The organism is Blastococcus sp. CT_GayMR19 (genome assembly GCF_004570385.1).
Classification (GTDB): domain Bacteria; phylum Actinomycetota; class Actinomycetes; order Mycobacteriales; family Geodermatophilaceae; genus Blastococcus_B.
The window spans coordinates 54,863-170,205 of record NZ_SPQL01000003.1 but is presented as its reverse complement, the minus strand read 5'-3'; the positions used below and the strand labels follow the sequence as shown (position 1 = coordinate 170,205).

General features: G+C 73.3%; 102 protein-coding genes (2 of these 102 running past the window's edge). 52 read left to right on the top strand and 50 right to left on the bottom strand.

The features are described 5' to 3' along the window. Positions 1-701, bottom strand: partial view of a DUF4255 domain-containing protein gene (locus E4P39_RS05825; protein WP_135135452.1) — the 5' portion only. Its footprint begins 19 nt before the window's first position; the window shows 701 of its 720 coding nt (coding positions 1-701); the start codon lies at positions 699-701; its stop codon lies off the left edge, out of view. A 172-nt stretch (positions 702-873) separates the two neighbouring features. On the opposite strand from E4P39_RS05825, the gene E4P39_RS22840 reads away from it, so the two are divergent. Then, positions 874-2,451, top strand: a complete 1,578-nt coding sequence (locus tag E4P39_RS22840; RefSeq protein ID WP_245159659.1) for a fibronectin type III domain-containing protein — start codon at positions 874-876, stop codon at positions 2,449-2,451. A 5-nt stretch (positions 2,452-2,456) separates the two neighbouring features. Here E4P39_RS22840 and E4P39_RS05815 read toward each other — a convergent pair whose 3' ends face one another. Continuing rightward, positions 2,457-3,545 (bottom strand): hypothetical protein, encoded by a 1,089-nt coding sequence (locus E4P39_RS05815; protein WP_135135451.1) that lies wholly within the window; start codon positions 3,543-3,545, stop codon positions 2,457-2,459. 383 nt (positions 3,546-3,928) lie between these two features. On the opposite strand from E4P39_RS05815, the gene E4P39_RS05810 reads away from it, so the two are divergent. After that, positions 3,929-5,779 carry a dynamin family protein gene (locus E4P39_RS05810; RefSeq protein WP_167761638.1) on the top strand — a complete coding sequence of 617 codons (1,851 nt, stop codon included), beginning with the start codon at positions 3,929-3,931 and terminating at the stop codon, positions 5,777-5,779. Further along, entirely contained in the window at positions 5,772-7,244 is a 1,473-nt protein-coding gene (locus tag E4P39_RS05805; protein ID WP_135135449.1) for a dynamin family protein, read from the top strand. The genes E4P39_RS05810 and E4P39_RS05805 overlap by 8 nt, the downstream gene beginning before the upstream one ends. A 2-nt stretch (positions 7,245-7,246) precedes the next feature. Here E4P39_RS05805 and E4P39_RS05800 read toward each other — a convergent pair whose 3' ends face one another. The 4 genes from E4P39_RS05800 to E4P39_RS05785 form a co-directional block, all read right to left on the bottom strand. Next, entirely contained in the window at positions 7,247-8,671 is a 1,425-nt protein-coding gene (locus tag E4P39_RS05800; protein WP_245159681.1) for an NlpC/P60 family protein, read from the bottom strand. 19 nt (positions 8,672-8,690) lie between these two features. Then, positions 8,691-9,317 carry a LuxR C-terminal-related transcriptional regulator gene (locus E4P39_RS05795; RefSeq protein WP_135135447.1) on the bottom strand — a complete coding sequence of 209 codons (627 nt, stop codon included), beginning with the start codon at positions 9,315-9,317 and terminating at the stop codon, positions 8,691-8,693. 90 nt (positions 9,318-9,407) lie between these two features. Then, positions 9,408-10,274 (bottom strand): hypothetical protein, encoded by an 867-nt coding sequence (locus E4P39_RS05790; RefSeq protein ID WP_135135446.1) that lies wholly within the window; start codon positions 10,272-10,274, stop codon positions 9,408-9,410. Between the two features lie 153 nt (positions 10,275-10,427). Further along, positions 10,428-12,350 carry an Hsp70 family protein gene (locus tag E4P39_RS05785; protein WP_167761637.1) on the bottom strand — a complete coding sequence of 641 codons (1,923 nt, stop codon included), beginning with the start codon at positions 12,348-12,350 and terminating at the stop codon, positions 10,428-10,430. Positions 12,351-12,775: 425 nt separating this feature from the next. Here E4P39_RS05785 and E4P39_RS05780 point away from each other — a divergent pair, with 425 nt between their 5' ends. Continuing rightward, a complete protein-coding gene (locus E4P39_RS05780) occupies positions 12,776-15,727 on the top strand; it encodes a BTAD domain-containing putative transcriptional regulator (RefSeq protein ID WP_135135444.1) in 2,952 nt (983 codons plus the stop codon). Here E4P39_RS05780 and E4P39_RS05775 read toward each other — a convergent pair. From E4P39_RS05775 to E4P39_RS05725, 11 genes are all read right to left on the bottom strand, one after another. After that, positions 15,669-16,220: a phage tail protein gene (locus tag E4P39_RS05775; RefSeq protein WP_135135443.1), complete on the bottom strand. Its 552-nt coding sequence runs from the start codon at positions 16,218-16,220 to the stop codon at positions 15,669-15,671. The two genes, E4P39_RS05780 and E4P39_RS05775, sit on opposite strands and share 59 nt — an antisense overlap. Further along, positions 16,217-18,166 carry a putative baseplate assembly protein gene (locus E4P39_RS05770; protein ID WP_135135442.1) on the bottom strand — a complete coding sequence of 650 codons (1,950 nt, stop codon included), beginning with the start codon at positions 18,164-18,166 and terminating at the stop codon, positions 16,217-16,219. The genes E4P39_RS05775 and E4P39_RS05770 overlap by 4 nt, the downstream gene beginning before the upstream one ends. A 1-nt stretch (position 18,167) precedes the next feature. Continuing rightward, positions 18,168-18,617: a GPW/gp25 family protein gene (locus E4P39_RS05765; RefSeq protein WP_135135441.1), complete on the bottom strand. Its 450-nt coding sequence runs from the start codon at positions 18,615-18,617 to the stop codon at positions 18,168-18,170. 12 nt (positions 18,618-18,629) lie between these two features. Beyond that, positions 18,630-20,408 (bottom strand): VgrG-related protein, encoded by a 1,779-nt coding sequence (locus E4P39_RS05760; RefSeq protein ID WP_209306368.1) that lies wholly within the window; start codon positions 20,406-20,408, stop codon positions 18,630-18,632. Between the two features lie 4 nt (positions 20,409-20,412). Then, positions 20,413-21,210 (bottom strand): LysM peptidoglycan-binding domain-containing protein, encoded by a 798-nt coding sequence (locus E4P39_RS05755; RefSeq protein ID WP_135135440.1) that lies wholly within the window; start codon positions 21,208-21,210, stop codon positions 20,413-20,415. Continuing rightward, complete coding sequence (locus tag E4P39_RS05750; RefSeq protein ID WP_245159658.1) at positions 21,207-21,662, bottom strand: phage tail protein; 456 nt, start codon at positions 21,660-21,662, stop codon at positions 21,207-21,209. The genes E4P39_RS05755 and E4P39_RS05750 overlap by 4 nt, the downstream gene beginning before the upstream one ends. Before the next feature lie 65 nt (positions 21,663-21,727). Continuing rightward, positions 21,728-24,430 (bottom strand): hypothetical protein, encoded by a 2,703-nt coding sequence (locus E4P39_RS05745; protein ID WP_167761635.1) that lies wholly within the window; start codon positions 24,428-24,430, stop codon positions 21,728-21,730. Between the two features lie 239 nt (positions 24,431-24,669). Further along, positions 24,670-24,831 carry a DUF6760 family protein gene (locus E4P39_RS05740; RefSeq protein WP_135135438.1) on the bottom strand — a complete coding sequence of 54 codons (162 nt, stop codon included), beginning with the start codon at positions 24,829-24,831 and terminating at the stop codon, positions 24,670-24,672. Continuing rightward, positions 24,828-25,274, bottom strand: a complete 447-nt coding sequence (locus E4P39_RS05735; RefSeq protein WP_135135437.1) for a hypothetical protein — start codon at positions 25,272-25,274, stop codon at positions 24,828-24,830. Before E4P39_RS05735 ends, E4P39_RS05740 begins: the two co-directional genes overlap by 4 nt. Next, positions 25,274-25,717, bottom strand: coding sequence for a phage tail protein (locus E4P39_RS05730; protein WP_135135436.1), 444 nt, complete (start codon positions 25,715-25,717; stop codon positions 25,274-25,276). The genes E4P39_RS05735 and E4P39_RS05730 overlap by 1 nt, the downstream gene beginning before the upstream one ends. Positions 25,718-25,747: 30 nt before the next feature. Next, positions 25,748-27,322, bottom strand: a complete 1,575-nt coding sequence (locus E4P39_RS05725) for a phage tail sheath subtilisin-like domain-containing protein (RefSeq protein WP_135135435.1) — start codon at positions 27,320-27,322, stop codon at positions 25,748-25,750. A 234-nt stretch (positions 27,323-27,556) separates the two neighbouring features. Here E4P39_RS05725 and E4P39_RS05720 point away from each other — a divergent pair, with 234 nt between their 5' ends. Next, positions 27,557-27,874, top strand: a complete 318-nt coding sequence (locus E4P39_RS05720; protein WP_209306367.1) for a PAAR domain-containing protein — start codon at positions 27,557-27,559, stop codon at positions 27,872-27,874. A gap of 46 nt (positions 27,875-27,920) precedes the next feature. Here E4P39_RS05720 and E4P39_RS05715 read toward each other — a convergent pair whose 3' ends face one another. Then, positions 27,921-28,547, bottom strand: coding sequence for a superoxide dismutase family protein (locus tag E4P39_RS05715; protein ID WP_135135434.1), 627 nt, complete (start codon positions 28,545-28,547; stop codon positions 27,921-27,923). Between the two features lie 157 nt (positions 28,548-28,704). Continuing rightward, entirely contained in the window at positions 28,705-29,322 is a 618-nt protein-coding gene (locus tag E4P39_RS05710) for a hypothetical protein (protein WP_135135433.1), read from the bottom strand. 199 nt (positions 29,323-29,521) lie between these two features. Between E4P39_RS05710 and E4P39_RS05705 the strand changes: the two genes are divergently transcribed. After that, positions 29,522-30,523 carry an NAD(P)H-dependent glycerol-3-phosphate dehydrogenase gene (locus E4P39_RS05705; RefSeq protein WP_135135432.1) on the top strand — a complete coding sequence of 334 codons (1,002 nt, stop codon included), beginning with the start codon at positions 29,522-29,524 and terminating at the stop codon, positions 30,521-30,523. A gap of 54 nt (positions 30,524-30,577) precedes the next feature. Here E4P39_RS05705 and E4P39_RS05700 read toward each other — a convergent pair whose 3' ends face one another. After that, the gene (locus E4P39_RS05700; RefSeq protein ID WP_135135431.1) at positions 30,578-31,624 is read right to left on the bottom strand and encodes a class I SAM-dependent methyltransferase; all 1,047 of its coding nucleotides are present in this window, start codon (positions 31,622-31,624) and stop codon (positions 30,578-30,580) included. A gap of 194 nt (positions 31,625-31,818) precedes the next feature. Between E4P39_RS05700 and E4P39_RS05695 the strand changes: the two genes are divergently transcribed. Beyond that, the gene (locus tag E4P39_RS05695; protein WP_209306366.1) at positions 31,819-34,626 is read left to right on the top strand and encodes a BTAD domain-containing putative transcriptional regulator; all 2,808 of its coding nucleotides are present in this window, start codon (positions 31,819-31,821) and stop codon (positions 34,624-34,626) included. Here the strand turns inward: E4P39_RS05695 and E4P39_RS05690 are convergent. After that, positions 34,613-35,383: a PIG-L family deacetylase gene (locus E4P39_RS05690; RefSeq protein ID WP_135135429.1), complete on the bottom strand. Its 771-nt coding sequence runs from the start codon at positions 35,381-35,383 to the stop codon at positions 34,613-34,615. The genes E4P39_RS05695 and E4P39_RS05690 overlap by 14 nt on opposite strands. Before the next feature lie 127 nt (positions 35,384-35,510). On the opposite strand from E4P39_RS05690, the gene E4P39_RS05685 reads away from it, so the two are divergent. Beyond that, on the top strand, positions 35,511-35,924 hold the full coding sequence (locus E4P39_RS05685; protein ID WP_135135428.1) for a PaaI family thioesterase: 414 nt from the start codon (positions 35,511-35,513) through the stop codon (positions 35,922-35,924). A gap of 262 nt (positions 35,925-36,186) precedes the next feature. Here the strand turns inward: E4P39_RS05685 and E4P39_RS05680 are convergent, their stop codons facing one another. From E4P39_RS05680 to E4P39_RS05670, 3 genes are all read right to left on the bottom strand, one after another. Then, on the bottom strand, positions 36,187-37,047 hold the full coding sequence (locus E4P39_RS05680) for an amidohydrolase family protein (RefSeq protein WP_135135427.1): 861 nt from the start codon (positions 37,045-37,047) through the stop codon (positions 36,187-36,189). Then, positions 37,040-38,833, bottom strand: a complete 1,794-nt coding sequence (locus E4P39_RS05675) for a feruloyl-CoA synthase (RefSeq protein ID WP_135135426.1) — start codon at positions 38,831-38,833, stop codon at positions 37,040-37,042. Before E4P39_RS05675 ends, E4P39_RS05680 begins: the two co-directional genes overlap by 8 nt. Positions 38,834-39,009: 176 nt before the next feature. After that, a complete protein-coding gene (locus tag E4P39_RS05670; RefSeq protein ID WP_135135425.1) occupies positions 39,010-39,552 on the bottom strand; it encodes a gamma carbonic anhydrase family protein in 543 nt (180 codons plus the stop codon). A 58-nt stretch (positions 39,553-39,610) separates the two neighbouring features. Here E4P39_RS05670 and E4P39_RS05665 point away from each other — a divergent pair, with 58 nt between their 5' ends. After that, complete coding sequence (locus E4P39_RS05665) at positions 39,611-40,066, top strand: MaoC family dehydratase (protein WP_209306365.1); 456 nt, start codon at positions 39,611-39,613, stop codon at positions 40,064-40,066. On the opposite strand, the gene E4P39_RS05660 is transcribed toward E4P39_RS05665, so the two are convergent. Next, positions 40,057-40,854, bottom strand: a complete 798-nt coding sequence (locus E4P39_RS05660; protein WP_135135423.1) for an enoyl-CoA hydratase-related protein — start codon at positions 40,852-40,854, stop codon at positions 40,057-40,059. The genes E4P39_RS05665 and E4P39_RS05660 overlap by 10 nt on opposite strands. Positions 40,855-40,938: 84 nt before the next feature. Here E4P39_RS05660 and E4P39_RS05655 point away from each other — a divergent pair, with 84 nt between their 5' ends. Together E4P39_RS05655 and E4P39_RS05650 are read left to right on the top strand one after the other, a co-directional pair. Next, a complete protein-coding gene (locus E4P39_RS05655) occupies positions 40,939-41,694 on the top strand; it encodes an SDR family oxidoreductase (RefSeq protein ID WP_135135422.1) in 756 nt (251 codons plus the stop codon). Further along, entirely contained in the window at positions 41,691-42,092 is a 402-nt protein-coding gene (locus E4P39_RS05650; protein ID WP_135135421.1) for a RidA family protein, read from the top strand. Before E4P39_RS05655 ends, E4P39_RS05650 begins: the two co-directional genes overlap by 4 nt. A gap of 72 nt (positions 42,093-42,164) precedes the next feature. Here the strand turns inward: E4P39_RS05650 and E4P39_RS05645 are convergent, their stop codons facing one another. Then, positions 42,165-43,013 carry a PaaX family transcriptional regulator C-terminal domain-containing protein gene (locus tag E4P39_RS05645; protein ID WP_135135420.1) on the bottom strand — a complete coding sequence of 283 codons (849 nt, stop codon included), beginning with the start codon at positions 43,011-43,013 and terminating at the stop codon, positions 42,165-42,167. A 119-nt stretch (positions 43,014-43,132) separates the two neighbouring features. Between E4P39_RS05645 and E4P39_RS05640 the strand changes: the two genes are divergently transcribed. Next, positions 43,133-44,749, top strand: a complete 1,617-nt coding sequence (locus tag E4P39_RS05640) for an AMP-binding protein (RefSeq protein ID WP_135135419.1) — start codon at positions 43,133-43,135, stop codon at positions 44,747-44,749. A gap of 6 nt (positions 44,750-44,755) precedes the next feature. Here E4P39_RS05640 and E4P39_RS05635 read toward each other — a convergent pair whose 3' ends face one another. Then, a complete protein-coding gene (locus E4P39_RS05635; RefSeq protein ID WP_135135418.1) occupies positions 44,756-46,390 on the bottom strand; it encodes a thiamine pyrophosphate-binding protein in 1,635 nt (544 codons plus the stop codon). Continuing rightward, complete coding sequence (locus E4P39_RS05630) at positions 46,387-47,163, bottom strand: cyclase family protein (RefSeq protein ID WP_135135417.1); 777 nt, start codon at positions 47,161-47,163, stop codon at positions 46,387-46,389. Before E4P39_RS05630 ends, E4P39_RS05635 begins: the two co-directional genes overlap by 4 nt. Before the next feature lie 282 nt (positions 47,164-47,445). Between E4P39_RS05630 and E4P39_RS05625 the strand changes: the two genes are divergently transcribed. Next, positions 47,446-49,818: a bifunctional salicylyl-CoA 5-hydroxylase/oxidoreductase gene (locus tag E4P39_RS05625; protein WP_135135416.1), complete on the top strand. Its 2,373-nt coding sequence runs from the start codon at positions 47,446-47,448 to the stop codon at positions 49,816-49,818. 58 nt (positions 49,819-49,876) lie between these two features. Further along, on the top strand, positions 49,877-50,428 hold the full coding sequence (locus E4P39_RS22585) for a DUF6158 family protein (protein ID WP_209306363.1): 552 nt from the start codon (positions 49,877-49,879) through the stop codon (positions 50,426-50,428). A gap of 9 nt (positions 50,429-50,437) precedes the next feature. On the opposite strand, the gene E4P39_RS05615 is transcribed toward E4P39_RS22585, so the two are convergent. Then, positions 50,438-51,280, bottom strand: a complete 843-nt coding sequence (locus E4P39_RS05615; RefSeq protein ID WP_135135415.1) for a PaaX family transcriptional regulator C-terminal domain-containing protein — start codon at positions 51,278-51,280, stop codon at positions 50,438-50,440. A 201-nt stretch (positions 51,281-51,481) separates the two neighbouring features. Between E4P39_RS05615 and E4P39_RS05610 the strand changes: the two genes are divergently transcribed. The 5 genes from E4P39_RS05610 (at position 51,482) to E4P39_RS05590 (ending at position 56,208) form a co-directional block, all read left to right on the top strand. Next, positions 51,482-52,720, top strand: a complete 1,239-nt coding sequence (locus tag E4P39_RS05610; RefSeq protein WP_135135414.1) for an ABC transporter substrate-binding protein — start codon at positions 51,482-51,484, stop codon at positions 52,718-52,720. An 80-nt stretch (positions 52,721-52,800) separates the two neighbouring features. Beyond that, positions 52,801-53,685, top strand: coding sequence for a branched-chain amino acid ABC transporter permease (locus E4P39_RS05605; RefSeq protein ID WP_167761632.1), 885 nt, complete (start codon positions 52,801-52,803; stop codon positions 53,683-53,685). After that, positions 53,682-54,719 (top strand): branched-chain amino acid ABC transporter permease, encoded by a 1,038-nt coding sequence (locus E4P39_RS05600; protein WP_135135412.1) that lies wholly within the window; start codon positions 53,682-53,684, stop codon positions 54,717-54,719. Before E4P39_RS05605 ends, E4P39_RS05600 begins: the two co-directional genes overlap by 4 nt. After that, complete coding sequence (locus E4P39_RS05595) at positions 54,716-55,507, top strand: ABC transporter ATP-binding protein (protein WP_135135411.1); 792 nt, start codon at positions 54,716-54,718, stop codon at positions 55,505-55,507. Before E4P39_RS05600 ends, E4P39_RS05595 begins: the two co-directional genes overlap by 4 nt. Then, positions 55,507-56,208: an ABC transporter ATP-binding protein gene (locus E4P39_RS05590; RefSeq protein WP_135135410.1), complete on the top strand. Its 702-nt coding sequence runs from the start codon at positions 55,507-55,509 to the stop codon at positions 56,206-56,208. The genes E4P39_RS05595 and E4P39_RS05590 overlap by 1 nt, the downstream gene beginning before the upstream one ends. Positions 56,209-56,343: 135 nt before the next feature. On the opposite strand, the gene E4P39_RS05585 is transcribed toward E4P39_RS05590, so the two are convergent. Next, positions 56,344-56,991, bottom strand: coding sequence for a GNAT family N-acetyltransferase (locus E4P39_RS05585; RefSeq protein WP_135135409.1), 648 nt, complete (start codon positions 56,989-56,991; stop codon positions 56,344-56,346). Positions 56,992-57,156: 165 nt separating this feature from the next. Here E4P39_RS05585 and boxC point away from each other — a divergent pair, with 165 nt between their 5' ends. From boxC to E4P39_RS05550, 7 genes are all read left to right on the top strand, one after another. Beyond that, on the top strand, positions 57,157-58,893 hold the full coding sequence (gene boxC / locus E4P39_RS05580) for a 2,3-epoxybenzoyl-CoA dihydrolase (protein WP_209306362.1): 1,737 nt from the start codon (positions 57,157-57,159) through the stop codon (positions 58,891-58,893). A 2-nt stretch (positions 58,894-58,895) separates the two neighbouring features. Beyond that, the gene (boxB, locus tag E4P39_RS05575; RefSeq protein WP_245159657.1) at positions 58,896-60,377 is read left to right on the top strand and encodes a benzoyl-CoA 2,3-epoxidase subunit BoxB; all 1,482 of its coding nucleotides are present in this window, start codon (positions 58,896-58,898) and stop codon (positions 60,375-60,377) included. Between the two features lie 81 nt (positions 60,378-60,458). Then, positions 60,459-62,144, top strand: coding sequence for a benzoate-CoA ligase family protein (locus E4P39_RS05570; RefSeq protein WP_245159656.1), 1,686 nt, complete (start codon positions 60,459-60,461; stop codon positions 62,142-62,144). Next, positions 62,141-63,208 (top strand): NAD(P)/FAD-dependent oxidoreductase, encoded by a 1,068-nt coding sequence (locus tag E4P39_RS05565; protein ID WP_135135407.1) that lies wholly within the window; start codon positions 62,141-62,143, stop codon positions 63,206-63,208. Before E4P39_RS05570 ends, E4P39_RS05565 begins: the two co-directional genes overlap by 4 nt. 24 nt (positions 63,209-63,232) lie before the next feature. Beyond that, positions 63,233-63,565 (top strand): ferredoxin, encoded by a 333-nt coding sequence (gene fdxA, locus E4P39_RS05560; RefSeq protein ID WP_135135406.1) that lies wholly within the window; start codon positions 63,233-63,235, stop codon positions 63,563-63,565. 133 nt (positions 63,566-63,698) lie between these two features. Then, entirely contained in the window at positions 63,699-64,622 is a 924-nt protein-coding gene (locus E4P39_RS05555; RefSeq protein WP_167761630.1) for an LLM class flavin-dependent oxidoreductase, read from the top strand. An 8-nt stretch (positions 64,623-64,630) separates the two neighbouring features. Then, positions 64,631-65,488 carry a 3-hydroxyacyl-CoA dehydrogenase family protein gene (locus E4P39_RS05550; protein ID WP_135135404.1) on the top strand — a complete coding sequence of 286 codons (858 nt, stop codon included), beginning with the start codon at positions 64,631-64,633 and terminating at the stop codon, positions 65,486-65,488. 142 nt (positions 65,489-65,630) lie between these two features. On the opposite strand, the gene E4P39_RS05545 is transcribed toward E4P39_RS05550, so the two are convergent. Continuing rightward, positions 65,631-66,455: a CPBP family intramembrane glutamic endopeptidase gene (locus E4P39_RS05545; protein ID WP_167761628.1), complete on the bottom strand. Its 825-nt coding sequence runs from the start codon at positions 66,453-66,455 to the stop codon at positions 65,631-65,633. A 251-nt stretch (positions 66,456-66,706) separates the two neighbouring features. Here E4P39_RS05545 and E4P39_RS05540 point away from each other — a divergent pair, with 251 nt between their 5' ends. Continuing rightward, on the top strand, positions 66,707-67,525 hold the full coding sequence (locus tag E4P39_RS05540; RefSeq protein ID WP_135135402.1) for a class I SAM-dependent methyltransferase: 819 nt from the start codon (positions 66,707-66,709) through the stop codon (positions 67,523-67,525). A 105-nt stretch (positions 67,526-67,630) separates the two neighbouring features. Here the strand turns inward: E4P39_RS05540 and E4P39_RS05535 are convergent, their stop codons facing one another. Further along, complete coding sequence (locus E4P39_RS05535; protein WP_135135401.1) at positions 67,631-67,810, bottom strand: hypothetical protein; 180 nt, start codon at positions 67,808-67,810, stop codon at positions 67,631-67,633. A gap of 259 nt (positions 67,811-68,069) precedes the next feature. Between E4P39_RS05535 and E4P39_RS05530 the strand changes: the two genes are divergently transcribed. Next, positions 68,070-68,936, top strand: coding sequence for a MaoC/PaaZ C-terminal domain-containing protein (locus E4P39_RS05530; protein ID WP_135135400.1), 867 nt, complete (start codon positions 68,070-68,072; stop codon positions 68,934-68,936). An 11-nt stretch (positions 68,937-68,947) separates the two neighbouring features. On the opposite strand, the gene E4P39_RS05525 is transcribed toward E4P39_RS05530, so the two are convergent. Next, positions 68,948-70,420 (bottom strand): AMP-binding protein, encoded by a 1,473-nt coding sequence (locus tag E4P39_RS05525; RefSeq protein ID WP_135135399.1) that lies wholly within the window; start codon positions 70,418-70,420, stop codon positions 68,948-68,950. A gap of 136 nt (positions 70,421-70,556) precedes the next feature. On the opposite strand from E4P39_RS05525, the gene E4P39_RS22190 reads away from it, so the two are divergent. Continuing rightward, positions 70,557-70,727, top strand: a complete 171-nt coding sequence (locus E4P39_RS22190; protein ID WP_167761627.1) for a hypothetical protein — start codon at positions 70,557-70,559, stop codon at positions 70,725-70,727. Between the two features lie 118 nt (positions 70,728-70,845). On the opposite strand, the gene E4P39_RS05520 is transcribed toward E4P39_RS22190, so the two are convergent. After that, positions 70,846-72,084, bottom strand: a complete 1,239-nt coding sequence (locus tag E4P39_RS05520) for an FAD-dependent oxidoreductase (protein ID WP_245159655.1) — start codon at positions 72,082-72,084, stop codon at positions 70,846-70,848. Between the two features lie 360 nt (positions 72,085-72,444). Between E4P39_RS05520 and E4P39_RS05515 the strand changes: the two genes are divergently transcribed. Then, positions 72,445-72,714, top strand: a complete 270-nt coding sequence (locus E4P39_RS05515) for a DUF1876 domain-containing protein (RefSeq protein WP_135135397.1) — start codon at positions 72,445-72,447, stop codon at positions 72,712-72,714. A gap of 76 nt (positions 72,715-72,790) precedes the next feature. Here the strand turns inward: E4P39_RS05515 and E4P39_RS05510 are convergent, their stop codons facing one another. Continuing rightward, positions 72,791-73,474: a response regulator gene (locus tag E4P39_RS05510; RefSeq protein ID WP_135135396.1), complete on the bottom strand. Its 684-nt coding sequence runs from the start codon at positions 73,472-73,474 to the stop codon at positions 72,791-72,793. Next, the gene (locus tag E4P39_RS05505; protein ID WP_245159680.1) at positions 73,471-74,814 is read right to left on the bottom strand and encodes an ATP-binding protein; all 1,344 of its coding nucleotides are present in this window, start codon (positions 74,812-74,814) and stop codon (positions 73,471-73,473) included. The genes E4P39_RS05510 and E4P39_RS05505 overlap by 4 nt, the downstream gene beginning before the upstream one ends. A gap of 457 nt (positions 74,815-75,271) precedes the next feature. Here E4P39_RS05505 and E4P39_RS05500 point away from each other — a divergent pair, with 457 nt between their 5' ends. The 3 genes from E4P39_RS05500 to E4P39_RS05490 all read left to right on the top strand — a co-directional run bounded on the left by E4P39_RS05500 (position 75,272) and on the right by E4P39_RS05490 (position 78,328). Continuing rightward, positions 75,272-76,699, top strand: coding sequence for a cation:dicarboxylase symporter family transporter (locus E4P39_RS05500; RefSeq protein WP_135135395.1), 1,428 nt, complete (start codon positions 75,272-75,274; stop codon positions 76,697-76,699). Positions 76,700-76,907: 208 nt separating this feature from the next. After that, on the top strand, positions 76,908-77,528 hold the full coding sequence (locus E4P39_RS05495; RefSeq protein WP_135135394.1) for an antibiotic biosynthesis monooxygenase: 621 nt from the start codon (positions 76,908-76,910) through the stop codon (positions 77,526-77,528). Positions 77,529-77,650: 122 nt separating this feature from the next. After that, positions 77,651-78,328 (top strand): class I SAM-dependent methyltransferase, encoded by a 678-nt coding sequence (locus E4P39_RS05490; protein WP_209306361.1) that lies wholly within the window; start codon positions 77,651-77,653, stop codon positions 78,326-78,328. Between the two features lie 284 nt (positions 78,329-78,612). On the opposite strand, the gene E4P39_RS05485 is transcribed toward E4P39_RS05490, so the two are convergent. Continuing rightward, a complete protein-coding gene (locus tag E4P39_RS05485) occupies positions 78,613-78,987 on the bottom strand; it encodes a hypothetical protein (RefSeq protein WP_135135393.1) in 375 nt (124 codons plus the stop codon). 342 nt (positions 78,988-79,329) lie between these two features. Here E4P39_RS05485 and E4P39_RS05480 point away from each other — a divergent pair, with 342 nt between their 5' ends. The 4 genes from E4P39_RS05480 (at position 79,330) to E4P39_RS23155 (ending at position 83,251) form a co-directional block, all read left to right on the top strand. Then, positions 79,330-80,049 (top strand): DUF4383 domain-containing protein, encoded by a 720-nt coding sequence (locus E4P39_RS05480; protein ID WP_245159654.1) that lies wholly within the window; start codon positions 79,330-79,332, stop codon positions 80,047-80,049. 164 nt (positions 80,050-80,213) lie between these two features. After that, positions 80,214-80,651, top strand: a complete 438-nt coding sequence (locus tag E4P39_RS05475; protein ID WP_135135391.1) for a Fur family transcriptional regulator — start codon at positions 80,214-80,216, stop codon at positions 80,649-80,651. Positions 80,652-80,697: 46 nt separating this feature from the next. Continuing rightward, positions 80,698-82,926, top strand: coding sequence for a catalase/peroxidase HPI (gene katG, locus E4P39_RS05470; RefSeq protein WP_209306360.1), 2,229 nt, complete (start codon positions 80,698-80,700; stop codon positions 82,924-82,926). A gap of 190 nt (positions 82,927-83,116) precedes the next feature. Further along, positions 83,117-83,251, top strand: coding sequence for a hypothetical protein (locus E4P39_RS23155; RefSeq protein WP_280790808.1), 135 nt, complete (start codon positions 83,117-83,119; stop codon positions 83,249-83,251). 93 nt (positions 83,252-83,344) lie between these two features. On the opposite strand, the gene E4P39_RS05465 is transcribed toward E4P39_RS23155, so the two are convergent. Then, complete coding sequence (locus E4P39_RS05465; protein WP_135135390.1) at positions 83,345-84,145, bottom strand: carbon-nitrogen hydrolase family protein; 801 nt, start codon at positions 84,143-84,145, stop codon at positions 83,345-83,347. A 355-nt stretch (positions 84,146-84,500) separates the two neighbouring features. Between E4P39_RS05465 and E4P39_RS05460 the strand changes: the two genes are divergently transcribed. Continuing rightward, positions 84,501-85,835, top strand: coding sequence for an LCP family protein (locus E4P39_RS05460; protein WP_245159653.1), 1,335 nt, complete (start codon positions 84,501-84,503; stop codon positions 85,833-85,835). A 9-nt stretch (positions 85,836-85,844) separates the two neighbouring features. Here E4P39_RS05460 and ggt read toward each other — a convergent pair whose 3' ends face one another. After that, positions 85,845-87,692, bottom strand: coding sequence for a gamma-glutamyltransferase (gene ggt / locus E4P39_RS05455; protein WP_135135388.1), 1,848 nt, complete (start codon positions 87,690-87,692; stop codon positions 85,845-85,847). 232 nt (positions 87,693-87,924) lie between these two features. Here ggt and E4P39_RS05450 point away from each other — a divergent pair, with 232 nt between their 5' ends. From E4P39_RS05450 to E4P39_RS05420, 7 genes are all read left to right on the top strand, one after another. Further along, a complete protein-coding gene (locus tag E4P39_RS05450) occupies positions 87,925-88,887 on the top strand; it encodes an MBL fold metallo-hydrolase (RefSeq protein WP_135135387.1) in 963 nt (320 codons plus the stop codon). 8 nt (positions 88,888-88,895) lie between these two features. Next, positions 88,896-90,509 (top strand): FAD-dependent monooxygenase, encoded by a 1,614-nt coding sequence (locus E4P39_RS05445; protein WP_135135386.1) that lies wholly within the window; start codon positions 88,896-88,898, stop codon positions 90,507-90,509. 61 nt (positions 90,510-90,570) lie between these two features. Beyond that, positions 90,571-91,776, top strand: a complete 1,206-nt coding sequence (locus tag E4P39_RS05440) for a homogentisate 1,2-dioxygenase (protein WP_135135385.1) — start codon at positions 90,571-90,573, stop codon at positions 91,774-91,776. Next, positions 91,773-92,609: a hypothetical protein gene (locus E4P39_RS05435; RefSeq protein ID WP_135135384.1), complete on the top strand. Its 837-nt coding sequence runs from the start codon at positions 91,773-91,775 to the stop codon at positions 92,607-92,609. The genes E4P39_RS05440 and E4P39_RS05435 overlap by 4 nt, the downstream gene beginning before the upstream one ends. Further along, positions 92,606-93,817, top strand: a complete 1,212-nt coding sequence (gene fahA / locus E4P39_RS05430) for a fumarylacetoacetase (RefSeq protein ID WP_135135383.1) — start codon at positions 92,606-92,608, stop codon at positions 93,815-93,817. Before E4P39_RS05435 ends, fahA begins: the two co-directional genes overlap by 4 nt. Before the next feature lie 136 nt (positions 93,818-93,953). Then, on the top strand, positions 93,954-94,640 hold the full coding sequence (locus tag E4P39_RS05425; RefSeq protein WP_209306359.1) for an IclR family transcriptional regulator: 687 nt from the start codon (positions 93,954-93,956) through the stop codon (positions 94,638-94,640). Positions 94,641-94,912: 272 nt separating this feature from the next. Beyond that, positions 94,913-95,179 (top strand): WhiB family transcriptional regulator, encoded by a 267-nt coding sequence (locus E4P39_RS05420; RefSeq protein WP_209306399.1) that lies wholly within the window; start codon positions 94,913-94,915, stop codon positions 95,177-95,179. A gap of 75 nt (positions 95,180-95,254) precedes the next feature. On the opposite strand, the gene E4P39_RS05415 is transcribed toward E4P39_RS05420, so the two are convergent. Next, entirely contained in the window at positions 95,255-95,899 is a 645-nt protein-coding gene (locus tag E4P39_RS05415) for a LysE family translocator (RefSeq protein ID WP_167761625.1), read from the bottom strand. Between the two features lie 340 nt (positions 95,900-96,239). Here E4P39_RS05415 and E4P39_RS05410 point away from each other — a divergent pair, with 340 nt between their 5' ends. Both E4P39_RS05410 and E4P39_RS05405 read left to right on the top strand, forming a co-directional pair. After that, positions 96,240-97,700, top strand: coding sequence for a protein adenylyltransferase SelO (locus E4P39_RS05410; protein WP_135135379.1), 1,461 nt, complete (start codon positions 96,240-96,242; stop codon positions 97,698-97,700). A gap of 220 nt (positions 97,701-97,920) precedes the next feature. Further along, positions 97,921-100,077: a VCBS repeat-containing protein gene (locus tag E4P39_RS05405; RefSeq protein ID WP_135135378.1), complete on the top strand. Its 2,157-nt coding sequence runs from the start codon at positions 97,921-97,923 to the stop codon at positions 100,075-100,077. Between the two features lie 24 nt (positions 100,078-100,101). On the opposite strand, the gene E4P39_RS05400 is transcribed toward E4P39_RS05405, so the two are convergent. The 6 genes from E4P39_RS05400 to E4P39_RS05375 all read right to left on the bottom strand — a co-directional run bounded on the left by E4P39_RS05400 (position 100,102) and on the right by E4P39_RS05375 (position 107,683). After that, positions 100,102-102,255: an ATP-binding SpoIIE family protein phosphatase gene (locus tag E4P39_RS05400; RefSeq protein ID WP_135135377.1), complete on the bottom strand. Its 2,154-nt coding sequence runs from the start codon at positions 102,253-102,255 to the stop codon at positions 100,102-100,104. A 203-nt stretch (positions 102,256-102,458) separates the two neighbouring features. After that, positions 102,459-104,123: a bifunctional 3'-5' exonuclease/DNA polymerase gene (locus E4P39_RS05395; RefSeq protein ID WP_135135376.1), complete on the bottom strand. Its 1,665-nt coding sequence runs from the start codon at positions 104,121-104,123 to the stop codon at positions 102,459-102,461. Positions 104,124-104,157: 34 nt separating this feature from the next. After that, the gene (locus E4P39_RS05390) at positions 104,158-104,499 is read right to left on the bottom strand and encodes a hypothetical protein (RefSeq protein ID WP_135135375.1); all 342 of its coding nucleotides are present in this window, start codon (positions 104,497-104,499) and stop codon (positions 104,158-104,160) included. A gap of 103 nt (positions 104,500-104,602) precedes the next feature. Further along, on the bottom strand, positions 104,603-105,388 hold the full coding sequence (locus tag E4P39_RS05385; RefSeq protein WP_135135374.1) for an NAD(P)-dependent oxidoreductase: 786 nt from the start codon (positions 105,386-105,388) through the stop codon (positions 104,603-104,605). Continuing rightward, positions 105,385-106,386: a VOC family protein gene (locus E4P39_RS05380; RefSeq protein WP_135135373.1), complete on the bottom strand. Its 1,002-nt coding sequence runs from the start codon at positions 106,384-106,386 to the stop codon at positions 105,385-105,387. The genes E4P39_RS05385 and E4P39_RS05380 overlap by 4 nt, the downstream gene beginning before the upstream one ends. Before the next feature lie 67 nt (positions 106,387-106,453). Next, positions 106,454-107,683, bottom strand: a complete 1,230-nt coding sequence (locus E4P39_RS05375) for a saccharopine dehydrogenase NADP-binding domain-containing protein (protein WP_135135372.1) — start codon at positions 107,681-107,683, stop codon at positions 106,454-106,456. An 83-nt stretch (positions 107,684-107,766) separates the two neighbouring features. On the opposite strand from E4P39_RS05375, the gene E4P39_RS05370 reads away from it, so the two are divergent. Together E4P39_RS05370 and E4P39_RS05365 are read left to right on the top strand one after the other, a co-directional pair. After that, entirely contained in the window at positions 107,767-109,299 is a 1,533-nt protein-coding gene (locus tag E4P39_RS05370) for an ATP-dependent DNA ligase (protein WP_135135371.1), read from the top strand. Between the two features lie 131 nt (positions 109,300-109,430). Next, positions 109,431-109,940 carry a hypothetical protein gene (locus E4P39_RS05365; RefSeq protein WP_135135370.1) on the top strand — a complete coding sequence of 170 codons (510 nt, stop codon included), beginning with the start codon at positions 109,431-109,433 and terminating at the stop codon, positions 109,938-109,940. A gap of 65 nt (positions 109,941-110,005) precedes the next feature. Here the strand turns inward: E4P39_RS05365 and E4P39_RS05360 are convergent, their stop codons facing one another. The 3 genes from E4P39_RS05360 to E4P39_RS22185 form a co-directional block, all read right to left on the bottom strand. After that, positions 110,006-111,580, bottom strand: coding sequence for a CYTH and CHAD domain-containing protein (locus E4P39_RS05360; protein WP_135135369.1), 1,575 nt, complete (start codon positions 111,578-111,580; stop codon positions 110,006-110,008). 89 nt (positions 111,581-111,669) lie between these two features. Beyond that, the gene (locus tag E4P39_RS05355; protein ID WP_245159652.1) at positions 111,670-112,305 is read right to left on the bottom strand and encodes an alpha/beta family hydrolase; all 636 of its coding nucleotides are present in this window, start codon (positions 112,303-112,305) and stop codon (positions 111,670-111,672) included. A 37-nt stretch (positions 112,306-112,342) separates the two neighbouring features. Next, complete coding sequence (locus tag E4P39_RS22185) at positions 112,343-112,498, bottom strand: hypothetical protein (RefSeq protein WP_167761623.1); 156 nt, start codon at positions 112,496-112,498, stop codon at positions 112,343-112,345. A 197-nt stretch (positions 112,499-112,695) separates the two neighbouring features. Here E4P39_RS22185 and E4P39_RS05350 point away from each other — a divergent pair, with 197 nt between their 5' ends. Further along, a complete protein-coding gene (locus tag E4P39_RS05350) occupies positions 112,696-112,989 on the top strand; it encodes an antibiotic biosynthesis monooxygenase (RefSeq protein WP_209306358.1) in 294 nt (97 codons plus the stop codon). Between the two features lie 76 nt (positions 112,990-113,065). Here the strand turns inward: E4P39_RS05350 and E4P39_RS05345 are convergent, their stop codons facing one another. After that, positions 113,066-114,094: an LLM class flavin-dependent oxidoreductase gene (locus tag E4P39_RS05345; protein WP_135135368.1), complete on the bottom strand. Its 1,029-nt coding sequence runs from the start codon at positions 114,092-114,094 to the stop codon at positions 113,066-113,068. A gap of 142 nt (positions 114,095-114,236) precedes the next feature. Between E4P39_RS05345 and E4P39_RS05340 the strand changes: the two genes are divergently transcribed. Together E4P39_RS05340 and E4P39_RS05335 are read left to right on the top strand one after the other, a co-directional pair. Further along, a complete protein-coding gene (locus tag E4P39_RS05340) occupies positions 114,237-114,611 on the top strand; it encodes a VOC family protein (protein WP_135135367.1) in 375 nt (124 codons plus the stop codon). Between the two features lie 32 nt (positions 114,612-114,643). Further along, on the top strand, positions 114,644-115,343 hold the 5' portion of the coding sequence (locus E4P39_RS05335) for a class I SAM-dependent methyltransferase (protein ID WP_135135366.1). 104 nt of this gene lie beyond the right edge of the window; the window shows 700 of its 804 coding nt (coding positions 1-700); the start codon lies at positions 114,644-114,646; its stop codon lies off the right edge, out of view.

Genomic DNA, 115,343 nt, shown 5'->3' with positions numbered 1-115,343 from the left:
CGCCGCCGCCGTGCGGGCTTCCGCGCAGCCGGCTCGTCCTCGGCCCGCTCTTCCTCGGCCGGCTCCGCCGGCTCGTCCTCCGCCGGCTGGTCGCCGACTGCTCGTCCCGGCTCCCTCGGCGGCCAGCCGCCGATCCCGCCGATCGACACCCGCGGGGGCCCGGTGACGGGCGGACCGGTCTCCGGCCGCTGCCCGGTGTCGGTGGGCACGCAGACGACCACGTCGAGGGATGGCTTCAGCTCTCCCCCCAGAGCCGACCAGACGTCGGCGAACGACCGGTCCTCCGGCGGGGGCAGCGCGATGTTGACCGGCACCGGCAGGCCCAGCTCCGCGAGTGGCCCCCCGAGCAGCTCAGGCGGCATCGCGTCGTACCGCAGGAAGCAGGCGAGGAGGTCGGACAGCAGGCGGTGCTCGTCCTCGGGCCGTTGCGTCCACGCCGTCACGAGGTAGGACAGCTTGAAGTGCCGGGGCGGCAGGTGGCGGGCGCGCACGCGGCCCAGGTCGTCGTACTCGTTGATCATTCCGCGCGAGCGGCGGCGCAGGTCCTCCCGGACGTCGTACAGGTAGACGTCCACGGCGGGGGCGGTCCGGCGGCCGGCCCAGTCCTTGGTCGGCGCGTCGAAGACCACCTCCACCGAGCCGCGGTCCACCGCATCCCGCTGGATGAGCGCACGCAGCGCCGAGTCCACCTCCGGGATCACGGTCCGACTGTGCTCCGGCGGCCGTCCGGTGCACGACGCCCCCGGGACCGCCGCACAGGCACGGCTCGTTGCCCGTTCAGGCACAGTTCGGCCCTGCGCCGGGCGCGGTTCGCCGGCGAGCACCCCGCACCGCCGACCCCGCCCTATCGTGCGGCGAGGGGGTGATGGAGCCGTGACGGACCCCATCGTGCGGATCGAGCCCACCCGCGTGAAGGTGGAGCCCGGCGGTCAGGCCCCGGTTACCGTGACGGTCCGGAACACCAGCGACATCGTCGAGGGCTACCGGCTCACGGTGCTCGGCTCGGCGTCCGCATGGGCGGACGTCGTGACGGCGAAGGACCCCGGCCGCGACGAGTCCGACGTCGTCCGGGTCTACCCCGGCCAGGAGGCGACGGCGACGGTCGTCTTCGCTGCGCCGGCCGGCTCCGCGGGCACGGCCGGTGAGGTGCCCTTCTGCGTCCTCGCCGAATCGGTCGTCGACCCGTCGTCGTCCGCGGCCGCGGAAGGTGACCTGGAGATCGGCCGGGTGGACGGGCTGACGGCCTCGATCACGCCGGTGACGTCCACCGGCCGCTGGTCCGGCCGGCACACCGTCAAGATCAGCAACTGGGGCAACTCGGCGGCGAAGCTGCGCCTCGTCGCCTCCGACCCGGACGACGCGCTCGGCTACCTGGTCAGTCCCGAGACGCTCGACCTCCCCGTCGGCTCGTCGGCCGTGGCCGCCGTCCGGGTCCGCTCGCGCCGGCCGTTCCTCCGGGGGACACCGGTACGACTCCCGTTCCGCGTGGTGGCCGAGCCCGACCGGCCGGGAAAAGTACCCACCGCGAATCCCGCGGTGTCCGATCCCGGTCGCCCGGTCCTCGACGGCGCCCTCAACCAGAAACCGGTGCTGACGAGGGGCACCGTTGCTCTGGGGGCGCTGGGTGTCCTCGCCGCGGCGGCCGCCGTCGTGGTCCTCGTCACCGCGAAGCCGACCCCTCCACCGGTGCCGGCGGTGAGCGAATCGGTCGCGGCACCTCAGGACGTCACGGTCACTCCCGTGAGTGCCACCAGCGTGGAGGTGGGCTGGTCGCCCTTCGCTCGGCCGCCTGACGGCATCAAGATCTTCCAGATCGATCCGGCGACGAAGGGACAGCAGTTGCCCGTGACGCTGGAGGAGACAGCCGTCGCGGGCAGCAAGAACCGTGAGGTGATCCCAGAACTGCCGCCCGAACAGGAAGCCTGCTTCGAGGTCGTCGCCATACGGGGCGAGTCGGAGAGCGTCCGGACCTCGGAAGCATGCGCCACGACGCCTGCTGCACCGGTCGAGGTGACGCCGTCCGAGCCCAGCCCGTCCGAGCCCAGCCCGTCCGAGACGACGCCATCCGAGACCAGTCCATCAGTAACGACGCCGTCCGAGACCGGCCCATCGGGAACGACGCCGTCCGGGACCAGCCCTTCGGAGACCCCGCCCGCCGGTCTGCCCCAGTTCGGCGACCAGTGGGTGCTCGCCCTGCCCTTCTCTCCCGACGTCCCTGGTCAGGCCCAGATCATGGCCACGCGTCGTGAGCTGCTGGAGAACGCGGGGATGACCGTCGGTGAGCTGGAGGTCTCCGATTACCCGGACGCCTCCCAGCGGTTCCGTGCTGGATGGAAGGTGCTCTACGTGGGCCCGTTCGCCTCGAGGGCCGAGGCCGAAGCCGAGTGCGCAGCGAGCGGACTGGACCCGACGCTGTGCGGTACGCCGTATCAGCCGGGGGACCCCACGTGACGCGCTCAGCCCTGTGGGCGCTGGAGCAGCTCGACCTCGCTGAGGGCGACGAACGTGGCGCCGTCGGCGTCGGAGAGGTAGACGTCGACGACGTCGATCCGGACGCTGGTGGTGCTCACCGGTGCGAGTTCTACGACCTGCTGTTCGCCGGTGTCAGTGAGCGTCAAGGGCACGCACTCGCCATCGGAGAAGCGCAGCTCCAGAACGCGGGGACGGTGCTGAGCCAGGCGGTTGACGTCATCCGTCGGAAGTCCGGCGCGCACGACCAGCCGCCGCAGGTCGACCGGCTGCTCGAAGGTCAGGAGCAGCCCGGCAGCCGTGTTCGGCGCGCCGCAGCCCTCGGGCTCCCCCGCGCCCGTCCAGGTCGTGGCCCACGCCGAGGCCTCGTTCCCGTCGACGGCGAACGACGGGGGGAAGTCCGGATTCGCGTCGACGGCGGGGTCCAGCGTCGGCGTGATGTCCCGGACCGGTACGACGGTGCCCTTGAAGTCGTACCAGCGCGCCTTCGCCCAGCCGATCGGATCCCGGTTGCCAGCTATGACCGCGCCGACCAGGAGGAGCAGCACCAGCAGGGCGACGCCGATGCGAATCAGCCGGTAGCGCATCGGCAGGCTGCGGCGGTAGGCCCGCAACGCGGCGCGCTCCGAGGGGGTGCGATGCCCGCCGAAGATCCGTCGCCACCACGGCACCCGAGGCCGTGGCCGGGCGTCCCAAGCAGTCGCCTGCCGTGGTGGCGAGAACTCGAGGCCGCACTTGCGGCAGAACCGCAGTTCCGGCGGGTTGGCGGTGCCGCACCTCCGGCAGCCGGAGGGCGAGGGCTCCACCGCAGCCGGCTGGATGATCGTCTGCCGCGGCGGCGGGTCCATTGGGCGGACCGCCGGCTCCTGCAGCCCCCCGGCGACCCGCGCTCCGGCCGTCTGGCGGGCGGGTTCCGGATCACGCGGCGGCGGGACGGTCGACGGGACGGTTACGGCTGCCGCCACGCTGGACCCGGCAGGACCGCCGCCGGCCGTCGCGGCGACCGGCTCGGTGCGCCCGCCCTCCACCGACTCCTGCTCGGCGCGGCTCCAGTCGAGGAACGCACCGCACTGCACACAGAACTCCGTGTCCCGTGTCGCGGGCTCGCCGCACTCCGCACAGACCTCACCAGGCATGGCGCACTCCCCGTATCTCCGGAGGACCCGAATGGTGGCCCCGGGTGGATCCGGGAGCCAGGGCCTTTCGGGCAGGCTTGATGACCACCTGTGAGGCCTGCACGGCCGACCAGACCCCGGGAACCCAGTTCTGCTCCTCCTGCGGGGCCTACCTCGGCTGGGCGGAACCGCAGACGCCGGCAGCGGTTCCGGACCCCGTGCCCGGAGCGGCGGCACCACCACAGCCGGCTCCCCGGGCCCGGGAGCCGGGACCTGTGGCTCCCCGGCGGCCCACCGCCCCGGCGGTTGCAGCACCACGCGGGAGCAAGGACGAGCCTCCCGGCTTGGTCGCAGAAGCCCTCGCCCGCGTTGCGGTGAGCTCTCGGCTGGCCGTGGAGCACGACCGTCCCGACCTGGCCGAGCGCCTGGTCGCGGCACGCTCGCGGCTCACCGAGCGGGCCATACCGGTGGTCGCGGTCGGCGAGTTCAAGCGGGGCAAGAGCACGCTGGTCAATGCGCTCCTGCGCCGTTCGGTCTGCCCCGTGGACGCGGACATCGTCACCGCGGTGCCGACGCTCATCCGGTACGGGGACACCGCCGGCGCGACTGCCTTCTACCGCCAGGACTCCCCCGACCCGGACGGCCCGTCCCCGCCGCCGCGCGAACGGGCCCTGTCGATCGCCGACATCGAGAGTGCTGTCTCCGAGCTCGACCGCGATGCCGGACCGCGGCCGACATCGGTCGAGGTGCGACTGCCGCATCCCCTGCTGCGGTCAGGCCTCTGCCTGGTCGACACCCCGGGGGTCGGTGGCCTCGACTCGGCACACGGCCTGATCACCCTCGGAGCGCTCGACGAGGCGCAGGCCGTCCTCTTCGTCACCGATGCCTCGCAGGAGTTCACCGCCCCGGAGATGCAGTTCCTCCAGATGGTGGTGCAGCGGTGCCCCATGGCCGCCTGCGTCGTGACCAAGACCGACCTGTTCCCGCACTGGCGGAAGATCGTCGCGCTCGACCAGGCGCATCTTGCGCGCGCGGGCCTCGACCTCGAGGTCCTGGGGGTGTCCTCCTTCCTCCGGCTGCGCCCCGACCAGGACGCGGCCCTCACCGAGGAGTCGGGATTCCGGCCGCTCATCCGGTTCCTGGCCGCGGTCGTGTCGGGTGGTGCCGAGCGGGCGGCGCGGGCAGCCGACGCCGACGTCGCCTTCGTCGCCGCCCAACTGGGCAGGCAGGTGGAGGCGGAGCGCCAGGTCGTCTCCCGTCCGCAGGAGACCGAGCAGGTGGTCAGGCAACTGACGACGGCGCGCGCCCGCACGGAGCGGCTGTCCTCCCCGTCGGCCGGGTGGCAACAGGTCCTGACCGACCGGGTGCAGGACCTGGTGACCGACGTGGACCACGAACTGCAGCGCCGCCTCCGATCGGTCACCAGGGACGTCGAGGAGGTGATCGACCGCGGAGACCCGAAGGACGACTGGCCCGACGTCGAGGCCTGGCTGCGCCGCGAGGTCGCGGCCGAGGCGGTCGCCACCTACGACACGATGCGGACGCGTGCTGAGGCCGTCGTCACCGAGGTCGCGTCGCAGTTCGACCTCGAGGCCGGCGCGACGCTCGAGTTCCGGACGACGGCCCCGGTCGCGCACGCCGACGAGGTGGACCTCGGCGGACTCGACGCCCTGGGTCCGGGAGGACGGTTCGGCACCGCCATGACCGCCGTCCGCAGCGGTGCGTTCGTGCCGATGGCCTTGTTCGCGGCGGCCGGACAACTCCCGACCGCGGTGGCGGGGATCGCCGTGGCAGCTGTGCTCGCCCCGATCAGTCTGATGATCTTCGGTGCCATCATCGTCAAGACGGTCAGAGACGAACGACTGCGCCAGCTCGTCCACCGCAGGCAGCTCGCGAAGGCGGCCGCCCGACGGTATCTCGACGAGATCTCCTTCCGGGTCGGGAAGGACTGCCGCGACGCCCTGCGCCAGCTGCAGCGCCGGCTGCGCGACGAGTTCCAGGACCGGGCCGCCGCGATGCACCGCTCCTCGGTGGCCACGCTGGCCGCGGCCCAGGGCGCGGTGGGGCTCACCGACGCGGAGCGGACGGCCCGGAGCAGGTCCCTCGCGCAGCGGGCCGCCGAGCTCCGACGGCTGCAGGGCGGGTCCGTCGTCGCGGGCGCCCGCGCCGACGACCGGGCGGTGGCACGTGCCTGATCCGCTGACCACCGCCATCGCGGACCTGCTCCGCACGGCCGAGGGGGACGCGACCTCGGCGTCCTCCGCGGAGACCCTCGCCGGCGCTCGCCGCCGTCTCGACGAGCCGTTGCGGGTCGCCATCGCGGGAAAGGTCAAGGCCGGGAAGTCGACGTTGCTCAACGCGCTGCTGGGCGAGACCCTGGCCGCGACCGACGCGGGCGAGTGCACCCGGATCATCACCTGGTACCGACGGGCGGAGCGCCCGGAGGTACTGGTCCAGCCACGAACCGGCCCCGCGCGTGCCCGGCCGTTCGACCGGTCCGGGGGCGCGCTGGAGGTGGACCTGGGCGGACTGGCCGCCGCCGACGTGGACCATCTCGACATCGGCTGGCCGACGCACCGGCTGGCCGACCTCACCCTCATCGACACGCCGGGCATCGCCTCGCTGTCCACCGATCTGTCGGCGGAGACCTATCGGGCGCTGGCCCCGGACGACGACCGCCCGGCCCAGGCCGACGCCGTCCTGTACCTGCTGCGTCATGCTCATGCCAGCGACGTCCGGTTCCTGGAGTCCTTCCAGGACGACGACCTGGCCCACGGGACGTCGATCAACGCGGTCGGCGTCCTCGGCCGGGCCGACGAGATCGGCTCGTGCACGCCGGACGCGCTGGAGGTGGCGCGGCGGGTCGGCGAGCGCTACCAGCACGACCCCCGGCTCCGGCGGCTGTGCCCCGTGATCGTCCCCGTGTCCGGCCTGCTGGGGCTGGCGGGTGAGACGTTGCGCGAGCCGGAGCACCGCGCCCTCCGCGAGCTGGCGGAGGCGCCCGTCGGCGAGGTCACCTCCCTGCTGCTGACCGCGGACCGGTTCGCGCACCGCCCGAGCTCGCTGCCGGTCACCGAGACCGACCGCGAGCACCTGCTCGAGCGACTCGGTCTGTTCGGGGTGCGGTTGGCCGTCGACCTGATCCGCACCGGCAGGGCCCGTTCGGCGACGGACCTGAAAGCCGAACTGATCACCCGGAGCGGGCTGTCCCAGCTGCGCGGCGTCCTGCTCGTGCAGTTCACCCGCCGGGCCCGGATCCTCAAGGCCCGATCGGCGCTGGCCGCTCTGGGCGGCGTGCTCGCGGCCGGCGGCGTGCGGGCCACCGACGCGCTCCGGGCACGCTCGGAGGAGGTCGCCACCCAGGCCCACGAGTTCATCGAGGTGCGCGTGCTCAACCAGCTGCGCTCAGGTGAGCTGGAGGTCTCCGAGGAGCGGGCCGTCGAACTGGAGCGCCTGCTGGGCGCGCTCGGCCATGACGCGGCCACCCGCCTCGGCGTCCCGGCGGACACCACACCGGAGGAGCTCCGGCGACTCTGCACCGAGGCGTCGGCGCGCTGGCGACGGCTCGCTCAGCATCCGATGTCCGACCGCGGCGTACAGGTGGCCGCAGCCGTGGCCACCCGGTCGCTGGAGGGGATGCTCGCGGAGGTCAAGCGCTGAGCTCAGACGGAGTCGACGACCGCCGGGTCCGGTTCGCTGCCGAGGGCGGCGTCCACGCTCGGGTCGTCCGCCGCCGGGCCCGCGCCGGCCGGCGGCAGACCGAGGGTGCCCATGTCGAACTCCACCCCGTCGGTGATCCCGTCGCGGTTGCTGTCGATGCTGCGCAGATCGCTGCCGAGTGCGTACTCGAAGTTGTCGGCCACCCCGTCGAGGTCGGAGTCGACGGCGTCACGGTCGCTGCCGATCCGGTACTCCACCAGGTCGGAGAGCGTGTCGTGGTCCGTGTCGGCGGTCGCCGCCCCGCCGAAGCCGGCGGCCAGGAGCTCGTCCGTGGGGCGGACGTAGCCGGCGTCCGTGCCCGCCGCGACCTCCAGGTTGTCGGAGATGCCGTCCTCGTCGGTGTCCACGGCGAGCGGGTTGGTGTGCGACACCGTCGTCTCGTACAGGTCGCTGAGGGTGTCCAGGTCGCTGTCCACAGCCGCCGGGTCGGTCCCGAGGAGCTTCTCGAACTCGTCGGTCAGACCGTCCCCGTCGGAGTCGGTCGGCGGGGGCAGGTCGGCGGGCGAGTTCGCGAACGCCGCGGCGGTCGTTCCGCCGATTCCGGCACCGCCGGTCGGGGTCGCCGTGGCCAGTCCGGGGATCGTCGCGGCGTGCGTGAACCGGTCGGGATCGGCCGGGGAGATCTTGACGCCGCTCCGCGGACTCGCGGCCTCCACGATCCGCCCGTCGCCGAGGCTGATCGCCACGTGCGCCGACCTCGGACGCCCGCCACCGGGGGTCGGTTCCGAGGAGAAGGAGAAGAGCAGCGCGCCCTTCGTCTGCACGGCGTCGTCGACGGACATCGTGCTGCCCTGGCCCTGGAGCGCCAGGTACTGGGCCCAGGACCCGTCCGTGATCTCGACGCCGGCCTGACTCGCGGCCCACTGGACCAGCTCGGAGCAGTCGAACGTCTCCGGGTTCGGGTCCCCGAGGTCCGTCTCGTGACCGAAGACGTAGGTGTCGCCCACCTGCGCGAGCGCCGCCTGGACGAACGCCTCGGTCGCCCCACCACCCGCCACCGCGCCGCGGCCGCTGCCGCCGACGGCGGCAGCGGCCGCGTGCGCCTCGTCGAGATAGCTCCGGTAGTCGCGCTGGGTCCCGGCGTGGCGTGCGTGGGTGACCGACCAGGGCTGGATGTTCGTCCCGCCGCCGGACACCTCGTAGGCGGCCCGGGCATTGATCAGCGGGTCGTACAGGTCGCCCCACTTGTTGGGCCGCACGCCCGGCGACACGTTGATCTGCCACAGCCCGCGGGAGTCCTCCGTGCCCGCCGCGTTGACGGCCGGGTCACCGCCTGACTCGGCGAGCGAGATGGCGGTGAAGGTCACGGCCTGCTCGGGGCTGAAACCTCCCTGCAGCGCGACCGCGTAGATCGCTTCCGGGCTCATCCTGGGCACGGGATGTCCTTCAGATCAGTCCCTCACGCAGGGCGTAGGCCACCGCATGCGACCGGTTGCGCAACTGCAGCCGGGTGGTGATGTCGTGCAGCACGTTCTTGACGGTGCGTTCGCTGTAGCACAGCGACCGGGCGATCTCGCCGGTGTCGTGCCCTTCGGCGACCAGCCGGAGGACGTGCCGCTCCCGTTCGCTGAGCCCGGTGAAGTTGAGGCCACGGGGTGCCAGCACCTGCCGCTGCAGCTTGCCGACCTGCCCGAGCAACCGGGCGAGCAGGTCGGGCGGTACCTCCCCGTCGCCTGCGGCCACGCGCAGGATGACGCGGGCCAGCCCCTCCGGCGTCGCATCGGCGCGCCGTAGGAGACCCGAGGCGCCGGCCTCGGCGGCCGCCACCAGCGCCGCGTCGTCGAGCACCGTCGCGACGAGGACGGTGCGCGGTACACCGCCGCGCTGGACGGCACGGAGCACGCGGAGCGCGGTGTCGTCGACGACATCGGTCACGATCACCGCGACCTTCGCCAGCGCGATGTCCTGCTCCTGGACGATGAGCACTTCCGGCCGCGACCGCAGGTGGCTGACCACGCCCACCTGCGTGATCGGGTCGTTGGCGTACACGTACGTCGGGATGCGCTCTCCCATGACGTCCTCCGGACGCTCCGGCGGCCCGTTCCCCCACGGACCACTCGGGCGAAGCCTCCCCGGGGTGCTCCACATCCGGTCAACGAGGGCTCAACGGCCGGACAGGGGCCATGTGCGGTTCCCGGCGCGGGCCTCGGACTCGCGCTGGGTCGGCAGCCTCTGGCCGCCCTGGTCGACGACGAAGTTCCCGGAATCCTCCGGAATCTCGTCCGCGTCCTCGTACCCTCCGTACCGCTCGTCGGATGCGTCCGGGTTCGGGCTCAGGTATCCGGCCGCGAACCCGACAGCCGCCCCGACGAGCAGCAGGATGGCCCACAGCCTCCCCTGCGGGGATGCGATGCGGAGGACCGACAGCGAGAACGTGAGCACGAAACCGAGACCCAGGCCCGGCGCTGCCATCGTCAGGCCTCTCCGCCACCGGTTCGGGTGCAGCCTGCCCGTCGACAGACGCCAGAGGGCGGCGCCGAGGAGCAGCAGCGTGAGCGCACCGACCGCAAGTCCGAACACCATGTACACCGACGTGAGATCCCCGCGCACGTCCACCCGGAAGGCCTGGGCCGCGAGGTCGTTCCCGTCCTCGTCGAGGAGCACGACCCGTGACGGGATGAGGCCGCGGGCCTGGTCACCCAGGTCCAGCAGGTCGATCTCGTACTCGAGCCGCTCGGCCTTCGCTCCGGCGGGAACCTCGAAGTCCACCCGCGTCGTGAACACGTAGAAGGACAGGCCGAGGACGCTGCCCTCGAGCCGCACGTACGGAATGCTGAGTGGCTCGTTGCCGCGGTTCTGCACGACCACCGCGACCTGCGCGCGCTCACCGGGCTCGAGGCGCACCGCTTCGCGGTTCGTCCGGTCGACGTTGACTCCGTTGACGGTGGCCGTCCACGAGATGTTGTCGGGCAGATCCGCGCCGGACGCGACCCCGGGCGTGAGGACGAGAGCCATGGCGACGGCGACCACGACGGCGAGGACGGCGGGTCGAGGCCGACCCCCCGGTGCGGAGCCGGACCGGCGAGGACCGATGCGCATGGGATCCCCCGGTGCGGTGAAACGGATCGACCGCCCCAGGCTCGCCCCGGCCGACCGAGGCGGTCAATGTCCTTGCGGGCAGACCTACGGGCTCGTCGCGGGGTCGCGAACGGGTCGGACCTGACCGCGGATCCGCTCGGCCTGGAGGACGGCGAGGAGACCACCGGCGCCGGCGGAGACCGCCAGGACGCTGAGCACGTTCAGCAGACCGAGATCCCGTTCGGCCAGCGTCCATGCGGCCAGCACGAGCGCGAGGCCGGCGACAGCCCCGACCGCACCCATCCCCACGATGTCGGCTCTCCGGGCGGTGCGGCGGCGCCGGACCCCGCGAAGCAACGACTCCGTGTACGCGATGGCGAACAGCATCAGCAGCAGCGGCAGCCACCTGATGGCACTGCCCAACCCTCCGCCGGTCGGCTCGACGACCACGGGCTCCTGTCCTCCTCCGGTCACGGTGAACCGGACGGGTCCGGCGAGGAGATCCGAGATCGTTCCCAGCCTCACACTGGCTGTCCGGTTCTCGACGGCGTCGCGAGAAATCGGTATCCCCAGCACCTTCGCCCGCACCTCGGTACCCCCGAGGCCGGTGAGCGTCAGTGGAATCCCGAGGTCGGCGGAGAAGCGGTCGTCGTCACCCGCCGGGCCCGCGTTGACGGTGACGCCGTCCGGTGGACCAGGAGCGAGCAGCGACGGGGCCACGAGCGCCAGGAGGACGGCGACGAGCAGGAGACCACCCACGGCGGCGGCCAACTGTGCCACCCGTGCCGGGCGGCGCGTGGGCTGCCGAACCGGTGGCCCGGGGCGCCGGCGGCCGTCCGGTCGCGGCCGGTCGCCACCAGGCCCGGGTGCCGTCCCCTTCGGCGGCAGCTCCCCTGTCCCCTTGCCGCCGCGGCCCCCGGGCCCCTCCTCCGGATCCGGCTCCGGCAGATCGGGGGGCGAGGGCAGCACGCCCCCGGCGAGCAGGGCCGCACCGAGGGCGACGGCGAGCTTGGGCTGGGTGCTCACCATCACCGGGCGGCCGAACTCGTGTCCCAGGGCCTCCGCGACGAGCGGGATGCGCGCGGAACCACCGACGAGCACCACGGTCCGGACGTCCTCCGGGGAGAGGGACGCCGACTCCAGGGCACGCCGCATGCACCTGACGGTCTGCTCCACGTCCGGCCGGATCATGTCCTCGAACTCGACCCGGCTCAGGTGCACGCTCGTCGGCGGCATCCCGGGCAGCGCAACCGGGACGGCGGTCTCACTGTCCTTCGACAGCGCCTCCTTGGCGTCGGTGCACTCCCGGCGCAGCCGGACGAGGGCGGCGACGACCGCGGGCTCGTCGGGATCGAGGGCCGTGGCGGAATCCCCGAGCGACCTGAGGACGTACCGGAAGATCTTGTCGTCGAAGTCCACGCCGCCGAGCTGCTCGACGCCGTTCGGCGTCCCCAGCAGCTCGAACTCCGTCGCCGACTTGCGCAGCACCGCCGCGTCGAAGGTGCCTCCACCGAGGTCGTAGACCGCGACCGCGTCGCCGACCTGTGCCCGTTCGGTGGACGCGAAGTGGACGGCCGCGGCGGCGGGCTCGCTCAGCGTCGTCACCTCTCCGACGCCCGCGAGCCGCACGGCCTCGAGCAGGACCGAGCGCCGATGAGCACCCCAGTTCGCCGGATGGGTGAGCGCCAGCCGCTCGGGCGGTCCCCCGTACCGCCTCTCCACCTCGTCGACGACGGTGCGCAGCAGGCGGGCGGTCAGCTGCTCGGCGGTGAACTCCTGCCCGCCCAGCACGTACGGGACGCGGTCGCCGAGGCGCCGCTTGAACTCTCGCTCCAGCCGATCCGGCTGCACGGCGCCCTTGCGGACGGCCGCCTCCCCCACCAGCAGGGCGCCGTCCTCACGGACGAACACGGCGGAGGGGATCTGAGGCGCGTGGTCCCCAAGCTGCACGATCTCGGCCCGGCCGTCCTCTTCCACCGCCGCCGCGGTGAACGTCGTGCCGAGGTCGATGCCGAGCCGGTACCCCACTCCGCCTCCCTCGCAGCACGAGCCGGGTCGGAGGCGCCGCGCTCCGCGCCCGAGTCTCTTCCCTGCCGGCGCGAGGGGACAAGGTGCCGCGGGGTGCCCGATCGGGCGGCATCGGCTGCCCCTCAGGACCACCTTCGCGGCCGGCCGTGCACCGCCACACACGGGCCTGCGACCCGCCGCACACGATGCGTGCGCGCCACCCCGGGCGGCTCGGTGGCGGGCACTGAGGGCCGTGCACGTATCGAAAAGGCTGGGACCTTTTGCCCTGCCGTGAAGTTCCCGTCCTGACCAACATCGGGGACCGTCAGGGCAGCGGGAAGGACACATTCTCGTGCCCTGTCGGCAGGGGAACTCGGGGGAAGCCGATCACGCCGGGCAGTGATTTCCGGGAACACCGGACTGCACGTGCAGGTCGGAGGGGGAACATGCCAGCTGCTCGTGGTACCGCCGTGCCGGGCCCGAACCGGCGTGCCGGTCTCCAGCGCCCACGGCTCCTCGGGCCGCTGATCGATCCCGCAGGCCCCCGCCTGGCCATCGTCAGCGCGCCCGCGGGTTCCGGGAAGACGACGCTGCTCAACCACGCACTGGAACTGGCCGGCGTCCCAGCGGTCCGCTACGTGGCCACGCCGGAGGACGGCGACGAGGCGGCGCTGGTGCGGAGCCTGCGGGGCGCGATCGAGACCCAGCTCGGCGAGCCGGTAGGCGCCGCGCGGACCGTCGGTGAGCTGCTCGGGAACCTGCGGACGGCGACCCGGCCACCCGCGCTGCTGGTGATGGACGACCTCCACGAGCTGGCCGGTACCGACGCCCAGCCGGCACTCGGACGGCTCGTCCGGAACTGTCCGTCGGGGATGCGGCTGATCCTCGGCTGCCGGCGCCCGCCGTTGCCGGAGCTGCCCTCGCTTCGGCTGTCGCCGGAGGTCCACGAGATCGACGGCGAGGACCTGCGCTTCCGCTCGTGGGAGGTGGAGGAGCTCTTCGACGTGGTGCATCACCAGCCGTTGGCCCCGGAGTCGGCGGCCGCACTCGCCCGCCGGACCGGCGGCTGGGCAGCGGGCCTGGCCCTCTTCCACCTGGCCACCGTGCACCGCACCCCGGCGCAGCTGCGTCGCGCCGTCGAGGAGCTCGGTACGGGGGCGCGGTTGCTGCGCTCCTACCTGGCGAGCAACGTCCTCGCCGAGCTGCCCGACGGCAAGCGCGAGTTCCTCACGCGCACCTGCGTCCTGGGGACGCTCACCGGCCCACTGTGCGACGAGCTGCTCGGGAGGACGCACAGCCTCAGCGTGCTGGAGGAGTTCGCGGAGGCGCAGCTCTTCACGTCCTGCTCCGACCAGGGCCTCACCTTCCGGTACCACGAGGTCCTCCAGTCCCATCTGGAGGTCGCTCTGCTCGAGGAGCTCGGCCCGCAGACGACGGCCCGGTGGTACGCCCGCAGTGCGACGATCCTGGAACGGGCCGGGCTGCTCCGTGATGCCCTCCGCGCCTACGCCCACGCCGAGGACTGGGCGTCGGTGCGCCGGCTCCTGAACGCCGGCCCCGTGCCGTCGGCCGGTGGCACGTCGCCGTCCTGGCAGGAGCTGCTTCCCACCGCCCTGCGCACCGGCGACCCGTGGTTCGTGCTGGCCGGCGCCCGGCGGCACCTGCGCCAGGGTGACCTGGACACCGCCGTCCGCGAGCTCCGCCGGGCCGGAGAGCTCTCCGAGGAACCGGTCTTCCGCAGCCGCGTCCACGCCGAGCGGGCGATGGTCGAGACCTGGCGCCCGGACAGCCACCCGATCGGCCCGGTCGCCGAGGAACGCGCAGCCCAGGCGGGGTACTGGGCGGACCGCATCCTGGCCGCCGTCCACGGCTCGCCCGACCGGTGGACCAGCGCGCGTCCCTGGACCTCGGCGGACGCGCTGGCCGACGGTGTCGCGCTGCTCCTGGCGGGCCGGCCGGCCGAGGCCCTCGAGCGCTTCGAGGCCGGCACGGAGGAGCCGGAGACCGGGTGGCTGGACCGGGCCCTGGAGCTGGGCTCCCTCGTGGCGGAGCTCCTGCTGCCGGTGCCACGCCCCGGTTTCCGTGACCGGCTGGAGGGCGCGCTGCTGCGCGCAGAGGCAGACGACCTCCCCTGGCTCGCCCGCCAGGCACGGAGCCTGCTCCCGCTGGTGGTCGACGAGATCGGCCACCGGGCGCCGGTGGTCTACGAGTCGCTGCTCGCCGAGTGCGCGCTGCACGGCGACGAATGGGGCGCCGCCCTCGTCCAGCTGGTGGCCGGAGCGTCGGGAACCGTGGACTGTCCGGGTGCCGGCGGCGCCGTGCCGGCGGGCACGCGGCTCGCGGACGCCGAGCAGCGGTTCCGGAGGCTGGGCGCGCCGGTTCTGGAGCTCTGGGCGACGTGCGCCCGGGCCGTGATCCTGCAGCGTGGCGGGGACCCGTCCGCCCAAGCCGTCGGCGCGGAGGTCGAGCTCACCGCCCGCCGCATGCAGCTGCCGGCCGCGGGGGCGATCGTCCGCGCGGCAGCCGCCGCCACCAGCGGGCACGGCCCGGGTGCCCTGAACCGCGCGGCCCAGGACGGGCGCCGCTCCACCGCCGGCCTGACGTGCTTCGGCGGCTTCCGGCTCGAGGCCGTCGCCTCGGAGGGCGAGGAGCGGCACCTGGTGGACGTCGACGACGTCCGGCCCAGGGCCCGGGCGCTGCTCCGGTACCTGGCCGTGCACCTGGGCGCCGATGTCCACCGCGAACGCCTGGTCGACGTCCTCTGGCCCGGCGTGCCGCTCGCGGCGGGTACGCGCAGCCTGCAGGTGGCCGTGTCCAGCGTGCGGAAGGCGATGCAGGCCGCCGGTCTGGACGCGGCGGCCGTGCTGCGACGCCATGCCGATGCCTATCGACTGGAGCTGCCGGCGGGCAGTCGCGCCGACCTGCGGGACCTGCAGACGGAGATCACGCTGGCCGATGCCGCCCGCGCGGAGGGGGATCTGACCGCCGCCGTCCGGCACCGGCAGATCGCGCTCGCCCTCTACACCGGGGAACTGCTGCCCGAGGACGGGCCGGCGGAGTGGGTGGTCGACGAGCGCGAACGCCTCCGTCTGCTGGCCACCACGGCGGCGACGACGCTCGCCCGGGACCTGCGCACGGTCGGGCGGCTGCAGGAGGCGATCGCCGCCGCGCACCGGGTGGTGCAGATCGACCCGTGGTCGGACCTCGGCTGGCAGCTGCTGGCGGAGCTCTACGACGAGGCCGGTGATCCCGGCACGGCCACCCGCTGCCGGCGTCGGCACCAGGAGGTCGCCCGCGAACTGGTGCTGCCGGAGCAGCGCGCCCGGAACGGCACCGACCTCATCCGGCCGGATCCGGTCCGAGGATCTCCACCCGGTGCGCTACGTGGGCGGGCTTGACCGCGGCCACGAGCGCATCGAGCCGCTCGAGGTCCACGGGTGACGGATCGTCGATCCGGAGCAGGACGACGACGCTCGGCGGTGAGCTGCCCGGAACCGGCGCGTCCGGGTCCAGGGACCAGCCCGACGCCCCCGTCTCCCGGATCTCCGGTTCGGCATCGAAGGCGACGGCCACCGCCCGTCGGATCCCTTCGGCCGTACCGCGCAGCCGGTGCAGGGCGAACGCCGACCGCACCAGCTCCCGTCGGCGTCGGGGGTCGTTGCTGCCGTCGAGCGCGATCCCGACCCAGCCGGCGAGCCACTCCAGGACGTCGTCCGGCGTGGTCCCCGGGTCGAGGTAGGCCGGCAGGCTGTCGAGCGTGAGCAGGACGGGGGCGAGGACGACGTCCAGACCGCTGCAGAAGCGCTGGACGAAGTCGTCGTCCTCGTAGACCCCCGGGAGGGTCTGCGCCATCGGGTGCGGCGTGGTCAGCGCCGGCAGCAGCCCCCTCATCGCTGGATCCGCACCTGGTGGGCGTAGGAGTGGACCAGGCCGTGGGGAGGCAGGTCGAGTCGCTGGACCGCCGCCGCCCGGTTCCCGTCGGCGTCGGCGGGGAACAGCTGCAGGTCGATCTCGCCGGACAGGTCCAGCCCGGGGAGCGCGGCGAGGGCGGCGTGCACCTCGGGCGCCCGGACCGCCCGCCCGAAGGGCCACCCCCGGCCGTCCGGACCGCCCTCGACCGGGTGGAAGAGCCGGTAGAGCGACCGCAGGACCTCGCGGCGGACCTCGGCCGGGTCGTGACCGCGACGGGCCGTGGCGCGGACGACGACGGTCAGGCCGACGTAGGCGGCCGGCAGCACGAGCACGCGCGTGCCGACCAGCCGCCGCTCCTCCAGCCGCGCCCGAACGTCGGCCAGCATCGACCCGGGTGGCTCCAGGTCGCGGCGGTCGATCGCCCCGAGCGGATCGCCGGCCACCTGCGGCACGACCAGCACGCGCACGGTGCCTGCCTCGGCGGGATCGGCCGAGGGAAGGCACAGGACGCGGGCGGCTCCCGGGGCGGCCTCGCGCGCGAGGAGCTCGAAGTCCTCGGCGGTGACCGCCCGGCCGCTGGAGCGCAGCAGGACCGGGCCGCGCACCTTGGCGTCGTCGACCGTCTCGGCCTCCACGCCGCCGACCGCGGGTGCCCGGTTCTCCACTCGTGCGACGTACGGAACGCTCGTCTTGAGCACGCGGACCTGGCCCCGCGCCACGTTCCCGCGCCGCCCGCCACCCGTGTGATAGCCGGTCAGTCGGAGCACCGCTCCCCGGGGCGGCACGGCACCGTACTGGCGCAAGGTGCCGTCGGACTCCCTGACCGCCGGTCCCAGCTCGATCTCCCCCGCCGCGAGATCCATGCGGAAGTGCTGGGCGTCCGGACCGGAGTCGGCGAAGTGGGGCACCGGGGTCCACTCGCGCCACTCCTCGCCGTCGCTCACCTGGAGGATCGACGTCTCGGGCCAGGGGACCACCGGCCGGCGACGCAGCGGCAGGCGCTGCCCCGGGGTGCCCTCGGAGGTTCCGAGTTCCTCGTCCCGTACCGCCTCGGCGTGGGCCATCTCCACCGTGCCGCCCACCGTGAACGCGGTCAGCCGCCGGATCCGCGGCGACTCCTGGTACGGGCGCTCACCCGGCAGCGTGGGCCGGATCCGGCAGCGCAGCCAGCCGGCTCGCTGGCGGGCCTTCAGCGACGCCTGGTGGTCGCCCGGGACGTGCAGCACGACGTCGCCGGCCCGGTTGAAACCGCCGGTGTCGTCCCGCTCGACGTCGCAGCGGCTCCAGCCGGTCCCGTTCCACGCCTCCCAGACGAGCGGCGGGTTCCTCGGGTCGACGCCCACGCCCTGGACGGGGCAGTCCACTCGGAGGAGGACCGCGCAGTGCGGAACGGCCGCCGACAGCCCGACCAGGAGCGCGTCACCCGGCGCGGGTTCCGGGGAGAAGCAGGCGAATCCCCCGGGGACCAGCAGTTCACGACCCCGGTCGACCGGGTCCTGTCCCGCGGTCTCGCTGGCGACGTGGGCGAAGGAGCACGCGACGATGTCCAGACCCCGGACGGTGCTGAAGACGACGGGATCCTGGACGTCGGTGCGCGGCGTGGCCACCTCCGTCTCCGCGCGGACGTGGACGGTCTGCGGCTGTGGGGCCGCGAGCCAGAAGGTCACCTCGCCGCGCGCCGGCGCGGGCGGCAGCAGCTCCACGCCCAGCAGGTCCAGGAACTTGACGTAGTGCCGGTCGGGCACGCGGTTGAGCCGGTAGATCACCTGGTCGACCATCTGGGCGAACGCCTCGATGAGCGTCACCCCCGGGTCGGAGACGTTGTGGTCGGTCCACTCGGGACACCGCTGCTGCACCAGGCGCTTGGCGTCGTCGACCAGGTCCTGGAAGTGCCGGTCGTCGAGGTGGGGAGCGGGCAGGGGCACCTCAGGCTCCTCTCAGGAGGACCGGGGCGGCCTCCACCGGTATCGCTTCGGCCCGCTCGCCGCCGGGGATGGCGTAGAAGGGGAAGACGAGGTTCCGGACGTCGTTGGTGTCCCGGACGGCGTAGTGGACGTCGATGTAGAGCGTTCCCGCGTCCACCCGGTCGAACGCGATCGACACGTCCATGACGTCGATCCGCGGCTCCCACCGGTCCAGCGCCGCCCGCACGTCCTGGGCGATCTGTCCGGCGGTCGCGGCGTCGGCCACCCCGAAGACGTGCTCGCCGATGCGGCAGCCGAACTCCGGGCGCATCGGCCGCTCGCCGGGCGACGTGGCGAGGATGAGCCGGATCGCCTCCTGCAGCTCGCGGTCCCGCCGGACGAGGGCGATGCTCCCGGTCGCGTCCGTGCGCACCGGGAACGCCCACCCGGCACCGACGAAGTCCGTGCTCACGCTGCCAGCTCCTCAGTTGATCCGGACGATCGCGCCCTTGACCTCGGCGCTGGTGCGGCCGACGAGTTTCGCCGTGGTGCCGGTCAGCTCCACCGCGGTTCCGGCCGTGACCGTGACGCCGCCGCCGCCGCTGTCGACGGTCACGCCGCGGGTGGCGGTCACCTCGACCGTCGCGCCCTTCAGCTCCAGCTTCGACTGCTTGGCGTCGACGACGACACCCTTGGCGCCCTCCACGGTCACGGTGCCGTCGCTGTGCACCGTGACCGCCGTGCCGGTCGCGTCGAGGACGAGTCGCAGGGCGTCGTCGGCCGTGGTCAGGGACAGGCCCTCGGTCCGGCCGTCCTCGTCGAGCAGGTCGATCCGGTGCCCGCGGCGGGACACGAGCGAGCGCCGGTTGACCGCACCGGTGCCCCCGTCCACGACGTCGACGGGTCCCTTCGCGGGTATGTCGACCCCGTTGTAGAGGCCGCCGAGCACGTACGGCCGCCCGGCGCCGTCCAGGCCGACCAGCACCTCGTCCCCGACCTCGGGAAGCACCAGCGCACCCCGGTCCCGCCCGGCGCCGGGCTGCACCGTGCGCGCCCAGTCGCTGACGTAGTCGTCCGAGAGCGAGGGGAACGTGAGCTTCACCCGGCTCTGCTGCTGAGGGTCGTTGGTGTCGCTCACCTGCGCGACGAGGACACCCCCGGGGCCACCCCGGCCGCCTCCTGAAGTCAGTCCGAGCAGGCTGCGGTCCTGCCGGCCGCTGACCGTCAGGGCCGTGGTGTAGCCGGTCGCGGCGTCGTAGCTGTGCCGGGACGAGGTGATCGTGTACTTGCCGTCGAAGGGGGCGCCGACGTTGCCGATCGTGAAGGCGACGTCGGCCCGCAGCCGGGCGTTCCCGCGGGCCAGACCGCTGAACTCGGCGAAGGCCCCGGCGAGCTGGTCGGCCAGCGCGGTCGCGGCCACGTCGACCTCGGCCTGCGTGCCGTAGGGCACGTCCCCCGAGACGTACGTCCGGTTGCCGAACGTCGTGGCCAGACCGGCCGGGTCCACACCGGTGAGCTCTGCGGTGTTCGTCCTCGCCGCCGCGGTGCCGACCAGCGGTCGCTTCTGGGCCACGTCCCACCCGCGCACCTGGACCTCGCCGACCTGCTCGGCGGCGGTGACGACCGCACGGAACCGCAGCAGGTCCGCGCCCAGCTGCAGCACGAGGGGGTTCTCGTCCGCTCGTTCGTGCCCCGGGGCGGTCGACGCGGTCTTCGGCGCGCGGAAATCCAGCTTGCCCTCCCGGACGGCGACCTCGAAGCCGATCTCACGGGCGAGGGACTCCAGGAACTCCCAGTCGCTCGCCCCGGTCTGGGCCACGTGGTCGAAGACGGTCGTCGTGGGCTGCACGTCGCCGAGCTGCAGCTTCGCGCGACGGGCCACGGCGGTCATCACGTCCGAGGCGGTGACCTGGGTGTAGGCGTGCGTGCCCCGCCCGCGGAAGAGCCGGTGGGCGTGGTCGTAGCCCCGGACGACGGTGAACGTCCCGGTCGTGTCGAAGTCGACCTCGAGCGACGTCACCTCCCCCGCGACCAGCAGCGCCGGCGCCTGCTCGTCGCCGGTCAGGACCGACACCGTGACGGCCGCGCCGATCGTTATGCCCGTCTTGCTCAGCACCAGCCGGTCGGGATCGCGGAAACGCAGCACGAAGAGGTCGGGCAGGTTGAGGCTGTCGTCGACGTAGGCGTAGGTCAGCAGCGGTTCGATGTCGGCGGGGAGGGCAGCGCCCGCGACCTCGACGAGAAAGGCATTGGTGATCGCCACCGGCTCAGCCCCCGCCCCGCCCGAGTTCCTCCAGGGCCGGGACCAGGAGCGTGGCTCCCGGGCGCACCCGGAGGGGGTCGTCGATGCCGTTGAATGCGGCGAGGGGCCGCCACATCGCCGGATCGCCGTACTGCCGGAACGCGACCGAGGCGAGCGTGTCGCCCGCGACGACGGTGTGCAGCCGGCGGGCCGCGACGGCACCGGAGGTGGGGTTCTGCTTGGCGGTGACCCCGGGCATCTCCTCCATCGAGACGCTGCAGGTCGCCCTGATCGGTGTGCCGTCCGAGTCGAACAGCGTGTACTTGGCGCTGACCGAGGTGACGTAGGCCGGGAAGCTGCGCGTCGTGCCCCACTTCAGCACCACGAGGGGCGGGGAGGCCTTCTTGTCCTTCAGGCTCTCCTCGGTCGGTACGCAGCAGGCGAAGAGCTTCTCCACCGCCGTCACCACGGTGCGGTCGTGCGTGCCGGAGGCGTCGAAGAACATCTCCACGCTCAGCTTGCCCGGCCCGGCGCCGGTGAACTCCGGAGGTCCGGCCTTCTGCGCCCCGCGGGCGGGTTTGCTGGTCCAGGTCGCGGACTTCGCGATCGTGAACTCCTTGGGATTGAACTGGAACTCCAGTCGGTCCCGCGGACCGCCGAGGTCCTTTCCGCTGCCCCCGGGCTTGGCGTCGTAGACGGTCAGCTCCGCTCGGGCGAACGTCGCCGTGCGCGGCTGTGGTCCCTTGGCGTCCTTGGCGATGTCGGGTCGGGCCGGTGGGTCCTTCTGCTCGGCCGACGTCTCCAGGCCGATGACGGCGGTCATCTGACCGGCCCGTTGCTGGGCAGGATTCCGTGGTGGGCGATCTCGATCGTCTCCATGGCGATCTTCGCCGACTCGGCGTTGAGACTCGGTCCGGTCCAGCGCACCGGTACGACCCCGAGCAGCTCCCAGGCCGCGACGACGTCCCCCTTCGCCGTCATCGCGGCGATGATGGCCGTCTTCGGCTTCGTCCCGCCGGCGACCTCGGCGATCCACGCGGCGACCTGGGAGGTGTCCGCGCAGACCGCCCGGCTGAGCTTGACGTTCGAGTACTTGATCCGCGACGGCAGCTGCCAGACGAAGCCGTTGTTGCCGCCCTCCTCGCGCTGTTCGAGCACGACCTCGCAGCCCAGTCCCTCGCAGCTGCTGAAGCTGCCGAGCTTCGCGCCGTCGATGGAGACCCCGAAGCACGTCGTGACGGCGAGCTCTGCCGTGGCTCGGTCGGTGATGGTCACTGGCCCTCCTGGATCGCCTGGTGCCTGGTCGCCTGGTGCCTTGATCGCCAAAGTGCCTTGATCGCCTAGCGCCGCAGGTCCGTGATGAGGCCCGCGCGCTCACGGTCGAGCCGGAGCTCATCCTTGAGCCGGGCGGACAGCGGGTCGTAGAGCCGCCGCACGAGCTCGTCCAGTGCCGCGGCGGACGGTGCCGCCGTCGCCCCGGCCGCAGCCGGCGCCGGCGCGGCAGCGGTGGCGGGCTCGGGGGGCGGGGCGGCGACGGGCTCAGGCGCGGGCGTGTCGAGGCGCTGCACGACCTCCTGCCGGTCGTGCAGCACGGCCGCCGAGGGCGGGATCGACTCCGTCGGGACCGCGCCGTCGTGCGGCGCCGTCTCCCTCGCGACGGTCAGCACCCCTGCCGCGCCCCAGGGAGCCGGGGCGAACCTGGCACTGCCGGCCGGACCGCGCGCGCCGTCCGTCCAGGGCACCGGTCCGGGACGGACGGCGTTCCTTGTGCCCTGGACGGACGTCCCGGCCGGGACACGCTGGACGGCCGCTGCGTCTCCCGGCCAGGTCACGGCGGCCGGTGGCAGACCGTCCCGGACCGACGGGCCCCCGTTCCCCCCGACGTCCGCCGGCCGGGCGAGAGGGGGCACGCCGGCCCCCGTCAGCGGACCGGCGACGGACGGCCCCGCGCCCAGCAGTGGGACGACGCGGGCCACGACCGGGACGGGCGGCAGCCCCTGCCCGACCGCCGGATGCAGGTCATCCATCCCCGCCGAGCCGGTCGGGGCCGGCGCCACCGCCGGTACCGGCCCACCCGGCGACACGGGAGGCAGGCCGGTGTCGACGTCGTCCGCTGCCCGAGGAGGGGACGACCCGGGCAGCGGGGGGATGGCCAGCACGGTGTGGTCGGTGCCGCGCTCGAACGCGGGCGCCGGTACTCCGGACCGATGCGGCGAGGGCTGGACGGAATCGGCCGGGACGGCGATCCGCTGGAGGTCCAGGGGCCCGGTCAGCGGCTCGCCGAGTCCCGGCCGCCGTGGCCGGGATGCCGGGGCTTCGGGGGGCGAACGGTCCTGTCGGGTTCCCGCCGGCACCGGGAGCACGGTGTCGCCGGACAGCGGCGCGACCGGGACGCGCTGCACCGGGGCGGGCACGAGGTCCGACCCGGTCGCCGACACAGCCAGACGCGAGGGGTCCGGAACCCCCGGCGCCGGATGAGACGCGCCGGCCGGACCCCCGCGGGCGCCGTCCCGGGCGCCACCTGCCGACGGATCCGCCTCCGGCGCCGGACCGGTCCCCGGCCAGTCGTCATCCGCCGCACGCGGCGGCATCGGCATTCCCAGCGGGGGAACCTCGACGGTGCCCACCGAGACCTCGTCGGCCGGCATCCGCGACACCGTCGGCGAACCGGCGGCGAGGAGAGGGGCCTCGACCGGCTCCGCGCCGGCGACGGACGCGTGGTCGTCTGGGTCGTCGGTGCCGGTCCGGCCCGCCGGCGGCACGGCCCGGGGGGCCGACGGCACGGCCAGGCCGTCGACGGCGGGCTCCCGCACGCTGCTCGCTGCCTCCTCGTGCCGCTCGCCCGCGCTCCGCGACGTCCCGGGCACCGGCCCGATCGCCGTCCCGCCGGCCAGTGGCGCGTCCTCGGACACCAGTGCCCGCTGGACCTCGGGGGCCGGAGGGAGCCCGGCCTGCTGGGCGACGGCGGACCGGTCGGGCGGGAAGGGCTGCGCGCGCACATCCGCGGGGAGGACGACCGACCGGCTGACGACGGGCGCCCCGGCGGCCGCCGCTTCGGGGGCGGCGGCATCCGGCTCCGACTCCGGGGCGACGGCGCCGGCGGGGACGACAGGTCTCTCCGTCGATCCCGCCGACGGCGGCATCGCCCCGGCGGGGTCCACGACACCCGACGGCACCGTCCCGGAGGACAGCGGGGGGTCGGGAGCCGGGCGCGACGCCGTCCCGATCCCGGGAGGCGGCAGGACGGGGTGGGGGTCCCCGGAGGCCCCGGCCACCTGACGCTGCACAGCGCCGGACCCGTGTGCCCCCACGGTCTCGGCCGACGTCCCCAGCGATCCCACCGGACGGGGAGCCGCGGCCGGTCCGGTCGGCGCTGCTGCTGCGATCGGCCCCGCCGGGGTGTCATGGAGGCGGGCCGGGCCGACGTGGCGCGTCGGCTCGGCGCGGGAGACGGTCGGCGTCCGCGGGCCGGAGTTCCCCCCGGCGTCCTCGTCCCGTCGCTGGATCGCCGGCGGGAGGAGCGCCTCGCCCGGACCCCGTTCCCCCACGCTCTCCTCTCCCCCGATGACGCCGACGAGCGGGCGTGCCTCCGCCGCCCGCTCGTCATCCGTGTCCGTCTGCTCCGCCGGGGAGGCCTCGACCGACGTCTCGGCGGAGGCCTCGGCAGCTGCGGGCTCGGGCCCGCCCGTCGCCATGAGCTGCGCGACGGGAGGCTGCTCCGGGGGTGCGACGACGGGGCGGAACGCGGCCGGATGGTCGATCGCGGGGGCGACGGTCGGGGCCGCCGTCGGGGGGGCGGCCCCGTCGACGGCGGAGAGGATGCGGGGGGCGGGCGTCAGCTCCGGCTCGTCCTCGGGCGGTCCCGCCGGAGCGGGGGTCCCGTGGGGCCCGGAGGCTCCGGCTTCGACGGCCTGCTGCGCGGACAGGATCGGGAGGTGGCCGCGCCGGATGCTCCTCTGCAGCGTGCGGCGTCCCCCGGGCGGCCGGAACCCCGGGAGGTCCGGCGCCGGCCCCGCAACTGCTCGGCCGGCGGTCGGGGTCACGAGACCGTCCACAGTCCCCCCGGGCGCCCCGTCGTGGAGCAGGTGGCCGAGCGGCGCGAGGAACCGGGGATCGCGCCAGCTGCTCAGCGCTGCTGTCAGCCGCTCCCGGGGAGCGATCGTCTCGACGGGCGTCAGGACGCGCTGGAGCGGCGGCAGCAAACTCCAGGCCGGGGCATCGGCCGCGACCGGAACCGCGGCCGGAGGAGCCGGCGCGGACCGCCGGAAGGGCCACCGTGGGATCACCGCAGCTCCTGCTGGACGCGGGCGTTGATCCGACCGATCTCCTCCACGTAGCGGCGCCGGTCGGCGTGCTCGAGGTCGAGGAGGTCGTCGAGCGACCAGTGCAGGTGATAGGCGACGTACGCGACCTCCTCGTGGAGGCGGTCGGCCGCGTACGTCACGATTCCCCCAGGCGCCCGCCCGCGATGTCGACCGTGAAGGAGTGCTCGCAGGAGGGGCAGGTCACCGCTGCTCTGGTGTGTCCCTCCTGATTGACCCGCCGGTAGAGGTCCTGCAGGAACGCGAGATCCGACGCGAACAGGTCTTCCATGATCCCGGCGTGCACGTCCTCGATGGCGCCGAGCCGGGTGACCACGCGCGCCAGCAGCACCACGGTGAGGAAAGCCGGGTTCTGGCGCACGCGGTCGTCGCGGAGCGGAATGAGCTCGTCCCGGGCCGTGGCCAGCCGCATGACGCCGTCCCGGTGGACGGTGCCTGCCGCGTCGACGTAGCCGCGCGGCAGCACGAAGGAGAACTCGGTGCGCAGCCGTTCCGCCGGCGCCGGCTCACGGGCCGGCGGCGGGGGCCGTTCGTCCAGCAGGACCCCCCGGTGGGCCCGCTGCATCACTCCACCTCGACTTCGGCGCAGTTGAGGGTCAGCTTCTCGGTGAGCAGGGCCGTGTCGCCCGACTTCATGCTGCTGATCTCGAGCGACTCCGGCCAGACGTCCTTGAGGTTGTACCGGCGGATCGGTTTCTGCTGGTAGTCGAAGACGATGATCGCGCCGCCCTTGCGCACCTTGCCCATGTCGCCGAGACGGGAGTCCTTGATCCAGTCGTTGAACGAGCTGCTCTCCGTCATCGCACGGGTCAGGGTGATCTTGCACGGCTTGGGGCGGCCGGGGAGGAACCGGTTGATGTACTTGCCGTCGACGGTGTTCTCCTTCATCTCCACCGCGATCTGCTCCAGCTTCAGCCCGCTGACCTCCTGGATCTGCGTGACCATCTGACCGTCGATCTCGCAACCGAACGAGTGGGCGACACCGCCGTCGAACTCACCGAATGGCATGGCAATCCTCTGCTTCCCTGTCCTGGTCCGTTATTCGCTGACGAGACTCGTGCCGCCGGAGAACTGCGCGAGCCGGAACACCACGAACTCCGCCGGCTTGACCGGTGCGACGCCGATCTCGCACATGACCTGGCCCGCGTCGATGCCTTCGCTGGGATTGGTCGACTCGTCACACACGACGTAGAACGCCTGCTGCGGCGTCGCACCGAACAGGGCTCCCTTGCGCCACTCGTTGACGAGGAAGGCGCTGATCGTCCGGCGGATGCGGGCCCACAGGGCCTGATCGTTCGGCTCGAAGACGACCCACTGGGTCCCGCCCAGGATGGATTCCTCGAGGTAGTTGAACAGCCGGCGGACGTTGAGGTAGCGCCACGCCGGGTCGGACGAGAGGGTGCGCGCCCCCCAGACCCGGATCCCGCGCGCGGGGAAGAACCGCAGGCAGTTGATGCCGACCGGGTTGAGCAGGTCGTGCTCGTTCTTCGTGATCTGGATCTCCAGCGCGACCGCGCCGCGGACCACCTCGTTCGCGGGCGCCTTGTGCACCCCCCGGCTGTCGTCGTTACGACCCCAGATGCCGGCGACGTAGCCGCTGGGGGGCGCCATGACCGTTCCGGCGCCGCCGTCCGAGACCTTGATCCACGGCCAGTAGAGCGCGGCGAACTTCGAGTCGTAGCCCGCGCTGTCGACCCGCCACTCCTTGACCTGCTGGGCGTTCAGACCCGGCGGGGGGTCCAGGATCGCGATCCGGTCACCCATCAGCTCGCAGTGGGCGATCATCCCCAGCTGCACCGCCTGGACCGTCTCGAGGTCCACGGCACCCGTCTGATAGGCGCTCATGAGGTCGGGGACGCAGACCATCGTCACCTCGTCGACCGCCTCGAGACCACCGAAGCCGGTCCGCTCGGAGACGTCGCCGACGTAGTCGTCGGCGGACAGCCGTGGTGTGGGCACCGCCGACGGCGGGGGCGGGGCCACCAGATCGACGGCCGTGCCGTAGGCCGGCCGCTCGATCGCCGCTCCCTGGGCGGTCTCGTCCAGATGGATGAGCTTGGACTTCGCGTTCACCATCGTGGCGACGTTCTGCTTCCCACGCCCGGTGGTCGCCCGGTCGTACTCCTCGCGGACCTGCAGTCCCTGCTTCACGACGAGCTTGAACATGTCGTCGGTGGGTTCCTCGCCGCCGGGCGGAGCCACCTCGACGGTGAGCTCGTTGGCCGCGTCGCCGTCCGTCAGCGCGACGATCCGGTACGCCCCGAGATCCGCCTGGGCCCGGCCGGGCGACTCCGGCAGACTGCGGCCCCCGTTGCCGCGGGCTCCCCCGCCGTTGTGCGCCGCGCCACCGTCCTCACCGACCCGGACGACGTAGCAGTTCCCGCCGCCGTTCATGAAGTAGCCGTACACCGACAGGCCGAGGTACGACCCGGGGACGATGTCTCCGAAGATCCCCCGGTACTGGTTCCAGTTGCTCACCAGGGTGGGCTGGTTGAAGGGCCCCGTCTCTGCCAGCCCTACGAAGGCGGCCACCGCCGTGCCCACGCCCTCGATCGGCCGGGATCCCGACTCGACCTCCTCGACGTACACACCGGGTGAGAGATAGGTGGGCATCGGGACCTCCTCGGACACGGACCGGCACGAGGTTCGTCGAACCGGTACGAGGAGCGTGGCGGCCGCAGCCCGGCGCGCAGAGGGACCCAGGGCCGATGAGGCGGGCAGACCGACCTGCCCCAACGGGAAGGCCGATCGCCCCCACGGGCGACGTCCAGGGGCCTGGCGGCCGAGCGGCACCGGGCCGAGGATCAGCCCCGTGCCCACCCGCCGCCGTCATCTTCTGGGGGCAAGGTGCCGACCGGGCCCGCGCTGAGGGCCGGGGACATGGCCCTGTGCGCCCTGTCCGACGGGCCGAAACCGCACGTCGGCGGTCCGATCACGCCCGCCGCGTCGGTGCCGACCGTCCTCATCGGCGGTGCCCCGGCGGCGGTGGCGAACGCAATCCCGGGCGGGATCGTCTGCGTCTCCCCGGCCCCGAACGGCATCGCGCAGGGCAGCATGACGGTCCTGGTCGGCGGGTTTCCCGCCGCACGGCTGGCCGACCTCTCCATGCACGGCGCGCCGATCGCCCCCGGGCCCGGCTGCCCGACCGTGATCATCGGCGGCTGAGCACAGCCCTCCTCGGCGACCGCGAGCGTCCGGCCGGGTCTGCGGGTCAGCCCTCGACCGTCCCGCAGGCGATGCGACCGCCGGCGTCACCGGTGTTGCGTGTCATCTCGTCGGCGCCGGCGGGCGCGTACCTCTCGGGGACGTTCGCGTAGTTGTCGCGGTCGGCGTGCACCATCACGGCGCTGCCGTCGTCGTCGGTGAGGTCCTCGCGGCTCAGCGCGTCGGTGACGGTCGTCAGCGTGCCGGCGCCGGATTGGTCGACGTACAGCACCGGGAGATCACCGGCGTGCGCGCCGTGATCGGCCTCTCCCCCACCGAGGTGCCCTCCGGCGGAGAGGAAGTCCCCCGTCATGGCGGGGTTGGCCGGGTTGACGCTGTCCGGTTCGCAGAGCCCGACGGCGTGCACGTGGAATCCGTGGAACCCGGGCGGCAGGCCCTCCACCTCGACGGACACCTCCAGGGCGCCCTCCTCGTCCTTGAAGCTGACCGTTCCCACCTCCGTGCCCGCCGGGTCGACGAGGCTTGCGGTGAGTTCGTCGTCCGAGTCGGCCGACTCCGATTCGCTCGCCACCTCCCCGCCGGGCGCCGCGGCCGGAGCCTCGGCGCCGCACCCCGTCGCGACCAGCGGAATCAGGCACGGGAACAGCACCGAGAGGGTAGGAACTCGTCGCATGGGAAGCCTCCGGACGGGCGGTCACGTCGTGGTCACTGGACCCCGACGCCGGAAGATGGGCGGCCGTGGGCCCCGTGCCCCGGCGCGGCGCAAGCCTGCCGCACCCGCCGTGGCGACGGAACCCGATCCGCCACCGCTCGTGCGGATCGGCAGCCCCTCAGGTGCTCCCGGGGGCGGACCGGAGCTGCGGCTGCTTCAGGTCGAAGAACTCCGGCTCCTCGACGGTGAGCTTGTCCATCTCGTCCATGGTCGCCCGCAGCTCGAGCGGCATCTCCTTGCGTTCTCCCTCGCGAGCCTCGGCCTCCGAGGTGAAGTACAGGACCATGGTGTAGGCGCCACCGTCGTGCAGGATCTCCACGCTCCCCAGGACGTCGGGACGGTAGGTCGCCCACATCTCCGGGTCCTGCGCCATCAGTTCTCTCGCGCGGGCGGGGTCGCTGGTGCGGCCCTGCATGACCTGGACGAACCCGGCTCGATCCGGATCGCCCTGCAGGTCGACGACGACGTCGGAGCTCTCGCGGAACGAGGCCCCGCCGTCGAACAGGTGCTCGGTCTCCCGCCACCACCGGTCCTGTTCGGGCCGGTCGCTGTTGCGGCGGGCCGACTCCTCCGACTCGAAACGGACCACCGCGATGGCCCGCCCGTCCTCGGTGACGCCGCCCGTGGAGCCGAGCCACCCCACCGCTCCGGGGGCGACGTCCTTCTCCCACCGGTCGACCGCGGCCCGCAGGCCCTCCGCGTCCGACGTCCTGCCCTGGATGACCTGGATGAACATGGTGATCCTCCTGTCGGCGTCGTGATCGCTGCTCCCCGCGACCCGGACGCTAGGGGTGCCCGCGGTCACGGACGAGAGTCGAGAGTCCCGGCCGCGCCGCCCGGCACTGGTCCGGCAGGTCGTCCGTCATGATCCTTCGCGGGCGGGCGATCGGTAACGGTCGGTCGAGGCGAAGCACCACCGCTGCCAGGAGGTATCGATGAGGGTGACCGTGCTCGGGGCCGGCTCGTGGGGGACGACGGTCGCCACCCTGCTCTGCCGACGCGATCACGAGGTGCTGCTCTGGGCCCGCAACCCCGAGGTGGCCACGGAGGTCGACGAACAGCGGAGCAACGAGGGCTACCTGCCGGGGGCCCGGTTGCCCGCCCGGCTGCGGGCGACAGCGGACCTCGAGCGGGCCGCCCGGCACGCCGACCTCCTGGTGGTGGGGGTTCCGACCAGCGCCTTCCGGCAGACCCTGGAACTGGTCCGCCCGCACCTGGCGCCCTGGATCCCGGTGGTGAGCCTCAGCAAGGGGCTGGAACGGGACAGCCATCTGCGCATGACCGAGGTGATCAAGGAAGTGCTGCCCGGCCGGCCGGCCGCGGCGCTCACCGGTCCCAACCTGGCGCGGGAGATCATGGCCGGCCAGGCGGCCGCCAGCGTGATCGCGACGGAGGACCAGACCGTGGCCGCGGCCCTGCAGCGCGAGGTGGCGCGGGGCGTCTTCCGCGTCTACACCCACCACGACGTCGTCGGCTGCGAGATCGGCGGTGCGCTCAAGAACGTCATCGCCATCGCCACCGGCATGGCGCAGGGCCTGGGCGTGGGTGACAACACGCGCGCCGCCGTGATGTCCCGTGGCCTGGCCGAGCTCACGACGCTGGCGGTGGCGATGGGCGGTGAGGCAACCACCCTCGCCGGGCTGGCGGGCATGGGCGACCTGGTCGCGACCTGCATGAGCCCGCAGAGCCGGAATCGCCACGTCGGCGAGCAGCTCGGCCTGGGCCGATCGGTCGAGGAGGTCCTCGGTGAGATGCGCATGGTCGCCGAAGGCGTGCGGACGGCGTCCACGGTGGTGGAGCTGGCCGAACGGCACGGGCTGCACATGCCGATCGCCCAGACCATCCACGATGTCGTCACCGGCCGGATCCGTGCCGCGGACGCCTACCGCGGCCTCGTCCGGGCGGTTCCGGCCGGACACGAGTCCGAGCCCGGCTGACCGGCTCCGGGGACGGCGGCGGTCGCGGAGAACCCACGACCGCCGCCGCACCGATCACCGCCGGATCTCGTAGACGAGGTTGAACGGTGTCTCCGCGGCCCGCCGGAAGTGGCTGAAGCCGGCCTCGGCCACCACCGCCCGGACAGCGGCCTCACCGGCCTGCGCACCCAGGGCGTGACCCCCGTCCTGCGAGAGCCCGTTCGGCACGCAGAGGAACGTCGAGCCGGCGTAGTAGAGCCGGCCCACCGGGTTGAAGTTCTCCTCCACGCGGTCGGAGGCGAAGGGCTCGACGAGCAGCCACCTACCGTCCGGAGCGAGCGCGTCGTGGATCCGCCGGGCGGCCCCCACCGGGTCGCCCATGTCGTGCAGGGCGTCGAACGTCGTCACCAGGTCGTAGCCGCTGCCGCTGAAGGTCTGCGCGGTGGCGACCTCGAACGTGACCCGGTCACCGACTCCTGCCTCGGCGGCGTTCTTGCGCGCCAGCTCGATCGATTCGCCATGGTAGTCCGAGCCGACGACGGTGGTGCGCGGATAGGCCTGGGCCATCAGCACGGACGTCGAACCGAGTCCGCAGCCGAGGTCGGCGACCCGGCCGCCCGCGGTCAGCTTCCCCTCGACCCCCTCCAGCGCGGGGATCCACTGCGGCACCAGTGCGGCGACGTAGCCGGGGCGGAAGAACGCGTCGACCCCCACGAAGACGTCCTCGTCGTGCCGGTGCCAGCCGAAGCCCTCCCCGGTGCGGAAGGCCTCGGTGATCTGCGGCTCGGCCCGCAGGTAGCCGAGCACGGTGAGGCACGCGGCCGGCAGGTTCGGGCCGTTGGGGTCGGCCAGGCAGAACGCCTGCTCCTCGGTGAGCGAGAACTGGCCGGTCGCCGGCTCGTAGCTCACGTAGCCGCCCGCGGCCTGCCCGCGCAGCCACTCGGTCAGGTACCGCCGCGCGCACCCGGTGCGCTCGGCGAACTCCTCGGCAGTCGCCGGCCCCTCGGCCAGGGACCGGTAGAGGCCGAGCCGGTGGCCGATCACCACCTGGCCGGCCGAGCCGGTCGCGCCCAGGTCCGTGACGAACTGCCCCAGGAACGCCTCCACCTTGCTGTGGTCCATCAGGTCTTCTCCTCCGGTGTCCTGCCGGCTGGTTGCCGGACACCACAGAGGGTCGGGGCGGGCGCTGTCACGGCTCTGGCACACGCTTGCACCGCGCTGGCACGACGTACGGGCTTCCGGTGTCGCCCACGACGCGGGCACGCTGTCGCCGGAGGTGCGCGATGACGGGCGGGCGGATCCCACCGCGGGTACGCGTGGACGTTCTCGGGCCGCTGCGGCTGACCGTCGAGGGACGGACGGTCGACGTCCGCGGGCCGAAGCGACGCGCGGTGCTCGCGTTGCTGGCGCTGGCTCAGGACCGGACCGTGCCGGTCGACGTCCTGGTCGACGCGCTGTGGCCCTCGGAGGTCCCGGAGTCGGGTCGGCAGGCGCTGCAGAGCCACGTGTCCCGGTTACGGGGCCAGCTCGGATCCGCTTCCCCTCGCCTGGAGTCCGGCCCGGACGGCTACCGGCTCGTGCTCGACGACGACGGTCTGGACGTCACCGAAGCGCGGGAGCTGCTGACGTCCGCGCGCGGCCGTGCGGCGCACGACCCGGCCCGCGCGTCGGCGCTGCTCCGGGAGGCGATGGGCCTCTGGCGTGGTCCGGTCCTCCCCGACCTCGCGGACGTCCTGCCAGTCGCCACCGCGATCGAGGAGTGCGCCCAGCTGCACCGCGAGGTGACCGATGCGCTCATCGGCAGCGCGGTCGCCGCGGGGCGGGCGGAGGAGGTTCTGGGCCTCGCGGCGGCATCCGTGACCGCGGACCCGCTGCGCGAACCCGCGGTCCTGCTGCTGATGCGGGCGCTGGCGGCGGCGGGGCGCGCACCCGAGGCGCTGCGAACCGGGCGGGAGTACCGGCACCGGCTGGCCGAGGAGGCCGGCCTCGACCCGTCCGCGGACCTGGACCAGCTCGAACGGGAGATCGCCGGCGGGGCCGCCGGCCCCGCACCCCGCCCCCGGGCCGACGTCCGGCCCACCACCCGGCTGATCGGCCGGGACGCCGAAGTCGGAGCGCTGCATCTCCGGCTGGCGAGCGAACGACTGGTCACGGTGGTCGGGCCCGGCGGTGTCGGCAAGACCCGGGTCGCCCTGGAGGTCGGCCGGAGCGGGGCGGCGACGGCGGTGCTGCTGCTGGCACCGGTCACCGACCCGGCGGCCCTCCCCCACGCTCTGGCCGCGGCGCTCGGCCTCGACGTGGTCCAAGGCGACGTCCTCGCGGCCTGTCTCGCCGTCCTGGGTGACCGTCCCGGCCTGCTGGTGGTCGACAACTGCGAGCACCTGGTCGACACGGCGCGCGACATGGTGGACGCGATCCTGTCCGCGTGCCCACGGCTCGCCGTCCTGGCCACCAGCCGGGAGCCGCTCGGCCTCGCCGCCGAGTGCGTCGTCCGCCTGGCGCCGCTCCGGCTCCCGGGGAACGAACCGGATCTCGCGCGGGTCCCCGCGGTCGCGGTCTTCCTGGACCGGGCCGGCCGGGTACGCCCAGGCGTCCAGCCGACGCGGGAGGAGCTGCGCACGATCGCCGACATCGTGCACCGGCTCGACGGGATGCCGCTGGCCATCGAGCTCGCCGCCGGCCGGCTGTCCACCTTCTCCCTGGCCGACCTCCGCAGTCGGCTCGCCCGCTCCCTCGACCTGCTGGGCGGCGGCCGGATCCGTGGCGACACCCGGCACCGCACGCTCCGGGCGACCCTCGAGTGGTCGTACCAGCTGTTGTCGGAGGACGAGCAGCGCCTGTTCCGGCACCTGTCGGTGTTCGTCGACGGGGCCGACGTGGACACCGCCGAGCGGCTCGGCGCCGACCTGGGCCTCGCCGGCGACCCGGGGAGCGTCCTGGCCCGCCTCGTGGACGCCTCGATGATCGAGGTCCGGTTCGAGGGCGGCACCCGCTACCGCATGCTGGAGACGCTGCGGGCGTTCGGCCTGGACAGGCTGGCCGCGGTCGGCGAGAGCGAGGCCGCGGTCGCCCAGCTGCAGCGCTGGGCGGTGGACCTGACGGCCTGGATCGCCGCCACCATGGCCACCGAGGACGAGCCCGAGGCCGATGCCGTCCTCCGCCGCGAGGTGGGCAACCTGCGGGCGGCGTGGCGGTCGGTGCGCAGCCGGGGAGCCCTCGACGCGGCCGCTGCGATGGTCACCTCGCTGTTCGACGCGGTCGCCTACCGCGACCTGGTGGAGCTCCGCAGCTGGGCGGAAGAGCTGGCCGACGACCCGGCGCTCCATGACCACCCCCTCGCTGCCGCAGTGCTGGGCACCGCCGGTGAGGCGGTCTACCACCGCGGCGATCACGCGAAGGCCGAGCGGCTCGCCCGCGCAGGGCTCGAGCGCGCGGCGGATGGACGCGGCACGGCGTACTGCCTGATGCCGCTGTCGGTGGTGGCCCTGGCCAGGGGGGCACACGGTGCGTCCGCCGCGCATGCCCTCGCCGCGGCGGAGCTCGGGGGCCGCTCCGGCGAAGCCCTCGGCGTCGCCGCACTCGCGCTGGCCTACTCGGGAGATGCCGACGGGGCGCGGGTCCTGGGCGACCGGGCGCTCGCCGGCTCGGTGTCGCCCACGCTGCGGTCCTGGGCGGCCTACGTCACGGGCGAGATCGAGACCTCCGTCGGCCGCCGCGATCTGGCCGAGCCGCACTACGTCCGGGCCGTCGAATTCGCCCGGCGAGCGGGCAACACCTTCCTTGCCGGCGTGGCGTCCGTCGGGCTGGTCGCGGCCCGGGCGGCCGCCGGCCGGGCCGCCGAGGCCCTGGTCGGGTACCGCGAGGTGATCGACTACTTCGCCCGCACCGGCAACTGGACCCACCAGTGGACGACGGTGCGCAATCTCGCCGACCTGCTCCGCCGGCTCGGCGACGAGGACACGGCAGCGCAGCTCGACGCCGCCGCCGACGGGGCACCGGACGCGCCCGCCCGCGACGCTCCCCCCGGCGACGGACGGCATCCTTCCGGAGGCCCGGTGCTTCCCCGCGACGCCGTCCTGCAGGTGGCGCGGCGGGCCATCGAGCAGAACCTCACCCGGTCGTGACCGCCACGGCCGGCCGCTCGGCGACCGGCGTCTGCCGGCGGTGCTGGACGAACGACTCGTCGCCCACCCAGGCCGTGTAGCGGTCGACGCCCATGGCGGTGATGAGCCCCGCCGTCTGGGTGGCCTGCGCCGCCAGCGCCCGGACCTTCCGCGCGGCGACGTCGGGGCCCAGCACCAGGTCGAGCGCGAGCGTTCCGTCGGGAGCGGCGACCGGATAGCCGGGCAGGTACACGCCCAGGCTGCCGTCCAGCTCCTTCCACCGGGGCACCCGCCGCTCGGCGACCGCCGAGTGCAGCAGCCGTGCGCCCGGCGCGGCTGCCCGGTCGAACGCCGCGGTGACCCACGCCGACACCATCCGGTGGTCCGGGTGGCCGGTGATGCCGTCCGGGCCGAAGGTCAGCACCGTGTCCGGGCGGACTGCGTCGATCAGGTCGCACAGCTTCGCGACGGCGTCCGGCACCGGGACGTCCGCGCACCGGCCGTCGCGGTAGCCCAGCCAGTGGTGCTCGGAGACGCCGAGGACCTCCAGGCAGCGGGCCAGCTCGACAGTGCGCTCGGCGGCCAGCCGCTGCGGCGGCCACGTCTCCGGGTCGGGTGTGCCGAGCTCGCCGCGGGTGGCCGTCACGCACACCACGCGCGAGCCAAGATTGCTGGCCATCGCCATCAGTCCGCCGGACAGGTACGCCTCGTCGTCGGGATGGGCCCAGATGCCGAGGACGGTGCCCAACGCGGCGACGTCGGATACGGACTCGCTCATGACGCGACCTCTCTTGACCCCCAGCGGTTCGCCCATGGTGGCGGAGGGCGCTCGCAGGGCGCTGTCACGGCGCTGGCGCCGCCGCGTGTGCGCCTGTCGTCGAGCGACGCGTCGTTAGGGTGGCCGCGTGACGACCGAGGCGCCGGCGTGGTTCCCCGACGACATCTCCAGCGCCCTGGACGACAAGCTCGGCATCGAGATCACCGACTGGGACCCTCGACGGGTCGTCGGCCGGATGCCCGTCGACGGCAACACGCAGCCGTTCGGTCTGCTCCACGGAGGAGCGACGTGCAGCCTCGTGGAGGCCGTGGGTTCCTATGCCGCCGCGCTGGGAGCGGGGCCGGACGCTCGCGTGGTGGGCATCGAACTGAACGCCAGCTACCACCTGGCGGCCACGTCGGGCTATGTGACGGCGGTATGCACGCCCCTCGGTTCCGAGCTGCCCCTCGCCGCCTTCGCGATCGAGGTGTTCGACGACGGGGGCCGGTTGACCGCCAGCGCCCGCCTCACCTGCATGGTGCGGCCGGCGAGCGGAGCCTGAGGCTCGCCTTTCCTGACGTGACCCGGGGCGCGCTCCCGGAAGCGCGCGCAGCGGTCGATCACCATGCGTCCGGCGGCAGCCACGCCAATGACCGCCGGCAAGACCGGTGTGTCCTTGAAGGCGGCCTATGGGACGAAGTGCTCACGAAACGTTGTGCGCTGAGGAGCAGTTCTCGGGCGAGAAACTGCTCCTTCGCGCACACTCTTCGGCCGTCCCATAGTGGGCCGCTTGGGGGCACACCCGGCGACGGGAGAGGCCCCCGTCAGGCGGGGTCGAGCCCGGCGTAGACACGGACGGCGTTGCCGCCCAGCACCAGCGGCACGACGTCCTCGGGCAGCCCGAGGGACGCGACCGCCCGCGCGTTGGCCGCCTGCCCCGGGACGCCCGGCCAGTCGGTGGCGTAGATCCACTTGCGGGCCAGCCGGCCCAGGTCGAAACGGTTGTAGTACTCGGGCAGCCGCTTGGGCGGCAGGCCGGACAGCTCGATCCAGACATTGGGCCGGGAGACGGCCAGGAAGGCGGCGGTGTCGTACCACCAGCCGCGGCCACCGTGCGCCAGCACCACGTGGAGGTCGGGGAAGTCGCGCAGCACCGCGTCGAGGTGCATCGGGTCGGCGTAGGCGTTCGTCGACCCCGGGAAGCTGCTGGTCCCCGAGTGGACGACCAATGGCACCCCCCGCTCCACGAGCACCGCGTACGCCGGGTACAGCGCCGCGTCGTCGGCCCGGAACCCGCCGTGGACCGGGTGGATCTTCAGCGCCGCCGCGCCATGGTCGAGCTGCCGGGTGAGCTCGCGGACGATCGGGAAGTGCAGGTGCGGGTTGACGTTGGCGACCGGGCGGAACCGGCGCGGATTGTGCTCGACCAGCGGGAGCAGGTCGTCGAAGAGCTGGTAGCCGGTCGCCTTGGGGCTGTACTCGCAGAACAGCAGGGCGACGTCGACACCCTCGTCCGCGAAGAGGCCGTCGAGGGCCGCCGGATCGGGCGTCCCGTCGGGCCGCCAGATCCGCTCGAGGATCCCGGGAGCACCGAACTGCTGCGCCCACTCGATCCAGGACGGCGACAGCGAACCGAGGACCGGCACGTGCACGTGCGCATCGACCAGGAGGTGCCCGTCAAGCATGCGACTGATCTTCCCGGAGGACGACGCGGGCGGGCGGCGGCTCGGCCGAGAGCAGCGCCACGAGATCGGCGCGACGCTCGCGGACCGCCCGCTGGTTCACGTAGCCCTTGTCCGTGATCTCTCCTGCGTCCAGGGCGGGTGGTTCGGGGAGCACCAGCAGGCGCTCGACGCGCTGGGACGATCCGCCGCCCGCGGCGGCCAGGCGCTCCAGCGTCTGCACGAGGTCCGCCCGCAGCCCGGCGTCCGGGACGCCGTCGTCGTCGCACCGGGCCGCGTGCTCCGGGTGCAACCACACCATGGCGGTGACCTCCAGGCCGTTCTCCCCGCAGATCACCGCGTCGGTGACCAGCCCCTGCGCGGCGGACAGCAGCTGCGGCCGCAGCGTGCCCACGCTGACGAAGGTGCCGGTGGACAACTTGAAGTCCTCGGCGATGCGGCCCCGGAACAGCAGTCCCGCCGCGACGTCGTCCGGGTCGGCCAGGGCGACCGCGTCGCCGGTGCGGAAGAAGCCCTCCTCGTCGAAGGCGGCCTCGGTCAGGTCCGGGCGGCCGAAGTAGCCCGGGGTGACGTTCGCTCCGCGCACCCGCACCTCGGTCTTGTCCCCCGTCGGCACGAGCGCCAGCTCGACACCCGGGAGCGGCACACCGAGGGAGTCGCTGCGGGTGATCGGGAAATGGGCCGACGTCGCGGCCGGTGCCGTCTCGGTGAGCCCCCACGAGGTGGTCATCTGCATCGACCCGCCGTGCTCGGACGACAGCTTCTGCAGCCGGTCCCAGAGCTGCTGCGGCAACGCGGCGGCGGCGAAGAACCCCAGTCGCAGGCGGGACAGGAAGGCCCGTGCTGCCGCCTCGTCGCGTTCCAGGTGCGGCAGCAGGGCGGCGTACCCCGCGGGCACGTTGAGGTAGATCGTCGGACGCGCCTCGGCCAGGTTGCGCACCGTCCGCTCGACGAGGCCCGGCACCGGCCGACCGTCGTCGATCCACATCGTCCCGCCGTTGGTGAGCACCAGGTGGGTGTCGTGGTTGCCGCCGAAGGTGTGGCTCCAGGGCAGCCAGTCCAGCAGGACGGGCGGCTCGTCGACGAGGAACGGCCAGGCCTGTCGCATCTGCTGCTGGTTGGCCGACAGCATGCCGTGGGTGTTGAGCACGCCCTTGGGCGCGCCGGTGGAGCCGGAGGTGAAGAGGATCTTCGCGACGTCGTCCCCTTGCAGGGCCGCGCACCGGCGGTCGACCTCGCCGGTCGGCGCCGCCGCCAGGTCGTCGGGGTGCAGCGCTCCGGACAGGGCGGCGTCCATGCTGAGGACCGTCCGCCCTTCGGCGACGGCCGCGACCGCGCCGGCGAACGAGGCGTTCTCGGCGACCACGAGACCCGGACCGACCAGGTCGGCCATCGCGCGGAGCTTCCCGTGGTCCGCGCTCTGCAGCGAGTAGGCGACGCTGGTCGGGACCACCGGCGTCCCGACCGTCATGGCGGCGAGGGCGACCACGAGGTGCAGGCGGCTGTTGCCGGACAGCACCATCACCGGGCGGTCGGCCAGGCCGCGGTCGAGCAGCCCCTGCGCGAAGGCGTCGACCTGCGCGCGGGCCTCGCCCCACGTCAGCCGGGCCCAGCCCTCCCCCGAGCGCTCGGCGAGGAGCAGCCGGTCGGGATGCGCCTCGCTGCCGGCCCGGAAGGAGTGGACGACGCTGACGGGGTGCGCGGCGAGCGGTTCTGCCGACCGCAGGATCAGTGCGCCGTCGGCCCGCCGCTCGGCCTCGATCCTGGGTTCGGCGAAGGTCCCGGTCATCAGCCGGCAACCCCGAGGAGCGCGCCGGTGTCCGAGGTCCTGCTCATCGGAGCCCACCCTTCTGCTCCACGCCGGTCCGGGCCGCACGGACACCCGTGGTCCGCGATGTTCTACGTCCGGACCTCCGCCGTCAAGAAGTGGTGTAGTCGATCGGGCACGGCGTCGGGACGGGGCTCTCAGCCCTCCCGGACTGGCGCGCCGACCTCCTGGATCCCGGCCGCGTGACGCCGGGCCAGCTGTTGATAGGCCGACGGGTTGCCGTCGACCCAGCCGATCGCGCCCGCGGACAGCGGACCCCGGACACGGGCCGGCGATCCGAGCGCCAGGACCTCGTCGGGGATGACGGCGCCCGGCGGCACGAGGCTGTGCGCCCCGATCAGGGCACGGCGGCCGACGCGGGCGCCGTCCTGCACGGTGGCACCGTTGCCGATCAGCGCCTCGGCCCCGATCACGGCGCCGTGGACGACGCACATGTGCCCGACCGTGGCGCCCGGTCCGATCTCGGTCTCGGGATCGGCGCCCCCGTGCAGCACCGAGTTGTCCTGCACGTTGGCGCCGGCGCGGACGATGATCCGGCCGAAGTCGGCCCGCAGCACCGCGCCGTACCAGACCGACGCCCCGGCCTCGACGACGACGTCGCCGATCAGCGTCGCCGTCGGGGCGACCCAGGCATCGGCGTCCACCTGCGGGGACCGGCCTTCGAACGAGAACAGCGGCATGCGCGGCAGCCTAGGAGTCCGGTCGGCAGCCACCCCGCCGGCCCGTAGGTTTGGGCGGGTGAGCGAGAAGTGGTTCGAGGACTACGTCGTCGGGACGACGACCGAGCACGGGTCGGTCCGGGTGGAGGAGGCCGAGGTGGTCGACTTCGGCCGCCGGTTCGACCCCCAGCCGTTCCACGTGGACCGCGAGGCCGCGGCCGACGGGCCGTACGGCGGCCTCATCGCCAGCGGCTGGCACACCTGCGCGCTGATGATGCGCCTGCTCGCCCAGGAGTACCTGTCGCCGGTCTCCAGCCTCGGCTCCCCCGGCATCGACGAGCTGCGGTGGCTGCGGCCGGTCCGCCCCGGGGACGAGCTGGCGCTGCGCACCACCGTGCAGGAGGCCCGCCTGTCCCGCAGCAAGCCCGACCGGGGTCTCGTGCGGACCCACGTCGAGCTGGTCGGCACCGGCGGCGCCGTCGTCCTGAGCCTGCTCGCGATGAACCTCGTCCGGGCGCGTCCGGCTCAGCGGTAGGGCGAGAAGTCCGGCGGCCGCTTCTCGGCGAAGGCCCGGGCGCCCTCCATGCCCTCCTCGCTCTTCGCGTAGTGGTCGAGGCCGTCGAAGGCCAGGTGCGAGATCCCGCTGATGTGGTCGGTGTCGGCGTTGAACGAGTGCTTGAGGAACTTGATCGCCGTCGGCGAGTAGGAGCCGATCTTCCGGGCCCATTCCCGGGCGGTGTCGAGGAGCTGCTCCTTCGGCACGACCTCGTTGACCAGGCCCCACCGCTCGGCGGTGACCGCGTCGTACCGGTCGAGCAGGAACCAGATCTGGCGGGCCCGCTTCTCCCCCACGACGCGCGCCAGGTAGGCCGAGCCGAAACCCGCGTCGAAGGACCCGACCCGGGGCCCGGCCTGGGCGAAGGTCGCGTTCTCGGCGGCCACCGTGAGGTCGCACAGCACATGCAGGACGTGCCCTCCGCCGATGGCGATCCCGTTGACGGCGGCGATGACCGGCTTCGGGATGTCACGGATGATCCGGTGCAGCCGCTCGATCTCGAAGGTCCCCCACTCCGTCTCGCCGTAGCCGCCGGTCTCGGCCCGTTCCTTGACGTCGCCGCCGGTGCAGAACGCCCGCTCCCCCGCGGCGGTGAGGATGACGGCCGCGACGCGGCGGTCGGCCCAGGCGTGCTTGAACGCCGAGATCAGCTCGTCGACGGTGCGGCCACGGAACGAGTTCATCCGGTCCTGCCGGTCGATCGTGATGACCGCGTGGTTGTCCTCCTCGACCTCGTACCGGATGTCGGTGAACTCCTCGGGCTTCATCCGTGCGCCCCTCCTTCTCGCGTCGGTGGCCACGAGTATGTCGGCCCGTTGACGGGCGTCAACGGCGAGTGGCAGGCTCCGCGCGTGGTCGCCCGTCGTTGCCTCGTCACGGGCGCGGGGCGGGGCATCGGCGCCGCCGTCGCACGCCGCCTGTCCGCCGCCGGGCACGCCGTCGCGCTCACCGCCCGCAGCGGCGACGAGCTCACCGCCCTGGCCGCGGAGCTGCCCGGCCGGTCGCTGGTCGTCCCGGCCGACCTCGCCGACCCGGCGGCGGCGGACGCGGTGGTCTCCCGCGTGGAGGACGAGTGGGGTCCGGTCGAGGTGCTGGTGCTGAACGCCGGCGTCGCGACGTCGGCACCGCTGGGCCGGACCACCGACGAGGACTGGTCCCGCACCCTCGAGATCAACCTGACGGCTCCGTTCCGGCTGCTGCGGCGAACGCTGCCGGCCATGGTGGGGCAGGAGTGGGGGCGGGTGGTCGCCGTCGCGTCGATCGCGGCCAAGCGGGGCGACCCCTACGTGAGCGCGTACACCGCGAGCAAGCACGGGCTCCTGGGTCTCGTCCGTTCGGCCGCCGCGGAGGTGGCCGGAACGGGCGTCACCGTCAACGCCGTGTGCCCGGCCTACGTCGACACTCCGATGACGGCGCACACGGTGGCCACGATCAGCGCCACCACCGGCCGGTCCGAGGCCGACGCGCGTGCCGCCCTCGAGCGCCGCCAGCCCATCGGCCGGCTGATCGCCCCCGACGAGGTCGCCGACGCCGTCCTGCTCTGCCTCGCCTGTGCGGCGATCACCGGCCAGGGGATCAACGTCGACGGAGGAGCGGTCCAGTCATGACCTTCGAACGGATCGACCCGCCGGAGCTGGCCCGGCCCGCCGGCTTCACGCACGCGGTGCTGGCGCACACCGACCGGATCGTGTTCCTCGCCGGGCAGACGGCGCTGGACCCCGAGGGCCGGATCGTCGGCGACGGCGTCGTCGCCCAGTTCGAGCAGGCGCTCGGCAACCTGCTGACCGCCCTGCGCGCGGCCGGCGGGGAACCGCAGCACCTGGCGACGCTCACCGTGTACGCCGTCGACCTCGCCGACTACCGGGCCCACGCGCGCGAGATCGGCGCCGTCTGGCGGCGCCTGGTCGGCTCGGACTACCCGGCGATGGCCGGTATCGGCATCGCCCGCCTCTGGGACGACGAGGCGCTGGTGGAGGTGCAGGGCATCGCCGCCCTCCCCGCCTGACCCGTCGTCCACACCAGCTTTCGGTACCGAAAGCCGCGGCGTGCGCACGAGCTTTCGGTACCGAAAGCTGGGTCAGTCGTCGATCAGGCGGCGGGCGTGCTCGTGGGCCGGACCGTCGAGCCGCGCGCGCAACTCGACGAAGAGGTCCGCGGCGCGGGCGCCGTTCCAGTCGGCGGGCAGCAGGTCCAGGGGCAGACCCGGGTCGGCGTAGGGCAGCCGCCGCCAGTCGGTCAGCAGCCGGACGTAGTCGGCGAACGCCTCCGCCGGCCCGAGGCCGTTCCCCGCGTCGACACGGGCGCGCACCGGCTCCTGGCGGTCGAGGAACTCCGCGTACCGGGCGTGCAGCTGGTCGAGGTCCCACCAGCGGGCGACCTGGTCGCGCACCGCACCGAGGTGAGCGCCGCGGAACAGCTCGACGTAACCGGCCAGCCCCCGGCGGTCCAGCACCTCGGCGGCCTCGTCGGCCAGGTGGCCGGGCGCCACCCACACGCCGGGGGCCACGGTGCCGAAGCCGAGCCGGGTCAGCTGGGAACGCAGCTGGTGCCGCTTGTCCCGCTCGGACTCGGGAACCGAGAAGACGACGAGGAGCCACCCGTCGGACGTCTCGGCCCGCCGACGGCCGAAGATCCGCGCGTCGCCGTCCGCCAGGATCTCCTGGGCCACTTCGGTGAGCGCGTAGCCCGCGACGCCGTCCACCCGCCGGGCGTCGAGCAGACCGCGGCGCTTGAGCCGGGAGATCGACGAGCGGACCGCCGGCTCCTCGACTCCGAGCGCGACCATCAGCCGGACGACGGCGGCGACCGACAGCCAGCTGCCGTGCTCACGGGCGTAGAGGCCGTACAGGCTCACGATCAGCTGCCGGGGCTGCAGCGCACCGGGGGCGCCCAGCACCGAACCGGTTGCCTCCTCGACGGCGGTCACGGGCACACGATAACGACGACCGGCGCCCGCCGGGCCCTCACATCGCGCCCCGTTGACTCCCGTTAGGAATGCACCATACTGACGCCGGCTCCTCCGGCGACCCCTGGAGAGGTACCTCGATGACGCAGTCCTTCTCCATCCCGACCCTCGGCCCGTCCGCCCACCAGGACACCTTCTGCCGAGACAACCTGCCCCCGCTCGAGCAGTGGCCGGTGCTCGACATGGGCCCCCTCGACTACGGCGAGCGGATCAACTGCGCCACCGAGTTGCTGGACGCGACGATCGAGCGGCTGGGGCCCGACCGCCCCTGCCTGCGCTCCCCCGGCGGCACGGTGTGGAGTTACGGCGAGCTCCGCGCGCACGCGAACCGGATCGCCGCCGTCCTCGTCGAGGACCTCGGCCTCGTCCCGGGCAACCGCGTGCTGCTGCGCGGCTTCAACGAGCCGTGGCTGGTCGCCTGCTGGTTCGCCGTCCTGAAGGCCGGCGGCGTTGCGGTGACCACGATGCCCCTGCTGCGCGCCGGCGAGCTCGCCACCATGGCCGAGATGTGCCGCCCCACCGTGGCGCTCTGCGACTCCCGGCTGACCGAGGACCTCGACAGGGCGGCGATCCCGGGGCTGCGAACGACGGTCTTCGGCTCGACCGCACCCGACGACCTCATCACCCGGGCCGCGAGCAGAGGGCCGGTGTTCGACGACGTCGACACCGCCGCCGACGACGTCGCACTGCTCGCGTTCACCTCCGGGACCACCGGCCGCCCCAAGGCGACCATGCACTTCCACCGCGACGTGCTCGCGATCGCCGACACGTTCTCCGCGCACGTCCTGCGCCCCGAGCCCGACGACGTCTTCACCGGGTCCCCGCCGATCGGGTTCACCTTCGGCCTCGGCGGCCTGGTGGTGTTCCCGCTGCGGGTGGGCGCCAACGTGCTGCTGCTGGAGAAGGCGACGCCGGACCTGCTCGCGGACGCGATCGCGCAGCACGGGGTCACGGTCGTCTTCACCGCGCCCACCGCCTACAAGGCGATCCTCGCCGCGGGCGCCGCCGGCAAGCTCGCCGGCGTCCGCCGCGCCGTCTCCGCGGGCGAGGCGCTGCCGGAGCCGGTGTGGCGGGCTGTCCACGACGCGACCGGCCTGCGGATCATCGACGGCATCGGCGCCACTGAGATGCTCCACATCTTCATCTCGGCGGCGGACGACGACATCCGCCCCGGCGCCACCGGCCGCGAGGTACCGGGCTATACCGCCGTCGTCCTGGACGACGCCGGGCAGCCGGTGGCGGACGGGACCGCGGGCCGCCTCGCCGTCCGCGGGCCCACCGGCTGCCGGTACCTCGGCGGCGACCGGCAGGAGGTCTACGTCCGGAACGGCTGGAACGTCACCGGCGACACGTACGTCCGCGACACCGACGGCTACTTCCACTACCAGGCGCGCACCGACGACATGATCGTCTCCGCCGGTTACAACATCGCCGGGCCGGAGGTGGAGCAGGCGCTGCTGGGCCACCCGGAGGTCGTCGACTGCGCGGTGGTGGGGGCGCCCGACGCCGAGCGCGGCATGATCGTGAAGGCGTTCGTCGTCCTCAACCCCGAGCGCACCCGCGAGGTGCCCGCCGAGGAGCTGCAGGACTTCGTCCGGCAGGCGATCGCCCCGTACAAGCGTCCGCGCGCGGTCGAGTTCTGCAAGGAGCTGCCCCGCACGAGCACCGGCAAGCTGCAGCGGTACAAGCTGCGCTGACGCCGGTCAGTGCCCGCGGAACGCCTCCTCCAGCCACCACGAGGGCTCGTCGGCGACGACCTTCGCGTCCACCAGGAGCGGCGCGTCCCGCGGTCCGGCCAGCCAGTCCGCGACGGGCGAGAGGTCGTCGGCGCCCCGCACGGTGACGGCCTCGAAGCCGTAGCCGCGGGCGATCGACGCGAAGTCGGTCTCGGGGAAGCGGACCGTCTCCAGCGGCAGCCCCTGCGGCCCGAAGTGGTGCACCTCGGCGCCGTACGCCGCGTCGTCGTAGACGACCACGACCATCGGCAGGCCCAGCCGCACGACCGTCTCGAGCTCGGAGGCGCCCATGAGTGCCCCGCCGTCGCCGAGCGCGGCGACCGGGAGCCGGTCGGGACGGGCCAGCGCGGCCCCGATGGCCGTCGACAGCCCGAGCCCGATCGACTGGAACGCCTGCGTGAAGCAGAACCCGAACTCGTCGGGGACGTCGAGGAACATGCTCGGGTAGCCCATGAAGTTGCCCGAGTCGACCGCGACCACCCGCTCGGCGGGCAGCAGGTCGTCCAGGCCGATGGTCAGGGCTCTCGGGTCGATCCGGCCGGACCCGCCGAGCGGCTCGAACGGCACGTCGCGCCACCGCACGCGCTCCCGGATCGCCGTCGCCACCTCCGGCGTCCGGTAGCCGGCCGCCTCGACGGCGCCGAGGCGGTCCGCCACCGCCTCGGCGGTGGCCCGGACGTCGCCGACGACTCCGAACGCGAGCGTCCGCTGGGCGCCGAGGGCCTCGGCCTCGACGTCGACCTGGACGACGACGGCGTCGTCGGCGATCAGCCGCCCGTGCCGCATCGTCCACATGTTGAGCTGGCAGCCCCACCCGACGACCAGGTCCGCCCCGGAGATGAGCTCGGCGGCCAGCGGCGAGGCGAATCCTCCGGAGACGTCCAGCGACCACGGGCTGCCGGCGAAGAGGCCCTTGGCCACCGCCGAGGTGGCCAGCAGCGCGCCGGAGCGGCCGGCGAGGTCCTCGAGCGCGGCCCGGCACCCCGCCCCGCGGGAGCCGCGCCCGGCCACGAACACCGGCCGCTGCGCCGTTCGCAGGGCCTCCGCCAGCCGCTCGAGCCCGGCGTCGTCGGCCGGGGCCGACGCGGGCGCCGGTGGCGCCTGCCCCTCGTTCCCCGCGGCCTCCTGCCCCTGCACGTCCAGGGGCAGGTTCAGCAGGACGACGCGACGCTCCCCCACCGCGGTGGCGACGGCGGCGGCCGCCCGGTCGGCCGCCCCGTCGGCCGCGTCGACACGCATCGGCACCGCACCCACCGCCCGGGCCAGGGCCGTCTGGTCGACGTAGAAGTTCGACCGCGGCTGGGTCACCTCGGCGGCCACGACCACCACCGGGGTCCGGCTCTTGGCCGCCTCGGTGATCCCGGTCAGCGCATTGGTCAGGCCGCAGCCCTGGTGCACGGTGACGGCGGCGGGCCGCCCGCTCATCCGGGCGTAGGCGTCGGCCATCGTGGCCGCGCCGCCCTCGTGCCGGGCGGCGACGTAGCGGGCGCCCGCGGCGACCATCGCATTGGTGACGGCGAAGTTTCCCGACCCCACGACGCCGAAGGCGGTGTCGATGCCGGAGCGGACGAGCGTCCGCCCGACGACGTCCGCGACCGTCATCCGCGCTCGACCAGGGCGAGGACCCGCGACGGCGCACCGGAGCCGTGGACGATCGGCAGCGGCCCGGCGATCAGGAGCGCACCGGTCGGCGGAAGTTGACCGAGGTTCTGCAGCTGGGTGAGGCCGTACTTGCCGCTGCCCATCAGCGACGCGTGGCACGGGAACGGCGGGTCGAAGGAGTGCGCCGCCCCGGCGTCGGTGCCGACCGTCTCGACCCCGATGCCGATGACCGGCGCCTCCTCGCCGAGCCAGCGGGCGCAGGCGGGTGAGATGCCGGGCGTGTGCGGCCCGGTGTCGTCGGCGTTGAGGAACTCCTGCTGCGACGACGAGCGCGCGTCCCACCCGGTGCGGTAGAGCAACCAGCCACCCTCCGGCAGCGGTCCGTGCACGGCCTCCCACTCCCGGATGTGCTCGACCTCCAGCAGGAAGTCGGGGTTGTCCGCCGCCTGCGCCGCGAAGTCCAGCACGACTGCCGGCGCCACCAGGCGGGACGCCGGCACCGATGCCACGTCGTCGCCGTCCTTCCCGGTCACCCAGTGGTTGGGCGCGTCGAAGTGCGTGCCGGTGTGCTCGCCGGTCCGGAAGTTGTTCCAGTACCACGCCGGGCCGCGGTCGTCGTAGCGGCTGAGCTCCTCCAGCTCGAAGGGTGCGGTCTGGGCGAACTGCGGCGGGAGCTGGATCACCGGGGTCTCGGCGGAGAGCGGCGCGGTGAGGTCGAGCACCTCGACCGAGCCGGACGCGAGACCGTCGGCCAGCGTGGCCAGGATCGACATGGAGTTCCCTTCGCGGGTCGACGGGCCTTCATCGCCATGAAGGCCCCGGGTGGACGGCCCGAGCATGCCGCGACCAGGCCTCTTCCCGGAATGCCTCTGCGCGTTCGACGAGGCCGGGCGGGCCGGTGCCACGGTGTCGACGCGGGTACCCAGCTACCGCCCGGCCTCCGGCACCGCACCGCGGCCCCCGGCGGCGACATCATCGCTCTCTCGTTCTGTTGACGACCGTCGCGTGAGCGGCATACGCTGCCGCCACGGTCCACCCGAGCTGGAGGACGGCGCATGCGCATCGCGGTTGTCGGCGGAGGCCCGGGCGGGCTGTACTTCTCGGCGCTCGTCAAGCAGCTCGATCGCTCCCACGAGGTGACCATCTGGGAGCGCAACGCACCCGACGACACCTTCGGCTTCGGCGTCGTCTTCTCCGACGAGACGCTCGGCGGCATCGAGCACGCCGACCCCCTGGTGTTCGCCGAGATGCAGCGGCACTTCGCCCGCTGGGACGACATCGACGTCCACCACCGCGGCACGACGACGACCTCCGGCGGGCACGGGTTCGCGGCCATGAGCCGCACGGAGCTGCTCGGCATCCTGCAGCGCCGGTGCGGCGACCTCGGCGTGACGGTCCACTACCGGGCCGAGGCGCCGCACCCCGACCGCCTGCGCGAGGAGTACGACCTCGTGCTGGCCGCCGACGGTGCCCGCTCGCAGCTGCGCACCGCCTACGCGGACGTGTTCCGCCCGTCCTTCGAGACCCGGCGCTGCAAGTACATGTGGCTGGGGACCGACCTCGTCTTCGAGGCCTTCAAGTTCTACGTCGAGGAGACGCCGCACGGCGTCATGCAGATCCACGGCTACCCCTACGACCGCACCGGCAGCACCTTCATCGTCGAGATGCACGACGACGTCTGGCAGCGGGCGTTCGGGAACATCGCGGCCCTGGACCTGCCTCCGGGCGAGAGCGACACGAAGTCCATCGCCCTGGTCGAGCAGCTGTTCGCCCACGTCCTCGACGGCCACCGGGTGTTCGCCAACAACTCGAAGTGGCTCAACTTCCTGTCGCTGCGCAACGAGACCTGGCGGCACGGCAACCTGGTGCTGATCGGCGACGCCGCGCACACGGCCCACTTCTCCATCGGGTCGGGCACCAAGCTCGCGATGGAGGACGCGCTGGCGCTGGCCGCCTGCCTGCACGAGCAGCCCGACCTCGACACGGCGCTCACCGCCTACGAGGCGGAGCGGCGACCGGTCGTCCTGTCCACCCAGCGGGCCGCGCAGGCCAGCCTCGAGTGGTTCGAGGACATCGGCCACTACGTGCACCAGGAACCCGAGCAGTTCGCCTTCAACATCGTCACCCGCAGCCGCCGGGTGACCCACGAGAACCTGCGGCTGCGCGACCCCGAGTTCGTCGCCGGCATCGACACGTGGTTCGCCGGGTCGCAACCCGTGCCGACCGCGCCGCGGCCGCCGATGTTCCACCCCTACCGGCTCGGCCATCTCGAGCTGAAGAACCGGATCATCGTCTCGGCGATGGACATGTACTCGGCTGTCGACGGGCTGCCCACCGACTTCCACCTCGTCCACCTGGGCAGCAAGGCGCTCGGCGGCGCGGCGCTGGTGATGACCGAGATGGTCTGCACGTCTCCGGAAGGCCGGATCACCCCCGGGTGCAGCGGCCTGTACACCCCGGAGCAGGAGGCCGCCTGGACCCGCGTCGTCGACTTCGTGCACGGCGCGACCGACGCGAGGATCGGCGTCCAACTCGGCCACTCCGGGCGCAAGGGCTCGACCAGGCTCATGTGGGAGGGCATCGACGAGCCACTGCCCGAGGGCAACTGGGACGTCGTGGCCCCCTCCGCGCTCCCCTACTCCCCCGCCAACCAGGTGCCGCGCGAGCTTTCCGAGGCCGAGCTCGCCGACCTCCGCGACGAGTTCGTGCGCAACGCCGAGGCCGCGGCCCGCGCCGGTTTCGACGTCCTGGAGCTGCACTGCGCGCACGGCTATCTGCTCTCCTCCTTCATCTCCCCGCTGTCCAACCGGCGCACCGACCGGTACGGCGGCTCGCTCGAGAACCGGCTCCGCTTCCCGCTCGAGGTGTTCGACGCGGTACGTGCCGTCTGGCCCGCCGAGCGGCCGATGACCGTGCGCATCTCCGCGACCGACTGGTTCGAGGGCGGCACCGACGTCGACGACGCCGTCGCGGTGGCCCGCGCCTTCGCCGAGCACGGCGCCGACGGCATCGACGTCTCGACCGGTCAGGTCGTGAAGGAGGAGCGGCCGGCGTTCGGCCGCAGCTACCAGACGCCGTACGCCGACCGGATCCGCAACGAGGTGGGCCGCGAGTTCGGCGTCGCGGTGATCGCCGTGGGCGCCATCTCCAGCTACGACGACGTCAACTCGATCCTGCTCGCCGGCCGGGCCGACCTCTGCGCGCTCGGCCGGCCGCACCTCTACGACCCGCAGTGGACCCTGCACGCGGCGGCCGACCAGGAGTACGCCGGACCGGGCGTGACCTGGCCCGACCCGTTCAAGGCCGGCAGCCGCCGACCCCAGACCGGCCGGTCCGAGGGCCCACGTCCCCGCCTCGAACTGGTGCGGCACGGCGAGCCGCGCACGCGCCACGCCCGGTGGCGTCCCGGCAGCGCGCCTACCGGATGACACCGCCGCGCGGACGCACCACGATGACCTCGACGGCGAACCGACCGAGGGAGCGGCCATGACCGACCGACAGGGCATCCCGGCCCGCGAGCTGTCCGACGAGGAACTGGAGCGTCAGGGGGTCCACGCGCACGCCATGCGGCACTGGGTGTTCCTGCACGGCACCGCCGAGCAGTTCCGCACCCACACCGAGCGGATGCTCGAACTGGAGCAGGAGTACCTGCGGCGGCACCCGCAGCGGACGTGGCAGGGCTCGGGCGGCGAGGCCGAGGCGCCCTCCCGGGACGACCGGATCCGCGACCTGGTGCAGACCTTCTCCCGTGCGATCACCGCACTGCTCGACGAGCAGCCGGCGGCGGCCGCCCCGAGCGCGCCGCGGCGCGACCCCGTGCAGGCCCAGGCCGCGCTGCTGCAGCGGTTCGCCGAGGCGCCCGACGGCCGCATCGACAAGCTGGAGGCCCACCAGATCGCCCGGCAACTGGCCCCCGACAGCCACCTCGTCGCCCAGCTCTACCGCCAGGACCCCCCGCTGCTGCAGGCCGACCGCGACTCGCGGGTGATCACCGACGCCGGTCGGGCCTGGCTCGAGAAGCACGCCGTACCGGCCTGAGCGGGCCGATCACCCGCGGTGCGACAGCTCCGCCCACGCGGCCATGGCTCGTGGAGCCCAGGCCGCGTGCCGCTCCCGGAAAACCTCGGCCGCCCGGTTTCCGCTCCAGCGTGGCGGCAGCAGTTCTCGCGGCAGTGCCGGATCGAGCAGCGGGAAGCGCCGCCACTCCTGGACCAGGCGGACCTGGGCGATCAGCGCCTGCCGATCGGTGCGCGGACGCGGTCGGCTCACCAGGTCGAGGAACTCCTCGTACCGCCGCTCGATCGCATCGAGGTCCCACGCCGTGCGCGCGAGCGACCGCTCGTCGCCGAGCCCGCCCGCGCTCGCCACGAACGACCAGCTGCCGGTGAGCAGCCCCAGGTCCTCCAGGACCAGGCAGGCCTCGGGCTCCCGGTCGACGCGGGGTGTCACCCAGGTGGTCGGGTTGACCGACCCCAGACCGGTCCAGCCCAGCCGGGTGCGCAGCCGCTGCCGCAGCGCCCGGTTGTTCTCGGGGACGCCGATCGTCAGCACGAGCCAGCGACCGTCCCACGGCCGCTCCTCGGCGGCGAAGCCGTAGATGCGGTCCGTGCCCTCGCGCAACAGCCGGGTGCCGGCGGCGGTCAGGCTCCAGCGGGTCTCCCGGCCCACCCTGCTCGCCGCTATCCAGCCGCTCTCGGCGGTGCGCATGATCGCCTGCCGCGCGGCCTTCTCGGCGACGCCCAGGTCGGCGAGGAGGTCGATGAGCGTGGCGGTCCAGACCGCGCGCCCGTCGGGCAGGACGAACTCGCCGAGCACCGTGAGCAGGAGGCTGCGGGCACTGGCCGCTCCCAGCTCTTGACGCCGGGTGACCACCGGCCCGTCCACCTCCACGCGTACATGGTTGCACCTCCCCACGACTCGACCCGGTCGTCGGGGGCGACGCCCCCCTGTCCGGGGGAGCCGAAGGTCACCGATGGGCAACGATCCGCGCGCCGGGACTGTGAGGCTTGACACATGGTGGTTAGCGCTACAGGCTCATGCCTCGACGGACGTGCGCTGTAGCACGTCGCGCCCGGAGCGCTGGAGAGTGCGATGACGTCCCCAGATTCCTTCCGCCGCCGCCTGTTCGCCACCTTCGGGACCGGCGTCCTCACCCTCGCCGTCGCCGCCTGCGGGGGCGGCAGTCTCGGCGGCGACGAAGGAGGGGACGGAGGCGGCGGCGGGGACGGGGGCGGGGGCGGGGGCACGATCAAGGTCGGGCTGGTCATCCCCCAGGCCGGTGTCTACACCCCGCTCGGCGAAGACATGAAGCAGGGCTGGGACCTCTGGCTCGAGCAGAACGACGGGATGATGGGCGACTACGAGGTCGAGACCGTCGTCGCCGACGAGGGCGAGGGGCCCGACACGGGCGTCCCGGCGATCCAGCGCCTCCTGCAGGAGGACCAGGTCGACGTCGTGGTCGGCATCGTGAACTCGGCCACGGCGCTGGGTGCCGCCGACCAGTTCGCCGAGGCGCAGAAGGTGCTCATCGTCGCCAACGCCGGCGCCGGCCCCATCACCGGTGAGGCGTCGTCGCCCTACGTGTGGCGCACGTCGTTCACCAACGCCCAGATCGCCGCGGCCATGGGTGAGCACCTCGCGTCGGAGGGCGTCGGCCCCGTCTACGTCATGGCGCCGGACTACGCCGCCGGCCAGGAGGTCGTCGCCGGCTTCACCGAGGCCTACGAGGCGGCCGGCGGAACGCTCGCCGGGCAGGCGCTGACGCCGTTCGGGACGACGCAGGACTACCAGCCCTTCCTGTCGCCGATCCAGTCCTCCGGCGCCGCGGCGACGTTCGTCTTCTACTCGGGCGGCGAGGCCGTCAGCTTCGTCCAGCAGTACGCCGAGTTCGGGCTCAAGGACACCATCCCCCTGTACGGCTCGGGCTTCCTGACCGAAGGCAGCGTGCTCGACGCGCAGGGCGAGGCGGCCGTGGGGCTCCAGACGGCGCTGCACTACTCCACCGAGATCGAGAACGAGGCGAACGAGGCCTTCGTCCAGGCCTATCAGGAGGCCTACGACGAGCTGCCGACCGTCTTCGGCATGACGACGTACGACAGCGCGAACGTCCTGGCCAAGGCCCTCGCCGAGACCGAGGGGCTCACCGGTGACGAACTGTCCGCGGCGCTCGACGGCCTCGGGGAGATCGAGGACAGCCCGCGCGGCCCGTGGAGCTTCAACGGCCAGACGCCCGAGCAGACCGTGTACCTGCGCGAGGTGACCGACGAGGGCGGGACGCTGATCAACAGCGTCGTCAGCGAGCTCGGCGTGTTCGAACAGCCGCTGGGCTGACAGCCTGTGCTGCATCCATCGTCGTTCCCCGCCGTCGCCGCTCAGGCGACGGCGGGGAGCCGGAGAGGGGGCACGGCGCAGTGATCGACTGGTTCGACGCCAACCTGGTCAGCATCCTCAACGGCCTCGCCATCGGCTCGCTGCTGTTCATCCTCGCCGTCGGCCTCTCCATCGTCTTCGGGATGATGGACGTCCTGAACCTGGCCCACGGAGCCTTCTTCCTGATCGGCTCCTACCTCGCCGTCACGTTCGTCGCCGGGGAGTCGTGGGCCGGCTTCTTCACCGCCATCGGCGTCGCCGCCCTCGTCGGTCTCGTGGCCGGCGGGGCGCTCTCCGGCCTGACCGAGCCCCTGGCGCGCCGGCCGATCCTCGACCAGGCGCTGCTGACGCTGGGCATCTCGCTGATCGTCGCGGAGACGCTGTCGATCATCTACGGCAACGACGTGCTGTCGATCGGGGAGCCGCCGGGGCTCGACGGCAGCATCGCCGTCGCCGGCAACCCGTACCCGACCTACCGGCTCATGCTCATCGCGGTCGGCCTCGCGCTCGCGCTGATCGTCTGGCTCGTGGTCGAGAAGACGTCGATCGGCGCGCTGGTCCGGGCCAGCGTCGCCGACCGGGAGATGGTCTCGGCCATCGGCATCGACAACCGGAAGGTCAAGATCGCCGTCCTGGGTGTGGGGTCACTGCTGGCGACCGTGGCCGGCGTCCTCGCCGCGCCGGTGTACGGCGCACGCCCCGGACTGGACAAGACGATCCTGCTGCTCGCGCTCGTCGTGATCGTGATCGGTGGACTCGGCTCGATCCGTGGCGCACTGGTGGGTGCGCTGGTGATCGGTCAGGTGGAGTCGCTGGGCCGCGCACTGGTGCCCGACCTCGCGTCGTTCATCCTCTTCGGCACGCTCGCCCTGGTCCTCATCGTGCGCCCGCGAGGACTGTTCGCCGGGAAGGTGGCGCACTCATGAGTGTCATCCCCGACAGCTCGGTCGAGCCGGCCGCGCCGGGAACCGGGGCCGCCACGACCACCCCCGCCTCCCGCGGGTCGATGCTGCTCCGGCGGGGCGCGCCCCTGCTGGTGCTCGTCGTGGCGCTGGCGGCGATGCCGCTGTTCGTCGCCCCGTTCACCGCGAACACGCTCTCCCGGATCCTGATCTTCGCGCTGTTCGCCGTCAGTCTCGATCTGCTGGTGGGCATCACCGGGCTCCCGTCGCTCGGGCACGCCGCCTACTTCGGGGTGGGCGCATACACGGCCGGACTCGTCTCGATCCACTGGACCAGCGAGGCGCCGGTGCCCGTACTGCTCGCGGCCGTCGCCGGAGCCGTGGCGGCCGCCGCCACGGGCTGGCTGGCCGTGCGCAGCGGCGGCGTCTACTTCCTGATGCTGACCCTGGCCATCGGAGAGCTGACCCACCAGCTCGCCACCCGGCTGTCGTCGGTGACCGGTGGGTCCAACGGCCTGTTCGGCATCCCGAGCATCCGGGTCGGTGGCGAACCGATGATCCTCGCCGGATTCGTGTACTGGTACGTGCTGGCCGTGGCCCTGCTCGGCTTCCTCGGCCTGTGGCTGGTGGCCCACTCGCCCTTCGGCGGCGCGCTGCGCGGGATCCGCGACAACGAGCCCCGGATGCGTTCGCTGGGGTACTCGCCGTTCCGCTACAAGTTCGTGGCGTTCATCCTCGCCGGCGGGTTCGCCGGACTGGCGGGCGGCCTGTTCGCCGGCCTGCTGCGCATCGTCAACCCGAGCGACGCCGCATTCACCACCAGCGCACTGATGCTGCTGGCGGTCGTCCTCGGCGGCGCCGGCACGCTCTGGGGCCCGGTCCTGGGTGCCGCCGTCGTCGTGCTCGTCCGCGACACGTTCGGCCCTCAGCTGGACGGGCACGGTCCGCTCCTGCTGGGCATCGTGTTCGTGGTCGCCGTCTACGCCCTGCCCCGGGGGTTCGCCGGGCTCGCCGGCCTCGTTCCCCGCCGGCGTCGGGCACCGGCAGGTGCGGCATGAGCGAGACGCTGCTGTCGCTGTCCGGCATCGGCCGCTCCTTCGGTGCCCTGAAGGCCGTCGACGACGTCACCCTCGACGTGCCCACCGGTGCCCGGCACGCGCTCATCGGGCCCAACGGCGCCGGCAAGAGCACGCTCTTCAAGCTGATCACCGGCGCGCTGCCGGTCACCGCCGGCACGGTCGCGCTGGCCGGCTCCGACATCACCCGGCTGTCCGAGCACCAGCGGGCCCAACGCGGCATCAGCCAGACGCTGCAGCACTCCAGCCTGTTCCTCACCCAGACCGTCCTGCAGAACGTGCTGCTGGCCGCGCAGCGGCAGCACCGCACCCGGCACTCGCTGGTCCCCCGCCGGCAGGCGGCAGCCGTGGACCGGGCCCGGGCGCTGCTCACCGACGTCGGCCTCGAGCACCGGGCGGGGACCCCGGTGGCCACCCTCTCGCACGGCGAGCGCCGTCAGGTGGAGGTCGCGGTCGCGCTCGCCTGCGAGCCACGGCTGCTGCTGCTCGACGAACCGGCCGCGGGCATGTCGCCGGCGGAGAGCTCCCGCCTGGTGGGGCTGCTCCAGTCGCTGCCGCGGTCGGTGACGCTGGTGATCGTCGAGCACGACCTGGACGTGGTGTTCGCCCTGGCGGACACGGTGACCGTGCTGCACCTGGGCCGGGTCCTCCTGACCGGCACGGCGGACGAGGTGCGGACGAGTGCCGCGGTGCAGGAGGCCTACCTGGGCCCCGGCCGGGAGGCCCTCTTCCTCGACGGCTCGGGGCCGGCGCATCTGGAGGTGAGCTGATGCTCGAGGTCCGCGGGCTCGAGTCGGGCTACAAGCGCAGCGCCGTGCTGCAGGGCGTCGACCTCGACCTGGCGGCCGGCCAGGTGCTCGGGCTGCTCGGCCGCAACGGGGTCGGCAAGAGCACGCTGATCAACACGCTGATGGGGCTCGTGCACCCCTCCAAGGGCACGGTCACCCTGGACGGCGTCGAGCTGGCCGGGCGGCGTCCCGACGTGATCGCCCGCGCGGGCGTCGCTCTCGTGCCGCAGGGACGCCGGGTCTGGGCGCCCCTCACGGTCACCGAGCACCTCGACCTGGCCGCGCGTCGCGGGCGGGGCCGCGGCCCGTGGGACGTCGGCCGGGTCCTCGAGCTGCTGCCCCGCCTCGGGGAACGCCGGTCGCACGGCGCCGGTCAGCTCTCGGGCGGCGAGCAGCAGATGCTGGCCATCGCCCGCGCGCTCCTGACGAACCCGCGACTGGTCCTCATGGACGAGCCCTCCGACGGGCTCGCCCCCGCGGTCGTGGATCTGATCGGCGAGGCCATCGGCGGCATGAAGGCCGAGGGCGTCACGCTCGTCGTCGTCGAGCAGGACCTGCACCTGGCGTTCGCGGTGGCCGACGACATCGCGGTCATGGACAAGGGCCGCGTCGTGCACCGCTCCCCCACGCTTCAGTTCCGCAGCGACAGCTCGGTCGCCCAGCGGCTCCTCGGCGTCGCCTAGCTCAGCCGTGGTCACGCCGAGTGGGCCCCGGAGGGTCCGCGCAGGCGCGACGCAGCGGCTCTGCCCGATGGGGGACGGCCATTGGCCGCGGTGTCGTCCGGAGGACGACCATGTCATCGCGATGTCACCGCGACGTCAGAAGCGGTGCTGTTCCTGGTCGACGTAGCCGCCGCTCTCCTCGGCGCCCGGGCCGAGGTCCGCGCCGGTCGGCTGCTCGTACTCGGGGCGAGGTCGGGCCGCAGCCCGCTCGCGCTCGGCGTCGTACGCCGCGCGCTGCGCCTCGTCGGGCACGTACCGGCCGGTGCCGGGGCGCCCGTCCTGGTGCTGGCCGATGTCCCGGGTCCGGTCGCCCACCCGCTTGCGCAGCCGGCCGTCCTCGGTACCGGTGAAGCCGTGCGCGACGAACCAGTCGGTGACCGCGGCACGGTCCGGGTGGGTGTCGCGGACCACGTTCACCACGTAGTTGAGTCCGCGGGCGGTCGCCTCCTCCTCCAGGTGGGCCAGCGTGAAGGCGCCCGCTCCGGTGCCCCGCGAGCCCTCTTCGACGGCGAGGAGGATCTCGGCGTCGCCCCAGACGTCGTCGAGCCAGCCGTAGCCGACCACGCGGCCGCCGTCCTCGACCCGCCACCAGTCGCTCGACAGCCGCTCGCCCGGAGTGCGGGACTCGGCGCGGAAGACACCGTCGGGCACGGTCGCGAACACCCGCTCCCGGTCGGCGTCCCAGCGTGGGTCGTCGTCCTTCACCCAGGTCAGTCGGTCGGTTCGCAGGTCGGTCTCGGCCATGCCGGCTCCTCGGGTTGGAAGCGCACCCGCGCACTCACGACAGCGCTGCGGGCCGATGCGGCGAATCTACACTAGTCGAACATCTTGCGCATCTGGCTGTAGCACGTCAGGATGGGTCCGCCAGCGGATCGATCCGCCGCCCCAGCACACCCTCATGGAGGCACCGTGACCACACTCGACGAGCGTCCGGGCACCGGAGGGGCGGAGGCCACGGCCCCGGGGCCCGACCAGCCCCCGGCCCGCACCGAGGTCTCCTTCGACACCTCGCCCGACCGGTACAAGCACTGGAAGCTCTCCGTCGACGGAGAGGTGGCCACCCTCACACTGGACGTCGCCGAGGACGGCGGGATCGTCCCCGGCTACGAGCTCAAGATGAACAGCTACGACCTGGGCGTGGACATCGAGCTGCACGACGCCGTGCAGCGGATCCGGTTCGAGCACCCCGAGGCGAAGGCGCTGGTGATCACCAGCGCCAAGGACCGCATGTTCTGCGCGGGCGCCAACATCAAGATGCTCGCCGCGTCCCCGCACAGCTGGAAGGTGAACTTCTGCAAGTTCACCAACGAGACCCGCAACGGCATCGAGGACGCCTCGGCCCACTCCGGTCTCACGTCCATAGCGGCCGTCAACGGCACCGCCGCCGGCGGCGGCTACGAGCTCGCCCTGGCCTGCGACCAGATCGTCCTCATCGACGACAACTCCTCCGCCGTCTCGCTGCCGGAGGTGCCGCTGCTCGGCGTGCTGCCCGGCACCGGTGGGCTCACGCGGGTCGTCGACAAGCGGGGCGTCCGCCGCGACCTGGCCGACGTCTTCTCCACCACCTCCGAGGGCATCCGCGGCGAGCGCGCCGTGCAGTGGCGCCTGGTCGACGGCATCGCCAAGGCCCGGGACTTCCCCGAGGAGATCGCCCGCCGCGCCGCGGAGGCCGCGGCCACGTCGAGCCGTCCCGGCGCCGGTGCGCAGGGCGTGCCGCTCACCCCGCTGACGCGCGAGGTCGACGGCGACACCACCCGCTACGAGCACGTCCGCGTCGTCCTCGACCGCGATTCCGGGACGGCGACGATCACCGTGCTGGGCCCGACGGCGGTGCCCTCGAGCATCGAGGAGCTGCACGAGCAGGGCGACTCCGCCTGGCTGCTGGCCGCCACCCGGCAGCTCGACGACGTCATCCTGCGGCTGCGGACCAACGAGTTGTCCGTCGGCACCTGGCTGCTGCGCACCGAGGGCGACGTCGGCACCGTCGCCGCCTACGACGAGTTCCTGCTCGCCCACCGCGACGACTGGCTGGTCAACGAGACCATCGGCTTCTACAAGCGAGCGGTGAAGCGGCTGGACACCACCTCGCGCAGCCTGTTCGCGCTGATCGAGCCGGGCAGCTGCTTCGCCGGCCTGCTGGCCGAGATCGCGTTCGCCGCCGACCGCTCGTTCATGCTCGAGGGGCAGTTCGAGGAGGACGACGATCCGAAGCCCGCTGCCGTCCTCCGGCTCGACGAGTTCAACACCGGCCTGCTGCCGATGAGCAACGACCTGACCCGACTGCAGGTCCGCTTCCTCGGCAGCGCCGAGGAGCTGGCCGCCGCCGAGGCGGCCGTCGGCCGGGACCTGCTCGCCGCCGACGCGCTCGAGCTCGGCCTCGTCACCAGCGCGCCGGACGACATCGACTGGGACGACGAGATCCGCCTGGTCGTCGAGGAGCGGAAGAGCTTCTCGCCCGACGCGCTGACGGGCATGGAGGCCAACCTCCGCTTCGCCGGTCAGGAGACCCCGGAGACCAAGGTCTTCGGCCGCCTCACCGCCTGGCAGAACTGGATCTTCCAGCGGCCCAACGCCGCTGGCCCCGAAGGAGCACTGCGCCGGTACGGCACCGGTCAGCGGGCCGACTACGACAGGAAGCGGGTCTGACCATGACCACCACCGAATCCACCCCGCAGTCCGGCACGGTCACCGGCGACGCCCCCACGCCGACCGGCCCGACGTCGAAGATCGACTACAGCGAGAAGATCCCGAACAACGTCAACCTCGCCGGCGACCGCAAGCTGCAGCGGGCACTGGAGGGCTGGCAGCCCAAGTTCATCGACTGGTGGAAGAACCTGGGCCCGTCGATCCCGACCCACGACGTCTACCTCCGCACCGCGACCGCCGTCGGCCGCGACGGCTGGGCACACTTCGACCGCGTGCCCATGGAGGACTACCGCTGGGGCATCTTCCTCGCCGAGCAGGACCCCGACCGCAAGGTCAACTTCGGGGACAAGTTGGGCGAGCCCGCCTGGCAGGAGGTCCCCGGTGAGCACCGGTCTGACCTGCGCCGGCTGATCGTCGTCCAGGGCGACACCGAGCCCGCGTCGGTCGAGCAGCAGCGCCACCTCGGCATGACCGCGCCGTCGCTCTACGACATGCGCAACCTGTTCCAGGTCAACGTCGAGGAGGGCCGTCACCTCTGGGCGATGGTCTACCTGCTGCACGCCTACTTCGGCAAGGACGGCCGCGAGGAGGCCGAGCAGCTGCTCAAGCGCAACTCCGGCGACTTCGACTCGCCGCGGATCCTCGGGGCGTTCAACGAGGAGACGACCGACTGGCTCTCGTTCTTCATGTTCACCTACTTCACCGACCGGGACGGCAAGTACCAGCTCGGGACGCTGAAGGAGAGCGGCTTCGACCCGCTGGCCCGCACCTGCGAGTTCATGCTCAAGGAGGAAGCGCACCACATGTTCGTCGGCACCACCGGCGTGCAGCGCACGGTCCAGCGGACCGCCGAGCTGATGAAGGAGCACGGCACCGACGACATCTGGCAGTACGGCGGCATCCCGCTGTCGGTCATCCAGAAGTACCTGAACTTCCAGTTCTCCGTGTCGATGGACCTGTTCGGCTCGGAGACCTCGTCCAACGCGGCCGCCTACTACACCGCCGGTCTCAAGGGCCGATGGATGGAGACCCGCCGGAAGGACGACCACCAGCTGCACGGCCTGACCATGGACGTGCCGATCATCGAGAACGGCCGGATGAGCACCAAGACCGTGCCGATGCTCACCGCCCTCAACCTGGACCTGCGCAACGAGTACGCCGCCGACTGCGAGAACGGCGTCAAGCGCTGGAACCAGGAGCTCGAGGACGCCGGACTGGAGGAGCGGCTCTTCCTGCCGCACCAGGGCTTCAACCGCAAGGTCGGCACGTTCGCCGGCCACCACGTGAGCCCCTCGGGCGAGATCCTCGACGACGCCGCGTGGGAGAAGAACGTGGGCGACTGGCTGCCGACGCCCGACGACCGCGCCCAGGTGGCCGAGTTGATGGTGCCGCACTACGACACCGGCGACTTCGCGGGCTGGATCGCACCGCCGTCGGTCGGCATCAACTCGATGCCGGTCGAGTACGACTACGTCCGTTTCTGAGTCAGTCCGGTTCTGACCCCTCCGGGGTCGCCGGGGAGTGTTGTCCGTTCCCCGGCGACCCCGCCGTCCCGAGGAGGCAGCGTGGCTACCGTCGACACCGCTCCCCCAGCACCCGCGGCGCACCCGGCGCCCAGCGCGCCCGACCTGTTCAACGCCGCCGAGTGGCTGGTCACCCGGCACGCCGTCGCGACGCCGGAGCGCCGGGCGATCACCGCGATCGGCCTGGACGGCAGTGTGCGGACTCTCAGCTACGGCCAGCTCGAGGAGGAGATCCGCCGGTTCGCGGCGGGCCTGATCGCCTCGGGGGTCCGCCCGGAGGAACGGCTGATCCTGTGCATGGGCGACGCCCCCGAGCTGCTGACGGCGTTCCTCGCCGGCCTGCGGATCGGCGCCGTCCCCGTGCCGGTTTCCACGATGCTCAAGCCGAAGGACATCGCCGTGCTGGCGCGGGACAGCCGCGCCCGCCTCGTGGCGCTCAGCTCGGAGTTCGGGGAGCTGGCACCGGCCGTCGGCGGCCTGCCGGGCCTGGCCGACGTCGTCCTGCTGACCGACGGCTCCGGGTCGGCGCTCCCCGAGGTCGAGGGCACCCGGGTGCGGGACTGGGACTCGTTCGTCACGGCCGGCGCGGACTTCGTCGAGCAGACCGCCGCGCCCTACCCCACCGTCGCCGACTCCCCCGCCTTCTGGCTCTACACCTCGGGCACCACCGGCACGCCCAAGGGGGCGATGCACCGGCACGGGTCGCTGCGCGACACCGCCGAGACCTACGCCCGCGACGTGCTGGCCATCGGGCCGGACGACGTCACGTTCTCGGTCGCCAAGTTCTTCTTCGCCTACGGCCTCGGCAACACGCTCACGTTCCCGTTCTCCGTCGGCGCCAGCACCGTCCTGGACCGGTCACGGCCGAGCCCGGCCGGCACGCTGCGGGTGCTCCGCGACTTCCGGCCGACGCTGTTCTTCGGCGGGCCGACGTACTTCGCGGCACTGCTGGCCGCCGGCCTTCCTCAGGACGCCTTCGCCTCGGTACGCGCCTGTGTCTCGGCCGGCGAGGCGTTCCCCGCGGCGCTGTTCGAGCGGTTCACGTCCACCTTCGGCGTCGAGATGCTCGACGGGATCGGCTCGACGGAGATGCTGCACATCTTCATCAGCGGCCGGCCGGGACGGACGCGCGCGGGCGCGACCGGAGAGATCGTCGCCGGCTACGAGGCCAAGATCGTGGACGACGACGGCAATCCGGTGCCCGACGGCACGCCCGGTAACCTCTTCGTCCGCGGCAGCTCCGCGGCCACCGGCTACTGGTGCCGGATGGAGACCACCCGGCTGGTCTTCCAGGGCCACTGGGTGCGCACCGGTGACACCTACGTGCGCAGCGAGGACGGCTACTACAGCTCGCTGGGCCGCACCGACGACATCATCAAGGCCGGCGGCATCTGGGTCTCACCCACCGAGGTGGAGGAGCGGCTGCGCCAGCATGCCGACGTCCTGCAGGTCGTGGTCGTGTCGGTCCCCGACGAGTCGGGGCTGGACAAGCCGGTCGCCTGCGCCGTGCTCTCCCCCGGCGCCACGGCGACCGTCGACGACCTGGTCGCGTTCTGCCGGGACGGCCTGGCCGCGTTCAAGCGACCGCGCCACGTCCTCCTGTTCGACGAGCTGCCGACCACCGCGACCGGGAAGCTGCAGCGCTTCCGCGTCCGCGAACTGGCGGTCGAGCGCCTGGGCGGCGCGGCCCGGCCCGACCTGACCCCCATCACCGGAGGACCCGCATGACCGCCACGGACATCCTGCTGCCCGGGAGCGCGGCCGACGGCGGACGCCGGGTCGACGTCGACCTCCTGGTGGTGGGCGCCGGCCCGGCCGGGCTGTACGCCGCCTACTACGCGGGCTTCCGCGGCCTGCGCACGGCGATCGTGGACAGCCTGCCGGAACCGGGCGGCCAGGTGACCGCGCTGTACCCGGAGAAGATGGTCTACGACGTCGCCGGCTTCCCGGGGATCAAGGGCCGCGACCTCGTCGCCGGCCTCGTCGAGCAGGCGGCCCGCTTCGACCCGGTGTACGTGCTCGGCGAGCGGGCCGAGCACCTCACCAACGAGGCCGGGCACCGCCCGCGCGCCGGCGAGCGGCTCGTCGTCACCACCGACAAGGGCACGCGCATCTCCACCGGCACCGTCGTCATCACCGGCGGGATCGGCACGTTCACCCCGCGCCCGCTGCCGGGCGGCGCGGAGTGGGAGGGCCGCGGGCTGACGTACGTGGTCAAGGAGCTCGCCGCCCACGCCGGGCAGGACGTCGTCATCGTCGGCGGCGGCGACAGCGCCGTCGACTGGGCGCTGGCGCTCGACGGGCTCGCCGCCTCGGTCACCCTCGTGCACCGGCGCAAGCACTTCCGGGCCCACGCCGCCAGCGTCGCCGATCTGGAGAAGGGCTCCACCGTCCTCGTCACGGACGCTCAGGTCAGCCACCTCGAGGGGGACGAGCGACTGCACACCGTGCACGTCAAGCACAAGGACGGCGACGTGACGCCGTACAAGGCGCAGTCGGTGATCGCCGCCCTCGGCTTCACCGCCGACATCGGCCCGCTGGAGACGTGGGGCATCGAGATCATGGATCGCAAGATCATGGTCGACACCGCGATGCGCACGTCCGTGCCCGGCGTCTACTCGGCCGGCGACATCACCGAGTACCCGGGCAAGGTGCGGTTGATCGCCGTAGGTTTCGGAGAGGCCGCCACCGCGGTGAACAACGCCGCCACCTATCTCGACCCCGACCAGCCGCTGTTCCCCGGGCACAGCAGCGACGACCCCGCCGGCATCGGCGCGGCCGCCGCGCACTGAGCCCCGACCTCAGGAGACGCGCCCGTGCCCTACGTCATCGGCTCCGAGTGCATCGACACCACCGACATGTCCTGCGTCGAGGAGTGCCCGGTCGACTGCATCTACGAGGGCGACCGGAAGCTCTACATCAATCCCAAGGAGTGCATCGACTGCGGGGCGTGCGAGCCGGTGTGCCCGGTCGAGGCCATCTCGCAGGACCGGCGCGTGTCCGAGGAGAACGAGCCCCACATCGCCGACAACCGGCGGTTCTTCGTCGAGCCCCTTCCCGGGCGCGATGCGCCGCTGGGCAGCCCGGGCGGGGCGACGAAGGTCGGCAAGATCGGCGTGGACACCGAACTGGTCGCCGAGCACACGTGACCGTCGGAGCCCTCGACGGCATCGCCCCGACGACCACCCCACCGCCCGGGTGGTCGAGCCAGGTCGGCTGACCCCGCTACCGAAGGCCCCCGATGGCCTCGATGTCCGTGCCCGTGACCCGCTTCAGGAGGCGATGTCGGTGCGTGTGGTCCTGACCCTGAGCTTCGACCAGAGCGCCGTGGCCGCCGAGGCCCGCCATGCCGAGGAGGCCGGCTACGACGGGGTGGGCGTCGGCGAGCACCTCTTCTTCCACGGGCCCCACCCCAACGGCTTCGTCGCGCTCGCCGCGGCCGCCGGCGCCACCAGCCGCATCCGGCTGCTCAGCTCGCTGACCGTCCTCCCCCTCTATCCCGCCGCGCTCGCCGCGAAGCTGGCGACGACGCTGGACCAGGTCTCCGGTGGCCGGTTCGACATGGGGGTCGGCGTGGGGGGTGAGTACCCGCCCGAGTTCGTCGCAGCCGGCGTGGACGTGACGGAGCGGGGGGCGCGCACCGACGAGGCGCTGGAGCTGCTCGCCGCGCTGTGGAACGGCGGGACGGTGGACTTCGACGGCCGGTTCACCCGCGTGCCCGACCTGCGCCTGACGCCCGGCCCCGTGCAGCCGGGCGGCCCACCGATCTGGCTCGGTGGGCGGCGACCGGCCGCGATCCGCCGGGCCGGCAGGTTCGCCGACGTCTGGATGCCCTACATGTACTCACCCGAGCAGGTGGCCTCGAGCCTGGCGGAGGTGCGGGCGGCCGCCGAGCAGGCCGGGCGGGACCCGGCAGAGGTTCGTGGGGCCATCTTCTGCTGGGGCGGCACCGACCCGGACGCGGCCCGGTCGCGCCAGGAGGTCGTCGAGGCGGTCGGCGCGGTGTACCAGCAGGACTTCGACCGGGTCGCCGACCGGTACCTGCTGCACGGCGACCCCGACCGGGTCGCCGCCCGGGCGCGGGAGTACGCCGACGCCGGCGCCGAGACATTGATCTTCTCGCCGGTCGGCGAGGGCAGCCGCCGTGCCGAGATCGTCGACCTGTTCACCCGGTCCGTGCTGCCGCGGATCCAGCAGCTGCCCTGAGGAGATCCATGTCCGCGTCGGAGGACACCGGAGCGACCGTCGCCGTTCTCGGTGGCGGGCAGATGGGCTCGGGGATCGCCCATGCCTTCCTCACCACCGGGTGCGCGGTCACCGTCGTGGAGGCACTCGCGCCCGACACGACCCGGGAGCGGATCACGGCCTCGGTCGAGGGGGCTGCTGCGCGGGGCAAGCTGACGGAGGCGGTCGCGGAGGTTCTCGCCCGGTTGAGCGTCCGAGCCGGCCCGGCGGAGATCCCTGCCGACGCCGTGCTGGTCGCCGAGGCCGTGCCCGAGGACGCCGCCCTGAAGGCCCGGCTGCTCCGTGAGGCCGAGCACGCCGTGCACCGGACGGCGGTGCTGGCGACGAACACGTCCTCCCTGTCGGTCAGCGAGCTGGCTGCGACGCTGGACCGCCCCGACCGATTCCTCGGGATGCACTTCTTCAATCCGGTCCCGGCGTCCCGGCTGGTCGAGATCGTCGTCGGCGGCGACACCGCCCCGGACGTCGTCGAGGCTGCCGGTGCCTGGGTCCGCCGTCTCGGGAAGACCGGCATCGTCGTTCGGGACTCGCCCGGGTTCGCCTCGTCCCGCCTCGGGGTTCTGCTGGGCCTGGAGGCCATCCGGATGCTGGAGGACGGCGTCGCCGACGCGGAGGCCATCGACACCGCGATGGAACTCGGCTACCGGCACCCGATGGGTCCGCTGCGCTCGACCGATCTGGTCGGCCTCGACGTGCGGCTGTCCATCGCCGAGTACCTGCACCGCACCCTCGGGGACCGCTTCGCGCCCCCGCAGCTGCTGCGCGACAAGGTTGCGGCGGGTGAGCTGGGCCGGAAGACCGGGCGCGGCTTCTACGACTACGGCTGAGGTGGGCGGAGGACGACGGCCGCAGGCAGCGGGTAGCCGGTCAGCACGGCCCGGAGGACGCCGAGGCCCACGCCCGACCCCGTCCACGACGACGAGGTGCCGGGTCGCGGTAGCGCGCCGGTCCGTCGACGCAGTGAGCCGTTCAGGGCTCCGGGGGCCCCGCCCGATCCTGGCCCCCGGGGGCGACGGCTCGGCGGATGCCGGGGCCGGCCGCAGTCGCTCGTGCATCGGCCGGCGCCAGGAGGCGCCGTGGCACGGCCAGCGCGAGCAGCGGGACGACGAGGGCGACCGCAGCCAGCGTCAGTGAGTACATCGGCTGAGCCGCCGACTCGACGTCCACGAGCTTGAAGCTGTCGATGGCGGTGTGCACCAGCGCCGGCGCCCAGACGGTGTTCCGGCCGGTCTCGAAGAGGTACGCGAGGGGCACGGTGGTGACCGCGGCGACGAGCATCGCGGCGCTCCCGACCGCTGGACCGGAGCTCAGGAGGACCGGGACGTGGGTGGCCGCGAGCAGGGGCATGCTCCAGGCGACCGCGCGGCCGAAGGACCGCCCGCTCCGCAGCCGCCGGAAGGCGTAGCCGCGCCACACGAGCTCCTCGGCCACGCCGTGGAAGGCGAAGATGCCGACGAGCAGCCACGGCCAGCCCGATCGGAGCGCGACGTCCGCCCCGGTCGTCGCCGCCGTGAGCGGGTGGACGAGAAGCACCAGACCCGACAGCACGACGGCCAGGAGCAGCGCCCGCCCGCCCGGACGGCCGAGCCCGAGCCGGTGCACCGCCGTCCGGGGAGGCGTGCCGTCGAGCACCCGCTCGACCGCCAGCGCGGCCGCGAGGACCGCGCCCAGGATGAGCAGCCCGAGCCGGCCGGTGGCGTCCAGTTCGGCGACCCCGGCCAGGACGCACCACAGGACGGCGAACCCGACAAGGAAGCGGACCCAGGACCGCGCGCCCGTGACCTCGGCTCTCATGGTGGCCGCGAACCAGCTGCGAGAGAGGTCGCTTCCCGAGGGCTTGGCGGGCCAGTGCGGACGGAGCACACTCGTGGGGCGGCCGACGCACGTGGACCCCGGCCATGGACCGCCGGCGTCCCAGAGGCTCCTTCGACGGATCGGGGCCATCGGCCGCAGGCGAGAGCCGTCCGGGCGCCGTTGCACAGCCGCTGGACCGGCCTCTGGGTGACCCTCGCCGGAACCGGCACAACACCCGAGGGGCCGATCCGATGAGCACCACGCTGCCGGCCTTCACGCCGCTGGAAGACAGCCTGTACCTGACGCTCTGCTGCCGGGCACTCGACAGCCGATCGCCGCGTCCCATTCTCGGGGACGCCCTGGCCGACGAGATCGTCCGCGAACTCGACTACGACATCGGTCAACTGCACATCGACGCCAACCTGATCAACACCTGCGCATTGCGGGCCAAGCGCATCGACGAGGTGGCGGCGGACTTCGTGGCCCGCCACCCGGACGCCGTCGGGCTCGACCTGGGCGCCGGGCTGGACACGCGGTCGGCGCGGATCGCCCTGCCGTCCACCGTCGACTGGTACGACGTCGACTTCCCCGCGGTGGCCGCCCGGGAGCGCGTGATCCCGGGGCACGCGAATCCGCACGCCATCGGCGCGGACCTGCGGGACCGGGACTGGCTGGACGCCGTCCCGACCGGCCGGCCCGCCGTGGTCGTCGCCGACGGCCTGATGGGGTTCTTCACCCAGCAGGAGATGTCCTCGCTGCTCGACCGTCTGATCAGCCACTTCCCCTCCGGGGAGATCGCCTTCAACAGCTATTCACGGTTCGCGATCTGGGCGACCAAGCACGTCCGCGGCACGAAGGCCGTCTCGGAGCTGCTCAAGTTCCCCGGCTTCGACGACCCCCACGAGCCCGAACGCTGGGACCCCCGCTTGCACCTGGTTCGCGAGATCCTGCTCAGCCGGGAACCCGAGGTCGCCCAGTTCCCGCCGGCGTTACGCCTCTACTACCGGCTGTCGTCGCACAGCACGGCCTGGTCCCGGAAGGGGACGATCGTGCTGCACTACCGCTTCTAGCCTCCCCCCGAGGACCTGTCCGGTGTGGTGGCTCCGCCCGAAGGGCGACGTCCACGAGTTGGCCTCACGCCTGCGGGGGCGAGCGCGTCGGTTCAGGTTTCAGGTTCAGAGGATGCGCACTTGGAGGTGCACGTCCTGCGGGGCGGTGTGGGTCATCGCGGTGACGAGATCGACGGCCATCTGCTCGATGTCGTCGACGGTGGCGGCCTGGGTCGTGCCGACGCCCGTGACGTCGATCACCCAGTAGTCGCCCTCGCAGATCGCGGTCGCGGTGTAGTCGGCCATCCGTCCTCCAGGTCGAGTCGCCGGAGAGTGCCGCTGAGGTGGGACGGGTCGGTCGAGAGCGGCCGGCCCCCTACGTCTCGATGATGGCAGCGTCGCGGGCGACTGCCACCTCTCGCCCCCGTGATCGCGCGACGACCTCGTTCCGGTCGCCCCGACGGGCGGTGTCCGTCGCGGGCATCCGTACCGATGTGCCGGTGTACCGGCGGCCAGGACCGGTGTGGTGCAGTGGGCTCGTCGCCGCATCCCTGACGGAGGATCCGTGCCCATCGATCTCGGCATTGTCGGACGGCACTACAGCGGGCCGATCTCCTGGTCGTCCTCGCACGCGCTCCTCTACGCGCTGGGCGTCGGTGCCGGCGGCACCGACCCCCACGACGAGCTGGCGTTCACGACGGAGAATTCCCACGGCACCCTCCAGCGGGTCCTGCCGACCTTCGCCGTCGTCCTCGGGGCGCATGGCGCGGAGGGCGACCCGGTGAGCCCGGTGCTGGGGGCGCCGGAGATCCCCCTCGCCCAGATCCTCCACGGCGAGCAGACGGTGACGCTGCACGGGGCCCTGCCCGTGGCCGCCACCGCCACGTTCAGCGGCCGGATCTCGGCCGTCCACGACACGGGCCGGCACGCGGTCGTCGAGAACGTCGCCGAGCTCAGGGATGCGGCGACGGGCGGCCTCCTGGCCGAGACCGTGAGCTCGATGGTGGTCCGGGACGCGGGTGGCTTCGGCGGGGAGCCGGCTGCCGCCGCCCCGTGGACACTGCCGGAGCGATCGGCGGACGTCAGCCTCAGCTACCCGACCCGGCGGGACCAGGCACTGCTCTACCGGCTGAGCGGTGACCGGAACCCGCTGCACTCCGATCCCTGGTTCGCCCGGTCGGCGGGGTTGGAGCGCCCGATCCTGCACGGCCTCTGCACCTACGGTTTCACCGGACGGGCTCTCCTGCACGAGGTGTGCGGCGGGGACCCCGACCGCTTCGGCGGCATGTCCGCGCGCTTCACGCATCCGGTGTTTCCCGGGGACACCCTGGACGTCGACATCTGGCGGACGACGGACGGCGCCATGTTCCGCGCCTCCGTCGGCGACCGCGTCGTCCTCGACCGGGGCACGTTCCGCCTCCGCACTCCCTGACCGGGACCCGCTCACGCCCTCCCCGTCGGCTCCGCCCGCGCCGCGGCCAGGGCAGAGCGCCGCACCTTGCCGGCGTCGTCGCGCAGCGGCTCGCGAACCCGTTCGAACGAGCGGGGGATCTTGTACGACGCGAGTCGCTCGGTGAGATGGGCGCGGAGCTCCTCGTCGGTCACCTCGCCGTCGAGCTCGAGCAGGGCGTGGGGCACCTGGCCGAGGTCGTCGTGCGGCAGTGCGATGACCACCGCGGACCGGACCGACGGGTGCTCGCTCAGCGCAGCCTCCACCTCCGCCGGGTAGACGTTGGCCCCGCCCACGATCAGCATGTCGCTCTTGCGGTCGGCGAGGTACACGTAGCCCTCCTCGTCGATGGAGCCCATGTCGCCGACGGACTCCCAGCCGTCGTCCATCGTCCGCGCGTCGGCCCCGAGGTAGCGGTACGGGCTGGGCACGCCCGGGCCGCGACGCATCCAGATCTCACCGATCTCCCCGGCCGGAAGCGGTGCACCGGCGGGGTCGAGCACCTGCATCTCCCCCACGACGGGGCGACCCACGGTGCCGGGATGGGACAGCCACTCGGAGCCGGTGAGGAGGGTGACGGCCTGCACCTCGGTCGCGCCGTACAGCTCCCACACCCGCTCCGGGCCGAGCCAGTCGATCCAGGCCCGCTTCAGCCAAGGGGGACACGGCGCCGCCATGTGCAGGACGACCCGCAGCGACGACACGTCGTAGCCCAGGCGCTGCTCCTCGGGCAGCCGCCAGATGCGCCCCATCATCGTCGGCACCGCGTACATCCAGTCGACGGCGTGCTCCTGCACCAACTGCAACGCGGACTCCGCCTCGAAGCGAGGCATCAGCACGACGTGGCCGCCGAGCACCAGGGCACAGGTCGACAGCAGGAAGGGTGCGTTGTGCGACAGCGGGCCGGTGATCAGGACGGTGTCGCCGTCGGTCATCCCGAGCAGGCGGGCGAACGGCTCGACCGACTCGACCAGGGCGGGCTGGGTGGAGACGATGAGTTTCGGCCGGCCGGTGCTGCCGCCGGACGTCGGCGCCTTCCACGAGGCGGCAGCGTCCTCGCCCAGCGGGGCGTCCGACAGCCCCGCCTCCGGCTCGAAGCCCGCGGGGATCGCGGTGTGGCCGGCGGCCTCCCCGGGCTCGACACCCACGACGAGGCTCGGCCGGGCCAGTTCGATGATCGCCTGCCGCTCGCGGGCGGGCAGCCGGAAGGACACCGGCTGGGGCGTGGCTCCGCACTTCCACGCGGCGATGGCCGCCTCGAGGAACTCCACGGTGTTCGGCAGGCCGATCGTCACGAACGAATCACGCGTCACGCCGAGCTGCTGGTAGGCCCGGGCGAGCCGGTTGGTGCGTTCCTCGAGCTGCCGCCGCGTCACGGTGGAACCGGCGCAGGTGATCGCGGGCGCGTCCGGGTCCGCCGCTGCGAGGGCGGCGACGAGCTCGGCCAGGGTCGCGCTCCGGGTCATCCGGTCCCCAGTCATCCGGTCCCCCAACGACGGCGTGGTCCCGCAGGCTATCCGGTGCGCCGGGTCGCCCTCACCGCCTCGCAGTCGGTCTCGTGGACGCACGGCGACGAGGGCGGCGCACTGGTTCACTCATGACATGGACGCACCATCGACCGGGCCGGGTCCGGAGATCGACCCGGACGAACCGGTGCCGGACGATCCCGCTGAGCTGCTGCCCGACGCACCCGAGCCCCTCCCACCCGCGCCGATCGAGGCGACTCCGGACGATCCGGGTGGCGACCCCGGCGGTGTGCCCGAGCCCGCCTGATCCCCGCGGCGGCAGGCCCTCGTCGTCGCCACGGACGGGTGCGCAACGGGAGACCCCACCAGGAACCGGGAGCTCCGTGGTCGCTGACCCGTCGCGCATCGCGCAGCTCCCGCACCCGTCAGGGGCGGAGCCCGACGCCCGCGGCGGGCCCCGACCCGACGTGTTCGGGCAGCACGCCCACCCCGATCGCCCGGGCGGGCAGGCCCTGCAGGACGGGATGCCGGTCGAGGAGCCGCACCACGCGTGGTGTGGCGATCGGTCGGTCGCCGGCCAGGATCCGGCTGAGCACCCGCGTCTGGATCTGCCGCTGCACCAGCTGGGTGACCACGGTGGGCAGGAGCCTGCGCCACCGCACCCGGCCGAGGCGCCGAGAAGATACCCCGCCGCCCCGCAGCGGACCCGCGAGGAGGCGGGCCGCCGCAGTGGCGTCCTGCACGGCGAGGTTGATGCCGACCCCGCCGATGGGCGACATCGCGTGGGCGGCGTCCCCGATGAAGAGCAGCCCGGGCTGGTGCCACCGGGTCATCCGGTCCACGCGCACGCTGAGGACCCGGACGTCGTCCCAGCTCCGAAGGGCCTCCAGGGGAGCGTCGGCCGGCAGCAGCCTGGCCAGATCGCCGCGGAACGACTCCAGGCCCGCCGCCTCCAGAGCCGCGTAGCCGCCCTTGCGCACGAGATAGGCGCACTGCCAGTAGTCGCCACGGTCCAGGCGGACGAGCATGCGCCCCCGCGTGATCCGGCCGGCGCCTCCGAACGAGGGGCCCGCACCGGCGGCCGGCTTGGACAGCCGGAACCACAGCACGTCCATGGGGGCGCCGAACTCGCGGAGCCGGAGGCCCGATCGCTCGCGAAGAGCGGAGTTGCGACCGTCGGCGGCCACCGTCAGCTGCGCGGTCACCTCGTGCTCGCCGCCGTCACGGGTCCGGTAGCGGAGCCCGGTCACCTGCCCGTCCTCGCGGAGCAGATCCACCGCTTCGGCATTCATCCGCAGCTGGAAGGTCGGGTAGCGCCGCGCCTGGTCCGCCAGGAAGTCGAGGAAGTCCCACTGCGGCACGAAGGCGAGGAAGGGGAACCTGCCGGGAAGGCGGCCGAAGTCGGCCATGGCGTAGGTGCCGTCGTCGGTGGTGACTGCCAGGCGGGTCACCTTCTGGTGCGGCAGTTCGAGGAACTCGTCGGCCAGCCCCAGCTCGTCGAGCAGGCGCAACGTCGAGGGATGGACGGTGTCTCCTCGGAAGTCCCGCAGGAAATCCCCGTGCTTCTCCAGCACCATCACCGCGACGCCGTGGCGCGCGAGGAGGAGTCCGAGCATCATCCCCGCCGGTCCGCCGCCGGCGATGCAACAGTCGACCTCGGACACGCTGACCTCCCGGGCACGGGATCGGTCCGGCCGCTCGGACCGGCGCTCCCTCGGTGGGCTCGAGGCCCGACCCCCGCTCGACCCGCCATCGGAGCGAGATGGCGCGGGTCCACGGTGAGCGCCTCCGGGGCCGCGCACAAGCCACCTCGGTGCGGGACACGCGTGGGCAGCACGCCAGGGTGCCGCCGCGCGGCGAGCCGGTCGCCCCCCGTCACCGACCAGGCGGAAGGCGCGGGCGCCGGTCCCTGCAGTTGGCGCTCCGGGTCCTCCTCTCCGGCGGGGAAACGGCGGCGCGACGACACGTTCACCACCGGCTTCCCGCAGCAGAATGGAAGGGCACATCCGACCGAGGGGATCGCCATGGACGCCATGAAGACGTGGACCGTTCAGGTCGACATCGACGAGCACGAGGACCGCACCCGCGCGGTCGCCCGTCTGAGCACAGGTGGGGACCATTCCCTGGCCGGCACCGGGCTCGCGCGGCTGAACCCCGCAGACCGCAACGTGCCCCGGATCGGCGACGAGCTGGCGGTGGCCCGGGCGCTGTCGGAGCTGAGTCATCTCCTGCTCGACGTCGCCGCCCGGGACATCGAGCAGACCAGCGGTGTGCCGGCCCATCCCGTGCTCTGACGTCGGTCGGTGTTCCGGTAGCCGCGGGAGCATCGCAGGTGCCCGGTGACCCTGCCGGCGGCCGACCGGACCCGCGTCAGCGCCAGCGGTACTCGAGCTCGGGGCGACCGGCGTTCCCGTAGCGCGGTGCCCGGTCCGCCAGGCCGGTGTCGGCGAGGTACTCCAGGTATCGGCGCGCGGTGATCCGCGACGTCCCGATCAGCTCCGCGGTCTCCGCGGCGGAGAGGCCGTCGGAATCGCGGACGGCGGACACGACCTTGTCCATGGTCTCGCGGCCCATGCCCTTGGGCAGCGGAGCCGCGCGGGTGGGCCGCACGGTGTCCAGCACCCGATCGACGTCCGCCTGACCGCCCGCGTCGCCGCCACCGCGCATCCGGTCGCGGTAACCGGCGTAGGCCGACAACCGGTCCCGCAGCGCCTCGTAGCCGAACGGCTTGAGCAGATACCCCACGACGCCGTGCACGGCCGCCGCCCGCACCGTGGACAGCTCACGGGCCGCGGTGACCGCGAGGATGTCGATGTCGGCGCCGGCCCCGCGGATCCGCCGGCACAACTCGATGCCGTGGGTGTCCGGCAGGTTCATGTCGAGCAGCACGAGGTCGACGGGCACGCGGGCGAGCGCCTCCAGTGCCAGGGCGCCCGTGCCGGCCACGGCCGCGGTGGTGAATCCCGGCGTGCGGTCGATGTAGGCACGGTGAGCGTCCGCCGCGACCGGCTCGTCCTCCACCACCAGCACGCGGATTGCCGCACCGGGGGTCATCGCACGGCCTGCACGGGCACGCGCAGTGGCAACGAGACCCGGAACTCCGCGCCGGAACCCGGCCGCACGGAGATCGATCCCCCGTGCCGGCGCACCGCCTGGGCGACCAGCGCCAGGCCGAGTCCGCGCCCGAGCCCCTTGGGCTGCGCGCCGGCCACGTCCTTGGTCGTCCAGCCCCGCTCGAACACCCGTCCCGCGTCCTCCTCGGACAACCCGGGACCGGTGTCCTCGACACGGATCTCCAGCCGGTCGTCCTCCACCCACATCGCCAGGTGCACCTCGCGCGGTGCCTCGCCACCGAGGGCCGCGTCGATCGCGTTGTCGACCAGGTTCCCGACGATCGTCACGAGGTCACCCCCCGGGATGCCCGTGCTGCCGACGGCCGTGGCCGGGTCGATCTCCAGGGCCACGCCGCGCTCGTGTGCCGTCGCTGCCTTGCCCAGCAACAGCGCGGCGAGCACGGGCTCGTCGACGCCGTCCACCACCCGGTCGGTCAGCCGCTGGGCCGACGCCAGCTCCGCGGTGGCGAAGTCCACCGCCTCCTGCAGCCGCCCCAGCTCCACCAGCGAGACGGTGGTGTGCAGCCGGTTGGCCGCCTCGTGGGACTGGGCGCGCAACGACTCGGCGAAGGCCCGGACACTGTCGAGCTCGCCGGTGAGGGTCTGCAGCTCGGTGTGGTCGCGCAGCGTGACCACGGTGCCCGCCGCCCGGTCGGACGGCCGCGCGGCGGCTTGGTTCACGACGAGGACGCGTGTGCCGGTCACGTGGATCTCGTCGACCACCGTTCCCTGCAGGCACAGGGTCTCGGTCAGCTCGCGCGGGAGGCCGAGCTCGGGAAGGTGCCGCCCGGCCGGATCGCCGTCCAGGTCCAGCAGCCGCCGGGCCTCGTCGTTGGCCAGCTGGACGCGTTGCTCGCCGTCGACCAGGAGCAGCCCTTCCCGCACGGCATGCAGCACGGCCTCGTGGTAGTCCACCATCCGCGCCAGGGCGCCCGGCGACAGTCCGTGCGTCTGGCGGCGGACCCGACGGCTCAGCGCCCAGCTGCCCAGTCCGCCCACGGCCAGGGTGACCGCGCCCATCCCGACGATGCCGGGCACCGCCGCCGCGAGATCCTCGCCGATGGCGTCGACCGTGAGGCCCGCCGACACCAGCGCCACGACCTCCCCGCCGGCGTCCAGCACCGGACCGGTGGCCCGCACCGAGGGCCCCAGGGTGCCGGTGTAGGTCTCGGTGAACGTCTCCCCGTCGAGAGCGGGTGCGATGGTGCCGCGGAACGGCCGCCCGATCTCGCCCGGGTCCGGGTGCGTGTACCGGGTGCGGTCGGGGGCGAGGACGGTGATGAACGACGTGCCGGGTGTCCTCGCGGATCTCCTCCACGTAGGGCTGCAGCACGGCCGTCGGGTCGTCTCCGGTGACGGCGTCGAGCACCAGCGGGGAGTCCGCGAGGCTCGCGACGATCGCCGTGGCCTCCTGCTCGGCGGACTGCCGCACGGCCTCCTGGGCCTCGCTGTAGGCGACGAACGCCGAGGTCAGGACGACGGCGCCGACCATGAGCCCCTGCAGCGCCAGCAGCCGTACGGCGAGGCTGGTCTCACGGCGGCGGCGCGATGGTTGTGCGGACACGGGCACGCCGCGAAGTCTCCCGCGCCCGGGCACCGCTCCGGTGCCTCTCGTGTACGCAATGAACGAATGCGTGACCGCGGTCACGCCGCCGCCGAGTGTGACTGACGTCGCCCCGTCCGGGGCCGACCCGACGCAGGGGCCCTCCCGGCCCCGGCCGACTCCGCAGGAGCAGTCATGGCCTCAGGCATCGCAGCGCAGAAACCGCCGACGACGAGCCGGCGGGACCGAACGCACTGGCTCTACCTCGCCGTGATCGGCGCGGTCCTGGCCGGCATCGCCGTCGGCTTCCTCTTCCCCGAGTTCGCCACGGGGCTCAAGTGGATCGGGACCGCGTTCGTCGGCCTGATCAAGATGCTCATCGCGCCGGTGATCTTCTGCACGATCGTGCTCGGCATCGGCTCGATCCGGTCGGCGTCCAAGGTCGGCCGGGTCGGTGGCCTGGCGCTGGGCTACTTCATGCTCATGTCGACCGTCGCCCTGGCGATCGGCCTGGTCGTCGGCAACATCCTCCAGCCGGGTGACGGCCTCCAGCTGTCCGACTCGGTGCGCGGTCAGGGCTCCGACCTGGCCGCCACCGCCGAGGGTGGCGGCACCACCGTCGACTTCCTCCTGGGCCTCATCCCGACGACGCTGCTGTCGTCCCTCACCGAGGGCTCGGTGCTCCAGGCCCTGCTGGTCGCCCTGCTCGTCGGTTTCGCGATCCAGGCCATGGGGCGTGCGGGCGAGCCGCTGCTGCGGGGAGTCGGACACCTGCAGAAGCTCGTGTTCCGGGTACTGGCGATGATCATGTGGGTGGCGCCGATCGGTGCCTTCGGCGCCATCGCCGCCGTCGTCGGCGAGACCGGGATCGATGCCCTCAAGAGCCTCGCGGTCATCATGCTCGGCTTCTACGCGACGTGCGCCCTGTTCGTGATCGTCGTCCTCGGGCTGCTGCTGCGACTGGTCGCCCGGGTGAACCTGTTCGCGCTGCTGCGGTACCTCGGTCGCGAGTTCCTGCTCATCGTCTCGACGTCGTCGTCGGAGACCGCGCTCCCCCGCCTCATCGCGAAGATGGAGCACGCCGGAGTCAGCAAGCCCGTCGCCGGGATCGTCGTCCCGACCGGCTACTCCTTCAACCTCGACGGCACGGCGATCTACCTGACGATGGCCTCGCTGTTCATCGCCTCGGCGCTGGGTGACCCTCTCTCCATCGGTGAGCAGCTCGGGCTCCTGGCGTTCATGATCATCGCGTCGAAGGGTGCCGCCGGGGTCACCGGTGCGGGCCTGGCCACTCTGGCGGGCGGGCTCTCGGCCCACCGCCCCGACCTGCTCGACGGCGTCGGGCTCATCGTCGGCATCGACCGGTTCATGTCCGAGGCGCGCGCGGTGACCAACTTCGCCGGCAACGCGGTCGCCACGGTGCTGGTGGCCACGTGGACGAAGGAACTGGACCGGGACAAGCTCGCGGCGGCTCTCTCCGGGAGCGACCCGTTCGACGAGGACACCATGCTCGACCCGCATGACCTCGAGGAGCCCGGCGAGGCCGAGGAGCCCGCGACGAAGACGGGCCGGAATGGCGACGTGGCCGAGGAGCCCGCGATGGCGGTCGCCTCGCGGGGCTGACGCGGAGACCGCCCCTTGACGCGTCGGACCCGAACGGTGCCCCGGTTGCCCATGGCAGCCGGGGCACCGTTCGCGAGCGGGCCGGTGGCCGGTCCGGTCGAGCCCGATGCGGTGTCACGGGCCCGTTGCCGGAGCTTCCGGCGAAGAGCACAGTGAGGTGCGCGGCGGTGCCGCAGGGGCGTCGCCGTTCCCTGGAAGGAGTGGTGGCATGTACGCCCGATCCACCACGATGCGGGTCCGCCCCGAGGCCCTCGACGACCTCGTCACCTACGTCCGCGACGACGTCACGCCGATGGTCACGCAGCTGGAGGGCTCCATCGGGATCTCGCTGCTGACCGACCGCGACACCGGTCGGTGCATCGTCACGAGCGCCTGGCAGACCGAGGAGGCGATGCGCGACAGCGCGGAGCGGATCCGCGGGTCCCGTGAACAGGCTGCCGAGAGGTTCGGCGGCACGCCGGAGATCCACGAGTGGGAGATCGCCGTCCTGCACCGGACGCACCAGGCCGGGGACGGGGCCTGCGCACGGGTGACGTGGACCCGGACCGACGCGGCGAACCTCGACCAGGTGATCCACGCCTACCGGGACAGCCTGATGCCGTGGTGGGAGGAGACGTCGGGGTTCTGCAGCAACAGCCTCATGGTGGACCGCCGGGAGGGGCGATGCGCCTCCGCGGTCGTGTTCGAGAGCCGCGAGGCGATGGCGCACACCCGCGACCAGTTCACGACCCTGCGCGAGGAGTTCGTGGCGAGGATGTCGATGCAGATCGAGGAGGTGGCGGAGTTCGACCTCGCGCTCGCCCACCTGCGGGTACCCGAGACGGTCTGACCGGCCGGTCGGCGCGGCGCCACCCGAGACGATGGACCCCCCTGGGCCGGCGGGGTCCATCGCCCCTGGCGCGCGCGGACGGTCGTGGACGGGCCGTGCACGCGACAGCGGAGGCAGCAGACGTGAGTGGGGAAGTGGCGGGCGGTCGGACGGCGATCAGCGGCGAGGAGCGCCCCTTCCTTCCCGGGATGCGGCGGAACTGGCTGCTCCCGCTGTACGACCCGCTGACGCGGCTGCTCGGCATCCGACGGGTCCACGTTCGGCTGCTCGGGCAGGCCGGGGTCCGCCCGGGACATCGTGTCCTGGAGATCGGCTGTGGCACCGGCAACCTGCTGCTCGCGGCCAAGCGGAGCCAGCCGGCCGCGACCGTCGTGGGCGTGGACCCCGACCTGACCGCGCTGGCCCGCGCCCAGCGGAAGGCCCACCGCCGCGGGTTGGCCGTCCAACTCGACCGCGGGTACGCAGACGAGCTCCCGTACGCCGACGACAGCGTGGACGTCGTCCTCTCGTCCTTCATGCTCCACCACGTGCCCGCCGACCGGAGGGAGCCGGCGATGCGGGAGGTGCGACGGGTGCTGCGCCCCGGCGGCGCCCTGCACCTGGTGGACATCGGCGGGGCGGACGCCCACGCCGACGGCTGGATCGCCCGCCGGGCGCACCGGCACGAGCTGACGGAGGGGGAGGTCGGCGGGGGCATTCCGGACCTGCTCCGCCGCGCCGGCTTCCTCGACGTGAGCGAGACCGGCTCGGACGCCCGCCGCCATGTCGGCCGGTTCACCTTCTACCGGGCACGTGCCTGAGCTTCGCGTTCGTAGCCGCGCCATCGCATTCTCACCCCGGCGTTCGTGTGCGTCGGCGATCGATGAGCGCACGTCCGGGGCGGCTGACCGGTCCCGAATCCCCAGCGGCGGCCGGCGAGCGCGGGGCTTCTCCGTCGCAATCATCGTGCCGGCCGGCGAGCCGAACAGCGCGATCCAGCGGGCGTGACGCCGCGGTGGCAGGAGCAGCGTTTTCGGGGCGCGGTCAAGCCGTCAGCGACCTGGCGGCAGAGATCCCGCCCGTCCGGGCCGGCGCCGTCCGGCGGTCAGCGGCGCCTCCGGTCCCCCGGCTCGGCCCGTGTGGCGTCGAGTCGCTGGAGGAGGTCGTGCGCGGCGAGCTCGATCTCCTTGTGACCCCACTCGGCGGCGCGGTAGTGGCAGGCGATGATGCCCATGCGGTGCAGGCGCCGGAAGTCGCCGTAGACGAAGGCGTACCGGGCCTTGGTGCCGTCGTTCGCACCGTCGGTGAGCCCGAGATACCACGCGGAGTACTCGTCCCAGGTGTGCCGGGCGAGGTAGGCGTTCTCGTCCTCGGCGGAGGGCTGCACGCGGCCCCACTCGCTGCGGAGCACGTACTGACGGGCGTCGATCAGGTGCCGCGCGTGGGCGATCCCGGCCTCGTTGACCCGGTACTCCGCCATCTCCCGCCTCCTCCGCAGACGGGCAGTCGAACATCGGCCGATCGATGCTGTCGAGTGACCTGTGCGCGGCCCTGGCGGGCCGCCAGGACCAGCCGCAGGAACGCTGCGGCACGGACGCTGTGGCACGGCCGCTGTGGCCCGCCGGACCCCGCCGGCTCAGCCGGCGGCAGGCCGGAAAGTCAAAGGAACAACGTACGCATCGCCGCCCGGGGAGCCGAAGAAGCGGACAATGGACCACGTCCCTGCACACCGGAGCCCCCCATGGCACAGCGACTGCACCTCCCCCACCGAAGGACGGCAGGCACCGCCCGCTCCGAGGAACCGCCTCACCTCGGGGACCGCGTGTATGCCGTCCAGCGCGTCGGCGCCGTTCTCGTGGCGCTCTTCCTGCTCGTCTTCGCCCTGCTCGGCTTCGCGAGCGGGCAGGAGTTCCTCTCGACCCCAGGTGAACCGGTCCTGGGCATGTCCTCCAACGGCCTGCTGTCGACGCTCTCGGTGGTGGTCGCGCTCGTGCTCCTCGCCGCCGCGGCGCACGGTCCACGCACCGCATCCTCGGTGATGCTCGTCCTCGGCCCGCTGTTCCTGCTGTCGGCGGGCGTCCATGCGATCGTGATCGGGACCCGCCTGAACTGGCTGGCGTTCTCGTTCAGCAACGTGATCTTCTCCGTCATCGTCGGGCTGCTTCTCCTGCTCCTCGGCGCCTACGGCCGGATCGGCGGTCACCTGCCGCCGGACAGTCCGTACGCGCACCCGTCGGCCGACGCGGACTACGCCGACGAACTCCCCGGCACGGCGGAGGAGGCCGCTGCCGAGGACGCGATGCGGGAGGCGGAGGTCGCCGTCGTCCAGCACACCGCCTCTGCGGCCCAGTACGCCCGGGTGCACGCGATGGCGCAGCTGCACACACGAGCGGAGCGTCGGCGGGTGTGGATGGAGCTCGAGGCGGCGGATGAGCGGCGGGCCCGCCAGGACGGCGGATCGACCGACCCTGCGGTACCCCTCCCCCACCCGCGCGGTGGTCGACGCCTCCCCTGGCACCGGATCGGCACAGGCCGCCTCTGACGGCGCCCGGGCGGTCGTTGCGCCCTCGGACCGCGCCCCCGTCGCCGGTCGCGGCACCGGGCCCGCGAGGACGTGCATGGCCGCCGCTGCCCGGCCGGGCGCGAGTTCGAGCGCCGGAGCGCGCAAGGGTTGATCGATTCCAGATCTGGGGCCACGCTCGGCGGGTGCCGACGTCCTCGGACTACGAGCGCATGGTGCGCGGAGCCGGGCTGCGCGTGACCCGCCCCCGGCTCGCGGTGCTGTCCGTGGTGCACGACCATCCGCACGCGGACACCCACTCGGTCCTCGCGCTCGTGCGCCGCGATTTCGGCGAGGTGTCCCACCAGGCCGGCTACGACGTGCTGCGGGACCTCACCGACGCCGGCCTGATCCGGCGCTTCCAGCCGTCGGGCTCCGTGGCGCGCTACGAGGCGCGGGTCGGGGACAACCACCACCACCTCGTCTGCCGGTCGTGCGGTGCCATCGCCGACGTCGACGGCGCGGTCGGCGACGCGCCCTGTCTGACTCCCCCCGACGGGTCCGGCTACGAGATCAACGACGCCGAGGTCATCTACTGGGGTCGATGCCCGGAGTGTGTCGCGGCATCGACGTCCAGCGGCTGACGACCGGCACATCCGAGGAAACCGCGAGACAGGGAAGAGGACCGACGTGACCGAGACCTTCGGCGAGAGCGACAAGAACGCGACCGGCAGCATCAGCGAGAGCGAGAATCCCGCGATCCCCAGCCCCACCCCGAAGCCGTCGACCCGGCCGCGGACGAACCGGGACTGGTGGCCGAACCAGCCGGACCTGTCGGTTCTCCGCGCGCACGAGCCCCGGCCCCACCCGCTGGGTGAGGACTACGACTACGCCGCGGCGTTCGCGACCCTCGACGTCGAGGCGCTGAAGCGGGACCTGTTCTCCCTGATGACGACGTCGCAGGACTGGTGGCCGGCCGACTACGGCCACTACGGGCCGCTCTTCATCCGGATGAGCTGGCACGCCGCGGGCACCTACCGGATCGCCGACGGCCGCGGAGGTGGCGGTTCCGGCGCGCAGCGCTTCGCCCCGCTCAACAGCTGGCCCGACAACGCGAGCCTCGACAAGGCACGCCGGTTGCTCTGGCCGATCAAGCAGAAGTACGGCCGCGCGATCTCCTGGGCCGACCTGCTGATCTTCGCCGGCAACTGCGCCTACGAGTCGATGGGCTTCCAGACGTTCGGCTTCGCCTTCGGGCGGGAGGACATCTGGGAGCCCGAGGAGATCTTCTGGGGGCCGGAGGACACCTGGCTCGGCGACGAGCGCTACAGCGGCGACCGGGAGCTCACCGGACCGTTCGGCGCCGTGCAGATGGGTTTGATCTACGTGAACCCGGAGGGGCCCAACGGCAATCCGGACCCGCTGGCCGCCGCCCGCGACATCCGCGACACGTTCGGTCGCATGGCCATGAACGACGAGGAGACGGTCGCGCTCATCGTCGGCGGCCACAACGTCGGCAAGTGCCACGGTGCCGTCAGCCCCGAGTACATCGGCCCGGAGCCGGAGGCCGCCCCTCTCGAGCAGCAGGGCCTCGGCTGGCGGAACAGCTACGGCAGCGGCGTGGGCCGTGACGCGCTCACCAGCGGGCTCGAAGGCGCGTGGACCAACGACCCGACGACGTGGGACAACGGCTTCCTGGAGAACCTGTACGGGCACGAGTGGGAGCTGACCGAGAGCCCCGCCGGCGCGAAGCAGTGGAAGCCGCAGGCCGGTGCCGCGGCCGACGCCGTCCCCGACGCGCACGACCCGTCGAGGCGGCACGCCCCGATGATGCTGACGACGGACCTCGCGCTCCGAATGGACCCGGTCTACGGGCCCATCACGCAGCGCTTCCTCGAGAACCCGCAGCAGCTCGACGAGGCGTTCGCCAAGGCCTGGTTCAAGCTGCTGCACCGCGACATGGGGCCACTCTCGCGCTACCTGGGCCCGTGGGTGCCGGAGCCACAGCTGTGGCAGGACCCCGTTCCCCCGGTGGACCACGAGCTGATCGGGGACGACGACGTCGCGATCCTCAAGCGCACGCTCCTCGACTCCGGGCTCTCCATCCCTCAGCTGGTCGGCACCGCCTGGGCGTCGGCGGCCAGCTTCCGCGGGACCGACAAGCGGGGCGGGGCCAACGGAGCGCGGATCCGCCTCGAGCCCCAGCGGGACTGGGAGGTCAACGACCCGGCCGAGCTGGCCAGGGTGCTGCCCGTCTACCAGCAGGTCCTGGGCGGCTTCAACGGCACGCAGTCCGGCGCGAAGAGGGTCTCGCTCGCCGACCTGATCGTCCTGGGCGGGTGCGCGGCCGTGGAGCAGGCGGCGCGGGACGCCGGGCACGACATCACGGTGCCGTTCGCGCCGGGGCGGACGGACGCCTCGCAGGAGCAGACCGACGTCGAGACGTTCGCCGTGCTGGAGCCCACCGCGGACGGCTTCCGCAACTACCTCCGGGTCGGGGAGAAGCTCTCGCCGGAGACCCTGCTGGTGGACCGGGCCTTCATGCTGAACCTGACCGCGCCCGAGATGACGGTCCTCGTCGGCGGGATGCGGGCCCTGGACGCCAACCACGGCCGAGCCGCGCACGGCGTCCTCACCGACCGCCCGGGGTCGCTGACGAACGACTTCTTCGTGAACCTGCTGGACATGGGCACGGACTGGAAGGGATCCGCCTCCGAGCACGTGTACGAGGGGCGGGACCGAGCCTCGGGGAACGTCCGGTGGACCGCGACCGCCGCCGACCTCGTCTTCGGTTCCAACTCCCAGCTCCGGGCCATCGCGGAGATCTACGCGTGCGCCGACGCCGAGGAGAAGTTCGTACGGGACTTCGTGGCCGCGTGGGACAAGGTCATGAACCTCGACCGGTACGACCTCGCGTGATTCCCGGGTCGGCACCGGTCGCTCGCAGCCGTTCCCCAGGACGGTTGTGCACCCTGTACGACCTCGCCATCATCGGCGGCTGGCATGGGGTCCCCGCCAGCCGTGGGCGAGCACGCGGGATCGCCTCGGCGTTCCGCCGTGGCCGACCTGGTCGACGTTCGTGGACTCGGTCCACGCGCGCGCCGAGGAGGTGACGGTTCCGAGCGAGGAGCCGACGCAGGAGCCCATCGACGTGCTCGACGCCGTGCTGGGCGGGTTGGGCATCGGCGACCTGGGTGCACGCGGGTCCGCTCGGGGTGTCGAGCGCACACCCGTGCGGGGGTGAGGACACAGCACGACCCTCAGGCGAGCCGGCCTCCTGCCTCACGGCCCGGGCGCCGGATCGCCCCTGGGCGGAATCCTCGGTCGGCGACGTCCATCAGTCCGGAGTGGAGATCCGGTAGCGGCGGTTGGTCAGACTCGGGTTGGTCAGCCGGACCTCCGAGACCCGCCGAGGATCGATGTCGCGAACGAGCACTGCGGAGGTGGACTCACCGAGCTCGCCCACGACCAGGCCCGACGGGTCGGTGATGAGTGTCGAGCCGATGCCCACGGGCGGTGCCTGCCCGACGCCGGCCGTGAAGACGGTGTTCTCGATCGCCCGGGCCCGCGCGAGGACCTTCCAGTGGTCCTCCTTGCGGGGGCCGGGCACCCACGCGGCCGGGTAGACCAGGAGCTCGGCGCCCGCATCGGCCGCGAGCCGGGCCACCTCCGGGAAGCGCAGGTCGTAGCAGGTCGCGATCGCCACGCTGACGTCGCCGATCCGGACCACCGGCGGCGCGCCCAACGGTCCCGCGCAGATGTGGTCGGACTCGCGGTATCCGAACGCGTCGTACAGGTGCTGCTTGCGGTAGACGGCCAGGTCCCTCCCGTCGGGACCCACGAACAGCAGCGTGTTGTAGGCCTTTCCGGGATCGTCCGAGGGCTCGACGAGACCCACCACGATCGCCACCCGCAGTTCGACGGCGAGTGCCCGGATCCCGCTGACCCACGGGCCGTCGAGGGACTCTGCGGCGGCGACGAACTCCGGCGACATGGCCGGCATCGCGTACATGGCGAACTCGGGGAAGACGACGAGGTCGGCCCGTTCCGCCGCGGCCTGCCGCGCCATCTCGGCGACCGTCTTGCCGTTGACGTCCTTGTCGGCCGTGGACAGCATCTGGCACAGGGCCAGTCTCATCGGCGTTCTCCTCTCCGGTCGGGACGGTGTTCCGATACGCCGGAACGACCCGGGGGACGGCTCGGGCACGACGGTCTTCCGAACATCGACGCTGCAATGGCACCCTCTCAGCCGTGCCCCGGCGATTTCCAGTCCTGGCACCGCCGGGTCGCCACGCCGTCATTGCCCGCCCCCTCGGCCGGGACGACCGGACCCGACGGTGAGCCGGGACCAGCGGCGTCCCCTGCCCCCACATCTGGACCCACGCGCGGGCCGGGACTCTTCGCGGGAAGCAACGGCGCGCACGACCCGTGGTCGGGGGTCGGCTCGGGCCGTCACGACGGCGCGCCTGGTCGCCGCGCTGCTGAGCGCGCTGGTGCTCGCCGGTAGCGGCTGGGGCTGGTACCTCGTCCGCGTGGCCGAGGCCAGCGTGAACCGCACCGACGCCATCGTCGGCGGAGATCGGGCCGGTCAGGAGATGAACCTGCTGCTGGTCGGCATGGACTCCCGCACCGGGCTGACCGCAGAGCAGCAGGCGGAGTTCAGCACCGGCGACCCCGACGGGGTGCTCAACACCGACTCGATGATGCTGGTCCACCTCCCCGGCGACGGATCCGGGGCGTCGTTCGTCTCCCTGCCGCGCGACACCTACGTCCCCATCCCCGAGCACGGGATGGGCAGGCTGAACTCGGCCTACTCCCGCGGTTACAACGCGGCGGAGGGCAGCGACGCGGAGAAGGACTCCGCCGGAGCGCAGCTGCTCACCCAGACGGTCAGCCAGTTCACGGGCCTGGGGATCGACCACTTCGCCGCGATCGACCTGCTGGGCTTCATCAACCTCAGCCGCATCGTCGGCGGCGTGCAGGTCAACCTGTGCCAGGCGACCAGCGACTCCCTCTCCGGCGCGGACTTCCCGGCCGGCGTCCAGACGATCGGCGGGGACGATGCGCTGAAGTTCGTCCGGCAGCGGCACGGCCTGCCGAACTTCGACCTCGACCGGGTCGTCCGGCAGCAGGTCTACATCGCGGGCATGCTGCGCAACATCCTGTCCACCGACCTGCTGCTCGACCTCGGCAAGCAGAAGGCGATCGTCGAGCAGCTCGGAAGCAGCGTCACCCTGGATCAGGGGCTGGACATCTTCGACCTGGCGGGGCAGATGCAGGGCGTCCAGCCCGGGGCCATCACGTTCCAGACCATCCCCGGGCTGACGCCCGCCCGGATCGACGGCGCCGACGTCCTCGAGCCGCCCGGCGAAGCGGAGGTCGAGGCCTTCTTCGACTCGCTGACCGCCCCGCCCGCCGCGAGCACGTCGTCCGCGGCGCCGACCAGTGAGGCTCCGCCGGTGTCGCCCGGCGCGGTGACGGTGAGCGTCCTGAACGGCTCGGGGATCCCGGGGGCCGCCGCGACCGCCGCGACCGCGCTGTCGACCGCCGGCTTCGAGGCCGGCAGTGGCGGCAACGCCGACCCCACCGATACGACGACGGTCCGGCATGCCTCCGGGGACGAGGCCGCCGCGGCGCTGGTGGCCGCACAGGTGCCCGGCGCGGCGCTCGCCGTCGACGACAGCCTGCCGGCGGGAACCGTCCAGCTGGTCATCGGCTCCGACTACAACGGCATCGGCGAGGCGGTCACCGCGCAGGCGCCGGCGGACACCGACGGCAGCGACGCCGGCAACGAGCGGACGGCGGCGGACTCCAGCTGCATCTACTAGGGGACGGCGTCAGTTCTGCCCGAGTTCCGGCGCCAACTGCGGGTCGTCGGGCCCGACGTCCCCGGTGACGTCCTGCACGACGCCGGCGCTGCCCCCGCCGCGTCGCTCGGGCTCGGCGGCGGCCAGCAGCAGGCCCCCCGGCAGGTACTCGACACCCGTCGCCGCGCCGAGCTCGGCCACGGGGACGAACTCGTGCCCCAGCGCCCCGAGGTCGCCGCCGTAGAGCTCGATGAACGCCGGCTCCGCATCGGGCGTCGGAGAGTTGCGCTGGCTGGCGCGGGGCGCGGCGATCGCCTCCGCGAGGTCGAGGTTCCGGTCGATGCGGTTCACCAGCGTCTGCAGCACCGTCGTGATGATCGTGCTGCCACCCGGAGAACCGAGGGCCAGGACCGGGTTGCCGTCGTCGAGCACGATGGTCGGCGACATGCTGCTGCGCGGGCGCTTGCCCGGGGCGGGCAGGTTCGGCTCGGGCCGGGTCGGGTCGGCGGCCTTGAACGTGAAGTCGGTCAGCTCGTTGTTGAGGATGAACCCGCGGCCGGGCACGGTGATCCCGCTGCCGCCGGTGGCCTCGATGGTCAGGGTGTAGCTCGCGATGTTCCCCGCCGCATCGCCGACCGTGAGGTGGGTCGTGGAGAGCCCCTCGGCGCCCTCCCCCGCGGTCGGCCCGTCCTCCGCGGGGCACGGCCCGTACTCGCCGTCCGGGCTGCCCGCGGCCGTCGGCTTGTCGAGTGCCGCGACCGGGTCGACGGCGCACGCCCGCTCCGCCGCGAACTCGTCGGACAGCAGCTGCGCCAGCGGCACCTGCGAGTACGCGGGGTCACCCACGTAGGCGTTGCGGTCGGCGAAGGCCAGTGCGCTCGCCTCGAGGTAGGAGTGCAGGACCGGCACGTCGGCCATGGAGCTCAGCGGGAACCGCTCGAGGATGTTCAGGGCCTCCCCGACGGTCGAGCCGCCGCTCGACGGCGGGGCCATCCCGTAGATCTCGAGTCCCCGGTAGTCGATGCGGGTCGGCTCGCGCATGGGGGCGTCGTAGCGCGCCAGGTCGACCGGCTCGAGCAGTCCCGGTCGCACCTCAGCGGCGCCCGCCGCCTCCGGCGGATCCTGGACCGTCTCGACGATCTCCTCCGCCAGCTCGCCCGTGTAGATCGCCTCCACGCCCTTGCCGGCGAGCACCTCGTAGGTGCCTGCCAGGTCGGGATTGCGGAACACGGACCCCACCTCGGGAAGGGCGCCGTCCGGGAGGAACAGCTCGGCAGTCGGCTGGAACAGGCGGAACTTCTCCTCGTTGTCCGCGGTCTGCTGCCGGAACGTCTCGTCGACGACGAAGCCCTCGTCGGCCAGCCGGATCCCACCCTCCAGCGCCTCCGCGAGCGACAGGGTGCCGAACTCCTCCAGTGCCCGCGCCCAGGTGAGCGGCGTGCCCGGCGTGCCCACCGACAGTCCGCTCTGCACGGCCTCCGCGAAGGGCAGGGCGTCACCCGCCTCGTCCAGGAAGGCGCCGGCGCCCATCGCGAGGGGCGCCGTCTCCCGGCCGTCGATCGCGGAGACCTCGCCGGTCGCGGCCTCGTAGTAGACGAAGAATCCGCCGCCTCCGATCCCGGCCGAATAGGGCTCCGTCACACCCAGGGCCGCGGCTGCGGCGACCGCCGCGTCGGCCGCGTTGCCACCGGCCGCCAGGACGTCGAGGCCCACCCGCGTCGCGTCCGGGTCGACCGCCGCGACCGCGCCCCCGGTGCCGATCGCCAGCGGCTGCTTCTCCGGCACCGGCTCGACGGCGGCGGCGCTGGGCGGAGCGGCCGCGAGGGCGGTGGCGGTCAGCCCGGTCAGAGCCAGCAGCGTGGTACGCCGACGCGACATGGAGACTCCTCGAGGGTCATCGATGCGCAGGTCCACATCGGACACCCCAAGGCGCCGTCGCGCCAGCCGGTCCGGGCCCGGGTGCCGAACTGTCGGGCAATCCGCGGGGCACCCGGTCCTTGCGGATCGTCGCCGGCGAGCTGCTTGTGCCGCGCGCCACTTCCCCGTACCGTCGGGTCGAGAAAAGAACACGGGGTTCGCTATCAGAACTAGACCACGTCTGGAGCGCCTCATGGCAGCCAAGCCCTTCGCATCCTCCGCCGATCTCGGCGTCAAGCAGCAGACCCTCGAGGTGCTCGCCGACGGCGTGTACGCACTGACGGCGGCAGGTGACCCCAACCTCGGCGCCATCGAGGGCGAGGACTTCCTCGTCTGCTTCGAGGCGCTGGCCACACCGGTCGCCGCCCGGCGCTGGCTGGCCAAGCTGCGCGAGCACACCGACAAGCCGGTCCGCTACCTGGTGCTCAGCCACTACCACGCCGTCCGCGTCCTCGGCGCCAGCGCGTTCGACGCCGAGGTGATCGTCAGCTCCGAGCAGACCAAGCACCTGATCGCCGAGCGCGGCCAGCAGGACTGGGAGAGCGAGTACGGCCGGATGCCGCGGCTCTTCGAGGAGCCCGAGTCGATCCCGGGGCTCACCTGGCCGACGATGACCTTCCGCGACAGGCTCACCATCGAGCTCGGCGGCGACCGGGGCGACCTCGTCCTGGAGTTCCTCGGCCGGGGCCACACCGAGGGCGACATCGTCGCCTGGATCCCCAAGCACGAGATCGTCTTCGCCGGCGACCTCGTGGAGTCCCAGGCCGCGCTCTACACCGGCGACGCCTTCCACTTCGACTGGGCCGCCGACACCCTCGACCGGGTCAAGGCGCTCGGTGCCCGCCAGCTCGTCGGCGGCCGGGGCGCCATCGCCCACGGCCGGGACGAGGTGGACGCCGCCATCGAGCAGACCCGCGACTTCCTGCTCACGATGCACCGGACGGTCGGGGAGGCACACCGCTCCGGCGGCACCCTCAAGGACGCGTTCGCCGCCACCCACGAGGCCCTCGCCCCGAAGTACGGCGCCTGGCCCATCTTCGAGCACTGCCTGCCCTTCGACGTCCAGCGCCTGTGGGACGAGTTCGACGGCATCGAGCGCCCGGTGATCTGGACGGCCGAGCGGGACCGCCAGGTCTGGGACGAGCTGCAGGGCTGACGGCGGCGATGACCACTCCTCCTCCGAGCACCCCGGTGCTGGTCCTGGGCTGCGGCCCGGTCGGCCAGACCGCGGCCCTCCTCCTCGCGCGCTGGGGCCTGTCGGTCGTCGTCCTCGACGGCCGGCCCGAGCGCGATCTGATCGGCAGCAAGGCGATCTGCCAGCAGCGTGACGTCATCGACGTCTGGGACTCGGTCGGCGTCGGCGCGGAGGTGGCCCGGCGGGGCGTCACCTGGACCACCGCGCGGACCTTCCACCGCGACACCGAGCTGTTCCACTTCCAGTTCGCCGACCGCGGCAAGTCACCGTTCCCGCCGTTCGTGAACATCTCGCAGTGCGAGACCGAGCGGCTCCTCGACGAGCGGATCGCGGCCGAGCCGCTGATCGAGGTCCGCTGGGGTCATCGGGTCACCGGCATCGAGCAGGACGAGTCGGGCGTGACCGTCACCTGCGCGACCCCCGACGGCCCGGTGCCGGTGACCGGCTCCTACGCGGTCGCCTGCCCCGGACCGCGCAGCGACGAGGTGCGCTCCGCGCTCGGCCTCACGTTCGAGGGCGAGACGTTCGACGACCACTTCCTGATCTGCGACATCCGTACCGATCTGCCCGGCTGGGAGTCCGAGCGCCGGTTCTACTTCGACCCGGAGTGGAATCCCGGCCGCCAGGTGCTCATCCATCCCTGCCCCGACTCCACGTTCCGGATCGACTGGCAGGTGCCGGCCGACTTCGACCTGGCCGTCGAGGAGTCCTCCGGGGGTCTGGACCGGCGCATCCGCCAGGTGATCGGCGACCGGCCCTACGAGATCGTGTGGAAGTCGGTCTACCGCTTCCACTCCCGGGTCGTCGACCGGATGCGGGTCGGCCGGGTGCTCGTCTCGGGTGACGCCGCCCACCTCGTCTCCCCCTTCGGCGCGCGGGGCCTGAACTCCGGCGTCCTGGACGCGGAGAACGCCGCCTGGAAGATCGCCTTCGTCGCCCGTGGGTGGGCCCCGGAGTCGCTGCTCGACAGCTACCACGACGAGCGGCACGCCGCGGCACTGGAGAACATCGAGGTCACCGGCGACACCATGCGGTTCCTCGTACCGGGCAGCGACGAGGAGGCACGCCGCCGTCTCGACGTGCTGGAGCGGGCCGCGACCGACCCGGAGGCGCGGGCCCAGGTCGACTCCGGCCGGCTCGCCGAGCCGTTCTGGTACGTCGACTCGCCGCTGACCACGCCGGACGAGCGTCGTCCGTTCCCTGGACGGCCCGCACGTGGCGACGTGCCCGTCCCGGCGCCCGGTGTGCTGGTGCCCGACTGCCCGATCACCGTTCGGGGGCGTCCGGACGTCGTCCGGCTGCGCCAGCTGGCCCGCGAGGGCGTCACCGTGCTCGTCGGGGACGACGCCCCGATCCCGTCGGTGCCGGAGTCGCTCGCCGGCGATCTCCCCGTCGGGGTGCACCGCATCGCCGACCTCGATGCGGGGCCCACGCTGCGCCAGGCCCTCGGCGCCCGGCCCGACGAGATCTGGGTGCTGCGCCCCGACGGCCACGTGGCCGCCGTCCTCACCCGTGCCGCCGACGTCGCCCCCGCGGTGGCCCGGCTGCTCACCTGCCCCGTCCCCAGTCCCGTCCCCGCCTGACCGACATCCCGGGGGGCCAAGAGCGCGATTCCGGCCCCTGTCCACCACGAGAGGTGACCCCATGGCGTTCTACCGGCAGGTGGGCGAGGTCCCACCCAAGCGCCACACCCAGTTCCGCCGTCCCGACGGCGGCCTCTACGCCGAGGAGCTCATCGGCGAGGAGGGCTTCTCCTCGGACTCCTCGCTGCTCTACCACCGCGGCATCCCGTCGGCGATCGTCGACGCCCGCCCGTGGGAGCTGTCCGACCAGACGCTCACCCCCAACAGCCCGCTCGTGCCTCGGCACCTGAAGCTGCACGACCTGTTCCCCGGCGAGGAGCACAAGGCCACCGACCCGGTCACCGGCCGGCGTCTGGTGCTGGGCAACGGCGACGTCCGGATCTCCTACGCCGTCTCCTCGGCGACCTCCCCCTACTACCGCAACGCGACCGGCGACGAGTGCGTCTACGTCGAGCGTGGGAGCGCCACGGTGGAGACGACCTTCGGTGCGCTGGAGGTGTCACAGGGCGACTACGTGATCCTGCCGCGGACCACCACCCACCGGTGGATCCCGACCGGCGGCGAGCCGCTGCGCACCTACGTCATCGAGGCCAACAGCCACATCGTCCCGCCCAGGCGGTACCTCTCGAAGTACGGGCAGTTCCTGGAGCACGCGCCGTTCTGCGAGCGCGATCTGCGCGCTCCCCTCGAGCCGCTGCTGGGCGAGGGCACCGACGTCGAGGTCTACATCAAGCACCGCGGCGCGGGGCCCGGCGGGCTCACGGGCACCGTCCACGTCCTCCCGGAGCACCCCTTCGACGTCGTCGGCTGGGACGGCTGCCTCTATCCGTACGCGTTCAACATCGCCGACTACGAGCCGATCACCGGCCGGGTCCACCAGCCGCCGCCGGTGCACCAGGTGTTCGAGGGCCACAACTTCGTGATCTGCAACTTCGTGCCCCGGAAGGTCGACTACCACCCGCAGGCGGTGCCGGTCCCCTACTACCACTCCAACGTCGACTCCGACGAGATCATGTTCTACGTCGACGGCGACTATGAGGCCCGCAAGGGCTCGGGCATCGGCAAGGGCTCGATCTCCGTGCACCCCGGAGGGCACAGCCACGGCCCGCAGCCCGGGGCCGTCGAGCGCTCGCTCGGCACCGAGTACTTCGACGAGCTCGCCGTCATGGTGGACACGTTCCGCCCGCTGGACCTGGGCGAGGCCGGAACGGCCACGGACGACGGCAAGTACGCCTGGTCGTGGTCGGGCCGGGGACCGTCGGCATGACGGCGCTCTTCGCGGGCCTCTTCGACGATGCGGCCCTCTTCCCGCCCGGGAACGCGCCGATGGCCGACGCCGTACCGGCGCACCGGGAGCTGCGGGCCCGTCTGGGCGGGCTGGTCGGCCCGTTCGTCGTGCCGGCCGCCCGGCTCGACGAGCTGTCCACCCACCTCGGGAAGGGCGAACCGGTCGGCGTCTCGCTGATCGCGGCGGCCGGCGACCTCCCGGCCGCCGCGGCCCGCGTGTCGCGGGACCCGGGACTCGTGCTGGCCGCCGTCGAGGTACCGGCCGTTCCCGACGGCACCGCGGCCCGCGAGGCCGTACGCGTGCTCGACGACGTCCTGCCCGAGAGCGGGTCCGCCGCGGTGGAGGTGCCGCGCTCGGCGGCCCGGGACGCGGTGCTCGACGAGCTCGCCGGCACCCGGTACCGCGCCAAGCTGCGCACGGGCGGCATGCGCGCCGAGCTGTTCCCCACTCCGGAGGAGCTCGCCGCGACACTCTCCGCGTGCGTCGGCCGTGGGCTGGCCGTGAAGTGCACCGCCGGGCTGCACCACGCCGTCCGCCACACCGATCCCGGCACCGGCTTCGCGCACCACGGTTTCCTCAACGTGCTCGTGGCCGCGTCCGCGCTCACCGAGGGCGCGCCGGCCGGGACCGCCGCGGAGCACCTCCGCGGCACCGACGCCGGGGCTCTCGTCGGGCCGCTGCGCTCCTGGACCGCGGAGCGGGCCGCTCGTGCCCGCTCGACCTTCACCTCCTTCGGCACCTGCAGCGTCCTCGAGCCGGTCGACGACCTCGTCACCCTCGGCCTGCTGACCCGTGAACGGATCCCGGCGTGACGACCACAGCACCCCCCACCTGGCTCGACCTGCCCGCCGACACCGGCTTCGGCGTCGGCAACCTGCCCTACGGCGTCTTCTCCACGCCCGGCACCGGACGGCGCACGGGAGTCGCCATCGGCGACCTCGTGCTCGACCTGGCCGCCGCGACGGGCGACGGCGTACATGCCACCGGCTCGCTCAACGCCTTTCTCGCCCGGGGCCCGGAGGCGTGGCGGGAGCTGCGCGCCCAGCTCACCGCGTGGTTCACCGATGACGGGCACCGCGGCACCGTGGCACCCCACCTGGTGCCCCGGAGCCAGGTGACGATGCACCTGCCGGTGGAGGTGGCCGACTACGTCGACTTCTACAGCTCGCAGCACCACGCCGAGAACCTCGGCCGGATGTTCCGCCCCGACTCGGAGCCGCTGACACCGAACTGGAAGCACCTGCCGATCGGCTACCACGGCCGCGCCGGCACCGTGCAGGTCTCCGGCACCCCGGTTCTCCGCCCGTCGGGCCAGCGCAAGGCACCGACCGACGATGCACCCACGTTCGGCCCGTCCCAGCGGCTCGACATCGAGGCGGAGATCGGCTTCGTCGTCGGCACGCCCTCCGAGCCGGGCACCCGCGTACCCCTGAGCGCCTTCCCCGACCACGTGTTCGGCGCCTGCGTCGTCAACGACTGGTCCGCGCGGGACCTGCAGTCCTGGGAGTACGTGCCGCTGGGCCCGTTCCTCGGTAAGTCCTTTCTCACGTCGGTCTCGCCCTGGGTGGTGCCGCTCGCCGCACTCGAGGCCGCCCGGGTGACGCCGCCGGCGCGCGACCCCCGGCCGCTCCCCTACCTCGACGACACCGACGGCGAGCCCTGGGGCCTCGACATCGCCATCGAGGTCCGCCTCAACGGCGAGATCGTCTCCTGCCCGCCGTTCGACCTCATGTACTGGACGCCCGCGCAGCAGCTGGCGCACATGACCGTCAACGGCGCCAGCCTCCGCACCGGGGACCTGTACGCCTCCGGCACGGTCAGCGGCCCGCAAGCGGACCAGCGCGGCTCGTTCATCGAGCTCTCCTGGGGTGGGAAGGAGCCGTTGCGCCTGCCCGACGGCACCACGCGCACCTTCCTCGAGGACGGCGACCTCGTCACGATCACCGCCACCGCGCCGGGGCCCCACGGCACCCGGATCGCATTCGGGGACGTGACCGGGCGGATCGAGCCGGCGCGATGAGCACCGCCCTCCCGCCCGCCGGCTTCCCGCATCGCACGGGAGTCGCAGCCCCGCCCGGAGGACCGCGGGATGTGCCCGGCCTGTGCCGGCGGCGACCGTACGGCGATCCCGGCTCATGAGGGAGAGGAGGGCGACGGTGGCAGACGAGGGAGCCGCACCGCAGTCGCAGACCCTGGACCGCGGGATCCGGATCCTCGAGCACCTGGCCGCGGTCGGCACTCCCCAGCCGATCGCCGAGATCGGTCAGGCCCTGGGGCTGCACCGGTCGATCACCTACCGGCTGCTGCGCACCCTCGAGGACCACCAGCTCGTCGAGCGGGACGCCGTCGGGCACTACTGGCTCGGACTGGGCATCGCCGGGCTGGCTCGGGGTGTGCGGACCGACCTGCAGACCGCCGCGCTCCCGCGGCTGAACGCCCTGGTCGCCGAGCTGGGGATGACCGCCTTCCTCGTCGTCCGCGCGGGGAACGAAGCGGTGACCGTTGCCAGCGTCGAGCCGCAGGACACGGCAGCACACGTCGTCTACCGGCCCGGCACGCGGCACCCCGTCGGCCGCGGCGCACCGGGGCTCGCGCTCCTCATGCCCGAGCCGCCGTCAGCCGACGACCGGGAGGCCCTGGTGGAGGCGCGGCGCAAGGGCTGGGCCAGCTCGCACGGCGAGGTGATCGCCGGCCTGCGCTCGGTCGCCGTCCCGGTCCTGGGTCCCGACGGAGGGGCACGAGCCGCGCTGGCCGTGGTCTACGTCGACGAATCGGCGGACGTGGACGAGGTCGGCCGCGCCGTGACGACCGCGGCGGAGAAGGTAGCGGCAGCGCTCCGCTGACCTCCCGCACCCCCGGGACGGCGGCCGAGGCCGGCGGCCCGGCATCGACATGTCGACACAAACCACCAACCGGACGAGACGGTTTCGTTCGGATTCTGCCGGTGCCAACCCGGGGAGGGACTCCGTAACGTCACGGAAAGCAGCCAGTCCGTGCCGATCCGTTACGGCCGGCACCCCGGCACGACCACCATGAGGAGCTTCCCGTGTCTTCCTTCTCCCGCCCGTTCCTGACCCTGCTCACGGATTCCTCCGCGACTGCGGCCGCCGATCCCCTGCCGACGCCGTGGACCGCGGTCTCCACGGCCGACGAGGCATGGCGGCTCGACGCGCTGTGCGCGGAGACCGACCCGGAGGCCTTCTTCCCCGAGAAGGGCGGCTCCACCCGCGAGGCGAAGCGCGTCTGCGCCGGGTGCTCGGTGCGTACCGAGTGCCTGGAGGCCGCGCTGACCAACGACGAGCGATTCGGCATCTGGGGCGGTCTGTCCGAGCGGGAGCGCCGTCGGCTGCGCCTGCAGCGGCGGGACACGATCAGCGCCTGACACCGGCCGAGCCGGTCGTTCGGCTCGGGCAGAGAGGGTTCCTCCGCCCGTCGCACGACCCCGACCGGTCGCGTTCTACAGGCCGACCGCCGTGGAGGCGCCGAGGCCGATGAGGCAGGTGCTGAGGAGCCGCTGCGACCACAGCACCACGGGGGGTCGCAGCAGCCAGTTCACCGCGCCGTGGGCGAGCCACGCGAGGGCACCGAGCCAGGTCGTCGCGACGCCGATGTCGATCAGGCACAGCAGCAGCGAGTACTGCAGCCCGGCGGCGCCCGGCGGCACGAACTGCGGCACCACGGCGACGTAGAACAGGCCGATCTTCGGATTGAGCAGGTCGCTCATCAGGCCGGCGGAGAAGGCGCCGCACGCACCGCCCGGTGCGCGTGGCTGCCGGGCGGAGTCGAGCGGAGGAAGCGGAACGCCGCGCCGTGCGCGGCCCCGCACGCCGGCGAGCAGAGGCGTGAGGCCGAGCAGCACGAGATAGCAGGCCCCCGACAGGCGGAGGATCTCGTAGACCGGAGCCGACCGGGCCACGACCGCGGCGAGGCCCACCGCGGTGGCGACACCCCAGGCGAGCGATCCTGCCGCCACCCCCGCGACGGTGGCCATGCCCAGGCGGGGTCCGCCACGCAGCGAACTGCGAAGCACGAGGACGTCGTCCGGCCCGGGTGAGATCGACAGCGTCACCGTCACCACCAGGAACGCCCAGATGCCGTCCACCGCGACCTCGATTCCCGCCGCGCCGCGGTCCGGCGGACGCCCCCCGTGCGGGCGGGACGTCGCCGGCAACCGGCACGTGGACCCCGGATCCGGGGCCTCACCCGGAGGAGGCGCGGCCACCCCGCGCTGATACGGGCACGGCGGGACACACGTAGCCGGCCGGGCTGCCCGACGATGCGGGTGCGCCATGTAGCAAGGAACGCCCTCGCCGGCGACGTGGGCGAGCACCGGGCCCGGGCCGGAGACAGCGCAGACCGGGGCGGGCGATGTGTCTCCGGGACCCGGCAGGTACCCCGCCGGAGCGGCCGCCGGCCGATCGATCCGACGTAGTCTCGCCCGCGTGAGCGTCGCACCGTCAACGACCGTTCCCCTCGACGACCGCTTCTCCCGCGAGCTTCCGGAGATGGCTCTTCCCTGGCAGGCCGAGGAGGCTCCGGACCCGGAGCTGCTCGTGCTGAACGAGCAGCTGGCCGGCGAGCTCGGCCTCGACCCGGCCTGGCTGCGCGGCGCCGAGGGGCTGGGCCTGCTGCTCGGCACCCGCGTCCCCAGCGGTGCGACCCCGGTGGCGCAGGCCTACGCCGGGCACCAGTTCGGCGGGTACGTGCCGCGCCTGGGCGACGGACGCGCACTCCTGCTCGGCGAGCTGGTCGATGCCGGCGGCATGCTCCGCGACCTGCACCTCAAGGGCTCCGGGCGCACGCCGTTCGCGCGCGGCGGCGACGGTCTGGCCGCGGTCGGTCCGATGCTGCGCGAGTACGTGATCAGCGAGGCGATGCACGCCCTCGGCATCCCCACCACGCGGTCCCTCGCCGTCGTCGCGACGGGACGCCCGGTCCGCCGCGAGACCCTGCTCCCGGGAGCCGTGCTGGCCCGGGTGGCCGCCAGCCACCTGCGCGTGGGGAGCTTCCAGTACGCCGCCGCCACGCGGGACCTCGACCTGCTGCGCCGCCTCGCCGACCACGCGATCACCCGTCACCACCCCGGCGCCGCGGACGCCGACCGTCCCTACCTCGCACTGTTCGAGGGGGTGGTCTCCGCCCAGGCGTCGCTGGTGGCCCGGTGGATGACGGTGGGGTTCGTCCACGGGGTCATGAACACCGACAACATGACGATCTCGGGCGAGACGATCGACTACGGGCCGTGCGCCTTCCTGGACGCCTTCGACCCGGCCACGGTCTACAGCTCCATCGACCACGGCGGCCGCTACGCCTACGGCAACCAGCCGCTCGTCGCCGAGTGGAATCTCGCCCGGCTCGCCGAGGCGCTCCTGCCCCTTCTCCACGACGACCCCGAGCAGGCGGTCGCCCTCGCGGTGGAGGCGCTCGGCGCCTTCCGTCCGCGGTACGACGCCGCGTGGTCGGCCGGCATGCGGGTCAAGCTGGGGCTGCGGCACGAGCCGGACGCCGAGGTGTCGGCGCTCGCCGACGAGCTGCTGGGCCTGCTGCAGGCCGACCACGTCGACCACACGTCGTTCTTCCGTGCCCTGGGCAGCGCCGCCCGCGGCGACGCAGAGCCGGCGCGCAACCTCTTCCTGGACCTCGCGGCCGTCGACGGCTGGCTGGAGCGGTGGCGCGCCCTGGACCCGGACGCCGACGTCATGGACCGGGTCAACCCCGTCTACATCCCCCGCAACCACCTCGTCGAGGAGGCCCTCGAGGCAGCGACCGGTGGCGACCTCGATCCACTCGGCCGGCTCCTGGAGGCGGTGACGGCGCCGTACGACGAGCGCCCGGGCCTCGAGCGCTACGCCGCCCCCGCCCCACCGGACTTCGGCGCCTACCGGACCTTCTGCGGAACCTGAGGCTCGCCGCCTGCGGTGCACAGATCGCGCACGCCGGCGAGGCGCCGGACCGGGGTCGTCGGCCGACCGTTCCGCCGTCCTCCGACATGTCCCGGCATCCGGCGACGGCGAGCAGCCTTCTTGACACGCGTCCGAGCGCCGGAGTAGTCCGTAGCGGTCGCCCTGCGTTCCGAGACTCCCGCTGCTCCCCGACGGGCTGTCCCTGCGGGAGGAGAATGCCGTGCCAGACCGGGTGTTCCGGCTCGACCGTCGGGCGACGCTCTCGCCACCCGGCGGCTGGGTGATCCGCGCCGGATCGTTCGCGGATCCTTCCCGGAGCGATCTCCTCGCGTACCGGCCGGCCAACGGCACGCTGTGGGTCGGGAGGAACGACGGCGCCGGTTTCACCTTCACCGCACCCTGGGCGACGCTGAGTCCGGCGGCCGGCTGGCAGCTGGTGGTCGGCGACGTCACCGGCACCGGGCGGGCCGACGTCGTCGGCTACCACCCGAGCAACGGCAGCGTGTGGGTCGGCGAGAACCGGGGCTCGACGTTCGCGTTCAGGCAATGGGCGACCCTGTCACCCGCCCAGGGGTGGCAGATCGGCGCAGGCTTCTTCACCGGGAAGGCGAAGGCCGATCTCCTGGCCCACCATGCGGGCAGCGGCACGCTGTGGGTGGGCGAGAACCTGAGCACCCGCTTCGCGATGCAGCAGTGGGGCACCCTGCCGCCGGGTCCGGGCTGGCAGGTAGCGACGGCGGACTTCGTCGGTGACGGCCGCACCGACGTGGTCGGGTACAACCCGGCCGACGGGTCGGTGCGGGTCGGCGAGAACCACGGCTCCGGCTTCGTGGTGAGCCAGTGGGCGGGGCTGCAGCCCGCCGGGGGCTGGCAGATCGCCGCCGGCCGTTTCACCGGCCGGGCCAAGGCCGACCTGCTGGCCTACCACTCCGGCAACGGCACGGTGTGGGTCGGAGAGAACGGCGGCGGCTCCTTCACGTTTCCCGAGCCGTGGGCGACGGTGTCCCCGCCCAGTCCCTGGCAGCTGGCCGCGGGCAGCTTCGACGGGGACCTCTGGGAGGACGCCGTCGGCTACCACTCGACGGACGGCTCGGTCTGGGTGGCGAAGTCCTCCCTCCGGCCGATCGAGGGTTACTGCTGGCCGCTCTCGGTGGCCCCTGGCGAGTCGATCGCGTTCCGCATGTCGGGCACGGGCATGTCGACGGCCTCCTTCCGGCGGCACGTCTCCACCTCGGCGACCCTCACCTCGGTCACCCTGCGGACCGTGCCGTTCACCGCGACCCGGCAGGCGGTGCCGGCCGCCCCCTGGCGGTTCGGATGCGACTGGAGCGACACGTTCACCTTCACCGTGCCGCCCGACTGGCGCTCCGGGATCTACTCGGCGGCGTGCACGGACGCCGAGGGCGGCACGTGCGACATCACCTTCGTCGTGAAGCCGGCTCCCGCCGCGCGCTCGCGCATCGCCGTGCTGGCCAACGCCAACACCTGGCTGGCCTACAACGGCTGGGGTGGACAGTCGAAGTACACGGGTCTCGCGCGGACCAGTTTCCTGCGCCCGATGCCGGGGGCGGCACCGGGCGCCGATCCCCATCTGACGCGGGGTGAGCTCTGGATCCTCGGCTGGCTGGAGCGGGAGGGGTTCCGGCCGGACGTGTACACCGACCTGGACTTCCACAACGACGGCTGCGACGCGGCGCAGTACGCGTGCCTGATCGTGGGAACCCATCCGGAGTACTGGTCGACGCAGATGTACGACAACGCGGCGGCCTACCTCGCGGCCGGCGGAAGCCTGATCTACATCGCCGGGAACGGCGTCTTCGAGGTCGGTGAGTACGACCGGAACCAGACCGAGATGATCTTCCGCAACGGCATCGAGGGCGGTCCGCGCGAGGACGCCCTGTTCCGTCAGCTCGGCCGGCCGGAACGCTCGCTGCTGGGCGTCGCCACCGAACGCTGTGGGGTTCCCGGGTCGCCGTTCGTCGTGCAGTTCGCCGAGCACGACCTGTTCGCGGGGACGGGCGTCTCCGACGGCGACATCTTCGGCGACTCGGGCCTGAACACCGGGTTCGGGAACGGCAAGGCGAGCGCCTGGGAGGTGGACACGAGCAACGGACCGGGCGCCACCTCCACCGCGCCGGCGGACTGCGCCATGTCGCCGCGTTTCGTGCCGCCGTCCGTCCTTCCCACGGGCCTCACCCGGCTGGCCGTGGGTGCCCCGGATGCCCGTGGCGTCGGCGCCGACATGACCGTCTACGACCATCCGGGAGGTGGATTCGTCTTCGCCGCCGGCTCGCTGACCTTCGGCGGCAGTCTCGTCGTCGACCCGGTGATGAGCACACTGATGCGCAACGTGCTGCAGCGGGCCGGTATCAGCTGACCTCGCCCACCGCCGACTGCGCACTCATGTCGTCCAGCGCATCCCCAGGATCACCGTGTCGTCCCGTCCGCCGTCGACGTCCGGCATGTGCATCAGCCGGTCCAGGACGGTCGACAGCGGCTGCGCGTCCGCGGCGGTGGCCGTCGACCGCAGCCGCTCCAGCCCGGTGTCGATGACCTCGCCGCGTCGCTCGACCGCGCCGTCGGTGAACGCCAGCAGCGTCGCCGGGCCCGACACCCGCGCCTCGGCCACCACCGGCGGCACGGACGCCGCCAGCCCGACCGGCGGAGCGACCGGACTGTCGAGGAACTCCGCGCGGCCGCCGCTGATCACCAGCGGCCCGAAGTGCCCCGCGGTGACGACCCGGATCAGCCCGGCCGCCGCATCGAGCTCACCCAGCAGCACGGTGGCGAACTGGTGGTCGACGCCGACGTCGAGCAGGCCGCGCAACCTCGTCAGGACCGTCGCGATGTCGTCGCCCTGGGCCACGTAGGCGCGGACGGCGAAGCGGAGCGACGCCATCGTGGTCGCGGCGGCCAGACCCTGGCCGGAGACGTCGCCGACGACGAACACCGAGCGTCCCGACGGACCCGGGATGACGTCGTACCAGTCGCCGCCGACCTCCAGCTCGTCGACACCGGCGACGTAGCGGGCCGCGACCTCCACCCCGTCCAGCTGCGGCACCTCGGGCAGCAGGGCGTGCTGCAAGGTGCCGGCGATGCCCCGCTGCTGCCGGTAGAGCTCCTCGTTGTCGGCGGCCAGTCGCTCGGCGACGGCCCGGCGCCGGGAGAGGCTGCCGGCCGTCGCGCCGCCGGCGAGCGCCAGCACGGTTCCGCCGCCCAGCACGATCCAGGGCAGGGCCGCGGACAGGGGGCCGGTCAGGCCGGTGCGGGACGCGGCGACCACGGTGAACGTGCTGTCGCCGAACGGCACCTGCGTGGTGGCCGTGTCCCCGCCGATCGGCGTCGGGGCCGTCGCCTGGATCAGCTGGTCGTCGACGGGCTCGTCCCCCAGGTACACCGCGAGGTCCAGACCGCCGTAGGCCTGGCCCGCCTCGACGGAGACGCGGCGGTTCAGCGGCACCTCGGCGTAAACCACGAGGCCGCCGCTCTCGACGGCCGGCATCAGGGCGTACGCCAGCCGGGGCTGCTCACCCTGCAGTACGCCGGCGACGGCCAGCTGCCCGGTCGGCTCCAGCCCCGGGAAGAACGCGTCGGCTCCGCCGTCCGGCAGCTGCGGATCGGGACCGTGCAGGGCCAGCCGCTCTGCCCGCTCCCCGGTGACGCGCCACAGCGACAGCGACATCTCCGGCGAGAGGACGGTCGCGGCCGCGAAGTTCAGGAACGGCTGCGGCCTGCCGTCGGTCGCGTCGGCGACGTGCCCGGTGTCGACCATCTGCGTCTGGATCACCGCGACCTGGGTGGCGAGCAGGGTCGCGCCCTGGGCGACCTGCTGCGACAGCAGCTTCTCGTTGTTGTTCGCGTTGACGGCGGACGCCACCCACGCCAGGGCCAGGGTGATGACCAGGACGACGGCGGCGACGAGCACGCCGAGCCGGCGGGGTGCGGTCCGGAACCGGCGGGCGCGGCGGGGCTTCTCCTTCCCGGACCTGGCCGACCGACCCTGGGCGCTCGTGCCCGCTGGGGCAGGGCCGGACCTCACGACCACCACCGGCGGCCGGACCACCTCCCCCGCCTGCGCGGGCGGGGCCGGGACAGGGGGCGGAGCGGCCTCGCCGGTGAAGTCCACCCGCGCCCACACGACCTTGCGCCCGTCGTCCTCGGCGGTCCAGCCGTGCGCCCCGGAGAGCTGCGCCACGAGGTAGAGGCCGAGTCCGCCGAGGGCCGCATCCCGGCCGACCGCCGGAACCGGCGGGATGTCGCCGGAGGCGTCGCTGACCTCCACGACCCAGGCGGACCCGACCGCGGTCACCGCCACCTCGACCGGAGCCCCGCCGTGCCGCAGCCCGTTGCTCGCGAGCTCCTCGAACGCGAGCAGCAGCCGGTCCAGGTCGTCGTCTGTGGCACCGGGCGGTCGGCCGCCGTCGCTGAGGGCCGTGCGCAGCTGCAGCCGGAGGGCACGGAGCTCGGCGAGCGTGGTCGGTGCGCCGCTCAGGATCGGCTCCGCCGGGGCGGCCGCTCCCGGCCGCGGTCGGTGCCTCCAGGGCGCCTCGATCATGAGCCTTCTTCCGGCAGCGGTGCCGGCCGGCGGACGCCCGGGCACATGGATGGTTTTCCGACGACGGATCAGGGACGCCCCCGCTGCGCCGGTCGCGCGGGATGCCGATCTGGGAGGCGTCCCCTCCGCACGCTACCCAGTGTCGCCCTCCGAACACAGCTTCGGGGTGTCCGCGACGAAACGTCGGGAAAGCCGGACCGGATTCAGTCCGCGTCGGCCCAGGACCGGACGACGGCGACGTCCAGCGGGAAGTCGATGGGGAACGCGCCGAAGAGCAGCCGGCCCGCTGCGGCCGCCGCGCGGCGGACCTCCTCGACGACGGCCCCGGCCAGCTCCTCGGGCGTGTGGACGACGACCTCGTCGTGCAGGAAGAACACCAGGTGGGGGCGCCCGTTTCCCGTGCCCGGACCTCCGAGGCGCCACAGCCGGTTGCGCAGGTCGGCCAGCCAGCACAGCGCCCACTCGGCGCCGGTACCCTGGACGACGAAGTTGCGGGTGAACCGCCCCCAGGAGCGACGGGCGCGGTCCCGGTCCTCTGCGGACGACTCCCCCGCGTCGCCCGGCCCACCCAGCTCGACCGGGCGCTCCGCCCACGCGCCGGTGGGCACCGGCGACCCCCGGCCGAGCAGGGTGTGCACGATCTCACCCCGCTCCCCCGCGCGGGCGGCCGCCTCCACCAGGCCGATCGCCCGCGGGTACCGGCGGGTCAGGCCGGGCATCAGGCGCCCGCTCTCGCCGCGGGTAGCGCCGTACATCGCCCCGAGCATCCCGACCTTGGCGTCCGCCCGGCTCGCCACGGCACCGCTGGCGACCATGCCCTGGTACAGGTCGGCCGACCGCGCCGCCTGGGCCATCTCCGCGTCCCCGCTCATGCCGGCGAGCACCCGCGGTTCGAGCTGAGCGACGTCCGCGACCACGAACCGCCAGCCGTCGTCGGCGACCGCCGCCGGGCGCACCTGCGTGGGAACCGAGAGGGCGCCGCCGCCGGTGGAGGCCCACCGTCCCGTCACCACACCGCCGGGCAGGAAGTAGGGACGGAACCGCCCGTCGCGGACCCAGCTGTCCAGCCAGTTCCAGCCGTTGGCCTGGAGGAGCCGCGACAGCTTCTTGTACTCCAGCAAGGCCGGGACCGCGGGATGGTCGAGCTGCTCGAGCGTCCAGGAGCGGGTGTCGCTCACGGGCAGTCCCGCGGCCCGCAGGGCACGCAGCAACCCGCCGGGTGAGTCGGGATTCAGCCCGGGGTCGTGGAAGGCCGCGCGGATCGCGACCAGCAGTCGCTCGAGCGTCGCCGGCCGCATGCCGGGCGCGGGGCGGGGGCCCAGCAGCTCGGTCAGGAGGCGTTCGTGCACGTCGGCCCGCCACGGCAGCCCGGCATGGGTCATCTCGGCGGCGACCAGCGCGCCGGAGGACTCGGCGGCGAGCAGCAGACCGAGGCGTCCCCGCTCCGCAGCGGCGGCCAGCGCAACCTGGTGGCGTTCGTGCTCGGCGAAGGGATCGAGGCGGTCGGCAGGGTCGTCGAGGGGGAACAGGGCCGGGTCGGCGGCGGTGACCGGTTGCAGGCCGTCCCATCCCCCGGTCTCCCCCGCGGTGAGCAGGGCCTGGTCGACGAACGGCGACCGCCGGAGCAGCGCGTGGGCGAGCCGCAGGTCATGGCACCGCTCGACGCGGACGCCGGCTGCCAGCAGCGCCGGGTACCACCGGGTCGTGTCGTCCCACACCCAGCGGACGGGCGTGCGCTCGTGCTCCCGCACGAAGTCCGGCAGGTCGACGGCGGGAAGCCGGTCGACCCCCACGGTGGAGCCGTCGTCGGTGCACTCCCGTGCCTCGACGGCGGCCTCGCCGCGGCGCGCGAGCACGATCCGGTTCACCGGCGCAGTCTCGCGCCGACCGCCGACAGGAAGATCAGCCGACCTGCCGGCCGAGCAGCCGCCGCAGGCAGTTCGCCGGTTCCCGGACCGCCCACCCCGCCACCCGCAGCGGAACGCCCGCCACGGCCCGCGCCACGTGGACCCCCAGTCGCAGCAGGTCGGCGTACTCCGCGGGCCGGGGCACCGGCGCGCGAGCGGCGGGAGCGAACGGCTCCGGCGACGACCCCGGCATCAGCACGTCGACCGCCGTACGGCGACGGGGCGCACGCAACGAGTCGAACGACGGGATCGTGGGCGCGGCGGGCGAGTCCGCCTCGGCCCCCTCGTCCGCCCGATCGGGGTGGGCGTCGGTCACGGGCGGTTCGGGATTCGGCATCCCGCCCAGACTATCGCCGGCCGGCATCCGCGGCGCCCGACGCGGTAGCGGACGGCTCCACCCGTACGCCGCCCGTCCTCGTCGGGCGCCCCGGCGCCGAGCGTCAGAGCGGCGCCGGCCCGGCGTCCCGTAGCTGGATCAGGAGATCCCGCGCCGCCGGAGCGATGCGCGCGGGGACGCCGAGGTCCTCGAGCTGCTCCGTGGCCGCCGTCATCTCGTCGGCCCGCCGCCGCGCGTGCTTGTGCGTTCCGTCCACCAGCCGGTCGACGGCCGTGGCGTCGAGGGCCGCGAGCTCGCTGCCGATGTTGTCCCGCAGCCAGTCGGCGCAGCCTGCCGCCTCCGCGCCGGCGAGTGCCTCCACCACCGCTGCCGCCATGCCCTTGTAGAACACGCTCCGCAGCAGCTTGCGGGAGATCGCCGTGCCGGCCGGCCCCGGCTGCACGCTGACCTCGGCACCGAGACCGGTGAGCCAGTGCGCGTAGCGGTCGGCGGCCTCCCCGGAGACGAGCATGGGGGTGCGCAGCCCGTTGCCGGGGACCACGGCCATCAGCGCGACGTCGACGACCGGGACCCCGCGCGTCCCCGCCTGCTCGGCCAGCGCCACCTTGGTCGACGGGGCAGCGGTGTTCAGGTCGGCCCAGACCGTGCCGGGGCGCAGCGCCGGCAGCGCGTTCTGCAGGGCCGGGACGGCGTCGTGCGAGCTGTTCACGCTGAGGACCAGGTCGGCATCGGCGACCGCCTCGGCCTCGCTGCCCCGCGGCTGCACGCCCTCGACCGTGATCGCCTTCGGGTCGTACCCGCGGACGTCGGCACCGGCCGCGACGAGGTCGCGCGCGATCTCCGAGCCGGCCTCCCCCAGACCGAGGACGGCGACGACCGGCGCGCTCACGCGTCGCCTGCCGAGGGGACGCTCTCGACCGACACCGACACCGGCTCCGGCGCGGCGACGGGCGGTGTGCCGTGGGTGTGGAAGGACTCGATGGTCTTCAGACCCCAGGCCTGTCCCCTCGCCCGCTCCGCCTGCGTCCAGTTCACCGGCTGCCAGTCGGGCGCCAGCACCAGGCGGGCGCCGGCGTTGCACAGCTCGATCCGATTGCCGCCGGGCTCGTAGACGTAGAGGAGGAACGTCTGCTGGATGGCGTGCTTGTGCGGACCGGTCTCGATGTGGACACCCTGTTCCAGGGCGAGATCCGCGGCCCGCAGGATGCTCTCCCGGGTGTCGACGGCGAAGGCGATGTGGTGCAGCCGGCCGGGGGTGCCGGTCGAGTCACGGGTGTACACGGCGTCGTATCCCTTGTTGGTGAACGTGGTCCAGCTGCCTGTGATGGTCCCGTCGTCCAGCACGATCTGCTCGGTGACCATGGCACCGAGGGTGTCGCGCAGGAAGTCGCGGTTGACGACCGGCTCGACCCCGAGCCAGTTGATGTGGTCCAGCCGGCGCACCGCGACCCCGTGCGAGGGAAAGGCCTGCGCCTGGTTCTTCAACGCCGGCGTCAACCCGGCCGGCGGGCGGTACCACTCGCTCTCGTAGTAGATGCCGAACTCGTGCCCGTCGGGGTCGGTGAACAGGTAGGTCGGGCCGTACCCGGGGTCGCCGTCCACCCAGCCCGTTCCCCGGCCGGTCGCCTCGATCTCCGTGACCCGGCGTTCCAGCGCCTCGGGGCTGCTGGCCCGGACGTGGGTCCGGCCGATCCCGGACGTGCGGTGGCCGGTGAGCGTGACCGTGGTGGTCTCGTAGTCGTCCCAGGCGCGGAGGAAGACCGAGTCCCCGGCCGTGCCGGTCTCGGTCAGCCCGAGGTACCGGGTGAAGAAGTCGACGCTCCGCTCGAGCACGGGGGTGCGGAGCTCGACGTGGGCGAGATGGGCGATGTCGTGCAGCGGAGGCACAGCGGGATCTCCAGTCGTCGGTGGCCGGATGGGTGGGCGGCTCGGCTCGCCGCCGCGGGACGCCAGGTCAGACCGCGACGACCTCGTAGCGGTGCCCGGCGGCCCGGAGCCGCTCGACCAGGACGTCGCCCAGCGCCGTCGCCGGGGTGAGCGAGCCGGCGCGGTCGGGCAGCCGGTCGCCGTCCACGGCCAGCGCCAGCGCGCTCTCCCCCAGCATGACGGCGGTCGCGGCGTACCCGGGGTCCCCCTCGCCGGCGGCGGTCGCGCGGTAGCGCCGGCCGTCCTCGGTGGTGGCGTCGACGACCATCCGGAACCAGCCCTTCTGGCGGACCTCCTCGCTCGGACCGCTGCCCGGCGCGGGGAGCACGCGGTCGAGCAGTGCGCGGGTCGGCGCGAAGCTCATGGCGGCCAGTGTCCCGACCAGTCCGGCGGTGACCCCCGCCGCGGTGAGCGCACCGAGCGGGCCGCGGCCGACTCCCATGACCTCGCCGTAGCTCAGGCCCCGACCGTAGGCCCACCCCTGCAGGGCGTTGCTCCGCCGGACGATGCGGGTGTTGAAGGGCGCCATCACGAACGGCGCCGTCCACCGCCCGTCCGGCGTCTGCGCCGGCGGGCCTGCGTCACGCGGCTGCCGGGTGTCGGGCTCGGCGTCGCGGTCCGGGCTCAGCGCGAACGGGTCCCCCGCGACGCGGCGCAGCGACGGGTCCTCCTGCAGCGCCTCCAGCTGGGCACGCATCGAGTCGATCGTGCCGCCGCTGAAGCCCCCGCGCAGCAAGGCCACGAGACGGACGTCGCCCAGCCCGCCCGCGCCGTCGGCCGCCGCCCGGGCAGCGAGCAGCATGGTGCTGAGATCCGAGGGGATGGAGTCGTAGCCGCAGGCATGGACGATGCGGGCCCCGGTGGCGCGCGCGACGGCGTCGGTGCGCGCGATCGCGTCGCGGACGAACAGGACCTCCCCGGTGAGGTCGGCGTAGTGCGTGCCGGCCGCTGCGCACGCCTCGACCAGCGGCAGGCCGTACCGCGCGTAGGGACCGACCGTGGTGACCACGACGCTGGTCCGCGCCGCCAGCGCGGCCATCGAGGCCGGGTCGGACGCGTCGGCCTCGAGCACCGCCCAGTCCCGGGCGGCCGCCGGCAGCCCGCTGCGCACCTCCTCGCAGCGCGTCCGGGAGCGTCCGGCGAGGGCGATCCGGAGGTCGGGTGGGGCGTGCTCGGCCAGGTACGCGGCCAGCAGCCGCCCGACGAAGCCGGTCGCCCCGAAGACGACGAGGTCGTGGGTGCGTGGGCTCGCTGCCATGCGGCCATCCTCGCCTGCCGTCCCCGACGAGCCCTCCGCCGGTGCCGGCGCCGGCCGTCCCCGGCGGCTGACACCATGGCCCGGTGCTGCTCGCCGACGTCGTCACCGCCTCCGCCGCGGTCGCCGCCACGAGATCACGCACGGCGAAGGCCACGGCGATCGCGGAGCTGCTGCGGCGCGCGGGCGCGGACGAGGTCGGCCCGGTCACCGCGTGGCTCGCGGGCGAGGTGCGCCAGGGCCGGATCGGCGTCGGCTGGCGCAGTCTGTCCCGCCTGGCGGGCCGGCCCGCGGACGCTCCGTCGCTGACCGTGGCCGCCGTCGACCGGGCCCTGACCGAGCTGGCCGCCACCACCGGGCCCGGCTCGGCGGCCCGGCGCGACGCGGCCGTCACCGGCCTGCTGTCGGCCACGACCGCCGACGAGCAGCAGTTCCTCGTCCGGCTGCTCACCGGCGAGCTCCGCCAGGGTGCGCTCGAGGGCGTCGTCCTGGAGGCGGTCGCCACGGCCGCCGAGGTGCCCGCCGCGAACGTCCGCCGCGCGTTCATGCTCTCCGGGCGCCTCCCGGAGACGGCGGCCCTCGCGCTGACCGGTGGCGTCGAGGCGCTCGATGGGGTGCGCCTGGAGGTCGGCCGCCCGGTGCGGCCGATGCTCGCCAGCCCCGGCTCCTCACTGGATGCCGCGCTCACCGACCTCGGCACCGACGTGACCGTGGAGTTCAAGCTCGACGGTGCCCGCATCCAGGTCCACCGCGACGGCGACGTCGTCCGCGTGTGGACACGCACGCTGCGTGAGGTGACCGACGGGGTGCCCGAGCTCGTCGACCGGGTGCGGGCGCTGCCGTGCGAGACCGCCGTCCTGGACGGCGAGACCCTCGCCCTGGACGACGACGGCCGGCCGCGCGCGTTCCAGGACACGATGAGCCGCTTCGGCAGCGACGCGACAGAGGAGGGCGTCCTGCTCAGCCCGTTCTTCTTCGACCTGCTGCACCTGGACGGCCGCGACCTCCTGGACGAGCCCCTGTCCGTCCGCCTCGACGCGCTCGCCGGGCTGCTGGCCGGCGACGAGCACGCCGCGCTCCGGATGCCCGGGGTCCGCTCCCCCGCTCCCGAGCAGGCGGCCGTGGTGCTGGACGACGCGCTGACGGCCGGGCACGAGGGCGTGGTCGTCAAGGCGCTCGACGCCGCCTACGCCGCGGGCCGCCGCGGGAAGTCCTGGCAGAAGGTCAAACCCGTGCACACCCTCGACCTCGTCGTCCTCGGCGCGGAATGGGGGTACGGACGGCGCTCCGGCAAGCTGTCGAACATCCACCTGGGCGCCCGCGACCCCGACGGCGGCGAGCCGGTGATGGTGGGCAAGACGTTCAAGGGGATGACCGACCAGCTCCTGGACTGGCAGACGCGGACCTTTCCGGAGCTCGCCCGGGAGCAGCCGGACTGGGGAGTGCTGCTGCGCCCGGAGCTGGTCGTGGAGATCGCCGTGGACGGCGCGCAGCGCAGCCCCCGCTACCCCGGCGGCCTCGCCCTGCGGTTCGCCCGGGTGTTGCGGTACCGGCCGGACAAGAACCCGGCCGAGGCCGACACGATCGATGCCGTCCGGGTGCTGCTCGCCGGTTCGTGAGTCCTCGGCCGGCCGCGCTCCGGCGCGTGTTACCCGGCCGTCCTCCTTCCGGGCACGCGACGCCCCGCTGCGGTTCACGTGCCGCGCAGAGGCTGGGCCGGTACGGATGGCCCGACCCGCAGGAGGACCCGATGACCGCACCCACCAAGGCCAGCAACTCCACCAGCGCGACAACCCCGGCCCGGCCGGCGAACGGCGAGCAGCCCGGCCCCGGCACGGGGAGGCCGGGCTCGGGGACCACTCTCGAGGAGCTGGCCCGTGCCCAGGAGGAGCTGACGCACGAGATCCGTCAGCTGGTCGCCCGTCAGGCGCTGGACTCCGCGACCGACGACGACCGCCGGGAGCGCGCCGGTTCCCTGGTCACCGTCGCCCGGGCGGACCTGCTCGAGCAGCTGCGCGAGCAGGAGCAGGAGCAGGCCCGCCGACAGCTCGAGCGGGCGACGCGGAGCGGCGAGGAAGCGGTCGCCGGCGTCGTCCGCAGCGTCACGATGGTCGTCCGCACGCTCGTGCCCACGGCACTGGTGCGGCCCGAGGACCTGATCGAGGCCGCCTACTCGGTCGCCGATCAGGGCTTGCGGGTCAGCCGTCGGCTCGCGCTCGGCGTCAGCTCCGGCGTCCGGAGCCTGGCCACGGCGGTGTGACCGCCGGCCGGCGGGCCGGGACCTGGTCCCGGCCCGCCGCCCCGTGCCCGGAGGCGTGCCCCGGGTCAGCGGAGCCAGCGGTGCACCGACTTGCGCCCCGCCGCCTTCCACGCCGTGTCGAAGTGCTCCTGAGAGAGCGCCGCATGCGCCTCCTCGAGCGCGTGCAGCCGCCCGTAGAGGAAGGCGGCGGCGGGGCTGGAGGTGTGCAGCGCGAGCTGCTGGAGACGCTCGCGGGTGAGGACCGAGTCCTGGTACTCCCCCAGCGCCTCCTGCACGCCCTCCATCGCCTCGGCGAACGCGAGGGCGTCCTTGCCGAAGACGACGCTCACCGACTCCCCGGCGTACCGCGCCCGCTTGGCGGCCTTGCGGGCATCGTGCAGCAGCTCCTCGCGCTCGACCCCGGCCGGCTTCGTGGCGGCCTCCTCCACCAGGTCGCGCACCTGTGCGTAGCTCCGTGCGACCAGTCCCGGCAGGACCTTGCGCGTGGCGACGGCGGCCCGCTCGGTCAGCGGCGGGGAGGTGAGCAGCGCGTCGAGGGCCAGGAGCAGATCGTGGTACCGGTCGCCGTCCAGCTCGGCCAGCACCCGGCCGTGCGCGGCGCGGTAGGCCCCGTCCAGCTCGGCGGCCGCCACCTCGGCGACCGGGCCCAGGGCGGCGGCGTCGCTCTCCGCCTGCACGGCGGCGCTCACCCGGTCGCGCATGACCTCCGCGTCCCGCGCGGCCCCGAGCTCACCGGCCAGCCACTTCAGCTCGCTGCGCAGCGGGCGGGCGACGTCCGGGGCGAACAGCGGCTTGAACGTCGTGAGGGCGCTGCGGAGCCGGCGGGTGGCGACCCGCATCTTGTGCACGGCGTCGGGGGCGTCGAGGCGGACCGGCAGGTCCTGCGTCCGGATCTGCTCCACCTGCTCGCGCACGTGGGCGAGCACCGTCTCGCCTCCTGCCGACTTCGCCGTCAGCTTCCGGGCCCCGGCCGGCTCCTGCTGCCGCTGGACGTCGAGCACCTGGGCCAGCTTCGAGGCGGACGGGGCCTCCTCCAGACCGCGTTCGCGCAGCCGGGCGTCGACGGCCGCGAGGAGTGCCTCGTCGCCGGCGGCCAGCTCGACCTCGATCTCCCGCCACGACGTGGTCGCCCCGGCGGCATCCCCCAGGCCGTCGGTGGGGAGCAGCCGGCGCGCCGTGACCCGGTCGTCGGCGAGCTCGGCGAGCACGTGGCCGGTCACGTCGACGAGTCGCCGCACCGTCCGGTCGGTCAGGATCTCGGCGACCGGCCGCAAGGTGGCCCCCAGGCTGCGGGCCCACACCATCTGCCGCAGCGGCGCCGGCACCGTTCGTGCCCCCCGACCCAGCGGCAGCCGCACCTCGGACCGGGCGCCCTTGCCGGCAGGAACCTTGAGGTGCCAGCCGGCGTCGTCGCCACCGGTGCGCCGCCGCAGGGTCAGTCCGGCGTTCGCCAGGCGCAGGTCGGCGGTGTCGAAGTACGTCGCGCTCAGCGTGTGCCGGACCGGCTCGCCCTCGGCGACCGGAGCGACCGCTGTGGCTCGACGATCGTCGGTCGCGGCCGCCAGCTCCAGCAGCGGCGGCAGCTCGAAACCGTCGTCGGCGGCGTACTTCTTCTCGACTTCCCGATGAACGGTCGGCATCCGCCAGTTCTACGCCGCTGGGGACCCACCGGCATGTCCTCCGCACGTGCCCCGGCAGCGGCGTCCACCAGGACGGCAGGCGCCCGGACTCAGCGCTCCGGGAGCCAGCGGGCGAGCCAGTCGACCGAGGCGACGACGACCTGCTCGAGCGCGCCCTCCTCCGGGAACAGGTGCGTCGCGCCGGGGACGACGGAGACGGCGTGGGGCGGGGCGAGCTGCGCGGCCGCGGTGCGGTTGAGCTCCAGCACCGCGGCGTCGGCTCCGCCCACGATCAGCAACGTCGGTGCCCCCACGCGACCCAGCGCGTCGCCGGCCAGGTCGGGACGGCCACTTCGCGAGATGACCGCGGCGATCTGGTCCGGACGGTCGGCAGCGAGGATCAGGGCGGCGGCCGCACCGACGCTGGCACCGAACGCGGCGAGCGGCAGGTGGCCCGCCGCTTCCGTCCCGCGGAGCCAGTCGGCCGCGTCGGTGAGCCGGGCGGCGAGCAGCGCGATGTCGAACCGCAGCGCCCTGGTTCCGGCGTCGATCCGCTCCTCGGCCTCGGTGAGCAGGTCCACCAGCAGCGTCCCGTACCCGGCGTCGTGCAGCCCGGACGCCACCTGCCGGTTGCGCGGACTGTGCCGGCCGCTGCCGCTCCCGTGGGCGAACAGGACCATCCCTCGAGCGCCCGCCGGGACGGCGAGATCACCGGCCAGCAGGACGCCGGAGGCCTCGACGCGCACCGGGCGGTGCGCGGGGTGCACGTGCGACCCGGACCGGTCAGTGGACGTTGTCGCCGGTTCCCATCGCCTCGTCGACGGCCGTCTCCCCCTGGGTGCGGACCGCGCCGTGCTGTGCGGCGTCGGGCTCTCGTCGGGTTCCCGGCGGCTCGTCGTCGCTGCCGGACCGCACCGGAACGTTCGGCTGTTCGCTCATCGCGCCCCTCCTCGTAGCCGTACTCCCCCATGCTGCTCTTCCGGCGCACATCTGTGGGCGGTGATCATCGAGTTGTTGCCGCTGACACGCGCGGGCTCGCCGTGGGGGGCGGCAAGAAGGCGATGATCAACCCGGGGGGCAGGCGCAGACTGGCTCGGGGAACGATTCGGACATCGGGAGTGACGATGATGACGGTGGTGACCACGACCAGGCTCCGACCGGTCGGCGCGCAGGAATGGGACGCGGCGATGCGGGAGCGATTCGACTCCGCGCGGGGCCGCCCCGGCTGGATCTCCGGCCAGCTGCTCACCCCGGAGGACGAGCCGGACGCGCGGACCATCGTCGGCACCTGGCGGAGCCGGGAGGACTGGGCGGCGTGGCACGACGACCCCGCGTTCCTCGAGCAGCGGGCGACGCTGGAGCGGCTCGAGGCGGAGCCCAACCGCACGCAGTGGTTCGAGGTCGTCGCGGACGCGCGCGCCGACACCTGAGCGGCCCGCACGCCGGGATGCGGCGTACGGCGGTCCCCCCGCCGGAGGACGCCGCCGGGGAGCCGATCTCGACGCGTTAGACCGCCGCCACCTGCGGGGCGACCTCGGTGCCGAGCAGCTCGATGCCCCGGAGCAGATCGCCGTGGGCCAGGCGCGGGTTGGTCATCTGCAGCGCGACCCGCTCCACGCCGCCGAGTTGCTCGGAGACCCGGACCAGCTTCCGCGCCACGGTGTCGGGGTCGCCCATGAAGAAGGCGCCGTCCGGTCCGCTGGTGGCGTCGAACTGGGCGCGTGTCGGCCGCGCGAATCCCCGCTCCCGCGAGACCTTGGTGAACATCTCGTGCCAGCCGGGGTAGATCGTGTCGGACGCCGCCTGGGTGCTCTCCGCGACGAACCCGAACACGTGCAGCCCCACCCGCAGCTGCTCGGGCGGGTGCCCCGCCTGCGCGCCGGCCCTGCGGTAGAGGTCGATCAGGGGGGCGAACTGCCGCGGCTCCCCGCCGATGATCGCCACCATGAGCGGCAGACCGAGCAGCCCGGCCCGGGCGAACGACTCCGGCGTCCCCCCGACGCCGATCCAGATCGGCAACGGGTCCTGCAGCGGCCGCGGGTAGACGCCCTGACCGGTCAGCGCGGGCCGGTGCCGCCCCGACCAGGTGACGCGCTCGGAGCTCCGGATGCGCAGGAGCAGGTCGAGCTTCTCCTCGAACAGCGAGTCGTAGTCGGCGAGGCTCAGACCGAACAGCGGGAACGCCTCGGTGAACGAGCCGCGCCCGACCACCAGGTCGATGCGTCCCTTCGAGATGAGGTCCAGGGTGGCGAACTGCTGGAACACCCGGACCGGGTCGGCGGCGCTGAGGACGGCCACCGCGCTGCCGAGGCGGATCCGGGACGTGCGCGCCGCCGCGGCCGCCAGGATCACGGGCGGCGCCGAGTCGTAGTACTCCTCCCGGTGGTGCTCCCCGATGCCGAAGGAGTAGAGCCCCACCCGGTCCGCGAGCTCGATCTCCTCGAGCAGGTCGGCCATCCGCTCCTCCGGCCCGATGAGCCGCTCGGTGGCGGGGTCGGTCACGGCCGAGACGAAACTGTCGACGCCGAGGTGCATGGCCGTCCTTCCGTGGGGGCTCACTGACTGTCAAACGTTCAACGACCAGTCAACCAGGCCGCGGCAGAAGCCGTTCCCGTCAGGCTGTCGCAGTGCTTCGCTCGATCGACGGACGCGTTCCCCGGCACAGGCAGGAGCCCCGATGGCCGTTTCGCTCAACCACACCATCGTCGCCGCCCGCGACAAGCGGGCGTCGGCCGCCTTCCTCGCCGACGTCCTCGGGCTGGCGGCACCCACGACCTACGGCCCGTTCGCCATCGTGGAACTCGCCAACGGCGTCTCGCTGGACTTCCTGGACGACCCCGAGATCCATCCGCGGCACTACGCGTTCCTGGTCACCGAGGAGGAGTTCGACGAGATCTTCGGGCGCATCCGTGCGCGCGGGCTGGACTTCTGGGCCGATCCCTTCGAACGGTCCCCGGGCGAGATCAACACGAACGACGGCGGCCGGGGCGTCTACTGGAACGACCCGAACGGGCACAAGCTCGAGATCATCACCCGCCCGTACGGCGGATGAGCCCCACGGGCGGCCTGCGTAGCCTGCCGCTCATGACCTCCGACGCGGCGAACACCCGATGGGCCGCTGCCCGGTCCGAGCGCGGACGGTCCTTCGGGGCCGTCGCCGCCGACTACGCCGCCTGGCGCCCGGGATACCCGTCCGAGCTCGTGGCCTTCCTGGCCGGCGGCGAGCACGGGCACACGGTGCGCCGGCGCATTCTCGACCTCGGGGCCGGCACCGGACAGCTCAGCGAATCCCTGCTCGCCGCGGGCCACGACGTGGTCGCCGCCGATCCGTCGGCCGACATGCTGGCCCAGCTCACCGCCCGGCTGCCCGGCGTCCCCACGCTCGTGGCGCGGGCCGAGGACCTGCCGCTGCCGGACGACGACGTCGACGCCGTCGTGGCCGCGCAGGCCGCGCACTGGTTCGACCCCGTGGCCGCGGCCCGGGAGTTCCGCCGGGTGCTGCGGCCCGGCGGTGCGGTGGGGTTCGTCTGGCACATGCGGAAGGACAGCGCCCCCTGGGCCGCGGCGCTCGATCAGCTGCTCGCCGCTGACGCCCGGGACCAGCAGGGCGACCGCCCCGAGGGCAACCAGGCCGTGGTCGACGCCTTCGCCGCCCAGCTCGACGCCGAGGTGACCATCCGCACCGTCCGCTGGGTGCACCGCGTGCCGCCCGAGGCCGTGGTCGGCCGGGTCGCCAGCAGCAGCCGGATCGCCCTCCTGGACGACGCCGGGCGCGACGCCTACC

Coding starts and splice junctions, on each gene's coding strand:
- E4P39_RS05730 (WP_135135436.1), bottom strand. CDS start 25,717: ATGCCATTCGGTGAGTTCGACGGCGGTGTCGCCCACTCGTTCGGTTGC.
- E4P39_RS05510 (WP_135135396.1), bottom strand. CDS start 73,474: ATGACCCCCGGTGCGGCAATCCGCGTGCTGGTGGTGGAGGACGAGCCG.
- E4P39_RS05495 (WP_135135394.1), top strand. CDS start 76,908: ATGTACGCCCGATCCACCACGATGCGGGTCCGCCCCGAGGCCCTCGAC.
- E4P39_RS05465 (WP_135135390.1), bottom strand. CDS start 84,145: ATGAGACTGGCCCTGTGCCAGATGCTGTCCACGGCCGACAAGGACGTC.
- E4P39_RS05780 (WP_135135444.1), top strand. CDS start 12,776: ATGCCAGCTGCTCGTGGTACCGCCGTGCCGGGCCCGAACCGGCGTGCC.
- E4P39_RS05565 (WP_135135407.1), top strand. CDS start 62,141: ATGACCGCCACGGACATCCTGCTGCCCGGGAGCGCGGCCGACGGCGGA.
- E4P39_RS05710 (WP_135135433.1), bottom strand. CDS start 29,322: ATGTTCATCCAGGTCATCCAGGGCAGGACGTCGGACGCGGAGGGCCTG.
- E4P39_RS05435 (WP_135135384.1), top strand. CDS start 91,773: ATGACGGCGCTCTTCGCGGGCCTCTTCGACGATGCGGCCCTCTTCCCG.
- E4P39_RS05680 (WP_135135427.1), bottom strand. CDS start 37,047: ATGCTTGACGGGCACCTCCTGGTCGATGCGCACGTGCACGTGCCGGTC.
- E4P39_RS05600 (WP_135135412.1), top strand. CDS start 53,682: ATGAGTGTCATCCCCGACAGCTCGGTCGAGCCGGCCGCGCCGGGAACC.
- E4P39_RS05755 (WP_135135440.1), bottom strand. CDS start 21,210: ATGACCGCCGTCATCGGCCTGGAGACGTCGGCCGAGCAGAAGGACCCA.
- E4P39_RS05660 (WP_135135423.1), bottom strand. CDS start 40,854: ATGAAGCCCGAGGAGTTCACCGACATCCGGTACGAGGTCGAGGAGGAC.
- E4P39_RS05795 (WP_135135447.1), bottom strand. CDS start 9,317: ATGGGAGAGCGCATCCCGACGTACGTGTACGCCAACGACCCGATCACG.
- E4P39_RS05640 (WP_135135419.1), top strand. CDS start 43,133: ATGACGCAGTCCTTCTCCATCCCGACCCTCGGCCCGTCCGCCCACCAG.
- E4P39_RS05345 (WP_135135368.1), bottom strand. CDS start 114,094: ATGCACCTCGGCGTCGACAGTTTCGTCTCGGCCGTGACCGACCCCGCC.
- E4P39_RS05635 (WP_135135418.1), bottom strand. CDS start 46,390: ATGACGGTCGCGGACGTCGTCGGGCGGACGCTCGTCCGCTCCGGCATC.
- E4P39_RS05725 (WP_135135435.1), bottom strand. CDS start 27,322: ATGCCCACCTATCTCTCACCCGGTGTGTACGTCGAGGAGGTCGAGTCG.
- E4P39_RS05630 (WP_135135417.1), bottom strand. CDS start 47,163: ATGTCGATCCTGGCCACGCTGGCCGACGGTCTCGCGTCCGGCTCGGTC.
- E4P39_RS22190 (WP_167761627.1), top strand. CDS start 70,557: ATGGACGCACCATCGACCGGGCCGGGTCCGGAGATCGACCCGGACGAA.
- E4P39_RS05715 (WP_135135434.1), bottom strand. CDS start 28,547: ATGCGACGAGTTCCTACCCTCTCGGTGCTGTTCCCGTGCCTGATTCCG.
- E4P39_RS05440 (WP_135135385.1), top strand. CDS start 90,571: ATGGCGTTCTACCGGCAGGTGGGCGAGGTCCCACCCAAGCGCCACACC.
- E4P39_RS05650 (WP_135135421.1), top strand. CDS start 41,691: ATGACCTTCGAACGGATCGACCCGCCGGAGCTGGCCCGGCCCGCCGGC.
- E4P39_RS05535 (WP_135135401.1), bottom strand. CDS start 67,810: ATGGCCGACTACACCGCGACCGCGATCTGCGAGGGCGACTACTGGGTG.
- E4P39_RS22185 (WP_167761623.1), bottom strand. CDS start 112,498: ATGAGCGAACAGCCGAACGTTCCGGTGCGGTCCGGCAGCGACGACGAG.
- E4P39_RS05400 (WP_135135377.1), bottom strand. CDS start 102,255: ATGATCGAGGCGCCCTGGAGGCACCGACCGCGGCCGGGAGCGGCCGCC.
- E4P39_RS05485 (WP_135135393.1), bottom strand. CDS start 78,987: ATGGCGGAGTACCGGGTCAACGAGGCCGGGATCGCCCACGCGCGGCAC.
- E4P39_RS05610 (WP_135135414.1), top strand. CDS start 51,482: ATGACGTCCCCAGATTCCTTCCGCCGCCGCCTGTTCGCCACCTTCGGG.
- E4P39_RS05675 (WP_135135426.1), bottom strand. CDS start 38,833: ATGACCGGGACCTTCGCCGAACCCAGGATCGAGGCCGAGCGGCGGGCC.
- E4P39_RS05595 (WP_135135411.1), top strand. CDS start 54,716: ATGAGCGAGACGCTGCTGTCGCTGTCCGGCATCGGCCGCTCCTTCGGT.
- E4P39_RS05515 (WP_135135397.1), top strand. CDS start 72,445: ATGGACGCCATGAAGACGTGGACCGTTCAGGTCGACATCGACGAGCAC.
- E4P39_RS05670 (WP_135135425.1), bottom strand. CDS start 39,552: ATGCCGCTGTTCTCGTTCGAAGGCCGGTCCCCGCAGGTGGACGCCGAT.
- E4P39_RS05360 (WP_135135369.1), bottom strand. CDS start 111,580: ATGCCGACCGTTCATCGGGAAGTCGAGAAGAAGTACGCCGCCGACGAC.
- E4P39_RS05800 (WP_245159681.1), bottom strand. CDS start 8,671: ATGAGCCCGGAAGCGATCTACGCGGTCGCGCTGCAGGGAGGTTTCAGC.
- E4P39_RS05555 (WP_167761630.1), top strand. CDS start 63,699: ATGTCGGTGCGTGTGGTCCTGACCCTGAGCTTCGACCAGAGCGCCGTG.
- E4P39_RS05450 (WP_135135387.1), top strand. CDS start 87,925: ATGGCAGCCAAGCCCTTCGCATCCTCCGCCGATCTCGGCGTCAAGCAG.
- E4P39_RS05390 (WP_135135375.1), bottom strand. CDS start 104,499: ATGCCGAATCCCGAACCGCCCGTGACCGACGCCCACCCCGATCGGGCG.
- E4P39_RS05540 (WP_135135402.1), top strand. CDS start 66,707: ATGAGCACCACGCTGCCGGCCTTCACGCCGCTGGAAGACAGCCTGTAC.
- E4P39_RS05625 (WP_135135416.1), top strand. CDS start 47,446: ATGCGCATCGCGGTTGTCGGCGGAGGCCCGGGCGGGCTGTACTTCTCG.
- E4P39_RS05545 (WP_167761628.1), bottom strand. CDS start 66,455: ATGAGAGCCGAGGTCACGGGCGCGCGGTCCTGGGTCCGCTTCCTTGTC.
- E4P39_RS05445 (WP_135135386.1), top strand. CDS start 88,896: ATGACCACTCCTCCTCCGAGCACCCCGGTGCTGGTCCTGGGCTGCGGC.
- E4P39_RS05690 (WP_135135429.1), bottom strand. CDS start 35,383: ATGAGCGAGTCCGTATCCGACGTCGCCGCGTTGGGCACCGTCCTCGGC.
- E4P39_RS05705 (WP_135135432.1), top strand. CDS start 29,522: ATGAGGGTGACCGTGCTCGGGGCCGGCTCGTGGGGGACGACGGTCGCC.
- E4P39_RS05700 (WP_135135431.1), bottom strand. CDS start 31,624: ATGGACCACAGCAAGGTGGAGGCGTTCCTGGGGCAGTTCGTCACGGAC.
- E4P39_RS05735 (WP_135135437.1), bottom strand. CDS start 25,274: ATGCAGCGGGCCCACCGGGGGGTCCTGCTGGACGAACGGCCCCCGCCG.
- E4P39_RS05375 (WP_135135372.1), bottom strand. CDS start 107,683: ATGGCAGCGAGCCCACGCACCCACGACCTCGTCGTCTTCGGGGCGACC.
- E4P39_RS05365 (WP_135135370.1), top strand. CDS start 109,431: ATGACCGCACCCACCAAGGCCAGCAACTCCACCAGCGCGACAACCCCG.
- E4P39_RS05340 (WP_135135367.1), top strand. CDS start 114,237: ATGGCCGTTTCGCTCAACCACACCATCGTCGCCGCCCGCGACAAGCGG.
- E4P39_RS05500 (WP_135135395.1), top strand. CDS start 75,272: ATGGCCTCAGGCATCGCAGCGCAGAAACCGCCGACGACGAGCCGGCGG.
- E4P39_RS22585 (WP_209306363.1), top strand. CDS start 49,877: ATGACCGACCGACAGGGCATCCCGGCCCGCGAGCTGTCCGACGAGGAA.
- E4P39_RS05550 (WP_135135404.1), top strand. CDS start 64,631: ATGTCCGCGTCGGAGGACACCGGAGCGACCGTCGCCGTTCTCGGTGGC.
- E4P39_RS05525 (WP_135135399.1), bottom strand. CDS start 70,420: ATGACCCGGAGCGCGACCCTGGCCGAGCTCGTCGCCGCCCTCGCAGCG.
- ggt (WP_135135388.1), bottom strand. CDS start 87,692: ATGTCGCGTCGGCGTACCACGCTGCTGGCTCTGACCGGGCTGACCGCC.
- E4P39_RS05590 (WP_135135410.1), top strand. CDS start 55,507: ATGCTCGAGGTCCGCGGGCTCGAGTCGGGCTACAAGCGCAGCGCCGTG.
- E4P39_RS05775 (WP_135135443.1), bottom strand. CDS start 16,220: ATGAGGGGGCTGCTGCCGGCGCTGACCACGCCGCACCCGATGGCGCAG.
- E4P39_RS05585 (WP_135135409.1), bottom strand. CDS start 56,991: ATGGCCGAGACCGACCTGCGAACCGACCGACTGACCTGGGTGAAGGAC.
- boxB (WP_245159657.1), top strand. CDS start 58,896: ATGACCACCACCGAATCCACCCCGCAGTCCGGCACGGTCACCGGCGAC.